We start from the raw sequence: 113,861 nt of genomic DNA, 5'->3' as shown, positions 1-113,861 counted from the left end.
CGAGGTCGTAGATGATGTTGTAGTAGCGGATCTCGATGCCGTTGCGCTTGGCGGCCGCAGCGGCTTCCTTGTTTGCACGAACCGAGAAGCCGATGATCGCGGCGTTGAAGCCTTCGGCCAGCGTCACGTCGGATTCCGAGATGCCGCCGACGCCGGCATGCAGGATGCGGGCTGCGACTTCGTCGGTGCCGAGCTTCTCCAGCGAGCCGAGGATCGCTTCCAGCGAGCCCTGCACGTCGGCCTTGACGATCAGCGGGAATTCCTTGCGGCCCGCCGTCTTCAATTGCGACATCATCTGCTCGAGCGAGCCGCGCATGCCGGAGATCGAGGCTGCCGCGTTCTCGCGCTTCTGGTGCGCACGGTAGCTGGTGACCTGTCGGGCGCGGGCTTCGTTCTCGACCACTGCGAGACGATCGCCGGCTTCGGGCGGACCGTTGAAGCCGAGCACTTCGACCGGCACCGAGGGACCGGCCTCCTGCACCGTCTCGCCCTGATCCGAGATCAACGCGCGGACACGGCCCATTTCGGCGCCGGCGACGATGATGTCGCCGACCCGGAGCGTGCCGCGCTGCACCAGCACGGTCGCGACCGGACCGCGGCCGCGATCGAGCTTGGCCTCGATCACGGTGCCTTCGGCCGGACGCTGCGAATTGGTCTTCAGGTCGAGGAGTTCGGCCTGGAGGGCGATCATCTCGAGCAGCTTGTCGAGATTGGTCTTGTTCTTGGCGGACACCTCGACGTCGACGACCTCGCCGCCGAAGGATTCCACCTGCACCTCGTGCTGGAGCAGCTCGGTGCGCACGCGCTCGGGCTTGGCGTCGGGCTTGTCGATCTTGTTGATGGCAACGATGATCGGCACCCGCGCCGCCTTGGCGTGGTTGATGGCTTCGACCGTCTGCGGCATCACGCCGTCATCGGCCGCGACCACCAGCACGACGATGTCGGTGACCTTGGCGCCGCGGGCGCGCATCGCGGTGAATGCGGCGTGGCCGGGCGTGTCGATGAAGGTGATCTTCTTGCCGCTTTCGGGCGACACCACCTGATAGGCGCCGATGTGCTGGGTGATGCCGCCGGCCTCGCCGGAGACGACGTTGGCGTGGCGGAGTGCGTCGAGCAGCGAAGTCTTGCCGTGGTCGACGTGACCCATCACGGTCACGACGGGCGAGCGCGTCTCGGTGTCGGTGGAATCGTCGACGGTGTCGAACAGGCCTTCTTCGACGTCCGACGCGGCAACGCGTTTGACGGTGTGGCCCAGTTCTTCGGCGATCAGCTGCGCGGTGTCGGCGTCGATCACGTCGGTGATCTTGTGCATCGCGCCCTGCTTCATCAGCATGCGGATGACGTCGACCGCGCGCTCGGCCATGCGGTTGGCGAGCTCCTGGATGGTGATCGCTTCCGGAATGATCACCTCGCGGATGAGCTTTTCCTTCGGCTCGTTCGAGGCATGGCCCTTCAGGCGCTGGGTGCGGCGGCGGAACGAGGCGATCGAGCGCTCGCGCACCTCGTCGGCGTTGAGCGCGGTGACCACGGTGAGGCGGCCGCGCTCTTTCTGCGGGCCGGGCTTGTGCGTGGTCTTGGGGGGAGGCGCGGGACGCGCGGCGCCGCCGGGACCGCGACGGATCTGGCGCGGAGCCTCTTCCTCGTCGGGCTCGGCCGCAACTGCGGGGCCGCGACCTGCCGGTGCACCCGGACGCTGCGCGGTCGTCGTTGCGGGACGCGCCGTCGTGGTTCCCGGGCGGGTCGTGGTGGTTCCGGGCCGGGCCGCGGGGGCGCCGGGCCGCGGCGCAGGCGCGGCCGGTGCCGCGGTTGCGGGACGCGCGGCCGCTGCCGGCTGCTCGCCTTCGCCAAAACGCTTCTTGGCTTCGGTCTCGGCCTTCCGCTTGGCTTCGTCCTCGTGGCGATGGCGCTCGTCCTCGGCCTTGCGACGGGCTTCGGCGGCTTCGCGCTCGGCGCGTTCGGCGGCCTCGCGGACCGCGCGGCGCTGGGCCTCTTCCTCGGCCTGGCGGCGTTCTTCGACTTCGCGCAGCTTGGCATCGGCCAGCGCGCTGGCACGGGCCGAACGCTCGTCCTCGGTCAGGGTGCGCAACACCACGCCGGAACCGGCGTTGCGAGGCGGGGCGGGCGGAGCCGGGCGCGACGGCGCGGCGGGTGCGGCCAGCGCCGGCTTTGCAGCCACCTCAGGCGCGTGCGGCTCGGGACCATCGCCGATGCGGCGCTTGCCGCGCTTCTCGACCACGACCTGCTTGCTGCGGCCATGGCTAAAGCTCTGGCGCACGGTCCCCGTTTCGACGCGCGGCTTGAGCGATAGCGTCTTGCTCGGAACGCTCAGCTTCTTGTCGCCAGGGGTCTTGGTATCAACCATTCAGCAGTCCTAATCCTGATTTATCGGTGTTGTGCGTTGCCGCACCGTCCAATTGGGTCGTCGTTGTCTCTCAGAAATCCTGGCCGTGCTTTTCGGCAGTCTTGTCATCGTCCGCCATCCGGTATCGGACCAGCATCTGGCTACGTGACAGGAATGACCTGCTCGCCGGGCCCGCGAGCAGCGCAGCATGTATCACATTTGACCGGGTGAGTGCCAAATCCAATTCTATCGATTTCAGTGCAGTTACGACGGGAATCTGCGGCTGAGCGCCGCGATTTCCGACATTTTGACGTGCCAGCATGTCCAATTTGCGGATTCCGTCCGCGGCCCCGTCGCTGGCATGGATCAGGACCTCGACCGTGCCTTCCCGAAGGGCGCTCTCGACCTTGCCAAAGCCGGCCACGACCTGGCCCGCCTTGGCGGCGATCCCAAGGGCTTCCGTCACGCTCCGAACCAGGAGCGCCTCGATGTCGGTGGGAAGCGTCTGAGGGATGCGCAGGTCGCGCTTGAAGGCCTTGCTAAATTGGTGACGACGAACAGCTTCTGCAACCACCTTGCGTGAGGCGGTGATCCACATGCCGCGTCCGGGCAGCTTGCGCTTGAGATCGGGAACCACGTCGCCTTGCGGCGATACGACAAAGCGGATCAGCTCGTCGATGGGCCGGACCTCGCGACTGACCGCGCACATGCGCATGGTCGCGGACCTTTCGGTCCGCGGCCCATGGTCGAGTTCGCTGTCAATGCTGGCGAGCATCCGGGCGACATCCTCCTCGGCCCTTACGCCGGCTGGTCTTCAGTCGCCGCAGCCTCTTCAGCAGGCTTGGCGAGATCGGCCTCGGTGATCCAGCCGGCCTTGACACGGGCCTGCATGATTATCGCTTCGGCGTCGTCACGGGAAATGTCGGTGCCATCGAGCGCACCGGCGTGCTTGGTCGGCTCGCCGCCTTCCTTGCGCTCGGTCCAGCCGACCAGATCGTCGGTGGCGCAGCCGGCGAGGTCGTCGACCGTCTTGATGTCGTTCTCGCCGAACTTCACCAGCATCTTCGAGGTCACGCCGGGCACGTCCTTGAGGGCGTCCTCGACGCCGAGCTCCTTGCGCTTGGCCTCGAGCTCGGCTTCCTGCTGCTCCAGATATTCGCGGGCGCGGTTCTGGAGCTCCTGCGCGGTCTCCTCGTCAAAACCCTCGATGCCGGCGAGTTCCTTGACGTCCACCATTGCGAGTTCCTCGACCGAGGTGAAGCCTTCGGACGCCAGCAGCTGGCCGACCACTTCGTCGACGTTGAGCGATTCCATGAAGACGCGGGTGGAGTTCTCGAAGTCGGCCTGGCGGCGCTCCGATTCCTCCTGCTCGGTCAGGATGTCGATGTCCCAGCCGGTGAGCTGCGAGGCCAGACGCACGTTCTGGCCCCGGCGGCCGATCGCCAGCGAGAGCTGGTTGTTGGTGTCGGGCACCACGACCTCGATGCGTTCGCGGTCCTCGTCGATGACGACCTTGGAGACTTCCGCCGGCGCCAGCGCGTTGACCACGAAGGTCGCGATATCGGGCGACCAGGGAATGATGTCGATCTTCTCGCCCTGCAGTTCGTTCACCACGGCCTGCACGCGCGAACCGCGCATGCCGACGCAGGCGCCGACCGGATCGACCGAGGAATCGCGGGAAATCACGCCGATTTTCGCGCGCGAGCCGGGATCGCGGGCCACCGCCTTGATCTCGACGATGCCGTCGTAGATCTCCGGCACTTCCTGCGCGAACAATTTTGCCATGAACTGCGGATGGGTGCGGGAGAGGAAGATCTGGGGGCCTCGCGTCTCGCGGCGGACGTCGAATATGTAGGCGCGGACGCGGTCGCCGTTGCGGAACACTTCGCGCGGCAGCATCTCGTCGCGGCGGATGATGGCTTCGCCACGGCCGAGATCGACGATCACGCTGCCATATTCGACGCGCTTGACGACGCCGTTGACGATGTCGCCGATGCGGTCCTTGAATTCCTGGTACTGCCGGTCGCGCTCGGCCTCGCGCACCTTCTGCACGATCACCTGCTTGGCCGATTGTGCGGCGATGCGGCCATATTCCAGCGGCGGCAGGGTGTCCGCGATGGTGTCGCCGACCTGGGCGCCAGGATTGGCGCGCTGCGCGTCCACCAGCGAGATCTGGTTGGAATGGTTCTCGACCTTGTCGACCACCAGCATGTGGCGCGACAGCCGCAGCTCGCCCTTCTTCGGGTCGATCTCGGCATGAACGTCAGTTTCGCTGCCGTAACGGGCCCGCGCCGCCTTGGCGATGGCGTCCTCCATCGCCGCGATGACGATGCCGCGGTCGATCGATTTTTCGCGTGCAACGGCATCGGCGATCTGAAGCAATTCAAGTCGGTTGGCGCTGACTGCCATGGCTAGTCTCCTTGGTCAGGCTCGATCTCGCCCCGCCGCGCGCGTTCGGCGGCCAGGCGATGTTTCTTCGTGTTGGTCGGGGCCGGCTTCTTCTTCGGCCTGGTGTTTTTGGTGATTTTCTCGCTGATCTTCGCGTGCGGCGCCTGCGGTGGCTCGATACCGAGATTGCGGCGCATCTCGCGTGCCTCGGCCTTGCCGCGGCGCATGGATTCGGCGATCAGCTCGTCGGTCAGCACCAGCCGGGCCTCGCCGATATCCTCCATGGTCAGGAGAACGTCGGCATCGTCATCCGACTTGACGTCGTCGCGATGCAGATGCACGCGGTCGCCTTCGACAGCACCGAGCGTTCCGCGGAAGCGCTTCCGCCCCTCATGCGCGACCGCCATCTCGATCTTCACCAGATGTCCGGAATAGCGCTCGAAATCGGAGCGGCGCACCAGCGGGCGGTCGATCCCCGGCGAGGAGATCTCCAGCCGGTAGGCGCGATCGATCGGATCGGCGACGTCGAGCACGGGCGACAATGCCCGCGAGATCGCCTCGCAATCCTCGATCTGCATCGAGCCGTCCGGCCGTTCGGCCATGATCTGCACGGTGCAGCCGGCTTCCCCGGAAATGCGGATCCGCACTAGGCGATAGCCCATGCCCTGGAGCACGGGAGCAGCCACCGCGGACACCCGTGCCGCGACGCCCGGCTCGACCACGAGCCGCGGCTCGGCCAGCAATTCGGCATCCGTGGAACCAGGGTTCGGCTCGGTCATGTCCAGGGTCAGGGCGCTCGATGGTTAAGGCTTGGTTACGACTTCAAAGCCCGTTTCGGAACTCTCCCGACAGCGCGTCGGGCCGCATCTTTCGACAAGCCGCGTTCAGGTAATAAAAAAGAGCGGGTCCTTGCGGGCCCACTCTCACTACGCGGATCGTATGAGAAGATGAATTGGCGCTGATATAGCGCTTTCCGCCCGCCCGGACAAGGCCCATCGCAGCGGGAACGGGCCTTTTTGCGCCGATCTGCGGACCCTGCGCAACGCTTCTTTCATCAAGCAGGCCTAAATTCCCCGATCGTGGGGCGGCTTGAACCAAGGGCGCACCCGCGGCGTGCCCCGTTCGAGTTGCGTTTTCATGACCGTTGCCACGTCGCTCATTCCTGGATTGGACGATATCGTCAAACGCGGCGATCCGCGGCGACGCGGCGAGATCGCGCGGGCCATCGCCCAGTTGTTTCTCCAGGATGCGGAGAAGCTCCGCCCCGAGTTGATCGATCTCTTCGACAATCTCCTGATCGATCTCGTCCCCCATGCCGAGCTGGCCTCGCGCGTCGATCTGGCCGAGCGCTTTTCGCGCCTGAACAACGCGCCGCCGCACCTGGTCAATCAGCTCGCGCGCGAAAACGAGATCATGGTGGCCGGTCCCGTGCTGCGCCGCTCGCCCGTGCTCGACGACGCGGCTCTCGTCGAGATCGCGCGCCTGAAAGGCCAGGGCCATCTCCTGGCGATGACGGAGCGCCCGGCCTTGTCTCCCGTCGTCACCGACGTGCTGGTCGAGCGCGGCGATCGCGACGTGGTACGCCGCGCCGCAGGCAATGCCGGTGCGGCGTTCTCACCAGGCAGCTATTCCGAGATGATCAAGCGGGCGGCGCAGGACGGCGTGCTGACCCTCAGGATAGGCCAGCGCAACGACCTCTCCGGCGAGCATCTGAAACAGCTTCTCGACGGGACGCTCGACGTCATCCGCCGCCGCCTCTCCAGCGTGGTCAATCCCGCGCGCAAGGCCGAGATCAAGCGCGCGATGGCGGCAATCGAGGAGGCCGCGCTGCCGCCGGGACCGCGACGCGATTTTTCGGGCGCGCAGCGCACGGTGCTCGCCTTGTACCGAGAGGGCCATCTCGGCGAGAGCGCGCTGCTCGGTTTCGCCAAGGCGCACAAATACGAGGAATCGATCGCCTCGCTCTCGGCGATGTCCGGCGTTCGCCTCTCGATCCTCGACCGTCTGATCGCGGGCGACCGCTACGATCCGCTTCTGATCCTGGGCCGCGTGCTCAATCTCGGCTGGCCCACGGTGCGCGCGCTCATCCTGCTCTGGTACGGTCCGCAACGCACGCCCGCCGATGCCGACATCGAGGCCGCGCGCGTGAACTTCGCGCGCCTGATGCCGACGACCGCCGAACGCGTCGTGAATTTCTGGCGCAACCGACGGACGATCTAAGACAGGTGTCGTCATGGGCGGGACAAGCCCGGGCATGACGATCGGATGATCGTGCGCGCGGAATCTACACTCTCCTGAACCGCAAGTAAGCCGCCTTGCGTCCTTCCCGCGCGGCCTTTCGGCCGTAGCGCGTCATGGTGTAGCCCGGCCAAGGCTGCCGGAAATCATCGGCGCGTTCGGCAAGCCAGACGAAGTCCTGCGAGCGCGCAAGATGCGACAGCGTCCAGGCGCAGTAATCGTCGATGTCGCAGACGAAGCGGAACTCGCCGCCGCTTCTGAGCACGCGGGCCATCGCGGCGATCGTCCGGTCCTGGACGAAGCGCCGCTTCCAGTGCCGCCGTTTCGGCCAGGGATCGGGATGGATCAGGTCGATCCGCGACAGCGAATCCTCCGGCAGCCAGGCCAGGAGCTCGGCGGCATCGCCCGCGAACAGGCGGATGTTGCCGATGTTGGCGGCCTCGATCTGCGCGAGGATCTTCGCCATGCCGTTGACATAGGGCTCGCAGCCGATGAAGCCGGTCGCAGGGAAGGTCGTCGCCTCGGCCACAAGATGCTCACCGCCGCCGAAGCCGATCTCGAGCCTGACATCTTCAGCAACGGGAGCGAAGATCGCGCGGGCATCCGCCGGAGCCTCACCGTCGATGTCGAGCGCAAGATGCGGCAGCAGCTGCTCGATCAACCCGGCCTGGTGCTGCCTGAGCTTGTGGCCCTTGCGCCGTCCGAAGAAGGCGCGCTCGCTGTCGTCGCGATCGGTGTCTGATTTGCGTTCGCTCATCGTAGCGTCTGATACAGGCGATGGAGCAGCCGCGCGCGCGGCGCGAGCGACGAGACATAGAGCTGCTCATAATGGGTGTGCGCGCCCTTGCCGTCGACGCCGAGCCCGTCGAGCGTCGCGGTGTGCGCGGCGGTGAAATTGCCGTCCGAGCCGCCGCCTGTGTGCGTGTCGATCAGCTCGAAGCCGATCTCCGTGGCGAGCGTCTTCGCATGCTCGTACAGCGAGGCGCCTGCATTGCTCTTCTCGTAGGGCGGACGATTGAGCTCGCCGGTGACCGTGACGGTGACACCGTCCGTCTTCGACGTCAGCCCGAGAATCTTGCCGACGAGCTCGTCTGCGTCCTTCAGGCTCAGCACGCGCAGATCGACTTCGGCATAAGCCTCTTCCGGCGTGACGTTGGGGCGCGTGCCGCCGCGCACCACGCCGACATTGACGGTGACGCCGCGCGTCGGATCGTTCATCCCTTCCAGTGCCAGGATGATATTGCCAAGCTCGCGGACGGCGCTGCGGCCGTCCTCGGGCCGGGAGCCGGCATGCGCGGGCACACCCTTGATGAACACCTGGAAGCGCCCGACGCCCTTGCGTCCGGTGACGATCTTGCCGCCGTCGCGCGCCGGCTCCGTCACCAGTACATACTTGGCCTTGCGCCCTTCCTTCTCAATCAGCGCACGCGACGTCGGGCTGCCGATCTCCTCGTCTGAGGTGAACAGGTGGGTGATGCCGAGCGGCGAGCGATCGGCCGTCGCACAAAGCGCGCGAAAGGCGTGATGGGCGATGTAGGCACCGCCCTTCATGTCGTAGATGCCGGGACCGAACGCGACGTCGCCTTCGACCTTGAACGGCAGGCGTTCGATGAATCCGATGGGATGAACGGTGTCGAGGTGGCTCAACACCAGGATGCCCGGCCGATCCTGACCCCAATTCGTGCGCGCCACGAGATGATCGCCGCAGCCATCCACGCCGGCGACGCGCTCGAGCGTGGCAGGCAGGTCGCGGTATTGCTCCGCAACCAGAGAGACCAGCTTGTTGACCTGTTCAGGCGCTTCCGTCGGCGTCTCGATCTCCACCCAGCGGCGGATGCCATCGAGGATGGTTTGGGAATCGAACCAATTGGATCCGGTCATGGACGCATCTGTGCCTTTGAATCGCATCATCGAAGCGGGCGCGCGTCAAAGCGCGGTCCCAAATGACGACATAGGCCAGATTTGACGCGGTCTCAAATCGCCATGGAGACGGCGCTTCAGCGCTTGTCGGGGCCTTCGCGAGCCGCAATCTGCTCGACGAGATCGACGATGGAGCGCCGCATCTTCGAATCGGTGATTCGCGTGAACGCCTTGGTCAAGGCGAGCCCTTCGGAGGTCGCGAGAAAGTCCGAGACGTAAGAGGGCGAGGCGCCTTCGCTGAAGCCATCCGGACCCGGCACGCCGCTCGGGCCGCCTTCGAACAGGAATGACACCGGCACCTGGAGAATCTCGGCGATCTGCTGGATGCGGCTCGCGCCGACCCGGTTGGTGCCCTTCTCGTATTTCTGGACCTGCTGGAAAGTCAGGCCCAAAGCTTCACCGAGCTTCTCCTGGCTCATGCCCAACATGATGCGGCGCATGCGCACGCGACTGCCGACATATTTGTCAACAGGGTTGGGCGCTTTCGACATTTCCTCAGCCCTCCAAACATCACCTTCGGCGCAATCATCAAGCATGCCTCGGGTGCAGCATCCGTCAAAACCAAACACCGTTATTGGGAAACATTGCGGAGAAATTTAGCAACGCACCGCTGTCTTTTCGCAGCCGGTGCAGAATGGGGAGCCCGCGTGCAGTCTGTCAACCGTGGGACTACGGTTGTCAAAGGATTCCGGCCACTTCGGTGGCGGCGCGATCAGGGCTGACGCTTGGCGACACGTCGGCGGACCGCCAGGAGCACGGCCACTGCGACGAGCATGGCTGCGGGCGCATCACCCACCCGTGCATAGACGGTCGGCGAGATCGCGGCCGGCAGGTTTGCATCCAAAATGCCTTCGAGGCCGAGGCCGAGGCTCGCGACCGTGCGTCCGACCGGATCAATCACCGCGGAGATGCCGGTATTGGCGGAGCGGACCAGCGGCAATCCGAGCTCGATCGCGCGCATCCGCGACTGCTCCAGATGCTGATAGGGGCCGGTCGAGATGCCGAACCAGCCGTCGTTGGTGAGGTTCACGATCCAGCCCGGACGTTCGTTGCGTCCAGCCACTTCGCCGGGAAAGATGGCTTCGTAGCAGATCAGCGGCAGTGCCGGCTGTACGCCGGGGACCGGCAGCGCATGCCGCACGCTGCCGGCGATGAAGCCGCCGCGCACACGCGTCAGCTGCTCGAAACCGAGCTTCTCCATCAACGCCTGGTAGGGGAGAAATTCTCCGAACGGTACCAAATGCACCTTGTCGTACACAGCGAGCACGCTGCCGTCGTGATCGATCACGTAGATCGAGTTATAGGCGCGCGTGATCGGAGTGCCCCGCGGCAGGTCGGGCGCGCGGACCGACCCCGTGATCAGCACGGTGCCCTTGGGCAGCAGCTCGGCGATTTGCGCCATCGCGTCGGCTTCGCGGGTCAGGAAGAACGGAAAGGCGGATTCCGGCCAGATCAGGATGGTGGCATCGCGCACGCCGGTCGATTGCGGGCCGGAGGCGCGGTCCGACAGCGCGAGGTACTTCTTCATCACCTCCGTCTTCGCGGCGTAGTTGAATTTTGCGTCCTGCTGGAGGTTCGGCTGCATCAGGCGCAGCTTGGCGCCTGAGACCATCGTGGTTGGATGCAGCGACAGGCGGATTGCGCCGAAGATGCTCATGACCATCAGAAGCGCGACGGCGGCCGCCGGCACGCGCCAAGGCAGGCGGCGATCGGGCGTGCGGTCGATCAGCGTCGCCGGGCTTGCGAAGATCGCAACCGTCAGGAACGTCATGCCCCACAGGCCGATCAGCGACGCCGTCTGCGCCAGCGGCAGCGGCTCGGACAGCGCGTAGCCGAACGCGTTCCAGGGAAAGCCGGTCAGTGCGTGACCGCGCAGCCATTCGCTCATGGTAAGGCTCGCTGCGAGCGCAAGCACGCGCGTGGCGTTCTTGGTCCAGAGCAGGCGCGCGAGCGCAAAGCCCATCGCCGTGAAGATCGACAGATAGGCCGGCAGGCCCAGCACGGCGAACGGCGTCAGCCAGGCGAACACGTCGGCGTCGACGAAGAAGGCGTAGCCGATCCAGTAGAGGCCGGGCACGAAATAGCCGAGCCCGAACCAGTAGCCGGTCAACGCGGCGGCGGGGATGCCGCCATATCGGCCGGCGCCGGCGCCGTCGATCAGCCAGACCAGCACCGGGAAGGTGACGAACAGCACCGGGAAGAGGTTGAACGGCGCCAGTGCCAGCACCGACAGCGCCCCGGCCGCCATGGCGATGACAGCACGCTGCCATCCCCAGGTGAGGATGATGGCAAGCGCAATCTGCCGAAGACGCTGCGATGGACTCACTGCGGGCCGACCCCGTCGCTCGGTGGCGGCGTGGGCGTGTCGCTGGCCGGCGGTTGTCCACTCTCCGGCGTCGCTTCACGGCGCCGGCTCTCGCGCTGGGTGCGGGGTGCGGGGCGCTCCTTCCGCGTCGAGATGCGCAACCGCTTGACACGGCGCGGATCGGCATCGAGCACCTCGATCTCGTAAGTGCCGGGACCCGAGATCACCTCGCCGCGCACCGGCAGGCGCCCGACGAAGCTGACGAGATAGCCGCCCAACGTCTCCACCTCCTCGCCGGCTTCGCCGGTGACGAAGTCCTCGCCGATCACCGAGCGGACGTCGTCGAGGCTGGCGCGGGCATCGGCGATGAAGGCGTTGTCGGGCAGGCGCACGATCGAGGGCGGCTCGTCGCTGTCGTGCTCGTCGTCGATCTCGCCGACGATCTGCTCGACGATGTCCTCGATCGAGACCAACCCGTCGCTGCCGCCATATTCGTCGACGACCAGCGCCAGATGGATGCGCGTGGCCTGCATCTGCGCGAGCAGGTCGATCGCCCGCATCGACGGCGGCACGTAGAGCAGCTTGCGGATGATGTTCGCATCATGAAGCGGCAGCGCGAGATCGACGGCGCGCAGGTCGAGCCCGGCCGGCAGCGGCTTTTTTCGCTTGGTCTTGGTGGTTTCCGATACGCGGGCGCGCGCCGTCATGAAGGCGAGCAGGTCGCGGATGTGGACGATGCCGACGGGATCGTCGAGCGTCTCGTTGAAGACAACGAGGCGGGAATGACCGGCGCTCTCGAAGCGGTCCATCAATTCGCCGAGCGGGATGTCGCGCTTCACTGCGATGATGTCGGCGCGATGCACCATGACGTCCGCGATACGGCGCTCGTGCAGGCCGAGGATGTTGCGCAGCATGGTGCGCTCGACGGCCGAGAAGCCGGTGTCGTCGGGCGTCGTCGCGTCGAGCACGACCCGGAGGTCGTCGCGGACCGATCCCGCCTTCCAGCCGAACAGCGTCCGGATCGCGCGCAGCAGCCAGCTGTCGGCCGCCGGGCGTATCACCTCGCCTTGTGTCACCACGGCCGGCAAATTGGCCGTGTTGCGCGGATTGTCCTGGATCGGATCGGAATCCGGCATCTCAATGCGTCCCCGGGCGGTCGGCATAGGGATCGGGGATGCCGAGATGAGCCAGGATCTCACGTTCGCGCGCTTCCATCTCCTCGGCGTCGCCGTCGTTCTCGTGATCGTAGCCGATCAGGTGCAGGAACCCGTGCACGGCGAGATGGCTCAAATGGTGATCGAACGGCTTTTGTTCCTCGTCGGCCTCGCGCCGCATGGTCTCATAGGCGATCGCGATGTCGCCGAGCATGCGCGGCGCATCGCCCGGCTTCCACCCGCCCTCCGGCTGGAGCGCGGGGAACGACAGCACGTTGGTCGGCTTGTCGATGCCGCGCCAGTTGCTGTTGAGGGTGCGGATGCCGGCGTCATCGGTCAGCATCACAGCCACTTCCGCGTCGGCAACGTCTTCGTCGACGCTCTCGGCGGCTGCCGCCACCGCGCGCTGGATCACGGCTTCGGAATCAGGCTCGCGCTGCCAGCAATCGGCGACGACGAGGACCTCGGTCATGGGCAGGTTGGAATGGGACATTGTGTTGTCTGGGACGAAAGGCGCCGTGCTCGCGCCTCTGGGTCCGGTGTTGCCTCGTCAGGATTGACCGGTGGCCGGCCGCTGCGGCGAACCTTCGTAGGCGGAGACGATCCGCGCCACGAGTTCGTGGCGGATCACGTCCTCGGCCTTGAAATGAACCTGGGCAATTCCTTCGACGCCGTTCAAGAGGCGGGTCGCCTCGGCCAGGCCCGAGGTCTGGCCGTTCGGCAGGTCGATTTGCGAGGGATCGCCTGTCACGATCATGCGGCTGTTCTCGCCGAGACGCGTCAGGAACATCTTCATTTGCATGGACGTGGTGTTCTGGGCCTCGTCCAGGATGATGGCGGCGTTGGTGAGCGTGCGGCCGCGCATGAAGGCGAGCGGCGCGATCTCGATCTCGCCGGTCTGAAGCGCGCGCTCGACGATGCGCGCATCCATGAGGTCGTAGAGCGCATCATAGATCGGCCGCAGATAAGGATCGACCTTCTCGCGGAGATCGCCGGGCAGGAAGCCGAGCCGCTCGCCGGCTTCCACCGCCGGACGCGACAGGATGATGCGATCGACCTCCTTGCGCTCGAACAGCTGCGCGGCATGGGCGACGGCGAGCCAGGTCTTGCCGGTGCCGGCGGGGCCGACGCCGAACACCAGCTCGTGCCGCTTCAGCGCGCGGATGTAGGAATCCTGTGCGGCCGTGCGCGCGCGCACCGGGCGCTTGCGCAGGTTGATGCTGTCGAAGGTGGATTTGGCCGATTTGGCGTCGAACTCGAACAGCGAGCCCTGCGCGATCACCGCGCGGATGGCGCCTTCGACCTCGCCCTGGTCGAGATCCTGCCCCTTCACGGCTTGCGTGTAGAGCATCTCCAGCACGCGCCGCGCGGCGTCGCAGCCGTCGCGGGTGCCGCCGATGGTGATGTGATTGCCCTTGGAATCGACGACCACGCCGAGCCGCCGCTCGATCTGCGCCAGATGCTGGCCGTAGGGGCCGACCAGGGCGGAAGCGGCTCGGTTGTCGTCGAAATCGATGACGACCTGAGTCTCGGGCGGAACTTGCATGTCGCGGTCAAATTTGCGGCTGGGAGCGAACGAAGACGAATCCGATGCGCTTTTGGGCAAGGGTTCAGGCTCCAATGGCTTGCGATAAAGCGGGCTCGCGCGCGTTGCGCGGCGTCACGAGCTCGCCGAGAAAGCTGTAGCGTTCGAGGCTGTCGATGCGGACCGGCAGGATTTGTCCGATGATGTCGGGCGAGGCCATCACATGGGCGGGCTGGAGGTACGCGGTGCGGCCGACAATCTGGCCCTCCTTGCGCGCCGGACGCTCGAACAGCACATCGACCGTTGAGCCAATCGCGGCCTTGTTGAAGGCCGATTGCTGGCTGTCGATCAGTTCCTGGAGCCGCTCCAATCGCTGGTCCATCTCGGCGGGGGATACCGTCTCCTGCATGTCCGCGGCCGGCGTTCCCGGCCGGGCGGAGTATTTGAACGAATAAGCCGCAGCGTAGCCGATTTGCGTGACAAGCGCGAGGGTGGCGAGAAAATCTTGTTCGCTCTCACCCGGGAAGCCGACGATAAAATCTGATGAAAAAGCAATGTCTTGGCGCGCAGTGCGGAAACGGTCGATGACCCCGAGGTAATCATCGGCGGTATGTTTCCGGTTCATGGCCGCCAGAATCCGGTCCGAGCCCGATTGCACCGGCAGGTGCACGAACGGCATCAGGGCACCGAGATCGCGATGGGCTGCAATCAGGCTGTCGTCGACGTCGCGCGGATGGCTGGTCGAATAACGCAGCCGCGCGATGCCGGGAATCTTCGCCAGATGCTCGAGCAGCCGGCCGAGCGGCCAGCTCGTCCCGTCCGGCCCGTCGCCGTGATAGGCGTTGACGTTCTGCCCGATGAGCGTGAGCTCGCGCACGCCGTTGTCGGCGAGCCGCTTCACGTCATCGACGATCTTCGATACCGGGCGCGAGACTTCGGCGCCGCGCGTGTAAGGCACGACGCAGAAGGTGCAGAACTTGTCGCAGCCTTCCTGCACCGTCACGAACGCTGAAATGCCGCGCGCGCGGATCGCATCGGGCTTCGGCTGGGCCAGGAAGCCGAACTTGTCCTCGGCAGGAAATTCGGTCTCGATCGCGCGGCCTTCGTTGCCGGCGCGTTTCAAGAGCTCAGGCAGATGATGGTAGCTCTGCGGTCCCACCACGACGTCGACCACCGGTGCCCGACGCACGATCTCCTCGCCCTCGGCCTGCGCCACGCAACCCGCGACCGCGATCTGCATCGTGCGGCCCCCACGCGCGGCCTCGTCCTTGGCCACGCGCAGGCGGCCCAGCTCGGAATAGACCTTTTCCGAGGCCTTCTCGCGGATATGGCAGGTGTTGAGGATGACGAGGTCGGCGTCCTCAACGCTCGCCGTCTCCACGAATCCTTCCGGCGCCAGCGTATCCACCATGCGCTGGGCATCGTAGACGTTCATCTGGCAGCCATATGATTTGATGTGCAGCTTGCGCGGCGGCGTCATGGAACCCGAAAATGGAGGTGGAGGACGACCCTCAGATATAGGCTGGAGGGGCGAAAATCCAGCGGATGGGCCATTTGGGCTGTCATTCCGGGGCGCCCCGGAGGCGCTAAACCCGGAATCAGCTTCAAAACCCCGCGGAATGGGCCTCGCTTCGCGTGGATTCAGCGTTACACGCGAGGGGTGGCGAGCCATTCCCGAAAAAACTCTTCCTGCGCGTCGACCGAGGCCGGGATCACATCGGGCCCGGTTGTGAAGATTTCGACGAGGTCAGCCATGCGCGTATGGACGCCTTTCTTCAGCCGATATGCCTTCAGCCCCGCTCCCATGTCCCTGGCCATTCCGGATGGATACACATTGAGGCTGGCTCCGTAACAGAACGGGATGAGCCCCTCAGGCTCGAGCTGACGGCGGACCAAGCATAGCGCTTCGAAAAAATCGGAGGCCTCCGCTTCGATCGTCTTGCCGCGATAAGCGCAAGTCAGCTTGCAGGCAGGACCGATTTCGTACTCTGTGAATACTGCCCTTTCGTCGTCACCGGCGCCGATCAGAGCGATTTCGTGTTGCTCGTCCATGGTGTCGATACGCTCTTCACGACTGAAGCTCGGCCGCGGCTACCTTCCGCCGGACCAGCTCCGGCAGCTGATGTATGTCGGCAAAGGTCAGGTCGGCGCCAGCCTGGCGCAGGGTCTCGGCGTGGCCGTTGCCGCAATGGCTGCCGCCGCAGAAGCCGAACACGGTCATGCCGGCCGCCCGGGCGCCGGCGATGCCGGCAAGGCTGTCCTCGATCACGACGCAGCGCTCGGGTGGTACGCCCATTTGCTTCGCCGCGAACAGGAACAGGTCCGGCGCCGGCTTGCCGTTCTTCACCTGCGAGGCCGAGAAGATGTTCGGCGCCAGGCGCTCGTAGAGCCCGGTGCTTCCCAGGCTCACGCGCATGCGCTGGTGCGAGCCGCTCGAGGCGACGCAGACGGCTTGCGTGACGACATCGAGCACATCGTGGATGCCGCGGATCGCTTCCAGGTCGGCCTCGAACGATCGGAACAGCTCGTCCTGGAGGTCGCCGTGATAGGCCTCGGGGAGCTTGCGGCCGAGCTCGGTCTCGATCTCGAGATTGGCCTGCCGCGTCGAGCGGCCGAGGAAGCGTTCGAACACCTGCTCCGAGGTGATCGGATAACCGTGACGCGTCAGCACGTCGGCATGCGCGCGACAGGAGATCACCTCGCTGTCCACGAGCACGCCGTCGCAATCGAAGATGATGAGGTCGATCGGCACTGGCTACAACTTGACGAAATTGAGCTGAGTCATTGCCGCGTCGACGGTGCCACCTCTCCCGAAGGGAGAGGTCGCGCCAAAGGCGCGGGTGAGGGGTTTCGCTCTCACGAGGGACCTGAGTCCCCTCACCCGATTTGCGCTGGACGATGCTTCGCATCGCCAGGAGCAAATCGACCTCTCCCCGCCGGGGAGAGGTGAAGAGAGCTCGCCGAAAGATATGTTCATCAATTTGTCGGCTTGTCGTCGTCGAGCGGCACGCAATAGAGCTCGAGCCGGTGGTCGACCAGACGGTAACCGAGCTTGCGGGCGATCTCGGCCTGGAGCTTCTCGATCTCCTCGGAGGTGAACTCGATCACCTTTCCGTCGCGCAGATTGATGAGATGGTCGTGATGGCTGTCGCGCATCTGCTCGTAGCGCGCGCGGCCCTCGCGAAAATCGTGGCGCTCGATGATGCCGGCATCCTCGAACAGTTTCACGGTGCGATAGACTGTGGATATCGAGATCTTGTCGTCGACCGCGACGCAGCGCCGGTACAGTTCCTCGACATCGGGATGATCGATCGCTTCCGCGAGCACGCGGGCGATGACACGGCGCTGCTCGGTCATGCGCATGCCCGTGGCGGCACAGCGCGCCTCGATATCGGAGGTCTTGGATGCAGAGGAAGGTTTCAGTGTGGTCATAGCGTTGTCTGCCTGGCGGGCGCTTTCTGCCACCGATGTTACGACAAGTCACGTCGCATCAGAAGGGCGTTCAATTGTTCCCCGTCGGGCTGCTTATAGTAGCGATCGCGGCGCCCGACCACCACGAATCCGGTCCGATCGTAGAGCCGCCGCGCCGGCTGGTTATTTTCCTCCACCTCGAGAAATATTGTGCGCACGCCGCGTCCGGCGAGGTGGCCGAGATGGGTCATCAGCAGCGTGCGGGAGAGGCCGCGGCCGCGATAAGCCCCGTCCACCGCAATCGAGAGAATTTCCGCTTCGTCCGCGCCGATCCGCGACACCGCAAAGCCGATCGTCTTGCGGCCGAGACGCAAGCGATGCACCAGCGTGTTGCGCTCGCTGATCATGCTCTCGAACTCGCCTTCGCCCCAGCCGTGCGCGAAGGAGGCGCCGTGCAGCTGCGCGAGCCGCGCGGCGTCGCGCAAGGTCGCGGGCTCGACGACGGCGCTGCCGTCGTGCCACCACTTCGACAGCCATCCCATCATGAGGTTGCGGCTTGCGCTGCGAGCGGCTTCTGTGCCGCCGGCTTTGCATCGGGCGCCTTCAGATAGAACGGCCGCGCCGGCGTGGTGTCGGGATCGGCCGCCGCACCGAGCCAGGCGATCCAGCTGATATCGGGCGCGGGCTGCGCGTCGACCGCAACAGGTTGTGGTCCATCCTTCGGCCAGCGATCGGCGAGGATCCTTGCGGCGTTGCCGACCAGATGCGGCGCGCCGAATTGCGAGGCCGCGATCGCCTCGTCGATGCTGGCGACCTTAGGTCGCACCAGCTGGCTGCCGTCGCCGGCGACGATCTGGAAATAGACGTGATCGTGCCGCGCATCGATTGCGGAGAGCACGGGCGCCGCTCCGCTCTGGCCCACGACGGCGGCGGCATAGGCCGATAAGGTGGTCAGGCCGACGGCCGGCCGCTCGGCCGCGAGCGCAAGGCCGCGCGCCGCCGAAATGCCGACGCGCAGGCCCGTGAAGCTTCCGGGACCGACGGTGACGGCGATGCGATCGAGCGCGGTGAAGGCGAGATTGGCCGATTGCATCACCCGCGCGATCATCGGCATCAGGGCCTCGGCGTGGCCGCGCTTCATGAGCAGCGATTCCTGCGCGCGCAGTTCGGCCGTTTCGGTGTCGAGCACGGCGGCCGCGCAGGCGTCGAGCGCGGTATCAATGGCGAGGATCAGCATGAAAAAGCAAATGGCGAGTGGCGAATAGCGAGCAGTCTAGCCGATCGGAGTTCCATTCGCCATTCGCTACTCGCCATTCGCGCTCTAATCACATCGGCCGGACTTCGACCACGTCGGGCACGAAGTGCTTGAGAAGGTTCTGGATGCCGTGCTGGAGCGTCGCCGTCGATGACGGGCAGCCGGAGCAGGCGCCCTTCATGTTGAGATAGACGATGCCGTCCTTGAAGCCGCGGAAGGTGATGTCGCCGCCGTCGTTGGCGACCGCCGGCCGCACCCGGGTCTCGATCAGGTCCTTGATCATGTCGACCGTCTCGGCGTCGGCCTCATCGAAGAACTCGTCCTCGTCGTCGAGATCGGCGTCGCCTTGCGCCGTGCCGTCGGCAAGCAGCGGCGCGCCCGACATGTAGTGCTCCATGATGGCACCCAGGATCGCGGGCTTGAGCTGCTGCCATTCACCGCCCGCCTTGGTTACGGTGATGAAGTCCGATCCGTAGAACACGCCGGTGACGCCGGGCACGTCGAACAGCTTTTCGGCGAGCGGCGAACGGCCTGCGGCTTCGCGGCTCGAAAACTCGACGGGGCTGCCGTCGACCACGACGCGGCCGGGAATGAACTTCAGCGTGGCGGGATTGGGGGTGGCTTCGGTTTGAATGAACATGGTTCTCTCCAGACGTCGCCGGTTCAAGGCCGGCGCGTGCCCTATCCACTAGCAGATGGCGACGGGGAACGCACGATCAAGGGGAGAGGGAACTGTTTCGCTGTCATATCAGTAGGTTAGGGTGCCGAAATCTCCAGGCGTCATGGCCGGGACAAGCTCGGGCACGACGAGCAAACGACATGCCGCCTCCCAGACAGGGGGCCTACGACAGCGAATCCACGCTTTGGTCGCTCAGCGCGCCGGAAATGATGGTCACCGGCACCGGGAATGTGCCCAGCTCATGCGCGAGCAATGAGACCAGCGGGCCCGGTCCTTCGGCGCCGGGACTGGCAGCGAGCACCAGCATCGCGATGTCGGGGTCCTCATCGATCACCGCCAGCAACTGTTCCATCGGTGCGCCCTCCCGGATCACCCGTTCCGGCGTGATCGCGGCGATGCCGTTGGCACGGCCGGCGGCGCGGTCGAGCGCGGCCTCCGCCGATTCATGCGCCTCGGCGCGCATGATGTCGGCGACGCCAAGCCATTCCTGACTCTGCTGCTCGGGCTCGATGATGCGCAGCATCACCACGCCGCCGCCGGCGCGGATCGCCCAGCGGCTGGCATAGTAGACCGCGCGATCCCATTCAGCGGTGTCGTCGACGACGACGAGGCATTTGGGCTTGTGACCCGGCTCGAAACAAAGTCGCTTGCTGGTCATGCATGTCCCGGCGAGTGCATGACCGCATGCTGCCACACTCCCTCCCGCTTGGGGAGAGGAGACGCGGTCGGCGCCTGGCGCCGACCGGTTCTAGCGCCGGCGGATGAAGCCGACGATGTCCTTGGAGAGCTTCATCGTCTCGTCGGCGATGGCACGGGCTCGGTCGGCGCCGTCGATGAGGATCGCGTCGATATGGCCGGGGTCGGCCACGAGGCGCTTCATCTCGCCGGCGATCGGCGCGAGCTTGGTGACGCACAGTTCCGCCAGCGCGTTCTTGAAGCTGGAGAACTGGCCGCCGCCGAAATCGCGGAGCACCTCGGCCTTGGAGCGGCCGGAGAGCGCAGCGAAGATGCCGACGAGGTTGTCGGCCTCGGGGCGGGCTTCCAGGCCCTTTTCCTCCGTCGGCAGCGGCTCCGGATCGGTCTTCGCCTTGCGGATCTTCTGCGCGATGGTGTCGGCGTCGTCGGTGAGGTTGATGCGCGAATTGTCGGAGGCGTCCGACTTCGACATCTTCTTGGTGCCGTCGCGCAGGCTCATCACGCGCGTCGCCGGGCCCGTGATCAGGGGTTCCGGCAGCGGGAAGAACAGGCCGTCATTGGCACCCTGGCTGCGGATGGAGTCGCCGAAATCGTTGTTGAACTTCTGCGCGATGTCGCGCGAGAGCTCGAGATGCTGCTTCTGGTCCTCGCCGACCGGAACGTGGGTGGCGCGGTACAGCAGGATGTCGGCGGCCATCAGCACGGGATAGTCGAACAGGCCAACGGACGCATTCTCGCGGTCCTTGCCGGCCTTCTCCTTGAACTGGGTCATGCGGCCGAGCCAGCCCATGCGTGCGACGCAGTTGAAGATCCAGGCCAGCTCGGCATGGCCCGAGACCTGGCTCTGGTTGAACACGATGTGCTTCTTGGGATCGATGCCGGCAGCGACGAACGCGGCGGTCACCCCGCGGGTGCTGCGCGTGAGCTCGGCCGGGCCGCCCCAGACGTCGACGCCCTGCGTGATCGCGTGCATGTCGACGACGCAGTAGATGCAGTTGTGGGTTTCCTGCATCTTCACGAAGTTGACGATCGCGCCGAGATAATTGCCGAGGTGCAGATTGCCCGTCGGCTGGACGCCCGAAAAGACCCGTTCAACGAATGGCATGGTTAGTTTTCCTGGCAAGCCTTCCTGAAGCTATTCGGCCGTCGTTTCCAACAGCGGCGCTGCCCCGTCAAGGGCAATTCGCGAGGTCAGTCGTGCCGGTCGTGCGGGACAGGCCGCTTCAGGGCAAGGGCCGCTTCGCGCCAGGACGCCGCTCCGAGGATCTGCAGCAGCAGGCCGTAGACGGCGATTCCGGCCGCGATCTGCGCGCCGAGCACGATGAAATCGATGAAGCCATGGGCTCCGGCCGGCACAAGGCCTGCAGTCAGCCAGAGCAGAGTGCCCATGGCAGCGGCGGCGAGCAGGATCCGCGGCAGCCGCTTGCGGGCGCTCGCATCGACCGAGAAGCCGAACTTGCTCGTGCCCTTGCGGAGCAGCGAGAGCGCGCTGCTCCAGGCGCCGGCCGCGATGCTTGCGGCGATCCCGCTCGTGCCGAAGAGGTGGCCGAGCAGGACGGCAAGCGCGACTGCGACCACAAAGCCTTTGGCCGTGGCCAGCAGCGGCGTCATCGTGTCGCTGCGGGCATAAAAGGCCGGCGATAGCGCCTTGATCAGCACATGCGCCGGCAGTCCAAGCGCCAGCCACATCAACGCATGCGCGGTGGCCGCGCTGTCGCCCGCGCCGAACGCGCCATGCTCGAACAACAGCCGTACGATCGGCTCGGCCAGCACGACCAGGCCGAGCGTCGCGGGCAGCGCCAGCCCGGCCGCGAGCTCCAGCGCGCGCGATTCGGCATGCGCCACAGCATCCCGATCGCCGCTGCTCACGGCGCGCGTCAGCTCCGGCACCAGCACCGTGCCCATGGCGACGCCGACGATGCCGAGCGGCAGCTCGATCAAGCGGTTGGCGAAATAGAGCCAGGATACGGCGGATGGTGTTGCCGAGGCGATGATCGCGCCCGCGACGATCAGCCATTGCGGGCCCGAGCTTGCGATCATGCCGGGGATCGCCTTGGCGAAGAAGCCGCGCATCTCCTTGTCGAAACTTGCGCGCAGCGGCGTCGCAAGATGTGCGCTTCGCTGCGACAGCAGCATCAGGAGTTGCAGCAGGCCGGCGATGCCGACGGTGGCCGCCAACATCCACGCAGCGAAACTGGCGTCAGCATGCCAGGCGAGCAACACCGCGATCGCGGCGATCAGCGCGATGTTGAACAACAGAGGCGAGAACGCCGTCAGCGCGAAGCGGCCCTGCGCATTGAGCAGCCCCATCAGCACGGTGACGGGGCCGGCAAAGGCGAGGTAGGGCAGCATCAGCCGCGCACTCTCGACCGCGCGATCGAGCGTGCCGCTGCCAAGGAATCCCGGCGCGATGACCGTGATAACCAGCGGCATCGACAATGCGATCAGGATCGATATCGCGATCAGGGCCGCGCTGACCGTGCCGAGCACGCGCCCGGCGAACGCCGCTGCGGCCGCCGCGCCGTCGCGGTCCCTGACGCGCAGCCAGGCCGGGATCAGCGCCGCGTTCAGCGCGCCCTCGCTGAGCAGCCGGCGCACCACGTTGACGAGCTGAAACGCCGCCAGAAACGCGTCCGCGACGGCGCCGGTACCGAGCAGCGCCGCGATCATGGAATCGCGGGCAAAACCCAGCAGCCGCGAGGCCAATGTTCCCGTCGAGACGGTGAGGAAGGAGCGGATCATTGCTCTCGAGAATACCGTTGCTTGCCCGCGCCGGCTCGGTCGTGATAGGCCGCGAGGCAGATTTCAGGCCGACAGGAAGCGGATTTCCCCGGGTATCGCAATCCGGCAAGCAGGATCAAGGTGAATGGCTGACGCGAAATATGACGTTCTCGGCATCGGCAACGCGCTGTTCGACGTGCTGGTCAGGACCGACGAGGCCTTTCTGGCCAAGCATGGCATGGCCAAGGGCAGCATGTCGTTGATCGACGAGGCGTGCGCGGCCGCCATCTACAAGGACATGGGTCCGGCCACGGAAGTCTCGGGTGGCTCGGCCGCCAACACCATCGTCGGCATCGGCAGCCTGGGGGCACGCGCCGCCTATGTCGGCAAGGTCAAGGACGACCAGATCGGCAACCTCTATGTCCATGACATCCGCGCCGCCGGCGTCGCCTTCAACACGCCTGCCGCCAAGGACGGCCCCGCCACCGGCTGCTCCTACATCCTGGTCACCGGCGACGGCGAGCGCACCATGAACACCTATCTCGGCGCGGCGCAGGACCTGTCGCCCGCCGATATCAATCTGGCCGAGATCGCCGCTGCCAGGATCGTCTATCTCGAAGGCTATCTCTGGGATCCGCCGGCCGCCAAGGAAGCCTTTCTCAAGGCGGCGAGGATTGCGCACGTGGCCGGACGCAAGGTCGCGCTGACGCTGTCGGATTCGTTCTGCGTCGATCGCTATCGCGACGAGTTCCTGGGCCTGATGCGCGACGGCACCGTCGACATCGTCTTCGCCAACGAGTCCGAGCTGCATTCGCTCTACATGACCTCAGACTTCGACACGGCGCTGAAGCAGCTGCGCAACGACGTCAATCTCGGCGTCGTCACCCGCAGCGAGAAGGGCTGCATGGTGGTCTCGGTGGAGGACGCCGTCGCCGCCCCGGCATTCCCGGTCGACAAGGTGGTCGACACCACCGGCGCCGGCGACCTCTTCGCTGCCGGCTTCCTCTATGGCCTGGCGCGTAATCTTGCCTACAAGCAGTGCGGCGAGCTCGGCGCGCTCGCGGCCGCCGAGGTGATTCAGCACATCGGCGCGCGGCCGCAGGTCTCGCTCAAGGAGCTGGCGCAGCAGCGCGGGCTGACCGCGTAGCCGAAGTCGCGCCTCATCCTCTGCTGTCATCGCCCGGCTTGACCGGGCGATCCAGTGCTCCGAAACGCCAGTTGCCTATTGAGAAGCCGCTGCCTACCGGATTCCCCGCTTTCGCGGGGAATGGCAGTTTTGGTGTGGCAAGGGCACTCTGCCCCTCACGCCGTCTTCGCCGCCTTCAATCCCAGCCGCTGCTCCACCGCGTCACGCATCACGAATTTCTGGATCTTCCCCGTCACGGTCATCGGGAATTCGTCGACGAACTCGACATAGCGCGGGATCTTGTTGTGGGCGATCTGGCCGTCGCAGAAGGCGCGGACCTCCTCGGCCGTCAGCGTTTCGCCCGGCCTGACGCGAATCCAGGCGCAGAGCTCCTCGCCGTAGCGGGTGTCGGCGACGCCAAAAATCTGCACGTCCTGGATCTTGGGGTGACGGTACAGAAACTCCTCGATCTCGCGCGGGTAGAGATTCTCGCCGCCGCGGATCACCAGATCCTTGATGCGGCCGACGATGTTGCAATAACCCTCGTCGTCAATGGTGGCGAGGTCGCCGGTGTGCATCCAGCCACTGGCGTCGAGCACGTCGGCCGTCTTTTCCTTCTCCTCCCAATAGCCCAGCATGACGCTGTAGCCGCGGGTGCAGAGCTCGCCGCGTTCGCCGCGCTTGACGATCTTGCCTTCGAGATCGACGACCTTCACCTCGACGTGCGGGTGAATGCGGCCGACCGTGGAGACGCGCCGCTCGAGCGGATCGTCGGTTGCGCTCTGGAAGCTGACCGGGCTGGTCTCGGTCATGCCATAGGCGATGGTGACCTCGCGCATGTTCATCTCGGTGTTGACGCGCTTCAACACCTCGATCGGGCAGGGCGCGCCCGCCATGATGCCGGTGCGCAGTGATTTCAAATTGAACGTCTTGAACTCGGGGTGATCGAGTTCGGCGATGAACATGGTCGGCACGCCGTACAGGGCGGTGCATTTCTCCTGCTCGACCGCACGCAGCGTCGCGAGCGGATCAAAGCCCTCGCCCGGGTAGACCATGGTGGTGCCGAGCGTGACCGAGGCAAGGTTGCCCATCACCATGCCGAAGCAATGATAGAGGGGTACCGGAATGCAGATGCGATCCTGTTCGGTCAGGCGCATTGCACGGCCGGTGAAATAGCCGTTGTTGAGGATGTTGTGGTGGGTCAGCGTCACGCCTTTCGGCGATCCCGTGGTGCCGCTGGTGAACTGGATATTGACGGGGTCGTCGAATTGCAGGGCGGCGCCGAGCGCGGCAAGCTGCTCGCGATGCTGTGCCCGGCCCATGCGCGCGACCTCCTCGAACGCGACAGTGCCTGAGGCCGCCGGGCCGCCGATCTGGATCACCATCCGCAAGGCCGGCAATCGCGCCGCCTGCAACTGTCCGGGCCTGGCGCCCGCCAGCTCCGGCAGCAGCGTGTTGAGCATCTCCATGTAATTGCTGGTCTTGAACGCCGTCGCGGTGACGATCGCCGCGCAGCCGACCTTCTTCAGCGCGAATTCCAGCTCACTGAGCCGGTAGGCCGGATTGATCGTCACCAGGATCAGGCCGGCTTTGGCGGCGGCGAACTGGGTCAGCGTCCATTCCGGCCGGTTCAGCGACCAGATGCCGATCCGCTCCCCGCGTTCGAGCCCGAGCGCGAGGAAGCCCGCGGCGAGCGCATCGACCCGTTCGGCGAATTCTCTCCAGGTCCATCTGACGCCGTGGCTGGGCGAAACCAGCGCCTCGCGATTGCCCCAGCGCCGCACCGCCCGGTCGAGGCTGCGACCGATGGTGTCGCCGAGCAGCGGCGCGTCCGAGATGCCGCAAACGTAGCTGTCCGCTTTATCGGCCAAGTCGAAATCCTTTCTTCAAAAATGTTCGGGACGGTCTCTCCGTCGTCGTCATGCCCGGGGATAGCCGTCCCAAGGACGGCTTCGCTTCGCTCGCCTATGTCCCGGGCATACACGTGTTTGTGTCGCACGTTTGCACGTGGATGGCCGGGACGAGCCCGGCCATGACGTGGGGGAGAAAGCTCGGCTCTCCCTTACGCCGCCTTCTGCCCGCTTCCGGCAGCATCGAGCCCGGCGTAAACGCCGCGCTCGAATCCTGCGAATGCCTCCAGGCATTTCGCATCCGCGAATGGCAACAGCTGCATCAGGATCACGCCGGTGACGTCGCGCGCCGGGTCGATCCAGTAATAGGTGTTGGCGAGGCCCGCCCAGGCGAGGCTGCCGGCGCTACGCCCCTCGGCGGTCTTCGCGGTGTTGATCATGAAGCTGAGGCCCCACTTCTTCACCTGTTCCGGATAGAGATCGACGTCGTTGGTGTACATCGGTGCCGCCGTGGTCATCTTGCCCATCGCGAGATCGCCGATGTGGTTCTGCCCCATCGTCGCGACGGTCTCGGCTTTCAGCACCTGGTTGCCGTTGCCGCGGCCCTTGTTCAGGATCATCCGGGTGAACTTGATGTAGTCGGCCGCGGTCGAATAGAGGCCGCCGCCACCCATGTGGAATTCCGGCTCCTGCTCGAGCTCGAACGGGATGGCAGCCAACTGGCCGTCCTCGCCGCGCGCGTGCATGCCGACCAGGCGCTTGCGCATGTCGTCGGTGATCCTGAAGGCCGTGTCGCTCATGCCGAGCGGGTTGAACAGATTGTCGCGCAAGTAGGCATCCAGCCGCTTGCCGCTGGCGGCTTCCACCGCCTTGCCGACGAAATCGATGTTGGTGCCGTATTCCCAGCGCGTGCCGGGATCGGTCATGATCGGGGTCTTCAGTGCCGCATTCTGGCAGGTGGTGATCGCCGGCGTGCCGGTCTTGTCCAGATAGACCGCGAGATCGCCGTTCCACATATTGTAGCAGAAGCCGGCGGTGTGGGTCATGAGCTGGCGCAGCGTGATCGGTCCCTTCGCCGGGCGCAGCTTTGCCTCGCCGTTGGCATCGAAGCCTTCGAGCACCTGCGGATTGGCGAGATCGGGCAGGATATCGCCAATCGGCGCATCCAGCGACAGCTTGCCCTGCTCGACCAGCTGCATTGCGCCCGCTGACGTCACCGCCTTCGTCATCGAGGCAATCCAGAACACGCTGTCATCGGTCATCGTGTCGGGCTTGGACAGGTCGCGTTGGCCGAATGCGCCCTGATACAACACGTCGTTACCGCTCGCGGCGATCGCGACGACGCCCGGAATCTCCTTGGCCTCGCTCTTCTGACGCAGAATCTCATCGATCTGTGTTTTGCCTTGCATGGCGTTTCCTCGGGTTTGATTATCGTTGGAAGCGATCGATTGTCGTCCCACATGCCCGGCGCGGCAAGCGCATCTGCGCGCATGCGCCGGTCGCGATGTCGTGACTTGACGGTCTTGGCCTCACGCAGGACGACAACGGGGCTGAACGGCGACGCTCCTTCGCAATCTGCGGTGGATGGCCACACGTCGCCCTCACCCTGGATGGGGCTCCAGGCGATATGTTTCACGAGTTTTCGGACGCCTGAAACATTTCGTGAGCTGTTGCGTTCAGCACCCGGTCCGATCCATGGGCCGATTAAAACTTGATGCAAATGTTGCCGTCCGTCGATGGGTGGCAAGGGGGACCTGAGATGATTTCGACCTGGAGCGAATGGAAGCGCTATCCCCGTCAGGGACGCGGGGAGAACCTGGAGGCGCCGATTTCGCCCGGCATTTACGAGGTCCGCATCGCCGGCACCGGCGCACTCTATTCCTTCGGCGCGGTCGACAATCTGGCGCAGGCGCTGGCGCTGCTGCCGGTCGGCTCGAAGTCATGGTTCGGCCGCCGAGACAGGTCCGACGTTCCCGATCTGGAATACCGGACGTGCGCGACATCCACGAAGGCTGACGCCAAGGCGGCGGCCGAGCGCATGATCGGCCGCCGCGAGACCTACATGAGCGGCGCGGCCTAAGGCCGCTGCCAGTTTAACTGCCATCTGACGTGCGTTGCAGGGCGGTGCATTGCGCATCGTCCGTCCCTATATTGCGGCCGATCCGATCGCCCCAGGGAGAAACGCCATGACCCCGACTGCCGCCGCACGCGCCCCGCAAGCCACGTCCAATTTGCGCGACCGGTTGAAGGATCCGTCGCTCTTGAGGGAGGCCTGCTACATCGACGGCGCCTGGGTCGGCACGCCGGTCTTTGCCGTCAACAATCCCGCCACCGGCGTCGAGCTCGCCAAGGTTCCGCAGCTTGGTGCGGAGGAGACGACCAAGGCGGTCGAAGCCGCCGAGCGCGCCTTTCCAGCCTGGGCCAAGCACACCGCCAAGCAGCGCTCCAACATCCTGCGCAAATGGTTCGAGCTGATCATCGCCAATCGCGAGGACCTCGCGCTGATCCTCACTTCCGAGCAGGGCAAGCCGCTCTCCGAGGCGCTCGGCGAGGTCGATATCGGCGGCGCCTATGTCGAGTTCTTCGCCGAGGAGGCGCGTCGCGTCTATGGCGAGACCATCCCGACGCAACGTCCCGATGCGCGGCTGCTCGCGATCAAGCAGCCGATCGGCGTCTGCGGTGCGATCACGCCGTGGAATTTCCCGAACTCGATGATCACACGCAAGGTGTCCCCGGCGCTCGCCGCCGGTTGCACCGTGGTCCTGAAGCCTGCCAACGAGACGCCGCTGTCGGCGTTGGCGCTCGCCGCGCTTGCCGAGAAGGCCGGCGTGCCCAGGGGCGTCTTCAACATCATCACCGGCGATGCCGCGCCGATCGGCAAGGTGTTGTGCGAGCATCCGGCCGTGCGCTTCGTCGGCTTCACCGGCTCGACCGCGGTCGGCAAGATTCTCTATCAGCAGGCCTCGGTCGGCGTGAAGCGGCTCGGCCTCGAGCTCGGCGGCAATGCGCCGTTCGTGGTGTTCGACGATGCCGACATCGACGCGGCGGTCGAAGGTGCGATCGTCTCGAAATACCGCAACATGGGCCAGACCTGCGTCTGCGCCAACCGCCTCTACGCCCAGGACAAGATCTACGACGAGTTCGTGCAAAAACTGTCGAAGAAGGTCGCGGCGATGAAGATCGGCGACGGCACCGAGAGCGGCGTCACGCAAGGGCCCTTGATCAACATGAAGGCGATCGACAAGGTCGAGCGCCACATCGCCGATGCCGTGAAGCGCGGCGCCAAGGTCGTCACCGGCGGCAAGCGCAGCGAGCTCGGACGCTCGTTCTTCGAGCCGACCGTGCTGGCCGACGTCAAGCCGGACTCCCTGGTGTCGCAGGAGGAGACCTTCGGCCCGCTCGCGCCGGTGATCCGCTTCAAGGACGAGGCCGACGTCATCGCGATGTGCAATGCCTCGCCGTTCGGTCTGGCCTCCTATTTCTATTCCCGCGATCTCGGCCGCGTCTGGCGCGTCGCCGAAGCGCTGGAGTCGGGCATGGTCGGCGTCAACACCGGCCTGATCACCACGGAGGTCGCGCCCTTCGGCGGCGTCAAGGAAAGCGGCCTGGGGCGCGAAGGTTCACATCACGGCATCGAAGAATATGTCGAGATCAAATACGTGATGATGGCGGGAGTGTAGCCGCCGGCCTCGCTTGACGCAGATCAAGAGACCTCGGGCGAGACGGCATAGTCTGGCGCGAGCGACATCATATGGTGGCGCGCGCGCAAGATTGCAGCTCGCGAATGCTGACGAGGATCTCTTTCGTTCCGGGTGAAAAGCAACTTCTAGGCCGCTTCTGGCAGAGCGCCTCGGGATATTGGCGCGGACCAACGGCGTGGACAGCGTGGCTTCTGGTAGTCGCGCTGATCGTCAACGTCATCCTGCAGCTCCTGACGCAATACGGACTCAACTTCTGGAATCGTGACTTCTTCAACGCCATTGGCCGGAAGGACCAGGCGGAGCTTCTGTCCCAGGCGTTCCGGTTTCTGCCGCTGGCGGCGGCGAGCATTGCCCTGACCGTGTTCTCGGTGTGGGCACGCATGACCCTGCAGCGTTCCTGGCGCCAGTGGCTGAGCAACAGCCTCTATAGCGACTGGCTGGCAGATGATCGTCTTCCGAGGCGCAACGCAATCCAGGGACATCACGAGGCACCGGAGTATCGCATCGCCGAGGATGCCAAGGTCGCGACGGACCTCCCGATCGATCTGGCAACCGGTCTGCTTCAATCGGTGCTCACGATTGCAACGTTCGTCGGGGTGCTATGGTCGGTCGGCGGCAGTCTGGAAATCAATTTCGACGGTATCGCCTTTGCGATTCCCGGTTACCTCGTCCTCGCCGTGATCGCGTATTCCGCGCTGCTGGTGATCGGCATCTGGCTGACGGCCGGCCGTCTGACGCGGGTCATCGAGGAAAACAAGCGCATGGAAGCCGAACTGCGGGCGATTGGAACACATGTGCGCGAGACCCGCGAAGGCAAGGTGGTGCAGGAGGCCGGCATGAATGGCCGCCACGCCGTTGGCGCCGCCTTGAAAGCCGTGATTGCGATCTGGCGAATCTACTGCTGGCAATTGATGCGGATGACGCTGGTGACTTATACGGGTCTGCTGGTGACGCCGGTGGTCGGCCTCTTGCTTTGCCTCCCCAAGTATCTTGGCGACACGATGACGCTGGGCGAGGTGGTTCAGGCTTCAGCGGCATTCGTCGTGGTCCAGACCGCGTTCAACTGGTTCACGGACAATTATGCCAAGCTCGCGGAATGGACCGCCTCCGCCAACCGGGTTGCCGAACTCCTGCTGGCCCTGGATGCGGATGGCGCGCCCGGCGATGAAGCGGGTCATCCATCCATCCCCGCCAAACGCATCGTGCCGTCGGACGCCTGAGACGAGCGCGGCGCGCCCGATCGACAAGGTGCGCGCTAAATCTTCAGCTCTTCGCCCGTCACGCGCCGATACGCTTCCAGATATCGTTTGCTGGTTGCATCGACGACGCTGGCCGGCAGTGGAGGCGGCGGGGCGTCGCCGTTCCAGCGGCCGGCGCGGCGTTCGACGTCGAGATAATCGCGGAGCGGCTGCTTGTCGAAGCTCGCCTGCGGCTGGCCGGGCTTGTAGGCATCCACCGCCCAGAAGCGCGAGGAATCCGGCGTCATGACTTCGTCGATCAGGATGATGCGGCCGTCCTTGTCGCGGCCGAACTCGAACTTGGTGTCGGCGATGATGATGCCTTGCTCGCGCGCCAGCTCCTCGCCGAGCGTGTAGATCGCGCGCGTCATGCTCTCCAGCGTGTAGGCGACCTCGTCGCCGACCACTTCGCGCATCCTGGCGATGGTGATGTTCTCGTCATGGCCGCTCTCGGCCTTGGTCGCCGGGCTGAAGATCGCGGGCTCCAGCTTCTCGCTTTCGACGAGGTCTGCCTTCAGCTTCTCGCCGGCCAGCGTGCCGCTCGCGGCATATTCCTTCCAGGCGGAGCCTGAGAGATAGCCGCGGATCACGCATTCGATCGGGAACACGGTGGTCCGCTTGCACAGCATGGCGCGGCCGAGAATCTCGGCGCGGTGCGGCTTCAACGCCGGCACGGCCGCAACGATCTCGTCGGTGTCCGCGCTGATCATGTGATGCGGAACCACGCCTTCGAGCTCATTGAACCAGAACGCGCTGATCTGCGTCAGCACGGCGCCCTTCATCGGAATGGTCTCGCCCATCACCACGTCGAAGGCGCTGATGCGGTCGGTGGTGACGAGCAGCAGGCGGTCGTCGTCGACGGCGTAGATGTCGCGCACCTTGCCGCGTCCGATCTTGGGCAGCGGCAGGTCGCTGGAGAGCATGGTGGTCATCGGCATGGCTTTCGCAGACAGGGCCTTCAGGTAAAAATCCGGCCGCGCCGGATGGCGCAGCCGGAAACCGGATTAGCCTATTCCGGCAACGGAATGAACTCGTGTTCCTGCGGAACTGCGGCGAAGCGGCCGGTTTTCCAGTCCTGCTTGGCCTGCTCGATCCGCTCCTTGCTGGAGGAGACGAAATTCCACCAGATGTGGCGCGGTCCTTCCAGCGCATCGCCGCCGAGAAACATCATCCGCGTTGCCTTGAGCGCCTTCACGGTGATGCGGTCGCCGGGCCGGAAGATCAGGAGCCGCGGCCCCTCGTAACGTTCGTTCGCGATCTCGACCTCGCCCTCCACCACGTAGATCGCGCGCTCCTCATGATCAGGATCGAGCGGCACGGTCGCGCCCGCGACCGCTGTGACCTCGGTGTAGAACCAGGGGGACACCATCGTGACGGGCGAGGCGATGCCGAAGGACGAGCCCGCGATCACGCGTGCGGTAAAATCGCGCTCGGAGATCATCGGCAGTTCGCCGGCGGCGTAGTGCTGGAACGACGGCGCGATCTCTTCCGATCCGGCCGGCAGCGCGATCCAGCTCTGCAATCCCAGCATCTTCTGGCCCGAGGCGCGCTGCGCATCCGGCGTGCGTTCGGAATGCGCGATGCCGCGGCCGGCCGTCATCAGATTCATCGCCCCCGGCGCGATCTCCTGGACGTTGCCCTCGCTGTCGCGATGCATGATCGCGCCGTCGAACAGATAGGTGACGGTCGCGAGCCCGATATGCGGATGCGGCCGCACGTCCATCCCCTTGCCGGAGACGAACTGAACGGGGCCGAAATGATCGAAGAAGATGAAGGGCCCCACCATCTGCCGCTTGCCATGCGGCAACGCGCGGCGCACCGCGAATCCGTCGCCGAGATCGCGCGTCCGCGGCACAATGACGAGATCGAGCGCATCGCAGGACATGGGATCGCCGAGCACGGGATCGTTCGAGGGTTGCCAGCTCATGGATGGGACTCCTTTTGGCTTTGTTGAGCCGACGGTAGCAGACTTTCACATCAGCGTCGCGACAAAGCGAGCGCCCGACGTCACAGCTGCGATAGCCTACATACTCCGCTGTCATGCCCCGGCTTGACCGGGGCATCCAGTACGCCGCAGCCTATCGATCCAATCACAACCGCCTCGGAGTACTGGATCGCCCGGTCAAGCCGGGCGATGACAGCGGTGGGCGTCGCTAGCCCTTGCATGCCGATGGCCTTGAAAAAACGGGCGCAACGAACGATGTTCGGCTGCCTTCAACCGCAACCGTCGCATCGCCTGATGACCCTTGCCGCAACCGAGCTCGCCTTTCGCGCTGCCAGCGTCGCGCTGCTGCTGGTGCTGGTGGCGTCATTACTCTCCGATTTCCGCAATGTCCTCGCCGCCCGGCTCGGCGCCGCCTTCGCGCTCGGCTCGGCGGCGCATGCCGCGAGCTATTCCATCGGCGTGTCGTCGCCCGTTCCGATCTGGCATGCGCCGCTGATTGCGCTGTCGACCGGCAACATCGTGGTGTTCTGGCTCTTCACGCGCGCGCTGTTCGACGACGAGTTTCGCCTGCGCTGGTGGCACGGATTGATTTGGCTGGCGGTGACTGCGTTCAGCCTTGTCGGATGTCTGTGGATTGCGCCGGGCGGAAACGTGCGGATCTCCGTGACTGTGGTGAACCTGATCGTGCTCGGCTTCATCGCGCTCGCGGTGGCCCAAACGGTCAATTCGTGGTCAGCCGATCTGGTCGAACGTCGCCGCCGTGTTCGCGTCTTCATCGTCAGCGCCGCCGCGCTCTATGGCGGGTTGAATGCCGTGCTCCAAATCCTCGTTGGCGGCATTGCCGGCGATGTCGCCAACACGATCAATACCGGTGTGCTCGCCTGCATCGTCGCGGCTATCGCCTACGCCATGATGCGCGTCGATGGCGGCGATCTGTTTCCGGCGCCGGTGGGGGCGCCGACAATCGTGACGCAGCCCGCGACGGTCGATGAATCCGCCGACCAGAAGCTCATCGACGCCCTGATGCGGCTGATGGCGGACGAGCGGGTCTATCGCCAAGAGAACATCACCATCGGCGCCTTGGCGGGCCGGCTCAAGATTCCCGAATACAGGCTGCGCCGGCTGATCAACCAGCGGCTTGGCTATCGCAACTTCAATGTGTTCCTGAACAATCACCGGATCGAGGAGGCCAAGGCCGCGCTCGCCGACCCCACCCAGGCCGAGGTCCCCGTCATCACCATCGCGATGGATGCCGGCTTCCAGTCGCTCGGACCATTCAACCGCGCCTTCAAGGCAGTGACCGGCGTGACACCGACGGAATACCGGCGGCTGAAGGTGAATGTGGCCTAGTTTTTAAGCCTTTCCAATTACGAAGAAATTTCAGAATCGGCGAGCCTCGCCCGGCTTCGACCGAGCCGATTTCCAAATTCGGCGAGCCGTCATCGGCGAGCTCCGGCTTCCTCCCCGGCACATCTCTCGAAGCCGGAGAAAGCCCGTGACCCGCCGCCGCAAGATCATTCTGCTCGCCGCCTCGATCGCCTGTGCCGGCCTCGCTCTCGGCGCGGTTCGCGCCCAGGACATGCCCAAGGTCGCCACCGGCTTCGTCGCCGACATCCTCTGCGCCGAGACGTTCGTCTCGGGCCTCGATATCAGGCGCAATTTCAGCGAGACCAACGATGCGATGCCTGGCACCAGCCTGATCACCTGGGCGATGGACTACCAGGTCGATCGCGTGCGCAAGGACGTCACGGTGACATTGTTCGGCATTGGCCGCAGCCATGCAATCTATCGCGAGGGGCTGGGCTGCACGCTCGAGCATGGCGCGGCGATTGCCGACGTCACGGTGCCGGCGGACGACGGGCAACCGGCGCTGCTCCCCGAGATCGCCGGCCACGCGATCGTGCCGCCGCAAAGTCCCGAGCTCGCCGCCGCGCTCGACCGCGCCTTCGCGGAGCCCGCACGGCCGCCCCACCGCCACACCCGCGCGGTCGTCGTGATGAAGGCGGGCCGGATCATCGCCGAGCGCTATGCGGACGGTATTGAACCGGAGACGCCGCTGCTCGGCTTCTCCATGACGAAATCGGTGATCTCGGCGCTAACAGGCGTGCTGGTGCGTCAGGGCAAGCTGAAGCTCGACGGGCCCGCGCCGGTCGCGGCCTGGAAAGATCCGAATGATCCGCGCCATGTCATCACCGTCGATCAGTTGTTGCGTCACACCGCGGGGCTGGCGCTCGGCAGCTCGTTGCAGGCCTCTCTCGGCTCGGCGTTCGAACCGGTCAACAGGATGAAGTTCGTGGAGACCGACATGGCCGCCTATGCGGCGAGCATCCGGCTCGAGACGACACCGGGCAGGGCGTGGAACTACCACGACGGCAACTTCCTGATTCTCTCGCAGTTGATCCGCAACGCCGCCGGCGGCAAACCCGCTGACGCGCTCCGCTTCGCGCGCCGCGAATTGTTCGGCCCGCTCGGCATGCGCCATGTCGTGCTCCAGCTCGATGGCTCGGGCACGATCGAAGGATCGAGCGAGATGCTGGCGTCAGCGCGCGACTGGGCGCGCTTCGGCCAGCTCTATCTCAATGACGGCGTCGCCGGCGGCAAGCGCATCCTCCCTGAGGGCTGGGTGAGCTACTCGTCCTCGCCGACGCCAAATGCCTGGGTTGGCATCGGCGCCGGATTCTGGACCAACCAGGGCGATAGCTTCGGCGCAACCTTCCGGATCGAACACGGCTGGCCCCGCGATGCCTTCTTCGCCAAGGGCACGATCGGGCAGTACACCATCGTGATCCCGTCCGAGCGCCTGGTGATCGTGCGCATGGGACGCTCACCGAATGCGCCGCCGGAGGCGGACGGCGTGTTCGATCTCGTGCGGGATGTGGTGGCCACGACGCGCGAGAAGGGGAAGATGCCGGGAGCGGATTGAGGTGTTTCTTACCCTCCCCCTCCAGGGGAAGGTAAGAAGCGGACGCGGCTCTAGCTCCTACCTCCCCAGCTCCGTCGCCTGTGCCACGCGATCGAACCGCTCCAGCGTCATGATCGCATCCGCGAACTTCTCCGCCCGCGCATTCAGCACCGGGCGCGCCAACGTCAGGAATTTCTGCTGCATCGCCTGCGTGTCCGGGAACGAATTCGGCTCTCCCGACGGATCGGCATAGAGCCGCTCGTGCACGCCATCGTCGGTGGTGATGCTGACGCGGGCGCCGAACGGATGGGTGCGGCCCTCCAGCCGGTCGTCCTGCACGACGTCGAACTTGTCGGCCAGCGCGTCGATCGCGGCATCGCCAAGCCGGTTGTAATCGTCCCAGCCGAACGAGCCTTGGTCGAGCGCGAGCGCGCCGGTGAAGAACATCGAGAACTGGCCGCCGACGATCGAGCGCGGGTGCCGCTTGGTCGCGGCATCGCCGGTCAGCGTGATGCCGTTGCGGTGCAGGCCGATCTCGACGCGCTTGACCTGGTCCGGCGTCAGATTGTGCTCGCGCCGCATCGCGATCAGCGCGTCGATCGCGGCATGAGTATAGCGGCAGCTCGGATAAGGCTTCACGCCGATCTTCATGGTCTCATAGGTCTTGCCGAGCTCGGCGACCGCCTTGTCCGGATGCGCGTCGTCGGTATAGCCGGCGAGCAGGCCGTGCTTGCCCTCGACCGATTCCGTCGCGCCGACGAAATCGTTGCGCGCCAGCGTCGCGGCGATCACGCCGTTCATTGCGGCGGCGCCGACCTGGTAGCGCTTGTTCCAGGCGCCGTTGACCAGGAATTGCAGCGAGCCCGCGGCCTGGCTGCCGGAGACGCCGAAGGCGGCGATGAGCTGCTTCTCGCTGAGGCCGAACAGCTTGCCGGCCGTCGCGGCCGCGCCGTAGGTGCCGGCGGTCGCGGTCGGATGAAACCCGCGCGCATAATGCGAGGTCGGGTCGAGCGCGTTGCCGAGCCGGCAGCAGACCTCATAGCCCGCGACGATCGCGGTCAGCACGTCACGGCCGGACGCGCCGACCATCTCGCCGACGGCGAAGGCGGCGGGAACCACCGGCGCGCTCGGATGCAGCGAGGAATCGGCGTGGGTGTCGTCGAAGTCGAGGGAATGGCCGAGCGCGCCGTTGAGCAGCGCCGCGACAGCCGGCGTCCAGGTCTTGGCATCGCCGAACACGGTCGATTCGCCCTTGGTGTCGAGCGCCAGCGCCTCCAGCATTTTCAGCATCGACGGGGTCGATTCGGCCTCGCGTCGCGCCCGGATCGCGCTGCCGAGGAAATCCAGCGTCAGCACTTTTGCGCGATCCAGCACCTCCGCAGGAATATCCTGGTATTTCAGGTTGAAGACATAGGCGGCGAGCGTTGCGGTTTCGTGGGCCATCGTGTTTCCTCGTTTTGGCGCGCAAGTTAGGCGGGCTGATTTGGCCTTTCAAGCGGCCTTGGGGCAGCGGGCATCAGCCATGCTTTTGCTTGGCTTCCAGGATCGGACCGGGACTTCGATGGCACTCAGAAAAGAGCTGTTCGACCATATCAGGTCGCGGCGCACGCAATTGGGGCTGGCGATCCGGGTCACGGTGGCCGCGGCTGCGGCCTATGCGATCGCGACCGCGCTACATCTGTTGCTGCCGCTCTGGGCGGTGCTGACCTCCTTGATCGTGACCCAGATGAGCGTCGGCCGCTCGCTGAAGGCGACGCGCGACTACATGCTCGGCACCATCGGCGGCGCCGTCTATGGCGGCGCCATTGCGATCCTGATTCCTTATTCCAGCGAAGCCGGCCTGCTGGGGCTTCTGGTGCTCTCCGTCGCCCCGCTCGCCTTCATCGCCGCGATCAATCCGAGCCTCAGCGCCGCCACGGTCACCGCCGTGATCGTGCTCCTGGTTCCGACCATGCACCACTCCGATCCCATGACCTCGGCGATCGACCGGGTCAGCGAGGTCGCAGTCGGCGCCGTCACGGGATTGCTGGTCTCGTTCCTGGTGCTGCCCTCCCGCGCGGTGCGGCAAATCCGCGCCAGCGCGGCGACGCTGCTCGAATTGATCGCGGATGCCTTCACCGAGCTGCTCGCGGGCCTCACGCGCGGCCGCGACAACGACGCGCTGCACCGGATCCAGGACGGCATCGGCACGGCCATGGTCAGCCTCAACGCGATTGGCTCCGAGGCCGAGCGCGAGCGCGCCGCGCGCCTGTCGAGCGGCCCGGACACGGGTCCCCTGCTGCGAACCATCCTGCGGCTGCGCCATGACGTCGTGATGATCGGCCGGGCGACGGTCGTGCCATTGCCGATCGAGGTGCAGACGCGACTATCGGGCCCGCTGACCGAGGTCTCGACGGTGATCGCGCGCTTCCTGCGCTCCGCCGCCGCGGCCTTGCGCGAAGGTGCCGGTGCGCCGCCGATCCATCCGGTCCACGTCGCGCTCCAGCACTATGCCGAGGCGGTCGCGTCTGTCCGCCAGGATGGCCTGATTCGCGGCGAGCCCGGCGACACCGCCGAGCGCTTCTTCGCGCTCGGTTTCTCCCTCGAGCAGATGCATCAGAATCTGTGCGATCTCGACCGCGTCGTCGGCGAATGGTCGGAGGTGGCGGCCGGCAAGTCCGCGCGAGTGGCGGAGTGAGCTACCGCTTGGTCAGGCCCTTGCCCTGCATGCGCCAGACCAGGAGGTCAATACGGTCCTGGCCGAAGAACGGCTCGTTCTCGAACACGAAGGTTGGCACGCCCCAATGGCCTGATGCTGCGTGGTCCTTCTCGTTCTCCGCGATCACCCGCTCGTAACGGTCCGGATCTGCTGTGATGGCCGTATCCATCGCGGCGAGATCGAAGCCGGCTTTGTCAGCCGCGCGCGCGAGATGATCGCCTTCGTTCCATCCCGCGACCGAACCGTCCCACAGCACGCGTGCGATCGCGTATGTAAATGCGAGCGAGCGGCCCTCGAGCTGCGCCATGGCGCCCAACCGGGTCAGGCGGTGGATGTAGGGCTGCTTCGCCGCGACCTCCAGCGTCGTCATGTCCTGCACGATCGGGTCAGGCCGGGGAAATCGGAACGGAATGCCCTCGTATTCCGCCACGCGGGTGGAATCGCGGACAACATAGCGTGCGAACTGCGGGTTGGCTTTCTTGAAGAAGCCGGGCACGCGCACCGCGAGCGGATAGACCGGACGCAGGTTCACCGCGAGATCGTGATCTTCGACCAGCTTCAGCGTCTTGGGCAGCGCCAGATAGCTGTAAGGACTGCGGAAGGAGAAGAAGAGATCGACTGACAAGGTCATCGTGCCGGCTCCACGATCCGTCCCATCATGCCGCGGACCACCAGCTTGTGGAAGGGCATGATGAGGGTGAGATAGGCTCTGCCGAGCAGGTTATGCGTCCTCACCAGCGTCGTCGAGGTCACCTGACGGCTCGCGGCGCTGCCCGAAACGTCGACCACGATGCGGAAATCGAGATGAGAATCGTCGAAGCCGGCAACCAGACGTTCCGGCGTTTCGCTTAGCACTGGAAACAGCCCGATCAAGCCGCAGGGCGCCGGCGCGCCTTCGCCCGACGTCTTCAGCCCGAACGGCCTCACCAGAATGTTGCGCAGACGCAGCAGTGCGTCGATCCAGCGCGGTCCGTCCAGCACCATCCTGGTGCAGGCCTCGCGGGCATTCACTGCCGTCGCGCCGACTTCCACGCGAAACGCGTCGATGAACTGGGCACCGGCCAGCAGTGCATTGGCATCGACCTCAGGCGTGACTTCGCGGATCATCCCGATCATCCCGCCAATCTGCGCGTCAGCATCCGGAAGCGCAAGATCAGCAGGCCGGCATAGACGAACGTGCCGATCGAGAATCCGATCCAGACTCCGACCGCGCCGAGCCCGGCATCGAACGCCAGCACCCAGGCGATGGGAAAGGCAATGCCCCAATAGCCGATCGCCGCGAACAGCAGCGTCATCCTGGTGTCGTTGAGGCCGCGCAGCGCGCCACCCATGATGGTCTGGAGGCCGTCGGCGATGAAGAAGGTGGCGCCGACCAGGAGCAGCGTCCCGGTCAGTTCGACGGTGGCCGCGCTTTCGCTGCCGGCGCCGAAAAACAGCCGGCCGAGTTGGTAGCGCCCGATGATGATGGCGATCGTCAGCGCGGACACCAGCGCGACGCCGAGCACGGCCGCGGCCAGCCCTGCGCGCTTCACGGCCGCGGGATCGCCGCGGCCGAAGGCATGGCCGACCCGCACCGTCGCCGCCATGCCGATGCCGAGCGGCACCATGAACAGCACGGCCGTGACCTGGAGCGCGATCTGATGCGCGGCGAGCGCCGTGGTCGAGATCAATCCCATCAGCAGCGCCGCCGAGGAGAACAGGCCGTATTCCATCAGCAGCGAAAACGAGATCGGCGCGCCGATGGAAATGAGCTGGCGCATCAGGGGCCAGTCGATCCGCCATAGACGGGCGAGCGGGCGGTAGTCCGCAAAAGGCTTGCGCAGCCCTGCGATGGCGAGAGCGGCGACGAAGGTGCCGAGATTGACCAGCGTGGTCGCAAGCCCCGCGCCGAACAGACCGAGTTCCGGCAGGCCGAACAGGCCGTGGATCAGGGCATAGACCAGCGCGGCATTGATGGGAATCGCCGCGACCGTGATCCACAGGGGTGCCTGCGGCCGGTTTACCGCGCTCATCATGCCACGCACTGCGATGAAGCCGAGCGCCGGTGCAATGCCCCAGGCAAGTCCGTTCAGGTAACGCTGGGCGAGGCTGGCTGAATGCGGCGCCTGCCCGAGCGCGAGCAGGATCTGCTCGCCATAGAGCGGCGAGGCCATCATCGGCAGCGAGATCAGAAGCGCGACCCATAGCCCCACGCGCAGGGAGCGGCGGATCAGCCTGACATCGCCGGCGCCGAACGCCTGCGCCGCCAGCGGCGACACCGCGGACGTCAATCCGAGGCCGAACGTGAAGCTGACGAAATAGACCGTATGGGCCAGCGCCGCCGCGGCCACCGCATCCTCGCCGAGCCGCCCGATCATCGCGAGATCGGTGGTGATCATCGCGATCTGCCCGAGCTGCGTCAGCATTAACGGCACGGCGAGGCGCAGCGTCTCGACGAATTCTTCGGCGAGATGGTTTGGCGGCACGCCGGCCTGCGGCTGCGCATGATGTCGGACGGTGTCGAGCATGGCACCTCACTAGCATCGCTGGGCGACGAAAACATGGCCCTCGTGTCCCGGACGCGCAAAGCGCGAGCCGGGACACAGAAGCCACAGCCGGGGCTCTTGGCGGAATGGGCCCGGCTCAGCAGCGCATCACTGACGTGCTGCGCTGCGTCCGGGGCACGAGGCGATACGGCGAAATGCGACGCTCACGCTTTTCCCCTCTCCCGCTGCTGCGGGAGAACGGAAGAAGGACGCCTCAGCCCTTCCGCTCCGGGACGCGCTTGATCCTCGCCCCAAGCGCGTTCAGCCGTTCCTCGATGCGCTCATAGCCGCGCTCGATCTGGTCGGCGTTGTTGATGGTCGAGGTGCCTTCGGCGCAGACGGCGGCGAGCAGCATCGCCATGCCGGCGCGAATATCGGGCGAGGTCATCGTCGCGCCGTGCAGGCGGCTGGGGCCGGCGATGATGGCGCGGTGCGGGTCGCACAACACGATGCGCGCGCCCATCGCGATCAGCTTGTCGACGAAGAACATCCGCGATTCGAACATCTTCTCGAACATCAGGATCACGCCCTCGCATTGCGTGGCGGTGACGATCGCGATCGACATCAGGTCGGCCGGGAAGGCCGGCCAGGGCTGGTCCTCCAGCTTGGGCACATGGCCGCCGAAATCGTCCTGAATCTTCAGCGTCTGGTTCGATGGCACGATGAGATCGTCGCCCTCGACGCGGCAGAGGATGCCGAGCCGCTCGAAACCCATGCGGATCGAGCGCAGATGCTCGACGCCGGCGCGCGTGATGCGCAGCGGCGAGCGCGTCACCGCGGCAAGCCCGATCAGCGAGCCGACCTCGATGTGGTCGGGCTGGATCCGGTAAGTCGTTTCCCCGAGCGTCGCCGGCCCGTGCACGATCATGGTGTTGGTGCCGATGCCCTCGATCTTCGCGCCGAGCGCGACCAGGAAATTGGCGAGGTCCTGCACATGCGGCTCGGAGGCCGCGTTGCGCAAATAGGTGACGCCGTCGGCGGCGACCGCCGCCACCAGGGCGTTCTCGGTCGCGGTGACGCTGGGCTCGTCCAGGAAGACGTCCGCTCCGGTCAACTTCGGCGCGCGGAACTCCAGCCGGTCGGTCGCGGTGACCTTTGCCCCCAGCTGCTCAAGCGCCAGCACATGGGTGTCGAGCCGGCGCCGGCCGATGACATCGCCGCCGGGCGGCGGCAGCATCAGCTCACCGCAGCGAGCGAGCAGGGGCCCCGCGAGCAGGATCGAGGCGCGAATGCGCACGCAGAGCTCGGGATCCAGGTCGGCGGCGCGGATGCTCTTGGCGTGAATCACCAGCGTATTGCGGGCGCTCCATTCCGCCGATGCGCCGACGGAGCGGATCAGCTCGACCAGCGTCTCGGTGTCGCGGATCCGTGGCACGTTGTGAAGCGTCACCGGATGCTCGGTGAGCAGCGCGGCGGCGATGATCGGCAGCGCCGAATTCTTGTTGCCGGACGGCTCGATCGAGCCCGAGAGCCGGTGACCGCCCTCGACGATGTATTGGATGGGCGCCACTTGGTCTCTCGCTGTCCTGTTGCGGTGGGCGGGCTGCTTCGGAGGCGGAAACTACCGAGAATTGAGCAGGGTAGCAATTCTGCACTTGTCGCGGCCGTGGGCTTCTCACGGCCCGAAGAGGCCTGCCGCGCGATGGCGGGTGGTGAAGTTCAGGGTTGCTAACCGTCATGCCCGGGCCCGTCCCGGGCATCGACGTTCTTTGTGCCGCAGTTGAGACGTGGATGGCCGGGTCAAGCCCGGCCATGACGCCGTAGAGGCAGGCAGCTAGCGCTAGATATCGATCGTCGCGCTGAGCGAGTGTTCCTGGATGAAGTCGCGGCGCGGCTCGACCACGTCGCCCATCAGCTTGGTGAAGATGTCGTCGGCCTCGTCGACCTCCTTGACCTTCACCTGGAGCAGCGAGCGTGCATCGATGTCCAGCGTCGTTTCCCAGAGCTGTTCGGGGTTCATCTCGCCGAGACCTTTGTAGCGCTGGAGCGTGACGCCCTTGCGACCGGCGTCAGTGACGGCCTCGAACAGGTCGACCGGGCCGTAGACAATGTGCTCGACATCCTTGCGCCTGAGCTTGCCGGGGCGGGCATAAACGTCCTGGAGCTTCACGGTGTATTCGTCGAGCTTGCGCGCCTCGACCGAGCCGAGAAAGGCGTCGTCGATGACGGCGGCTTCCTTGACGCCGCGCACCGTGCGCTCGAACTGGAAGCCCTGACCTTCCACATACTGGCCGATCCAGCCGCGCTCGACCTCCTCGGACTGATTGTCGAGGCGGCCGGCGATATATTGCGCGGCCGCCGCAGCTTTCTCCGGATCGCCGTAGATCGCCTTGTTCAGCACGCCGGTGATCGCGGCCTGCTCGATCACCTTGCGATTGTAGCGGCTGTGCAAATTGCGCAAAACACTGCGGACGACGCGGGCATCGTCGACCAGCGAACGCAGGTCGCGGCCGCTGCGATCGCCGCCGGCGCCGGGAAGGAACACGCAGTCGTCGAGCCCGGTGTCGATCAGATAGTCTTCCAGTGCCCGCTCGTCCTTCAGGTACTGCTCGGACTTGCCTCTGCTGACCTTATAGAGCGGCGGCTGGGCGATATAGAGATAGCCGCCGTCGATGATTTCACGCATCTGGCGGTAGAAGAAGGTGAGCAGCAGCGTGCGGATGTGAGCGCCATCGACGTCGGCGTCCGTCATCACGATGATCTTGTGATAGCGCAGCTTCTCGATCGAGAATTCGTCGCTGATGCCGGTGCCGAGCGCGGTGATCAACGTGCCGATCTGCTCCGAGGAGAGCATCTTGTCGGGACGCACGCGTTCGACGTTGAGGATTTTGCCGCGCAGCGGCAGCACCGCCTGGAATTCGCGGTTGCGGCCCTGCTTGGCGCTGCCGCCCGCGGAGTCGCCCTCGACGATGAACAACTCGGATTTGGCCGGATCCTTTTCCTGGCAGTCGGCGAGCTTGCCCGGCAGCGAGGAGACCGAAAGCGGGCTCTTGCGGGTCAGCTCGCGCGCTTTTCGCGCGGCCTCGCGCGCGGCCGCGGCCTGGATCACCTTGCCGACGATCATCTTGGCTTCGCTCGGGTGCTCCTCGAACCAGGCCTGGAGCGCCTCGTTGAGGACATTCTCGACCACGGGGCGCACTTCCGAGGACACCAGCTTGTCCTTGGTTTGCGACGAGAATTTCGGATCGGGCACCTTCACCGACAGCACGGCGGTGAGGCCTTCGCGGCAATCGTCGCCCGTCAGCGCGATCTTTTCCTTCTTGGCGTTGGCCTCGGCATAGCCGTTGACCTGGCGCGTCAGCGCGCCGCGGAAACCGGCGAGATGCGTGCCGCCGTCCCGTTGCGGGATGTTGTTGGTGAAGCACAGCACGTTCTCGTGGTAGCTGTCGTTCCACCACAGCGCGGCCTCGATGCCGATGCCGTTGGCTTCCGAGCGCACCATGATCGGGGCCGGCACGATCGGGCTCTTGTTGCGGTCGAGGTATTTGACGAATTCCTCGACGCCGCCGGAATAGTGCATCTCCTCGCGCTTCTCGACCGCATGACGCATGTCGGAGAGGATGATGTTGACACCGGAATTGAGGAAAGCGAGCTCGCGCAGGCGGTGCTCGAGCGTGGCAAAATCGTATTCGACGTTCTTGAACGTCTCGGTCGAGGCCAGGAACGTCACCTCGGTGCCGCGCCTGCCCGGCGCGTCGCCAACCACCTTCAGCGGTGCGACGGCATCGCCATGGGCGAACTCGATATAGTGCTCCTTGTTGTCGCGCCAGATGCGCAGGCCGAGCTTGCTCGACAGCGCGTTGACGACGGAGACGCCGACGCCGTGCAGGCCGCCGGAGACCTTGTAGGAGTTCTGGTCGAACTTACCGCCGGCGTGCAGCTGGGTCATGATGACCTCGGCCGCCGAGATGCCTTCGCCCTTGTGGATGTCGACGGGGATGCCGCGGCCGTCGTCGCGCACGGTGACGGAATTGTCGGAATTGAGGATCACTTCGACCCGCGTGGCATGGCCCGCGAGCGCTTCGTCGATCGCGTTGTCGACGACCTCGTAGACCATGTGGTGCAGGCCCGAGCCGTCATCGGTGTCGCCGATATACATGCCCGGGCGCTTGCGGACGGCGTCCAGACCCTTGAGCACGCGGATCGATTCCGCCCCGTATTCGCTCGCGGTGGAGGGCTCGTTTTCGGCAGCAGGCTGCCGAGCAGGTTCTGTCATGAGAGGCCTTCGAGATGTCGCCCGAATCAGCGGCGCAAAAGGCGCTGATTTGCGGGGCTATTTGTGCCATGAAAGACTGCTTGCGCCTAGCGCAAAGTCTCTCCCGGCAACCCTTTGAACAGATAGGGTTTTTCGGCCGGTTTTCAAGGCTTTTGGAGGGCGATTTCCGGCACTGCAAAAAGCGCGATTCGGAGGCTCGTTCCGGGTCTTGCAAGACGTGGATTTTGCGGGGTCGGGAAGTGGTTCCGAACAGTCTTGGCCGTGACACGCGGAGGCGTTCCGCGGGCCCGGCCGGCGCGCTACGCCGTGCCGGAAGGCAGTGCGCCTCAGTACATCTGAAGCGGCAGCACGTCTCCGCCTGGCCCCACCAGGAGCCCCCAGGCCTCGCCGGCGGCAACGGTCAGCGCTTCGGTGCGGGCCGGGCGTCCGGGCAGGCGCAGCGCGTACGGGTACTTGCCGGGCGGCAGGTCGAGCATCGGGCCCTTCGGCGATTGCGGGCCGCCGGCGCCGGCCGCGATCTTCACCGTCTGCTTGTTGATCGTCAGCGAGGCCTCGTTCGGTCCCATATTTCCGAGCATAAGCCGCGCTTGGCCTGCTTTCGGCATGATGTCGGCCTTGGCCGCGGCATCCGAATTTTTCTGCGCCAGATTGACCGTGGTCTCGCCCTTGGCGCGACCGAGCTTGAGCACGGCCGGGCCTTGTGGCGAGGTGAAGTCGATCTGCGCGCGTTCTGCGGACACAGTCGCGCCGTCGGTCTTCTCCCGCCAGCCGAGCCTGGACAGCTCCGCACGGTAGAAGGCGAGGACGTCGCTGAGCGGAGCGGGAATGCTGGCCGCCAACTCGCGGCGGAACGGCGCCTCGCTGCCCGGCATCTTGGTGGTGGCGAACGATTTTAGCGAACGCTGTGTCGGCACGGGCAGTTGGGACTCGGGATCGGGCTTGAGCGGCTCGGACGATTTGGCCTGCACCTCCACCTCCGCGCTGGGCGCAGGCTTGGCCGCTTCCGTCACCAGGCCCGATCCATTGGCGCGGACATTCACCTTCGGACCCATCTGCATCACGGTCATCGAGATCGACTTGCCGCCCCTGGAGAATGCCATCACCGCCATGTTGGGCTGGTTGATGACGGAGGGCTGCTCCTTCCAGCCCGCAGTCTTCAGCGTCGTGCGGTAGAACGTGCTGAGCGTCTTTACGGTCGAGGACGAAGAGAATTCGAGCCGGCCGTCGCCGCCCTCGAACGTCACGCCCTCGGCGGTCTCGGGCAGCGGCACCGGCGTCTTGCTGTCGGCGAGCGCATTGAGCGGCGCATCGGACAGGGCGGCGGCCTGCGCCTTGCGCCTGGCCTCATCAGCGGCAATGAGCTGCTGAGCCGCGCCTAACGCATCGCCAAGGAACTTCTCGTCGGCCTCCTTCTTCGCCCTGGCGCGGGCGGCAAGCGCTGATTCCTTCACCTGCGCGGTCAGGCTGATCATCGTGAAATCGTATTTGCGGCCGAGTCGCAGCACGCCGTTTTCTTCCGCCGAGGAAATCTTGATCGCGATCTCGTCGCCGGGGGCGAGGGGCGCGCTGCCATCCTCCTGCCAGCCGCGCGCGGCGAGCTCGCGATGATAGAAGGCGAGCACGGCAGGCAGCTCGGCCATCGCCGCCGCCGACATCTCGCGCTTGCTGGAGCTCGCGCCGCCAAGGCTCCGCGCAGATTTGGTCGGCTTGGGCCGCGGCAGGCCGGCCATGTCGTCGTCGGCCTGAAGCACCTCCGGCAGCGCGAACGGCGCCACACGAATTTCGACATTGGTGCGGCCGTCGTCGCGGCGCGTCAGGGTCAGCATGACCGGCTTCTGCTTGTAGAACTGCGTCGTGTCGCCGTCGGGATGATCGTAGAGGACGCGCACGCCGTTCGGAACCGTCTCGGCGAGATCGGCGTTCGGCCAGCGCGCCGCCGTCTCGGGCGTGAGCTTGCGCCAGCCCATCGTTGCCATCTCCCTGGCGAAGAAGGCCGAGGTCGCATCGAGCGCGCCGGGCGCGATGCAGCCGAGATAGGGCCGGGTCTCGTCGAACACGAGTTCGGTCGCGCCGTCCGGAAACGGCACATTGGAATAGATCCGGTTCGGCGTGTAGGACACGGCGGACTGGCCGCGGGCCTGCGTGAAGGAGGCACGGAGCCCCTGCCGTCCCTTCTTGAAGGTCAGCGCGGAGCCCTTCTCGTCCAGCGGATACACATAGGGCACCCAGCCGTCCGCGCTCAGCAGCTTCTTCGTAGCTTCCGACGTGGCTGCCATCCCGGTCGGCACGGTGTACGTCACACGGTAGGTGTCCGGGCGCGAAGTGTCCTCCACCGCGCCGTCCAGCCGCGGCAAGGCATGGACGTCGACGATGCCCTCGTCGGCTGCGCTCGCGGGACGTGGAGCGCTCACCATTGCGATGACGCACGCGAGCAGCAGCCATCTTGCCGGGACTTGCGCCCCGCGCCGGATCATCGGCATCGTCAAAGCTCCCGGATTTTGGCGCGTCGTCATGCCCGCGCAATTGCAAGCTGCGACACCATCGGCGCGGCCTCAGACGAGAAGTCGCTGCAGGAACCGGCCAGGTTCAACAGGCCGCGCAGGAGCTGCGCGATGTGCGCAGGCAGGGCTCAATACAGCTGGAGCGGCGGCCACGCCGCTCCGTCGCGCCCGACCGTGAGCTCCCAGGTATCGCCGGCCGTGACGGTGAGCATGTTCGTGGTGGCCGGACGGCCCGGCACGCTCAATGCGTAGGGGTATTTGCCGGGTAGGAGGTCCAGCGCTACGGCGTTGGCGCCGGCGGGGCGCGGGATGGTCCGCTCGCTGATCTCGAGCACGGCTTCGTTCTCGCCGATGTTGCTGAACACCAGCTTCGCCTGGCCGGGTTCGGGCAGGACGTTCGCGCGGGTCGCGACATCCGAATTCTTCTGCACGAGACGGACCGCGGTGCTGCCGCCATTGCGATCGAGCTCCAGCGTTGCCGGCCCGATCGGCGAGACGAAGGCGAGGCGTGCTTGATCGGCGGTGACCACGGCGTCATCCTGCCGTTCCTGCCAGCCGAGATTTCGAAGCTCGGTTCGATAGAAGGCGAGGACGTCGCCGAGCTTTGCGGGCACGCGGGCTTCGAGCCTGGTCCGGAGCGGAGCTTCGAGTCCGGGCATCACGGTGGTGTGGATCCCTCGATAGCTGTAGCGGGTTGGCGCAGGCAGCTTGGCCGCCGGATCCAGCGTCAGCGCGGCCGAGAACAGCGGCGGCAGGTTCGATACGAAGGCGCCGGCGCTTGCCGCGAGCAGGCAGCTTGCGAAGAGAGCGAGGCCGCACGCAACAAGCTGCCATCGTGCCGGAGCTTGCGCCCCACGCTCCACCGTCGCCATGCTCATGCTCCAAGGATATCGCGCATGTCTGAAATCCTGCGCGATGGCTGGCGTCCAGCAGCCACAAGCAGCTAGTCGCTGATGGAAACGGGCGGGTTCAATGTGGCGGCCTACCTTCGCGCCGAGACTCGTCCGCTCTCGACGTCAAAGACTTCGCCGCCCGCGCCGATCTCTGTGAAGGCGGCAGGATCCGCACCGGTCAGCCACACCTGCGCGCCGAGCTTCTTCAGCTCCTCGAACAGCGCCGCACGGCGGTTCGGATCGAGATGCGCAACCACCTCGTCGAGCAGCAGCAGCGGCACGATGCCGGTCATCTCAGCGACCAGCGTCGCATGCGCGAGCACGAGACCGATCAGAAGCGCCTTCTGCTCGCCGGTGGAGGCATCGCGCGCCGGCATGCTCTTGGGCGCATAGATGACCTGCAGATCGGTGAGATGCGGGCCGTCGGTGGTGCGGCCGGCAATCGCATCGCGCGGGCGGTTGTCGCGCAGGATCTGGCGGTAGCGGTCCTCGACCGAGGTCGCGGTCTCCGTCAGCAGCGCGTTCTCCATCCAGCCGTCGAGCGCGATTTGCGCCGAGGGAAAGGCGGATTCCTGCGCGCGCGCGTTGAGCATGCCGGTGAGCCTTGCTGCGGTCTGGCCGCGGGTTGCCGCGACCGCGACCGCTAGCTCCGCCGTCTCGCGCTCGATCGCGTCGCACCAATGGTCGTCGTAGTTGCGCGTCTCCAGCAGGCGATTGCGCGAGCGCAGCGAGCGCTCGAGTGCGTTGATCCGGCTGGAATGCTCGCTGTCGATGGCGAGCACCAGGCGGTCGAAGAAGCGCCGCCGTTCGGAGGCTGCGCCCATGAACAACCCGTCCATCGCCGGCGTCAGCCACACCATGCGGATGTGATCGCCGAAGGCGCTGGCCGAACCCACCGGCTCGCGGTCGATGCGGCAGCGCCGGCTCACGGCGCTGTCGGCGCGCGGCGCGTCGATGCCGGTGCCGAGCGTCGCGAGCCCCAGCGCGCCCTCGACCTGCGCCGACACCGCCCAGGAGCCGTCGCCCTGGTTGTCGGCAACGTCCTCCAGCGTCGCCCGCCGCAAGCCGCGTCCCGGCGACAGGAACGAGATCGCCTCGATGCAATTGGTCTTGCCCGCCCCGTTCGGCCCGACCAGCGCCACCATGTCAGCCGCCGTCTCGAGCCCCGCCGCCCGATAATTGCGAAAATGCGTCAGCGTCAGGCGATGAATGCGGGAGGGGGTCATGGGATCCGCTTTTCGTCATGCCCGGCCTTGTGCCGGGCATCCACGTTCTTAGGCTCTGAAGACGTGGATGGCCGGGACAAGCCCGGCCATGACGGATGTAGTCAAGGCGTGAGGAGGCCGGTAGGTCTCACACCCGCATCGGCATCAGCACGTACAGCGCGCTCTTGTCGTCGCGGTCTTGCACCAGGGTCGGCGAGCCGGGGTCCGCGAGCTTCAGGGTTGCGACGTCGCCTTCGATCTGGGCGGCGATATCGAGGAGGTAGCGGGAATTGAAGCCGATATCGAGGGCGTCAGAGGCGTATTCGACCTCCAGCTCCTCGGTCGCGCTGCCGGAATCCGGATTGGTCACCGACAGCACCAGCTTGCCCGGCGACAGCGACAGTTTCACCGCCCGCCCGCGCTCGCTGGAGATCGTCGAGACGCGGTCGACCGCGTTCTCGAAATCCTTCTTGTCGACGACGAGCTCCTTGTCGTTGCCTTGCGGGATGACGCGGCCGTAGTCGGGGAAGGTGCCGTCGATCAGCTTCGAGGTCAGCACCACATTGCCGATGGTGAAGCGGATCTTGGCCTGCGACAGCTCGATCGTCATTTCGGCCTCGCTGTCCTCGATCAGGCGCTGCACCTCGCCGACGGTCTTGCGCGGCACGATGACGCCGGGCATGCCCTCGGCGCCCTTGGGCTGCACCAGATCGAGCTGGGCGAGGCGGTGGCCGTCGGTGGCGACGCCGCGCAGGGTCGCGGCCTTGGCCGTGCCGGCGGCGTGCAGATAGATGCCGTTGAGGTAGTAGCGCGTCTCCTCGGTCGAGATCGCGAACTGGGTGCGGTCGATCAGCCGCTTGACGTCCTTGGCGGCGAGCGAGAAGGAATGCGACATGTCCCCGGCGGCCAAATCCGGGAAATCGTTCTCTGGCAGCGTCTGCAGTGTGAAGCGCGAGCGGCCGGCGCGGATCGCCAGCACGGCGCGGTCGCCGTCGGCCTCCAGCACGATCTGCGAGCCATCGGGCAGCTTGCGCACGATGTCGTAGAACATGTGCGCCGGCACGGTGGTGGAACCGGCGGTCGCGGTTTCTGCCGGCAGCGTCTCCGTCACCTCGAGGTCGAGGTCGGTCGCCTTCAGCGACAATTTCGCGTTCTCGGCGCGGACCAGCACGTTGCCGAGGATGGGAATCGTGTTGCGGCGCTCGACCACGCGGTGGACATGGCCCAGCGACTTCAGGAGTTGCGCGCGTTCGACCGTAACCTTCATTGCACTACTCGCCCGATCCCCAAGGAAAACACAGCGTTGAGAAGGCCGGGCGGCGGGACGCGCGCCACGGCACCGAAGACCCCGAAAAGCCGGATCATCCACCCGATATGACCAAAGCCGCCAGGGTCGCGCAAGGTGGCTCGGATGGCCCCCGGATTCAAGGGACCGGGAGCAGTTCCCCACGATTTACAGGCAGTTTCGGCTGTCTCGATCCGTCATGCCCGGGCTTGTCCCGCCTGCGCGGCCGAAGCCGCTTCGGCGAGGCGAAGGCCCGGGCATCCACGTTCTTGGTGCCGCAGAGAAAGGCGTGGATGGCCGGGACAAGCCCGGCCACGACGCTGTGGGGCCGCCGGTGTGCGCGAGCCTCCTCTACGATTGACCTGCCCGCAGGCGGGGAGAGGCCAAAGAAGTAGGCCTTTATTCCTGGAGCTGGCGCTTCAGCGACTCGACCTCTTCCGACAGCGCGGTGTCCTTGGAGACCAGCGCCTCGATCTTGCGCACGGCGTGCAGCACGGTGGTGTGGTCGCGTCCGCCAAAGCGGCGGCCGATCTCGGGCAGCGAGCGCAAGGTCAGCGTCTTGGCGAGATACATCGCCACCTGGCGCGGGCGGACCACGTTGGCGGTGCGGCGCGAGGACAGCAGGTCGGAGCGGCTGACATTATACTGCCGCGCCACCACGCGCTGGATGTCCTCGATCTTGATCCGCTTCGGCTCCTGCGGCCGTACCAGGTCCCGCACCTCGTGCTCCGCCATTTCCAGCGTCACCGGCCGGTTGTTGAGCTTGGAATGCGCGAGCAGACGGTTGATCGCGCCTTCGAGGTCGCGGCCGTTATGGGTGATGGTGCGCGCCAGATAATGCAGCACCTCCTCAGGCACCTCGAACGTCGCATGATGGGCGCGGGCAGCTGCGACGCGCGACTTGAGGATGCCGTGGCGCAGCTCCTCGCCGAGCGAGCCCATCTCGACCACGAGACCGCCTGCCAGCCGCGAGCGCACGCGGTCATCGAGGCTTTCGAGATCGGACGGCGGACGGTCGGCCGCGATCACGACCTGGCGGCCGGCATCGATCAGCGCGTTCAGCGTGTGACAGAACTCGGCCTGCGTCGACTTGCCCTGGAGAAACTGGAGATCGTCGATCACGAGCACGTCGATGCCGCGCAGCGCTTCCTTGAAGGCGAGCGCCGTCTGCGTCTTCAGCGCGGCGACGAAGCCGTACATGAATTTTTCGGCGGTGAGATAAAGCACCTTGCGCTCGTTGCCGGAATTGCCGGCCCAGGTCACCGCCTGGAGCAGATGCGTCTTGCCGAGACCGACGCCGGCATGGATGTAGAGCGGGTTGAACATCACGGGATCGCCGCGGCGACCTTCGGCGACCTGGCGTGCGGCCGCATGCGCCAGCGTGTTGGAGCGGCCGACGACGAAGCTCGCGAAGGTCAGGCGCGGATCGAGCGGCGAGCCGCCGAGCGCGTCGTGATTGGCCGAGACCGGCGCGGTCGCGGTCGAGCGCAGCTCCGGCATCGGTGCGCGGCGCGCCTCGACCGGCGCGGGCACTTCCTTCGCCTGCACCACCGGGCGCACGGCGGAGCGAACGGTGAGGTCGATGCGATGCACTTCCGGCATCTCGGCCTGCCAGCACGACAGCACGCGCTCGGCATAGTGCGCCTGGATCCAGCTCTTCAGGAAACGCGTCGGCACCGATAGCCGCACGCTCTCGTCCTGCACGCCTTCAAGGTCCATGCGTGCAAACCAGCTCGTGTAGACGTCCTCGCCAACGCTCGAGCGCAGCCGACCCTTCACGCGTGACCAGCGATCCTGTTCCATTGTCATCGTCAGAAAACTTCTCTTGAGAGATTTAGTTGCGTTGTGAGCGCCATGCAGGGTTCCTGCCACGGTCCCTGAAGTGGCGCGACCTCAAGCGAGTCCATCGTCAGGCATAGCTCGACCGTTCGGCGCGGACGCCGCAGGTCAGATCAGCGATGTCTGGGGATGGAGGGGTCGCGAGGTCAGCGCGTACTCGGCGCTCCGTCACACGCGGGAGGCTGGATATCCGACGGAGCTAGAACGGCATCATTGGAATAGGAAACTTGCTTCAATACCGCGTTGAGTCCGTAAGACATGATACCTCCCCGTCCTGCCGTGATCACTCACGACAAGGTCCTGCGTGTCCTGAAGACAACCGCGCCGTACTCCTGTCGCGGATGCCTGCCCAATGTACTGGTCGTCCGCTCGACTTCGCCACCTTGCGCGCCGGGGTAGCATTGCGATGTCTCTCATATTGCGCCGGGCGCGAGCGGGAAGATCCCGCCTGGAGACATTCAGACAAACAGCTACCATTCCCATATTGCTATGGGTTTTGAACCGACATCGCTTGTTGAAGCGTCGCCTACGTGCACACCGCCGCCGATTTGCACGTTCGCCCCGTTTCCTAAACCGCACTGGTCTGAAGATCGTGGGCGCCGCTGACGACTTAAGGAATACACTAAGCGGAAAGACTCGCAACGGAATTGATTCACACTTGAGGCGTCAAAAAACTTGACCTCGGTTAACGCCGCGCGCGACTTGTTCACAGGCTCCGAAGCAAGTTTTTGAATCCGTGCACAGAATCGAGAATGTCGCGCATCGTGTGACAATTCTCGGCCACCGCCAAAATTTTTTTACAAATTCGTCACGCACCCTATGCGCGAGCGAATTTTCCAAATGCTTGTCGCTGCTATGTTGATAAGTGATTATTGGTGCATCGCTTTTCGAGACTGGTTTTGCAGGGTAACTCCCCGGCCACACGCGTCCCAGTGAATCTACGGTGTGCAGGCCTCTCATCGGCCTTGATTCAATTCGAGCCCGCAGCGCAGGGGTTTTTGCAACGCGGTGAAGCTTCCGCTGCTGCAAGACATCGGCGAGCAAAACGGCGGGACGAAAAATAACGCAGGCGATGCAAATCATCCAACATCGGACCTCGCGTGACCGCTGGCGTGAATATGACAGTCAACAAAAAAGCCCGGCGCGATGCCGGGCTGTTTGACGCGCTGACCGGATCGACCGATCAGATGATGTCGCGAGATTACTTCGCGAAGACTACTTGGCGAGCTTGGCGATCTGCGCGGTGAGGCGCGAGACTTTGCGGCTGGCGTTGTTCTTGTGAATGATGTTGCGCTGGGCGGCGCGCATCAGAGCGGGCTCGGCACTCGCGAGGGCCTTCACGGCAGCGGCGCGATCGCCGGTCTTGATGGCTTCCTCGACGGTGCGCACGGCGCCGCGCATCTGGGTGCGGCGCGACTTGTTGACGGCGGTGCGGCGGGCGATCTTGCGCGTCGCTTTCTTGGCGGAAGTGGTATTGGCCATGGTCTCAATGTCCTTTGCGGGTACCGGTCGCGTCTTGGTCGGGTAGCGCCGGCTTGCTTGACCGCGTAATCGACGCTCGGATTTAGGGTGTTCGGTTGCTGGGCCGTTCCCGGAACATGAGCGACGGCCCTGCGGCCGTCTCTGAGGCTCCAAAGAGTCTTCAAGCTCAACAGAGTCTTCAAGCTCAAGGTGCCTGCAACTGCTCAAAGAACAGCGGCGGCAGGATTGCGCCCACCGCCAATTGGCGCCCTTATAGAGAGGGTCTTTGGCACCGTCAACGCTTTCGGGAGCTGGGAATCTGGCCTTTGATGGCCCGGATGGAGCCGTAACGCCCTGAAGAGGTTGAATTTCTGCCGTCGCCCGGCTATTGGCTGGCAACGTTCCAAGAGGTCGTCCGATCGGACGGCCATCGTAGGTGTGGCATGATCCGCGGCTTTTTCCGACTGATTGGGCTGTTGCTGCTCGCCGGCGGGTTCATCTTCATGGTCTATGACGGCGCCCGCTGGGTGGCCGACCAGACCCTCAGCTTCACCCGGTTCGGCCAGTTCTGGAACGACATCAATCAGGCCAGCCAGTCGGCATTCCGCAACTGGGTCGAGGCCAAGGCGCCCTGGCTCTGGACCTCGGTGATCCGCCTCGTGCTGGATCAGCCGGTCTTCGCCGTGCTCGGCATTCTGGGCATTCTCCTGATGATCCTGTTCCGCCCGCGCAAGCCGTTGATCGGCTATTCCCGGGATTGATCTTCAATTCCCGCCGCGGCACCGGCGTGTCCTGCCCGATCGGCCGTCGGCGTGAGCGTGTATGTCGCTCACTCATCGCGACAGCGCGCGTTTCTTACCCTCCCCCTCCAGGGGAGGGTGGCACCGTCATCGCCCCGCAAACGCTTTATTAACCATAACCGGTGCATCACTGGAGCCGTCTCGTTTCGAGGGATAGGTCCGGTGCCGGTTGCACGCGCGTTTCGATGGTCGATCTTGGCAGCGTCCCTGGCAGCGTCCGCCGCGCTTGGCCTTGGCGGCTGCATGCAGACCGCCGGTCCCGTCGCGGTGATGCAGCCGCGCGCCGATCTCGATTCCATGGCCTATGGCCAGCCCTACAGCGCGCCGCAGCCGGTCGTCGTCGCCGACGGCGGCGGCGCCATCGGCGCGCTGCGCAACTCCTTTGCCTCGTCGCCCGCACCCATGCCGGTCGGCTACGCCGCGCCGATGACGGTGCGCAATGGCGCCTCCTACCATCTCGACGCCGGCGACAAGCTTCGCGTCGTGGTCTATGGCCAGGAAGGTCTCACCAACAGCTATTCGATCGACGCCGGCGGCTCCATCACCATGCCGCTGATCGGCGCCGTGCCGGCGCGCGGCCGCACCACCGCAGGACTTGCCGGCGAGATCGCCGCGCGCCTGCGCAACGGCTACATCCGCGAGCCGTCCGTAGCGGTCGAAATCGAGGCCTATCGTCCGTTCTTCATTCTCGGCGAGGTCCTCGCGCCCGGCCAATATCCTTACGTGCCGAACATGACGGTCGAGAGCGCGGTCGCCATCGCCGGCGGCTTCTCGCCGCGTGCCAAGCGCGACGTGGTCACCGTCACGCACACCGAGAACGGCGGCTCCATGCGCGCCGTGGTGCCGCTCGGTACGCCCCTCAGCCCCGGCGACACCGTGTTCGTTGGCGAGCGCTGGTTCTAGGTTTCGGCCAACTCTCTCCTCGTCATTCCGGGCCTGCGCCTACCGGCGCATCCCGGAATGACAGCGGAAAGAGAAGCGTCCTACTTCAAATGCTTCGCGAAGAACGCCATGCTGCGCGGCCAGGCGATGTCGGCGCTGGCCTTGTCGTAGCTGGCGCGCTCGTCGCAATGGAAGCCGTGCTGGGCGCCCGGATAGATGAAGACCTCGACGTCGGGCCGCTTCGACTTGAAGGTCTCGACGTCGGTCAGCGGGATACCGGCATCCTTCTCGCCGAAATGCAGCTGCGTCGGCACCTTCGGCGTCTCGTCGGCAAAGCGCACGACCGCGCCGCCGTAATAGCCGACTGCGGCCTTCAGCCCCGACAGCCGCGTCGCCGCGACGAAGGCGATGCTGCCCCCTAGGCAAAAGCCGATGATGCCGACGGGGCCAACGCTCTTCACTGCATCGATCGCGGCCTGCGTGTCGCGCAGCATCGCGGCCCAATCGGGATTGGCGACGAACTTGCGCGCCTCGGCGATCTCGTCGGGCGAATAGCCGGACTGGAAGTTGGGTGACGTGCGATCGAAGATCGACGGCGCGATCGCGACATAGCCCTCTTCGGCGAGGCGGTCGCAGACCGAGCGAATGTGGTGATTGACCCCGAAGATCTCCTGGATCACCACGACCGCACCCTTCGGGGTGCCGGAGGGGTCAGCGCGATAGGCGCCGAATTGGAAATTGTCGGAGGCCGTCAGCTTGATGTCCTGTCCCACGCCGGTTGTCCTTCTTGATGGTCTTCGATCCGTAATTTCAGCTCTCACCCCTCATCCTGAGGAGCGCGCCCTTCGCGCGCGTCTCGAAGGATAGAGGCCCTCGACGCCTCAGCCGGGCCTTCATCCTTCGAGACGCTTGCTGCGCAAGCTCCTCAGGATGAGGGGAGACACCTCACTCCCACATCCAGTTCTCGCCGTAGTCCTCCTTCCATCCTGCCAGCCGTCCGTGACGGAATTGCAGGAACAGGCGGTGACGGTAGGGGATCAGTCCGCTGCCGCCGATATTACGCAAAGCGAGATAGATCTCGTTGCCCGGACGTCCGCGGACATATCGCAGCGGCTGGCCGAGGGCGCGCGCGCTCTGCTCGGCATCCATCCCGAAGGCGAGCGGCGTGTTGTTCGACAAGGTCGCGACGAAGGGCCGGCGCGGCGGCACGGTGCCGAACGGTTCGGCCTGCGCAGATATCGACAGCAACATCGCGCCCGCAGCCAGCATCGCCCGCTTCATCGCCTACGTCCTTGCTTGATCGACCTATGCCGGCAAGTTCTTCAGGAAAGGCTCGACCGCGTCAATAAAAGCCTTGGGCTGATCGATGTTGACGGCGTGTCCGGCGGCGGGGATCACGACCTTTTGTGCGCCGGGGATCTTTGCCGCCATGTAATCGGACGCGGCGAGGAACGGCGTGTCGTCGGCGCCCACCACGATCAGCGACGGCACCTCGATGTCGGGTAATAGCTCGATCACGCGCGCATCGCGCTGGGTAAGCATGCCGCGTGCGGCGAGCGCCAGTCCCCTGGCGTTGCGATGGCTGGCGGTGGCGCGCTCGCGCGTCGCCGATTTCAGCATGTCGAGACCTTCGCGGTCCAGCCTGTCGGCGGTGGCAAGCGCCCGCGCGTTCCACGCCTCGCGCGGGTCGTCCTTCTTGAAGCCCGGCCCGGTATCGATGACTAGCAGCGCGCGGACACGGCCGGGATGCGCGCGATAGAACGCGAGCGACATATAACCGCCAAGCGAGAGACCACCGATGACAGCGCGCTCGGCGCCGACCGCATCGAGGATCGCCGCCATGTCGCCGACAGTCAGCGCTTCGCTGTAGGCGCCGGGATCGTCGGGATAGTCGGACTGGCCGTGGCCGCGCATGTCCCACAGGATCAGCTTGTGATCCTTCGCGAGCGCATCGACCTGCCCATGCCACATCGCCGAGGTCGAGGAATAGCCGTGCGTGAGCAGCAACGGCGGACCCTCGCCATGAACCTCGTAGTAGATCCCGACGCCGTCCCGATCGATCCTCGGCATTGCTTCCGCCCTTTCGTTTTATTCCAGTCGCGACTTCAGTGCTTCACCCTCCCCTGGAGGGGAGGGGAATCGCATATGATCTCTCGGAAAGGTCTGAGCAAGCGCCTCGTCCTTCGAGATGACCGCTCCGCGGTCTCCTCAGGATGAGGCTTCGCTAGAGCGGTGTCCTTTGAAACTGCCGCTGCACACTCCGCCCTCATCCTGAGGGCCCGCCGGAGGCGGGCGTCTCGAAGGATGGCCGCAGGCGAGCTTCCCGCCGCGCTTCCATATGCGATAGCCCTGTCCTCCAGGGGTGGTAAGGGTCGCGATTGGCTCCATTCTACTTTGCGAAGTTACCTGGAAGAAACTGCCGGAATGCGATGGCACGCATGTCGGGGCACACTCGCCGTTGTGTCCAGTAGCTGCGGCGGTGCCGTTGGCGCGGCGCACAACGGGCGGGTGCGGAGGTGGTTTTTGGACTGCTTCCAAATTGCATTTGCCTCCGCGCCTGAACGCGATCATTCTCGTGGGCAAGGCTGACGCCAGCCCGGTGGGCGTCCGCCGCACAAGTTGCCGCCGTAAGCGGCTTCATGCACCGGCAGGGGAAGACGCCTATGCCAACACTCACCATCAACGGGCGGAGTCTGTCCGTGGATGCGGCGAACGACACGCCGCTCCTCTGGGCGATCCGCGAGCAATTGCAGATGACGGGCACCAAGTTCGGCTGCGGTGCCGGGCTGTGCGGTGCCTGCACGGTGCACGTCAACGGCGAAGCCGTGCGCTCGTGCCAGACCATGGTCGGCGACGTCGCCGGCAAGAAGATCATCACCATCGAAGGCCTCTCCGCCAAGGGCGATCATCCCTTGCAGAAGGCGTGGATCGCCGAGCAGGTGCCGCAATGCGGCTACTGCCAGTCGGGGCAGATCATGCAGGCGGCCTCGCTGCTTGCGAGGAATCCCAATCCGACCAAGGAAGAAGTGGTCGCGCATATGGACGGCAATCTCTGCCGCTGCATGACCTATTCGCGGATCCAGAAGGCGATCATGCGTGCCGCGTCCGAGATGCGCACCGCGTCCACCACCTCCAGCGAGCGGAGGCCCACATGAACGAGCACGTGAAGAACGTCGTCCCCGCGACGACCGATCTCAGCCGCCGCTCCTTCCTCGTCGGCACCGCCGCGACCGGCCTCGTGCTCGGCTATGCCGGCGTGCCCGGCATCGATGCTGCGGCTGCCGCGGCGCCCGCCAATTTCGAGCCGAGCGTCTGGTATGCGATCTCGCCGGATGGTCTCGTCACCGTGACCTGCGGCAAGGCCGATATGGGCCAGCACGTCGCCTCCACCATGGCGCAGCTCGTCTGTGAGGAGCTGGGCGCGAAATGGAGCGACATGCGCGTATCGCTCGCCTCCAACGACCCCAAGTTCAACGATCCCGTCCTGGGCGCCCAGATCACCGGCGGCAGCTGGTCGACCATGATGAACTTTGACGCCATGAGCCGCGCGGGCGCCGCCGGCCGCATGGCCCTGACGGAAGGTGCGGCCGCCGCAATGGGCGTGCCGGCGTCGGAGCTCGTGGTGCGCGATTCCATGATCGTGCATCCGAAGTCGAAGAAGCAGATGTCGTTCGCCGACGTCGTGAAGAGCGGCAAGGCGACCAAGACCTTCACGCCGGACGAGCTGAAGGCCATCAAGCTGAAGACGCCGGACCAATACACCCTGATCGGGGTGTCGGTGCCGCAGCTCGACATCCCCTCCAAGACCAACGGCACGGCCAAGTATGGCATCGACGTGATGCTGCCGGGCATGGCCTATGGTGCGGTGGTCACGCCGCCGGTGCGCTTCGGCGCCACCGTGAAATCGGTCGACGACAGCGCGGCGAAGAAGGTGCCCGGCTTCATCAAGGCGGTCACGCTCGACGACAAGACCGGCACGACGTCGGGCTGGGTCGTCGCCGTCGCCAGCACCTACGCCAACGCCAGGAAGGCGGCACAGGCGCTGAAGATCGCCTATGACAACGGTCCGAACGCGAAGCTGTCGAGCCAGTCGCTGCTCGATGAAGCCAAGCGGCTCCAGAAGCTGGAGGATTCCGGCCAGTTCTTCGTCAAGGACGGCGATCCCAATGCAGCCTTCGGCTCCGCGGCCAAGGTGGTCGAGGCCGAGTACACCACCAGCATCAACATCCACGCGCCGCTGGAGCCGATGAACGCCACCGCGGAGTTCAAGGGCGACATCCTGCACATCTATTCCGGCAACCAGTTTGCGACGCGCTCCGGTGCGATCGCCGCAGGCGCAGCCGGGATCGATCCGAAGTTCGTGGTGATGCACCAGCATTGGCTGGGCGGCGGCTTCGGCCGGCGTCTCGATGCCGACATGATGATTCCGGCGGTGCAGGCGGCGAAGGCCGTCGGCAAGCCGGTCAAGGTGATCTACTCGCGCGAGAACGACATGACGATGGATTTCTCGCGTCCGCTCACCTATCAGAAAGTGAAGGCCGGCGTGGACGGTGACGGCAAGCTGATTGCGATCAGCCATGACGTGGTCTCGGCCTGGCCGACCGCGCGCTGGGGAATCCCCGATTTCCTGACGCCCTCGGTCGACAAGAAGGGCCCGCTCGATTCCTTCACGGTCAATGGAGCGGACTTCTTCTACACCGTGCCCAACCATTATGTGCGCGCGATCAAGAACGAGCTCGCGCACAATGCCACGCCGTCCGGCCAGCTTCGCTCGGTGGCGCCGGGCTGGACCTTCTGGGCGGTCGAAAGCATGATCGACGAGATCGCTGCTGCGACCGGCAAGGATCCGGCGCAGTTCCGCATCTCGCTGCTCGACGGCGCCGGCAAGAACGACGGCGGCGCGCAGCGGCTGCGCAACACGCTGCTCGCCGCGATGGGACTGTCCGGCTACGGCACCCGGCAATTGCCGACAGGCGAGGGCATGGGCGTCGCCTGCGTGTCGTCGCAGGAACGCGCGAGCGCAAGCTGGACGGCGTGCGTGGCTCACGTCGCCGTCGCGCCGTCGGGGGCCGTGACCGTGAAGAAGCTCACGGTCGCAACCGACGTTGGCACGCAGGTGCATCCCGACAATATCCGCGCCCAGGTCGAGGGCGCGGCGCTGTGGGGCCTGTCGCTGGCGATGTACGAGAAGGCGACGCTCAAGGACGGTGGCATCGAGCAGACCAATTTCGACAGCTACAGGCCCTTGCGCATGAGCCAGACGCCCGAGATCGCGGTCGCCGTGATCGCCAATGGCGAGAAGGCCACCGGCGTCGGCGAGCCCGCGGTGACCGTGGTGGCGCCCGCCATCGGCAATGCCATCTTCAAGGCCAGTGGCGCCCGTATCCGCGCCCTGCCGATCACGGCGGAGGCGGTGAAGGCGAGCATGAAGGCGTAGGGCCGTCTGCGATTGCCGAACGAGTTGATCCGCCGGAGGCAATCTCCGGCGGATTTTTTTGAACGTCGCCTCCACAGCCTCGCTGTCATGCCCCGCGAAAGCGGGGCATCCAGTATGCCGCGGCCCCTCGGTTCCAGCCGCGCCGTCTCGACGTACTGGGTCGCCCGGTCAAGCCGGGCGATGACAGTGGCGAGGGGGCGAGAGCGGTTTCGAATTCCCCTGTGCTATCAATGCCCTTTCTACTGTGCATGGGGTTGTTTTCGCGGTTTTGAAGTTCCCGCCTGCGGGGAAGCCAAAACCCGTAAAATTGCGCTTAATTCCGCAGGGCTCCATTGAGCACGCCTCTTAAGGGCCGGAGAACCTGATGCGGCTTAGGTTGTCTCCAAATCCAGTCCCGTGCTTTGGGGAAGTCATGAACGCCGCAGCCAAACCCGCCGCCAAACGCCGGCTTCTGCTCGCCTCCGATCGCAGCGACGAGAGCAGCGAGCTCGCCAGCATTTTGAAAGCGGTCGGCGACGTCTCGACGGTGACGACAGAGGCCATCCCCGCCCAACCGGCGCGCGATCTCTCCGGCCTCGTGGTCGACATCAACCTGCGCTCGCCCGAAAGCGTGCAGCGGGTCCGCAACAAGCTGCGCGGCGATGCCTACCGTTCGATGCCGCGGCTGTTCGTGCTCGCAGACGCCCTGCATCACGGCACCATGCAGGCCTGGGCGTTAGGGGCCACCGACACCATCTCGCGCCCGCTTCAGGCCGATGCCATCTTGCAGCGCATCCGCGCCGCCTTCCCGGACACTGCCGCCTATGACGCGACCGATCGCGGCAAGACGCTCAACCGCGGCGTCGAGGCGGCGCACGCGGTGCTGACCAGGATGTTCGAGAAGCTGCCGCTCGGCGTGCCCCTGAACTTTGACGACATCATTGCGGCCGAGAGCAAGATCCTGAAGGCGATCAAGCATTCCTCGCTGCGCGAATGGCTGACCACGGTCGGCTGCCACCATGTCGGCAGCTATCGCCATTGCCTGTTCGTCACCGGCTTCGCCGTCGCCTTCGCCCAGCATCTCGGCATGCGCGATGACGACCAGCGCCGCCTGACCCGCGCCGCGCTGCTGCACGACGTCGGCAAGGCCTTCGTTCCCGTTGCGCTGCTCGACAAGCCCGGCAAGCTCACCGACGAGGAGATGGCCGAGGTCCGCCAGCATCCGCGTCGCGGCTATGAAGCGCTCGCCGCGCAAGGCGGCTTCCCGCCGGAGATGCTGGACGTGGTGCTGCATCACCACGAATTCCTCGACGGCTCCGGCTATCCGAACGGCCTGTCGTCGAACCAGATCAGCGACATCGTGCGGCTGACGACGATCGTCGACATCTACGCCGCCCTGGTGGAGAAGCGCGCCTACCGCATGCCCTTCACCCACTCCCGTGCCTTCACGATGATGGAAGGCATGGGCGGCAAGCTCGATCAGCAGCTGTTGCAGGCGTTCCGGCCGGTGGCGCTGGGATCGTTTTGAACTTTGACGAGTCATTCCAGGGGCCGCGAAGCGCGAACTCCGGCGCGCACTTGCGCACCTGAGAATCTCGAGGTTCCGGGTTCGGTGCTTTGCACCGCCCCGGAACGACTGTACCTCACCCGACCATCTTCCTGAGCTCCGCCTTCGCCACCTTCTCCAGCGTCGAGCGCGGCATGTCGTCGACGAATCTTATCTCGCGTGGCACCTTGAAGTCGGCGAGGCCCTTTTGGCAGGCCGCCATGACCCTGTCATGCAGGTCGGGCGCGGCGCCCGTGACGCCGCCTTGCGGGATGATGAAGACGACCGGCACCTCGTCCAGCATCGGGTGCGTCTTCGCCACCACGGCCGCCTCGCGCACGCCGGGGACGAGCGCGATCACCTGCTCGATCTCGGAGGCCGCGACGTTCTCGCCGCCGACCTTCAGCATGTCCTTGGCGCGATCACCGAACTTGATATAGCCGTTCTGAAGCCGCTCGACGCGGTCGCCGGTGAGAAAGAAGCCGTGCTCGTCGAAACTCTCGCGCGTCGCCTTCTCGTTGTGCAGATATTCGGCGAACAGCGACAAGCCGGGGATGCCCTTGATCGAGAGATTGCCGGTGCCGCCGACTTCCGTCGGCCGGCCGTCGTCGTCGGTGATGCGGATCTGATATTCGGGCGCGGCGCGGCCGATCGACATCGGGATGTTGGGCTGATCGACCTCGCCGACGATGCCGTGGGTGATGGTCTCGGTCATGCCCCACCAGCCGATGACCTTGATTCCGAACGCGGCAAAGGCCGGCGGCTCGTTGATGGCGGAGCCCCACAGGCGGAATTTGTGGTCCTTCGGGATCTCCTGCTCGAGCAGGGCCTTCATGCAGAACGGAATGGTCGAGGTCCAGGTCGCGCCGTGCTCGCGCGCGACGCTCCAGAACCGGCTGGCGGAGAAGCGCGGCTGGATCACGCAGGATCCGCCGACCCATAGCGTCGCCAGCATGGAGTAGGCCAGCGCATTGGTGTGGAACAGCGGCAGATAGGTCTGGTGCACGTCGCTCGCATGCAGATCCTCATGTGCGGCGTTGATCTTGGCGCCCCACAGCGCGTTGGCATGGGTCCACAGCACCGCTTTCGGCCGCGACGTGGTGCCTGACGTGTACTGCACGCTGCAAGGCGCCAGCGGATCGGTCGCGCGCCGCGGGCGGTCGGCGCTGTCGGCGAACAACGCCTCGAAACGGTCGCCGCGCGAAACGGCCTGCGCGGGCGCCGTGCCGGCATCATGCGAGGTTACCGCCATCCAGCGAATGTTGCGGCAGCTCTGCGCGACGACTTCCGCATAGGCCGGCTGCGTGATCGCGGCGACCGCGCCGCAATGATCGGCGAAATATTCGATCTCGGCCGGAGCCGAGCGGGTGTTGGTGGTGACCGCGATGGCGCCGAGCTCGACACAGGCAAACCAGGCCAGCAGCGCCTCGATGCAGTTGTCGAGGTGAATGAGCACATATTCGCCGGGCTTGACGCCACGCCTGGCCAGCCCTGCCGCGAGCGCACCGACACGCTCGTGAAATTCGCCGTAGCTCCAGTGCCGCGCCGGCGCGTCGAACGGCGCCCAGATCAGGAACGGATGTGAGCTGCGCACCTCGGCGCGCACCCTCAAGAGCCAGGGCACGTCGAGCCCGTCGAAGGGGCCCACGATTCCGGCGGTGGTTTCCTGGATAGCCATGTGTCCTCCCGTGCAGCCTGCATCTTGCTGACGGCTGCCTTTCGATTATTGCGTCTTCCTGCCACCGGATGGCGCGGGGAGCAAATCGAGGGACGTATGCGGCCGAGGCGCGCCTCAATCCTCGTACGACGAGATCTCGATCAAGCTGCCATCCGGGTCCCGGCAATAGACCGAGCGCAGCGTGCCGCGCGCACCCTGCCTCGGGCCCGGGCCTGCCTCGATCGCGACGCCATGCGCCCGCAAATGCGCTGCCACCTCGTCCGGCGTGGCCGAGGTGAGAAAGCACAGATCCTCGCTGCCGGCGGTCGGGTGCCCGGCGGTGAACCACTCCACCTTGTCGGCATCGCGTTGCCGGACGTTGATCTTCTGGTTACCGAATTCAAGGAAAGTACGGGGCGCTCTGCCGCCGCCGGGATCGAACAGCTTGACTTCCATGCCGAGAATCTTGCGATACCATTCCGCGGTCACCGCGACATCGCTGACATTGATCACGAGATGATCCAGGGCGTGAACCTTGAGCGGCATGTCTCATCCTTTCGTCACGATGCGCCGCGCGCACTTTCCGCCTGCGGCAAGCTTTGTTACAACCGACGCGACTTTCAAGCTATCCGACTTTCAAGAACAACACTGGGAGAACCCTTGAGATGATCACTCGCCGTACCGCGCTGGGCCTGCTCGCCGCCAGTCCGCTTGCAGCCACCCCGCTGTCGAAGGCCCTTGCCGCCGATTATCCGGCTCGTCCGGTGAAATGGGTGGTCGGCTATCCGCCGGGCGGGGCCACCGACATCCTGGCGCGGCTGCTCGGCCAGCGGCTCTCGGAAAAGCTCGGCCAGCAATTCGTGGTCGAGAACAAGCCGGGCGCCGGGAACAATATCGCCACCGAATCGGTCGTCAATGCCGAGCCCGACGGCTACACGCTGCAGCTGGTCAATCCGGCCAACTACATCAATGCCTCGCTCTACAAAAACCTCAAGTTCAACTTCGTGCAGGATATCGCGCCGGTCGCTTCGTTCCAGCGCGTGCCGAACGTGATGACCGTCAACAAGGACGTGCCGGCCAAGAACGTCGCCGAGTTCATCGAATATGTGAAGGCCAATCCCGGCAAGGTGAACATGGCCTCGTCCGGCAACGGCACCTCGGTGCATCTGTCCGGCGAGATGTTCATGGCCATGACCGGCTGCAAGATGCAGCACGTCCCCTATCGCGGCGCCGCGCCCGCGATCACCGACTTGCTCGGCGGCCAGGTGCAGGTGATCTTCGACAACATGCCCTCGATCATCCAGCACATCCGCTCCGGTGCGCTGCGCGCGATCGGCGTCACCACCGCGCAACGCTCCCCGCAACTGCCCGACGTGCAGGCGATCGCCGAGACCGTGAAGGGCTACGAGGCCAGCGCGCTGTTCGGCATGGGTGCGCCGAAGAACACGCCGAAGGAAATCATCGCCAAGCTCAACGCCGAGGTCAACGCGCTGATGAAGGAGCCCGACATGACCAAGCGCCTGGTCGAGCTCGGCGGCGAGCCGCGGGTGCAGACCCCGGAAGCGTTCGGCGAGGAGATCAAGGCCGAGACCGAGAAGTGGAAGAAGGTCGTCGAGTTCGCCGGCCTGAAGGTCGAGTAGCGATCTTGTGATGACTGAGATGGAGCCCTGCCGTTCGGCAGGGCTTTTTTCTTGCGCGCTCGATTCCGTTGATCTGGAATAAAAGGGCGCAACGAAACCTGATGATATGTGGGGCCGTATCTCGCGTCACAAAGAGAGGAATTGGAAATCATGCGCATGATGCAATTGGCGCTGCCGGCGCTGGCCACGATGGTTCTCGTCGGTTTCGCCACCAGCACCCCCGCCACCGCGCGCGACTATCCCTGGTGCGCGCAGGGCGGCGAGTACGATTATCCCGGCGAATGCGCCTACAGCACCTATGAGCAATGCCAGGCCAGCGTCTCCGGCCGCTTGCTGTTCTGCGACCGCAATCCTCGCTTTGCCTACGGTCAGCAACAGGTCCCTCAACCGCGGCCGCACCGGCGCGCGCGGCCTGTCACTCCGTACTGATCGCGCTACGCTCGCCTGATCACGCAGTCGTGGGGACCCGTGCGAACGGGTTCCTGCTTGACGCCTTTCCGCTCGCGTCTATACTAAACCATATGGTTAAGTATAGGGACGAGACGCTGGACCGGACCTTTGCGGCGCTATCCGACCCGACACGGCGTGCCCTGCTGGCGCGTCTCGGCGAGCAGGACGGCCTGACGGTGAGCGAGCTGGCCGCGCCGTTTCCGGTCTCGCTGCCGGCGATCATGAAGCATCTCGACGTGCTCACGGATGCCGGCCTGATTATGCGGGAGAAGACCGGACGCACGGTCGCCTGCCGGCTTACCGCGCAGCCGATGGAGCAGGCGATGAACTGGCTCAATCGCTATGCGCAGTTCTGGTCCCACAATTTCGATCGTCTCGCCGCCTTCGTGGAGGATGAGAAATGGCCAACGCAGCCGCCGACGCCGCCGAACGCCCGGCAGAACGTCCAAGCCTCACGCTCACGCGCCGGCTCCGCGCGCCGCCCGAAAAGGTCTACGCCGCCTGGACGCAAGCCGCGCAGCTAGCGCAATGGTTCGGGCCGCCGAACATGCAGCAGGCGACGCTTCAGGCCGAGCTCGACGTTCGCGTCGGCGGCCGCTACCGCATCAGCTTCACCCGCGACGACGGCGAATATTTCGAGGCCGGCGGCCTTTATCGCGAGGTGGTGCCGAACGAGCTGCTCGTCTTCACCTGGGCCTGGCACTCGACGCCGGAACGCGAATCGCTTGTGACGATCTCGCTGAAGCCGGACGGTGCCGGCACCTTGATGATCTTCCATCACGCCCAGTTCTTCGACGAGACCGCACGCGACAACCACCGGCGCGGCTGGAGCTCGTTCCTCGACAAGCTCGACGCCTTCGTCGCCTGACGCCAAAGGAGAACGCCATGCAGCACCATCAGATCGTCTCGCGCGAGCAATGGATCATCGCACGCAAGGCCCATCTGGCGCGCGAGAAGGAGCTCACGGCGGCCCGCGAGCGCCTCGCAGAGCAGCGCCGCGCCTTGCCCTGGGTCAAGGTCGACAAGGCTTATCAGTTCGACGGGCCGAACGGCATTGTGCCGCTCGGCGACCTGTTCAAAGGCCGTCCGCAGCTGGTCGTGCAGCATGTGATGTTCGCACCCGACTGGGACGCGGCTTGCAAGAGCTGCTCGTTCTGGGCCGACGGGTTCGAACGCATGGTGCCGCACCTGGCCGCGCGCGACACGTCCATGGCCGCGGTCTCGCTGGCACCCAGCGCAAAGCTCGAGGCTTTCAAGAAGCGGATGGGCTGGACTTTCGACTGGGTTTCCTCAGGCGGTACCGACTTCAACCGCGACTGCGGCGTCACGTTCTCGCAGGAGGAGGTTGCGACCGGCGAGCCCAGATACAATTTCGGCACGACCGCGATCTACGGTTCGGAGCTGCCCGGCATCAGCGTGTTCTACCGCGACGACGCCGGTGAGATCTTCCACACCTATTCCTGCTTCGCCCGTGGTCTCGACATGATGAACGCCGCCTATCAATATCTCGACCTCACGCCGCTCGGTCGTCACGAGGAGGGGCTGCCCTATCCGATGGACTGGGTTCGCCTGCGCGACCAGTACGAGCCGCAGGCGGCGAAGGCGTCGCGCTGTCACGAGTGAGGGGCGGGCATGCATCCCTATCACCGGTGTCATCGCCCGGCTTGACCCGGGACCCAGCACTCCGAGACGGTCGTGGTTGAGTCGCGAGGCCGCGGCGTACTGGATTTCCCGCTTTCGCGGGGAATGACAGGGGTGATTGAAGCGCGGCCTACGCTACCGCTTCGCGTCCGCCTGCTCCGTCCCATTGCACGAGATCAGCATCGTATACGGCCGGGCGTTGGCGGCGATGTCGGTGGTTTTGAGCTCGCTCTTCGGCTCGGCGGTCTGATAGGGCACCACGGAATTGTCGAGGAAGTCGCGCAGCACGCCGGTCTTGATGGCGAAATTGATGTTCTCGGGAATGTTTCCCGTCGCAGCGGCGATACGCAATGCCGGGATCTTTCCGGTGACCACGCCCACGACATGGCCGGTGCTATCGAACAGCGGCCCGCCGCTATTCCCGGGCTGTACGGGTGCACTGACCTGCAGGAAACGCGAGTCGTTGCGCATGCCGCTGAGCGAGCTCACGATGCCGGTCGTCACGGTGAAGTCCGAGGTCAGCAGTCCGTGGTAGGGAAAACCGATCGCGACCACGGAATCGCCGGAGCGGATCGAGCGGTCACGAATTCGGGCGAAGTCCTTGAATGTCGTCGTCGACGGTGCCTGCAACAGGGCGAGATCGTTGTTGGAGTCGCTCGACACGATGCGCAGCACCATTGCGGCCTCGCCGGTGAGATTGCCCTTGATGTCACCGGCGCAGCCGTCGACCACATGGTGGTTGGTGACGATGTGCCCGCTCGCGCTCACCACGAAGCCGGTGCCACTCTTGGACCGCGCAGGTTTGCCGCTGGCTGGCGGTGACGCCTGCCTCTCCGCAGTCGCTGCCGGCTTGGCCGCACTTTTGGTGAAGTCGCCGGCCTTGTCGAGCCCGTCAGCTTTTACCTTGCTCACACAATTGGCCAATGCCGAGATGACCGGCCCGGTCGATGTCAGATCGAAATTCAGAACGGCGCGGCCGGCTGTTGCCACCATAAGGCTCGCCTTCTGAAACGTACGCACGACCTTGAGCGGCATGATGGCCGTGAGCATGTTGGACTGATACGCCGTGGCGTACAGCCTGGCTTGCTCCTGTCCGTCAAAGGTCACGTCAATCGCGGCGCTCTCGCCCTTGTTGAAGCGGTAGCTGGGACTCGCAAAGGCGAGAGACCAGGTGCCGGCGGCATTTTGGCTCACGACGAGGATGACGCCGTTCGCATAGGGCGTCGTCGCGGCGCAATGGGAGAAGGCGCCCGTCTGATCATTGCTGAAGGCGCCGCCGATCCAGTTGCCAACACTGACGCTACCGAACGGTCCCGCCGCATTCGCGCCGGCAACACTCACATGCAATACAAACGCAACGGCAAACGACCTCAGCCACATACCAGCCCCCTGGAACGCTCCTGGATCCATCTTATCCGTGAGGGCAGGGGGCGTGCAACCGCCAGTTGCCCGTTCGGATTCGATCCGGCTGTCGCGACATTCGGGCTTGCCTTTGCTTTGCGGCGCCATATACTTTGCAATACAAAGTAACGGGACATCACGTCCCGAAACACCCGGGTGGAACGAGGATTTGGCGTTGCCGATGCGCGATCTCGACAAGGCGCTGGCCGATATCGTGGCGATCCGCAGCCAGATAGCTGCGGGCACCGCCTTCCGCGGCTACGGCCCGGCGACGATGGTGGCGACCGGCGCCGTCGCGCTCATCACCGCGGTTCTGCAGTTCTGGCTGCTGGACGACCCCACCGGCGAGCCGCTCGGATTCTTCATCGGCTGGTTCAGTGCCGCCGTGCTCTCGGGGTTGATGATCGGCATCGAGATGCGGGCGCGTTCGCGCCGTCACCATTCGGGCCTGGCGGACGCCATGATCCATCAGGCGGTCGAGCAGTTCCTGCCGGCGGGCGTTGCCGGCGTGCTGCTCGCGGTGGTGATGTGGAAGTTCGCGAGCGAGACACTGTGGCTGCTCCCGGGCCTGTGGCAGATCCTGGTGTCGCTCGGCATCTTTGCCTCGGTCCGCTCACTGCCGCGCACCGTCGCGCTCGCCGGCGCCTGGTATTTCTTGTCCGGCTTCGCAGTGGTGGTGCTCGCGAGCCGAACTCACACGCTGTCGCCATGGACCATGGGCCTGCCCTTCGTGATCGGGCAATCGGTGATGGCGGCCATTCTGCATTTCGCGTCCGGAGACAACGATGTCGAAGATTGACAGCGCGCCCTTCTCTTACGAAGGACTCGACCGCGTGATCCACGAGAAGGCGAGGCTCGGGCTCCTGACCTCGCTGATGGCGCATCCCAAGGGGCTGGCATTCGGCGATCTCAAGCAGCTCTGCGGCCTCACTGACGGCAATCTCAGCCGGCACCTTGCCGTGCTCCAGGAGGCCGGCCTCGTCGAGATGACCAAGGGCTACGAGGGCAACCGCCCGCACACGACCTGCCGCCTGACCAGGGCCGGCCGCCGCCGTTTCCTCGACTACCTCGCTGTGCTCGAGCGGCTGGTGCGCGACGCGGCGAAAGCCGCCGGCCGCGAGGCGCCGCCGCTCGGCCGCCTCGGTATCGCCTCGACCTGATTCTCCCCCTTATTGACCGGAGACTTTGCAATGCAAAGCGAAGCCACGTCGCGTAACGAGAAGCTTCATGTCGGCATCATCATGGACGGCAACGGCAGATGGGCGACGCGGCGCGGCCTGTCCCGCGTGCGCGGCCACGAGGCCGGCGTCGAGACCATCCGCCGTATCGTCGAGGCCGCGCCCAAGCAGGGCATCGGCACGCTGACGCTTTACGCCTTCTCGGCCGACAATTGGCGGAGGCCGAGGGCCGAGGTCGCGGCGCTGATGACCTTGCTGCGCTTCTATCTTGCCAACGAGGTGCAGAGCCTCGTCAGGAATGGCGTGCGTCTCACCGTGATCGGCCGCCGCGACCGGCTGCCCGACGGCATCGCCACCGCGATCACGCGCGCCGAAGAGGCGACCGCCCGCGGAAGCACGCTGCATCTGCGCATCGCCGTGGATTACTCGGCTCGCGATGCGATCCTCAATGCGGCGGCCAAAGCGGCCGCACTCACCAGCCTCACCCGCGAAGCGTTCTCGCAGCTCGTCACCGGCGAGGCTGGCCTTCGCGACGTCGATCTCATCATCCGCACCTCGGGCGAGAAGCGGCTGTCCGACTTCCTGCTCTGGGAGGGCGCCTATGCCGAGCTGCACTTCACTGAGCGGATGTGGCCCGAATTCGATGCGGGTGATCTCACCGAGGCGCTCGCCGCGTTTCACGGCCGCGAGCGCCGCTTTGGCGGCCTTCGGGCGATCGTGCCGGAGGAGGTGCCTTCGCTCTCGCGGGTGTGACGCACGGCATGCGGGCGCACCCCTCATATGCGTTGATTTGCCGTGTGGCACGGATCATGCTCGGGTCTCGGGCGATGGGGTCCGCAGCGACGGAGCTTCTGCGATGCGCGCAGTCCTGGATTATTGCACCGGCGGAACGGAGCGGCAGGTCGCCGCCGGCACGCTGATTGTCAACGAGGGTGGCACCAGCGGCCATCTCTACGTGCTGGTGCAAGGCAAGCTCGAGGTACTCAAGGGTGAGATGGTGGTGGCTACCGTCACCGAGCCCGGCGCAGTGCTCGGCGAGATGTCCGTGCTGCTGGGCCAGCCGCACACCGCAACCGTGCGGGCCTGCTCCGACGCTATCGTCTATGAGTTCGAGGACGCCGCCTCGTTCCTGGAGAAGGAGCCGGGCGTGGCCCTGCTGATCGCAAAAATGCTGGCGCAGCGGCTCAATGTCGCCAACACCTACCTCGCCGACCTCAAGCGGCAATATGCCGGCCACGGCACGCATCTGGCCATGGTCGGCGAGGTTCTCCAGAGCATGATCAACCTGCCGCCGCTTGAGGTCTCGCCAGGCTCGGATCGGAAATCCGATCCAAGAATGTGAGCCAGTCGGGCGGCGCCTCGATGGGGGTGGCGGGGCGCTTCAGCGGCGCATTGAGGTCGATCCACTGGGCTTCGCCGGCCGCAAGCCAGAACGCCTTGTCCGCGTCGAGGTCGAGAACGATGTAGGCCGGCGGCCGGCCCGGTTGCAGGCCGGTATTGAAAACCCAGGTCTGGCCCAGACGATCGAACCACGAGCCACCGGTGATGAACGGCGACTGGTGCACATGGCCCGAGATCACCATCGACGGCTGGTATTGCATGATCCATTGCACCAGCTCGACGTCGCCGAAAAAGCGTTTGCCGCCCCAGCTCGTCGGCGAATCCGCCGGCGGCGCGTGGTGCGCCCAGATCCAGCGCCGCAGCCGGCCAGCGGCGGCATCGCGCAGTTGCTCGACGATGCGCTGCTGCACCAGGGGCCCGTCCCACCACGGGCACACCGTGAACATTGTGTCGCCGATGCCGAGGCTGTCGCCGTCGCAGGCGATGCCCAGCTCGCGCACCTCCGAAATCCAGCGTGCGATCTTCTCGCCTTCGATGTTGCGCTCGTCGAGGTCGTGATTGCCGGAGCAGAGGATCACGCGGGTCTGCGCGGCAAGCAGCGCGAGGTATTTCTTCACCACCACGATCTGGGCGCGGAAGTCTACCATCGAGCCAATGTCGAGCGCGTCGCCGGCGAAGATCACGAGGTCGAATTGCGGCGCCGCACTGACCAGCCAGTCGAGCTGGGGCAGCGAATAGTGCAGGTCGGCCACGACCAGGCAGCGCATCGAAAGTCCGTCGGCGAGAGCTTGAAAATGTCTGGGAATTCCAGGCGTCACGAAGCAAGAAGCGGACCAGCATGGCCGCTCCTGCGCGTCATCGTTGCAAGGCTGGACCGTTTCATCGAATTCTGATGTCGTGGGCACCCTAACGCGGATGCCCGTATGACCCCCTTCAAGACCATTCGCGCGCGGGCCGAGAAACGCAAGGGCGGGCCCAAGGCGCTGGAGAAACTGATGCCGGCCACGCCGGACCTCGAGCGGCTGGCCAGGCTCGGCGACGACCGCATCCTCGCAGAGATGACCAGGCGGGTGTTCTGCGCCGGCTTCGCCTGGAGCGTGATCGATTCGAAATGGGACGGTTTCGAAGCCGCCTTCCTGCATTTTCAGCCCCCCAAGCTCACCTTCCAGCCCGAAGACTATTGGGAGGGCCTGCTGCGCGACGCGCGCATCGTGCGCAACGGCGCCAAGATCATGTCGGTGCGCGACAATGCCGCTTTCGTCCAGGAGATCGCGAAGGAGCACGGCAGCTTCGGCAAGTTTCTGGCGAAGTGGCCGTCGTCCGACGAGATCGGCCTGCTCGATCTCCTCAACAAGCGTGGCAGCCGGTTAGGGGGCAACACCGGCCAGATGCTGCTGCGCTTCGTCGGCTGGGACGGTTTCGTGACGTCCAAGGACGTGGTGGTCTGCCTGCGCGATGCAGGTCTCGACATTGCCGAAGAGGTCAAGTCGAAGGGCGATCTCGCCAAGGTGCAGGCGCAGTTCAACGCCTGGGCCGGGGAGACCGGCCTGCCCTACACCTATCTGTCACGCATCTGCGCGCTGTCGGTCGGCGAGAACCGCAGCGAGTAGCAACTCGCCACAAACGTCAGGAGAAGCAATGGCCAAAGCATACTGGGTTGCAACCTACCGAGCGATCAAGAATCCCGATGCCATGGCGGCCTACGCCAAACTGTCGCGCCCGGCGATCGAAGCGGCCGGCGGCCGAGTGCTCGCACGCGGGATGCCGGCTGCGGCCTTCGAGCTCGGACAGATGGAGCGCGTCGTTCTCATCGAGTTCGACAGCGTGGAGCACGCCAAGGCGGCGTATGCGAGCCCGGCCTATCAGGCCGCTCACGATTTGCTTGGCGACGGCGCTGACCGCGACATCCGGATCGTCGAAGCCGCCGACTAGCCTGGAGCGTGATCCGGAAAAGTGTGCAGCGGTTTTCCGAAAAGATCATGCTCAAACAATAACCTGAACCGCGATGACGATTCATCCCAATCTCATCGCGCTTTTGCGCCGCGCGCGGACAGATCGTGTGCATCCTGTGGCGATCTCGTGCCGCGAGCGCGGCGGACGCCGCGCCCGATCACGAAATACATTTTGCAGGAACATTTGTCCGCAGCGTCTGTTCGGGACTTTGAGCCAGGCGGACAAGGGCGCAGGGAACGCACGCTCCCGCCCGGGTCAATGAAACCGGATACAGAAACGGAGCAGCTCATGAAGCTTACATCCGAACAGGTGAAGCAGACCGTCAACCAACTCGGCGCTCAGGTGCTGCCCGACGAACATCCCGCGATGCCGCAGCTCAACAGCATGTTCGGCGAGCACACCTTCTTCGTCGACGAGATGGGCCTCAAGGTCCTCGAGCCTGCGGGATCGCTTGGTGCCGACACCGACCGCCAGAGTGGCGAGGTCGTCAGCCTCGCGGATTGGGGCGACTCCAACCTGACGCGCCTGATGGCGCATGAGCCCGAACCGACCGGCGTGATCGTGGTGTTCGAGCACGTGAGGCATTGAGCGGCCCGAGCGGATCGACCTCCATCGGTGGCGGGCCTGAAAATCCGTCACCGTCGGTCGCACTTGGCGAGCGCTCTGTTTTCGCTTCCTGAGGCGGCTCCAGCATGGCCGCCGGAATCATGCCTGGAGCGGGATCTCGATGGCGATCTGAGTCCCCGGACCCGTCGTACTCTCGAGACGCAGGCGCCCGTTCAGAGATGAGGCCACCAGATTAAAGGCGATGTGGAGCCCCAGGCCGGCATGGCCGCTCTCCCGACTTGTCGTGACGAACGGATCGAAGATATGCGCCTGTAATTCGTCGGGAATTCCGACGCCTTCATCAGCACAGACGAGGCGGACGGATGTCGGGTCCGGCTGGCTGGCTGTGATGACAAACCGGCCACCTCTCTTGTCGGGATACGCATGCCCTGCGGTATTGAGGGCGAGATTGCTGATCACCTGAGCAAGCGCTCCGGGGTAGCTGTTGAGCTTGATTCCCGCCGGGCATCGGACCTCGACCGTCAGGCCATGATGCGACAGCAATGGCCCGAGCCTGGACGTCAACTCCGACAGCCAATCCTTGAGCTCGAACGTCCGCCGGTCCTCATCGGCTTGATGCACGGCGACCTGCCTGAAGCTGTGCACCATCTCGGATGCGCGGTGCAGATTGTCGAAGGTCAGGTTGAGCCCCTGCTTGAGCCTGTCGATGCCCTTGGTCAGATCGGAACGCCGGACCGATGCTCCGCCCAATGCGTCAGCCATCGTTTGCAGGTCGGTCTGCATGGTGGTCGAGGTCGTCAGGGCGACGCCGAGCGGGGTGCTGACCTCGTGCGCGACACCAGCCACCAATTGGCCGAGCGAGGCGAGCTTTTCGGCCTGCACGAGCTGCTCCTGGGTCGCGCGCAGATCGCGCAGCGATTTCTCCGAGCGTTCCTTTTCCCGCTGCAGCGCCTCCGACGTCCGGAATTGTCTTCGCGCCCGGTACTCGCGCGCAGCCACGGCGTAGAGCGACAAGGCGTAGGCGTTACCGACGAGAGAATGATTGATGAATCTCAGGCCCGCCGGCAGCGCCGGCGCGAGCGTCTCGGCGACGATCAGTGCCAGCCACGACAGCACGCAGAAAATCGCCAGCGAGCCGATCCGCAATGGCAGCATGGTCGAGACGAACAGGATGATCATCATCATGCCGGGCGCGGCAAACGTGAAGCCCGACGGCAGCACCAGATAAATGCTGGGCAGGATGCAGCCGGGAATGACGCAATAGACGAGGAAAATCGTCTCTGCCCACGGCTTCATCCATCGCCGTGACAGCAGCGCCGTCAGCGGCAGCAGGATGAACGCGGCCGTGCCGCCGCGGATTGCGAGCGTGATCGGAACCACTTCGGGGTAAAGCACCCAATCCCAGAGCGTGTAGCCGGCATAGGTGGCGGCGCCGAGCAGCATTGCGATCTGCGTCCATCCGAGACTGCCCCGGACATATTGGTCGACAAACCGCCGCTCCTCGATGCGGTCTTCGAAGCGCAGTCCGAGGCGTATCAATAAGGCAAGCATTCCAACATCAATCGCGAAAAGACCTGTTTGACGTCTCTACGACAGGTTTTGGGCCGCGTCGCTGATAAAGATGTCGCGTTCGCCGAAGGGGCCCCTCCGGCCGGAATCAGATACCCAGCGTCAACTGCGGCTCCGAATCGCCACCGACCTGGAGCGAAGACAGCGAGACCCCCAACAGCCTGACGCGCTTGGGCAGCGGCATCTCGGCTTCGAGGAGGCCGCAGGCCAGCCGCTCCACTTCGTCCCGGCCTGCAACGGCCGCAGCGACGGACCTGCTGCGCGTGATGATCTCGAAGTCGGCGAACTTGATCTTCAGGGTAACGGTGCGGCCCCGGTTGCCGGTCGCCTCGCAATGGCGCCAGACCTTGTCGACGAGAGGCCTGAGTTCGGCGACCAGCGCGTCGAATGCGTCGAGGTCGATCGAGAACGTGTTCTCCGCGCCGATCGACTTTCGGATCCGGTTGGCCCGCACCGGCCGCTCGTCGACGCCGCGTGAGATCCAATAGTAATAGGCGCCGGACTTGCCGAAATTCGCGTTCATGAACTCCAGCGTCTGGTTACGGATGTCGCGGCCGGTGAACAGGCCAAGCGCGTTCATCTTCGTAGCTGTCGCCGGACCGATCCCGTGGAACTTGCCGACCGGCAGCGTCTCGACGAAGGCCGGCCCCATCTCCGGCGAGATCACGAATTGACCGTTGGGCTTGCGATGATCCGAGGCGAGCTTGGCCAGAAACTTGTTGTAAGAGATGCCCGCCGAAGCGTTGAGCCCCGTCTCGGCCTTGATCTTCTCGCGGACCTTCAGCGCGATGTCCCGCGCCAGCGGGATGCCTTGCAGGTTCTCCGTCACGTCGAGATAGGCTTCATCCAGCGACAACGGCTCGACGATGGGCGTGTGCTCGGCAAAGATGTCGCGGATCTGCCTGCTGATCGCCTTGTAGACCTCGAAGCGCGGCTTGACGAAGATCAGATCGGGACATTGCCGCCTGGCCGTCACCGATGGCATGGCGGAGCGAACGCCGAACTTGCGGGCCTCGTAGCTCGCGGCTGCGACGACGCCGCGTTCCGCGGAGCCTCCGACGGCGACCGGCCTTCCGCGCAGCTCCGGATTGTCCCGTTGCTCCACCGACGCATAGAAGGCATCCATGTCGATATGGATGATCTTGCGCACCGGCAAGGCGTCGCCGGTCACCGTGTCGGATTCGCTCATGGAAAGATGATACAATCGGGCAGGAAGAAGCGCGAGGTGATGGATGCTTCAGTTGTTGGTCTTCGTCGTCGCCGTGGTCGGCATCGGCTGGCTGATCGGCGCGACCAATCTCCCCGGAGAGTGGTATGCGGGCCTGGCCAAGCCGGATTTCGTGCCGCCGAACTGGGCGTTTCCGGTGGCCTGGACCATCCTTTACATCATGATCGCCGTCGCGGGCTGGCGGACCTATCGTCGTGCTCCGTCGGGAAAGGCGATGCTGGTCTGGACGGCCCAGCTGGCGCTCAATTTCATCTGGTCTCCGGTCATGTTCACGATGCACCAGATCGGAGCCGCGCTCGTCATCCTCATCGGCCTGTTCGTCGCGATCGTGACCTACATCGGCCTCGAGCTATCACGAGACAGGCTGGCAGCCGCCTTGTTCGTGCCTTACGCCGCCTGGGTCGCGTTTGCCGGCGTGCTCAATGCGGCGATCTGGCGTTTGAATTGAGACGTTCATTCTCAATCAATCTCAAACAGCACTCCCAGGCTTGTGAGTGGCAAGCATGGGCACGCGATCTAATATGAGCCCGCGGAGGACAGCCAATGCAATACAGCTCCGAGCTCATTCAGACGATGCGTCAGGCCCTGGAAACCGTGATGGCGAACGTGCCGGCCCATCAATCGGTCTTCGGTCTCAAAGCGGCCGTGGCCGAATGCATCCTGAAAGCCGCCGCACACGGCCAAACGTCGTATGACGGACTGGTGACGTCCGCCTCCGACCAGATCCAGGCGATCGTCGCGATGCTGACGTGAGTGTCGGCATGAAAACCGCTGGCAAAATCTGGCGCACCCGACACGATTCGAACGTGTGACCTTTGCCTTCGGAGGGCAACGCTCTATCCAGCTGAGCTACGGGTGCAGTGGGATTTCATTTAGCCGATTGACGAGGGGTGGGCAACCGCTTCTCGCCGCATGCGCTCAAGCCGATTTGCGCCTGACAGGGGCCGGAACCGCTGCCGCCTCCCGGCCGAGGGCGGCGAACTCGGCCAGCACCCGTTCGGCGCAGATGACGCGGTTGCGGCCGAGCCGTTTGGCCACATAGAGCGCCTCGTCGGCGGCGCCCAGCAGCCGGTCGGGGCCGCCGTCGGCACCGTCGGGAATGTGGCTCGCGACGCCGACGCTGAGGGTGACGTGGTCGCCGGCGCCCGCGGCGCCGTGGGCGATCTGCAGGGCCATGACGGCGCAGCGGATCTCCTCGGCCACTTTGCAGGCCGTGTCGCAAGCCATGTCCGGCAGGATCAGCGCGAACTCCTCGCCGCCATAGCGGCTGGCGAGGTCGAGCGGACGCACGGCGTGCCGGCTGACGACAGCGGCAACCGCGCGCAGGCACTCGTCGCCCTTCTGGTGACCGTGGCGGTCGTTGAACAGCTTGAAATGGTCGACATCGACGAACAGCAGCGCCAGCGGCTTCTGCGTGCGCTGGGCGCGCGCCCATTCGTCCGACAGCATCTGGTCGAAGGAGCGGCGGTTCGCCAGGCCGGTCAGCCCGTCCTTGGTGGCGAGCTCCTTCAGCGCCATCTCGGCGCGCTTCTGGTCGGTGAGGTCGCGCAGCGTCTCCACCACCGCGATCAGCCGGCCGGCCTCGTCGTGGATCGGGCCGGCGTCGATGGCGAGATAGAGCTGGCTGCCGAGCTTCGGCATCACGCACCAGTTCTCCGCGGAAAAGCCGAGCCCGTTATGGCCGCGCGCCGCATATTCCGAATAGTACTCCGGCAGCTGCTCGGGACGGTCGAGCGCGACGAGGTCTGCAAGGCATGGGCGTCTGGTCTCGTAGAAGGCCTGCCAGTGCTTGCTGGTGCCGATCACTTCGGAGGCGGCGACGCCGGTCAATCGCTCGCAGGCCCTGTTCCAGATCACGACGCGTCGCTTCGGGTCGATCACGAAGGTCGGCACCACCAGATGCTGCATCAGCCGCACCGCGTGGGAATCCGCGACATCGATGATCTTGCGCGACTTCGCCATCACGCCACCGCAGCCACCGGCACGGGGGCGTCGGGGCCGAACAGCTTTCGCACCTCACTGGCCGGCTTCGGCGGGCTGAACAGATAGCCCTGCATCTGCGTGCAGCCGAGCGCGCGCAGCATGTCGCGCTGTGCCTCGGTCTCGACACCCTCGGCAACCGTGGTCATGCTGCTGGCGGCCGCAATGTTCACCACCGCCTGCACGATCACGGGCGAGCCGCTCTCCTCTGCGATGTCGGCGACGAAGCAACGGTCGATCTTGATCTTGTCGAACGGGAAGCGCTTCAGATAGCTCAGCGAGGAGTAGCCGGTGCCGAAATCGTCGAGCGCGATGCGCACGCCGATCGAGCGGAGCTGATGCAGGATCGAGAGCGCCGCCTCGTCGTCGCGGATCAGCACGGCCTCGGTGATCTCGAGCTCGAGCCGACGCGGGTTCAGCCCGGAGGCGGCGAGCGCGCCCGCAATCCGCAGCGCCAGCGTGTCGCATTTGAGCTGCACCGGCGAGACGTTGACCGCGACGCGCACATGCGCCGGCCAGGTCGCGGCCTCGTCGCAGGCCATCCGCAACACCCAGTCGCCGAGCTCGTTGATCAGGCCGGTGTCCTCGGCGACCGGAATGAACTCCGCCGGCGACACCATGCCGCGCTCGGGATGCCGCCAGCGCAGCAGCGCCTCGCAGCCGGATACTTCGTTGGTGCGCAGGTCGACCAGCGGCTGATAGTGAATCTCGAAGCCGCCATTCAGGAGTGCCTGCCGCAAATCCAGCTCCATGCTCAGGCGCGCCTTGGCGCTCGCATCCATCTCCGGCTCGAAGAAGCGGTGGGTGCGACGTCCATTGGCCTTGGCGCCGTACATCGCGAGGTCGGCGTTCTTGATCAGCTGATCGAGATCGGCGCCATCCTGCGGCGCCAGCGCAATTCCGATGCTGGCATCGGTGGAGAGCTGGTGGCCGAGACACCGATAGGGCTGCCGAATCGCCTGGTAGATCCGCGCCACGAAGGACAGCACGTCGGCGGGGGATTCGATCCCGGTCTGGATCACCGCGAATTCGTCGCCGCCGAGCCGCGCGATCAGATCGCCTTGCTTGAGGCAGCCGCGAAGACGGTTCGCGATCGCCTTCAACAACTCGTCACCGACGTGGTGGCCGAGCGAGTCGTTGATGCCCTTGAATTCGTCGACGTCGATGTAGAGCAGCGCGAACTGCTCGCCGCCGGCGACCTTCACCAGCTCCCGTTCGATCTGCTCGCGGAACAAGGTCCGGTTCGGCAGGTCGGTCAGCGCATCGTAATGCGCCAGATGTGCAATCTTCTCGTCGGCGCGACGCTGCTCGGTGACGTCCTCGATGACATGGATGAGATAGCGCGGTTCGCCGGCTTCATCGCGAATGCCGATCCGGGTCGACGTGATGTAGCGCGGCCCCGTGCCCGGCATCTGCCAGGCGTGTTCGTCCTTGAACAATTCCTTGGCCGATTCCAGCGCGCTGCTGTCGTCTTCGGTGATACGGGCGGCGAGCGCCTCGGGGAAGATGTCGAACGCGGTCTTGCCGGCGACATCCTGACGAGACTGGCCGAACAGCTGTTCGGCAACGCCGTTGAGCAGCAGATATTGCCGCGTACGCGCATCCTTCACGGTGATCTGCGAGGGGATATGGTCGATGATCTCGCGCAGGAAGGTGTAGTTGCGGTCGCGCTCCTGTTCCAGGTTGCGGCGCTCGGTGATGTCTTCGGTCGTGGCGACCCACCCACCCTGTGCGAGCGGCGTGTTGATGACCTGGAAGGCGCGGCCGCTAGCCAACTGATGGATTCGTGTCGAGACCGTGCCTTCGGCGACGATCCTCATGACGTCGGCGCAGAATGCCTCGACGTCGCCATCGAACGCGTCACGTTCCTTGCGATGATACATCGCCTCACGGATGTGGCAGCCCGGCTTGATGACGTCGTGGGAGAGGCCGAACATGTCGACGTAGCGGCGGTTGCAGGTGACGATGTAACCCGCGGCGTCGTACAGGATCAGCCCCTGCGACATGTTGTTGAGGGCGGTGTCGAGCCGGAGCCGCTCCGCTTCCAGCCGCTCCTGGGCGTCGCGGTTCTGCCGGTTGATCTGGCGGATGATCAGATACAGGATCAGCGCGATGACGGCGGCTGAAAGCGCGGCGGTCGTGACCATGAAGCCGGTCTGCTGCCGCCAGTCCGCAAGCGCCGCTGCCGTGGTGTTGGTGCCGACGATGACCAGCGGGAAATGCGTCAGCGACGCCGCCGAGCCGAGCCGCTCCTCGCCGTCGATGAGGCTCTTGACGCGGAGCGTCTGCTGACCGCCTTCGGTCAGCACCTTCCGCATCAGTGGCGCATCCCTGAAGCTTCGCCCGATCAGCTCTTCGCGATGCGGATAGCGCGCAAGCATCTTGCCGTCGCTATCGAACAGCGAGATGGCCGTACCCTCGGCGAGCGCGACAGACGCGAAATACTGCCGGTAGCTGTCCGGGTCGATCCGGCGAACCATCGCGCCGAGGAAGGTCCCGTCGGCGCCGGTCAGCCGGCGTGCGACGATCGTGGTCCACTTGCCGATGATGAAGCTACGGACGGATTCCAGCAGCACCGGTTCGGACTGCGGATTGGCCTTGAACGCCTGAAAGTACGCCCGGGACGAAATGTTGATCCTGGGCAGTGGCTGGGCCCGCGACCAGTTGATCAGTTCGCCGTCGGCATCATAGATCGCGATATCGCCGAGATGGGATATCGAGCTTATCTTGTTGCGCAGCATCTGGTTTGCTGCGGGTCCGGACATGCGCTCACGGAACATCGCCGGCGAGGCGATCTCCGCCAATTCCATCTGCATGATCAGATCGGCGGCGACGACATCGGAATCTTCGAATTGCTGATCGAAGTGCCGCGCGATCAGCTGCACCGCGTTTTCGAGCTCGCGTTCGCGGTTGGCGAGGGTCCGCTCGCGAAATTCGCCGACGGCCATGGCCGTGACGGCGAAGATTCCGGCGACCAGCAACACGCCGCACAGAGTCAACCACAGGACAGGACTACGTCGCGCCAAAGCCTCCCAGCCGCTCCTTGCAGCTAGAGACATTCCGGCAGTCACCGTAGAAAAGACTTGGCGCATTCCACCTCACACGAGGAACAGAAATACACCGCACAAATGGCGCAAACCTTAGGAAAGCAAGTTACCCAAGCATTAATCCGGTTGAGCAACGGCGTCCGCATGTCGCGCGGCGGGAAGCCCGTCACGGTTGTGTGGCGCGCGCAGTAAACGCCGCGCTGCATCATTAATTGCGGCTTAATGCGAGCTGCCGGCGCTCTTGTCGCCGCCGGCCTGGCGCAGCCGCCCGACCACGCCGGTCGGGAAGAAATAGACGCTGGCGATGAACAGCAACCCCAGCCACAGCAGCCAGCGGTCGGGATGCAACAGCCCCGGCAGCAGCGGCAGGCCGGCTTCGCCCGCCGCGTTGGAGGCAACGCCCATGAGCGACTGCAGATAGTTCTGGGCGAGGATGAAGATGGTGGCGCCGATGATCGCGCCGTAGATCGTGCCCATGCCGCCGATCACGACCATCAGCAGAATGTCCAGCATGATCGAGAAGCTCAGCGAGGTATCGGGGCCGGCATAGCGCAGCCACAGCGCGTTCAGGATGCCGGCGCTGGCGGCCACGAGCGCCGCGAGGCAGTTGGCGTAGGTCAGGTGGAACACGGTGCGAAAGCCGAGCGCCTCGGCGCGAAACCGGTTCTCGCGGATCGCCTGGAGCACGCGCCCGAACGGCGAGTTCACGACGCGCAGCAAAGCGAGGATCATCAGCGCCGAAACGGCGAACACCAGATAGAAGGTCAGGATCCGGCCGTTGATCTCGAAGCCGAACAGGCTCTTGGGGATCAGCACGGTGCCGGGGCGCAGCAGCTCCGGCAACTGAAAACTGCGCCCGTCCTCTCCGCCCGTCAGCCAGGACAGCTGCGAGGCCAGCACCTGGAAGGCGGATGCCACGGCCAGCGTGATCATGGCGAAGAAGATCGCCGCGACGCGCAGCGAAAAGAGCCCGATGGCGAGCGCGAGCAGAGCCGCGAGCGGCAGGCCGACGACGATTCCGGTTGCGACCGCGGCCCAGTTCGGGCCCATCCCGTACAGCGCAATCGCGATGGCGTAGCTGCCGATGCCGTAGAACATGGTGTGGGCGAACGACACTGAGCCGGTATAGCCGAGCAGGAGGTCGTAGGAGGCGACCAGCGCGGCGAAGACGCAGATCTTGGCTGCGACGTTCAGCGCCTTGGCACCCGGAAACAGGAACGGCGTCGCCGCCAGCGCCAGGATGATGACGACGAGAACGAGAGTGAGCACGCGGCTCCGCGGCGGATCGCCTGAGAGGATCATCATCGGCTGGTCACCGCATAGAGGCCGCGCGGCCGCCACATCAGAATGGCGACCATCAGCAGAATATTGGACACGAGGGCGAGTTTTGGCACCAGGAAGCCGCCGTAATTGGCAACCATGGCGACCAGGATGGCGCCGATGAAGCAGCCGCCGATCGACCCCAGGCCGCCGATGATGACGACGATGAAAATGAGCACCGTGAGGTCGTCGCTCATGGAGGCGTGCACCTGTTCGCGATAGAGCGCCCACATCACGCCGCCGAGACCGGCCAGCGCCGACCCCGTCATGAACACGCCGAGGAACAGGCGGCGGATGCGGTAGCCGAGCGCCTCCACCATCTCGCGGTTCTCGACGCCGGCGCGGATCAGAAGCCCGAGCTTGGTGCGGTTGAGCACGAGCTGGATCGCGATGAATACGGCAAGGCCGATCAGCATCGCCAGCACGCGGTACTTGGCGATCGCGACGTCGCCGAGAATGAAGGAGCCGCGCAGCGACGTCGGCAGCGGCATGGGGATGATCTGTGGTCCCCACAGCGCATAGAGCGTCTGCTCGGCGACGATCAGGCCGCCGGTCGTCATCAGGATCTGCTTCAGATGCTGGCCGTAGACCGGAAGGATCAGCACGCGTTCGACGACCAGGCCGAGGGCGCCGGAGACCGCCATCGAGAGCAGCGCGGCCGGGGCCAGCACCGCGAGGTTCATCCAGAGCGAATCCGCCTGAATGGAAGCCGCGAACGGGGCCAGCACCAGCGTGGCGACATAGGCGCCGACGGCGATGAAGGCGCCGTGGCCGAAATTGAGCACGTCCATCAGACCGAACACGAGTGTGAGTCCGGAGGCCATGATGAAGATCATCATGCCCATGGCAAGGCTCGCGGCGGTCAGCGTCAGCCAGGAAGAGGTCGAGCCGATCAGCGGGATCATAAGAAGGGCGAGCGCGACCGGCAGCAGGATCGGGGCGATGTCGCGCTTCGGCTTCGGCAGCGGATCGTTTGCGGCAAGGTCAGTCACTGATGCGCCTCCAGGCTCAGGCCGAGCAGCCGCTCTTGCAGCGGCACGTCGGCGGCGAGCGCCGCCATCTCGCCGCGATGGACGATGGTGCCGTTGTCCATGACCAGCACGTTGTCGCCGAGCTCGCGGGCGGCAAAGAAATTCTGCTCGACCATCAGGATCGTCGCGCCCTTGCGCTTGATCTCCTTCAGGCACTCGATCAGCGCCATGACGATGGCCGGCGCCAGCCCCTTGGTCGGCTCGTCGATCAAGAGGAGCTTGCGCGGCTCGATGATGGCGCGCGCGATGGACAGCATCTGCTTCTGCCCGCCCGAGAGGCTTCCCGCGCGCGACAGCCAGAAGCGGCGCAGCGCCGGAAAGAAGCCGAAGATCCAGTCGAGCCGGGTGTCGTCGAGCGGCCCGTCGCGGGCCGCGAGCACGAGGTTCTCCTTCACCGTGAGATCGGAGAACACCGCCATGCTCTCCGGCACGTAGCCGACGCCGAGCCGCGCGATGTCGGGCGTGGCAAGGCTCTCGATGCGCATCCCGGCCAGGGTGATCTCGCCTTTCGAGGCCTGCCACAGGCCCATGATGGTGCGCAGCGTCGTGGTCTTGCCGGCGCCGTTGCGGCCGAGCAGCATCGTGACCTGTCCTTGCGGGACTACGAGGTCGATGCCCTGGAGGATGTGGTAGCGGCCGATATGGGTGTGCACGCCGGAGAGCTTCAGGAGATCGGTCATGCTGCGCTCTCTGCAGCGTTCTTGGGGGCGACGCCGAGATAGGCTTCCTGCACGATCGGCGAGGCGATCACCTCGGCCGGCGGGCCGTCGGCGACGAGCTGGCCGTTATGCAGCACGATGATGCGGTCGGCGAGCGAGCGCACCACGTCCATCTTGTGCTCGACGAGAAGGATGATCTTGCTCGTGTCCTGCTTGAGCTGCGCGATGAGGTCGAGGACGACGGGCACCTCGTCGATGCTCATGCCGGCGGTCGGCTCGTCGAACATGAACACTCTCGGCTCCAGCGCGATCATCAGCGCGACCTCGAGCTTGCGCTGGTCGCCATGGGACAGTGCGGTCGCGGCGACGCCGCGGCGGCCGCCGAGCGCGACCCGGTCGAGGATGGCGTCGGCGCGCGCGATCAGGTCGCGGCGGACCATCCAGGGCCGCAGCATGTCGTAATGAGTGCCGCTCGCGGCCTGCACTGCGAGGCGCACGTTCTCTTCCACCGACAGGTTCGGGAACAGGTTGGTGAGCTGGAAGGCACGGCCGAGGCCCGCGCGGGTGCGCATCGGCGCGGACTGCCCCGTGATGTCGGTGCCGTCGAACAGGATGCTGCCGCTCGTGGCGCGGAGCTGGCCCGAGATCAGATTGAAATAGGTGGTCTTGCCGGCGCCGTTCGGCCCGACGATGGCGGTGAGCTCGCCCGGGCGAAACGTGCAGGAAACGTTGTTGACCGCGACATGGCCGCCGAAGCGAATGGTGAGGTCGCGGGTTTTGAGGGTGAGCGGCATTGCGAGTCTGACGAGTTTGGGATGTATCCGTGATCACGGAGCGCTCCCTCCCCCGCTTGCGGGGAGGGTCGGGGAGAGGGTGTCTCCGCGGGCGAGAACCCACAAGAGGAGAAAGCCCTCTCCCGGCCTCTCCCGCAAGCGGGAGAGGTGAAGCAAGAAAACCTCAGCGCTTGTTCTTGATCGGAACGTTCATGTCCTCGATCTTCAGCTCGCGCACCGGCTCGAGCACGGCCCAGGCGACGTTCGGATCGACCTTGACCTTGAAGTGATACATGCTCTGCAGCGCCTGATGATCTTCTTTGCGGAACACCATCTTGCCCTTCGGCGTATCGAACTCCATGCCTTCCATCGCCGTGATCAGCTTCTCGGTGTCGGTCGACTTCGCCTTGGTGACTGCGGCGACGACGGACATCGCGGCGGCGAAGCCGCCCGCGGTGAAGAAGTCCGGCGGGGCGTTGAAGCGCTTCTGGTGCTCGGCGACCAGCCAGTCATTCACGGGGTTCTTCGGAATGTCATAGAAGTAGTAGGTCGCGCCTTCCATGCCGGGCAGGCCCTTATAGGCGGCGAGCGCGGGCAGGATGTTGCCACCGGTGGAGAGCTCGATGCCGTAGCGCTTCGGGTCCATGTCCTGGAGCTTGGCCAGCGGATTGCCGGCGCCGGCCCAGATCACCCAGATCACCTTGCGGCCCGGCTTGTCCTTCAGCGCGTCGAACAGGCGCTGGCCGACGGCGGTGAAGTCGGTAGTCGAGGTCGGGGCATACTCCTCGGCGGCGAGCGTCGCGCCGGTCTTGGCGAGCGCCTCCTTGAAGGCAGCGACGCCGTCACGGCCGAACGCGTAGTCCTGCGCCAGCGTCGCCACGGTGACGCCCTGCTTGCCGATCGCGACCGCGTTGGAGATCGCGTCCTGCGAGGAGTTGCGCGCGGTGCGGAAGATGTAGCGATTCCACTTTTCGCCGGTAATCTGGTCCGCGACCGCGGGCTCGACGATCAGGATCTTCTTGTTCTCCTCGGCGACCGGGAGAATGGCGAGCGCCGCCGCCGACGAGGTCGTGCCGATCGCGATGTCGGCCTTGTCGTCCTGATAGGCCTCCGCGAGCGCCGCTTTGGCCAGATCCGGCTTGCCCTGATCGTCCTTGGTGATGACGACGATCTTGCGGCCGTCGAGCGTCATGGTGCCCTTGGTGGCGTATTCCAAGCCCATCTTCAGGCCGGTCTCGGTCTGCTTGGCGTAGGCCTCGAGCGGACCGGTCTTGCCGTAGATCAGCGCGATCTTGAGATCGTCGGCCTGCGCGGAGGTGCCCGCGGCAAGCGCGAGAATAGTTGTTGTTATGATGAGTGATCGACGCACGATGGTCCCTCCTGATCTGAAGTTTCTCGGTAACAGCGATTTGCACAAGCTTGCGAACATTGCAATTGAACCTTCCGGTGGAGCGGGCTGGCCTTTGCGGGCATGCATCATTTTTGGGCCTGCCTCGCTGCGCCGGCCTCGACCTGGCGCCAGTCCGACTGCGCTTCCTCCGCGCTTTCGAAGATGTGCGGCGCGACGCCGCGTTTCTCCAGGGCTTCACCAAGCTTGATGCGCAGGAAGCCCGACGTGGTGTAGCGCGACACGCCGGAATAGAAGCGGTCGACGAGGCTGCGCACCATGGCTGAATAATCGTCCATCAGCTCCGGCAGGATGGAAAAGTTGTCATAATTGACGATGGCGTAGACCCGCCGGCCGAGCGGCGCCAGCATGGCCTCGACGAGGGACGCGATGGTGTCGATCTCGGCCTTGCTGCGTAGCGGATAGCGTTCCAGATTGACGAAGAACAGGTTCTGCTGCTCGTCCAGCGTGAAGCGCTGGTCGAGCGGGATGGTGAGCAGGCGCTCGCGCAGATCCATCAGACCCTCGCCGAAGATGCGCGCGTCCATCAGCACAGGGTCGCGCGGGATCAGCGGCTTGAAATCCATCAGGCGCAGGATGTCGCGCTCGATGTCGATGCCGGGCGCGATTTCGGTGAGCTGGAGCCCGTCGTCCCTGAGCTCGAACACGCAGCGCTCGGTGACGTACAGCGTGCGTTGCTTGCGCGCGGCGGCAAACGGGCCGCTGAAGGTGACGTGCTCGACGCTGTCGACGAACTTGCGCGACCTGGCTTCGTCGAGGATGACGAGCTTCCCGTCCCGCACCGCGATGCGTTGCTTGCCCGCGCCGAACGTGCCGACGAAGACGACCTCCTTGGCGTTCTGGCTGATGTTGATGAAGCCGCCGGCACCAGCCAGCTTCGGCCCGAACTTGCTGACATTGAGGTTGCCGGCGCGGTCGACCTGGGCAAGCCCGAGGAAAGCGGCATCGAGACCGCCGCCGTCGTAGAAGTCGAACTGGTAGGGCTGGTCGATCACCGCCTGCGTGTTGATCGCCGCGCCGAAATCGATGCCGCTCGCCGGGATGCCGCCGATCACGCCCGGCTCCGCCGTCAGCGTGATGAGATCGATGGTCCGCTCCTCATTGGCGACCGAGGCGATCCCCTCCGGCATGCCGATGCCGAGATTGACGACGCTGTTGGCCTTCAGCTCGAGCGCGGCGCGCCGGGCGATGATCTTGCGCTCGCTGATCGGCATCACCGGCAGAGAGGTGGCGCGGACGCGGATCTCACTGCTGAAAGCCGGATTGTATTGCGTGCCAAAAGTCTGCCAGTGGTTCTCCGGCCTTGCCACGACGACGCAGTCGACCAGGATGCCGGGAATCTTGACCTGGCGCGGATTGAGGCTGCCGGCCTCGGCGACGCGCTCGACCTGGGCGATGACGATGCCGCCGGAATTATGCGCCGCCATGGCGATGGCCAGCGCCTCGAGCGTCAGCGCTTCTTTCTCCATGGTGAGGTTGCCGTCGGGATCGCCGGTGGTGGCGCGGATGATCCCGACCTGAATCGGAAACGTCTTGTAGAGCAGGCAGTCCTCGCCGCCGATCTTGATCAGCTCCACCATGTCTTCGGTGGTGCGTGCGTTCAGCTTGCCGCCGCCGTGCCGGGGGTCGACGAAGGTACCCATGCCGACGCGGGTGATGTGGCCGGGCCGGTGCGCGGCGATGTCGCGGAACAGATGCGTGATCACGCCCTGCGGCAGGTTATAGGCCTCGATCTGGTTCGCGATCGCGAGCTGCTGCAATTTCGGCGCAAGGCCCCAGTGCCCGCCGATCACGCGCCGGACCAGGCCTTCATGCGCGAAATGATTGAGGCCGCGCTGTTTGCCGTCGCCTTGCCCGGCCGCATAGACCAGCGTCAAGTTGTGCGGCTTGCCCTGCGTATAGGGTGCATCGCCCTCGTGGGACAGATAGAGCTCCTCCAGCGCGATCGCGATCTCCTCGGCAAAGCCGATGCCGACGAAGCCGCCGGTCGCCACGGTGTCGCCGTCGCGGATCAGCATGACGGCTTCGGCCGCCGACACGACCTTGCCCTTCTCGGAATTGCGCAAGTAAGGCAGAGCTGGGTGCTGGCTCACGGCGTTCCTCCCGATCCCTTCGACCGTATGCCGTTCTTGTTTTACGTTGATCTTATCGTGGAGATCGGCCCTGGAACAGCTTGCTCCCCGCGAGAGAAGGCAGCAGAGAGCAAGGTCCGCGCCAGTTGCCGCGAATGCGCGGAAGCGGCCAAAGTTATGGCAGTTTCCGCATCTCCGCGGCCAAAGAGTGGCCGGACACCGTGTCCGGAATCCGAGACTCCGGACACGGGGAGTCTCGAAACTCAGACGGCCGCCGGTCCCGTGGCGAGGCCAAACTTGGCGAGCTTCTTGTAGAAGGTCGCGCGCGAGATCCGCAGCATCCTGGCGGCTTCCGTGATCTGGCCGTTGCTGGCGGCGAGCGCCTGCTCCAGCATGTGTTTCTCGAACTCGGCCTCGGCTTCGGCGTAGGGCACCACCGCTCCGGCCGGGCGCGCGGGCGGTGCAAGCCTGACTTCGGTGTCGACGGGGAGGATGCGCGCGACATCCTCGCCGGTCAGCCGCCCGGAATCGCTGAGGATCAGCGCGCGCTCGAGGATGTTGCGGAGCTCGCGGACATTGCCCGGCCAGTCATAGCGTGCGAGCGCGGCGAGCGCGCTCGGCGTGATCTTCGCCTTGACGTAGTCGCCCGATCCGCTGATGTCGTCGAGCAGCCTGGCGCAGATGTCGGGGAGATCATCGAGGCAATGGCGCAGCGGCGGCAGCTCGATCGCGAGCACGTTGAGCCGATAATAAAGGTCGGGCCGAAACGCGCCGTCGCTGACGCGCTTGCGCAAATCAACATTGGTGGCGGCGATCACGCGCACGTCCACCTTCGAGATCTTGTCCGAGCCGAGCGGCTCGATCTCGCGCTCCTGGAGCACGCGCAGCAGCTTGGCCTGCAATTGCAGCGGCATCTCGCCGATCTCGTCGAGGAACAGCGTGCCGCCGTCGGCAATGCGGAATTTGCCCTCGCGCCCCCTGCGGTCGGCGCCGGTATAGGCGCCCGGCGCAGTGCCGAAGAACTCCGACTCGATCAGCGTGTCCGGGATGGCGGCGACGTTGACGCTGACGAACGGCTTCTCCGCGCGCGAGGAGGCGTTGTGAATCGCCTGCGCCAGCATTTCCTTTCCCGTTCCGGTCTCGCCGGTGAGCAGCACGGTGACGCTCTGCCGCGCTGCACGGCTTGCGAGCTCCTTGGCTTGCGCGATTCCCGGCGTCTTGCCGACGAAATCGGCGAAGGTGAAACGCGCCGCGCGGGAGTTGGACAATTGCCGCCGCGCCAGCCGCAGATCGCTCTCGAGCTGGGCGACGCGGGCGAGCAGCGGTTTCAGGCTTTCGAGATGATCATAGAGCACGAATCCGATCGCGCCGATCACCGTCCCGTTCTCGTCCTCGATCGGCATGCGGGTGACGACGAGCTGCTCGCCGCCGAGCTCCATGATGTCGAGCAGGATCGGCTCGCCGGTCTCGGCCACCTTCCGCATCAGGCTGTTCGGGATGACCTCCTCGATCGACCGGCCGATCGCCTCGGTCGGATGCTCAAGACCGAGCGCAGCGAGATATTTTTCGTTGACGTAGACGACGCGTCCGCCGCGATCGATCGCAATCGCACCTTCGCAGAGCTGTTCCAGCCGTTCGAACAGAGTCTCCATCGCGCGCGCACGGAGATAGACGGGATCGCTGATCGAGGAGGAAGGCGCAGACATGAGATGCCTCGGGGAGGTCCGCCTGTGTATTAGCAAAAGGCCAGCAATTTCAAAGGGGGAATTGCCTCCGCAAGGTGGACCACCCCTCGCTCTTCGTCATGCCCGCGAAGGCGGGGCATCCGGTATGCCGCGGCCTCTCGATTGGATAACGGCCTCTCCGGAATACTGGGTCGCCCGGTCAAGCCGGGCGACGACGGCGGTGTTTGTTGCGCGGCCGCCGACCTACCGCCGATACCCGCTCGCCCGCGAATAGCCCTGGCGGTTCTGCTGCATCGGGCGGCTCGCCACGCTGACCCGCGCCTCGCTGGAGACGGGCGTTGCGAGCTTCAGCTCCTCCAGGAAGATCGGCCGGGAGAAGTAGTAGCCCTGCGCGTAGCGGATCTTCGTTGCCGCATGGAGATAGGCGAGCTCCTCGTAGGATTCGATGCCTTCGGCGATCACCGTCATGCCAAGCGCTTCGCTCAGGGATTCGATCGCGCGCAGGATGCCCTGGCTGCGCGGACGCTTATGGATGTCGGTGATGAAGGAGCGATCGATCTTGATCTCGTCCGCGGTGATGTCGGCCAGCGCCGAAAGCGGGGAATAGCCGGTGCCGAAATCGTCGATGGAGATGCCGACGCCGAGCTTGCGGAACATCGGCAGGATCTCGGCCTGGAAATGATTCTTGGCGACGAAGGCGTCTTCCGTCACCTCGATCATGAAGCGCTGGGGAAAGCCGGTGTCGTCCAGCGCCTGCGCAAAGCTGCGCATGAATTCCGGATTGCCGGCCTGCTTGGCGGCGACGTTGATGCTGATGGTCGCTTCCGCGCCGAACGTGTCGTTGATCAGGTCGATCGATTTGACGATCTCGGCGAGCACGAGATGGGTCAGCTCGTCGATCAGCCCGAGCTCGCCGGCAAGATTGATGAACGAGCCGGGGGCCTGGATCACGCCTTCGTCGTCGCGCAGGCGGACCAGGGCCTCGATGCCCTTCACGGCCTGTGTGCGCATGTCGACCTTGGACTGGAAGGCGCAGCAGAAGCGCTTTTCCAGGATGGCGAGCCGCAGCGACTGCTCGACCTTCATCCGCGCCTGCGCCTCGCGCTCCATGCTGGTGTCGAAGAAGGCCGCCAGTCCCTTGCCGTTGTTCTTGATGCGGTACATCGCGATGTCGGCGTTCTGCCGCAGCATCTCGAAGCTGTTTCCGTGGTCGGGATAGAGGCTGATGCCGACCGAGGTCGATGCAAAGACTTCCGAATTGTCGATGAAGAACGGTGCAGTCAGCCGCTCCAGCGTCGATTGCATGAACTCGGCGACTTCCTCCTGGCTCTGGATTGGGGAGAGCAGCAGCAGGAATTCGTCGCCGGAGATGCGCGACAGCATGTCGGAATCGCGCAAGTCGCGCCCGAGCCGCCTCGACAGCTCGACCAGCAGCGCGTCTCCCACGGAGTGGCCGTAATAGTCGTTGATATGCTTGAAATTGTCGACGTCGAGAAAGGCCAGCGCGAAACGCTCGCCGCCACGATCTTTCGCGAGCAGATTATTGGCGTGATGCTCGATCACGCGTCGCGAGGGCAATCCGGTCAGCTCGTCGAAATAGGCCGAGCGGAACAGCTGGTCCTCGAAATTCTTCTGTTCGGTGATGTCGGAGGACGCCGAGATCAGGAGCTCGCGTCCGGCGAGGCGAACGGGACGATGGGTCGTGAGCAGCACCTGGCGCGCGCCGCCGACGTGAACCGCTTCCTCAGTCACAACCGCCTGGCCGGCGCTCAGTGCCTGCCGGCAGGCTTCGTGTCGCGGAGCCAGATCGGGTGAGGGACGGCTGCCGTCCATTCCGAGCTGGGCGGCGGCGGCGTCGTTGACCAGCAGAAGCTCGCCATGCGCATCCTGCACGGTGAGGCCGGCCGGCAGCATTCTAACGATTTCCTTGAGAAAGCTGAGCTCGGCTTCAGTCGCGCCGGAAAATTTATTATCGTTCATACAAGTCATGAATCTTGTTGTTTCGGCGCGCCTTTGCAATGGGCGCGATCTTGCGCAGTTCCCTCTTAAGTTTGGTTAAGGGGTCCGGAGAAATACGGGGGTGTTTTGGAGAAAACTTGCGACGATGCGACGCGCGCCGACGATCGTCATTAACAGAGGGTCAACGCGTCAAGTGAAACTGCGAGCGAAGGGCGTGGCTGCGCTTTCGCTTCTATCGAGTCCGGCTGCGTATGAGCCTTGGTTGAAACGGTGCGAGCCAGTCGACACCTCTCCCCGCTGGAGAGAGGTGCTCCGCGAGCAGAGCTAGTTCATCATTCTCTATTCGTTTCGCGGGATTCGGCACTGCATGATGCAATGCAGCCCGGTTTTCAGATACGAGATCTCGGTCCTGCCATCGAAGGCCGACAGTGCCGATTTCAGCAGCTTAGTGCCGAAGCCGGGCTCGGACACCTTGTCCACGCTCGGCCCCTCGGTTTCGTCCCAGGTGATGGTCAGGCGGTCGTCGCTGATGGTCCAGGACACCTGCAACAGGCCGCGCGGTGAAGAGAATGCGCCATACTTGCCCGCATTGGTGGCAAGCTCGTGAAACATCAATGACAGCGTGACCGCGAGCTTCGGCGGCAGGAACAACCGATCGCCATTGAGGGTGAAGCGGACATGGCCATAGGGGCCGAGCTCCGAGATCAGGAGGTCGCGGATATCGCAGCCCGCCTTGTCAATCCGCGAGATCAAATCGTCGGTTGCGGCCAGCGAGCGCAGCCGGGGATCGACCCGGGCCCAGACCTGCGGGTGGTCGTGCAGCACCTGGTGAAGCACGGCATGCACCGTCGACAGCTTGTTCTTCAGCCGGTGCTGGAGCTCCTCGACCAGCAGCTTGCGATACTCTTCTTCCTCGATCAGGCGTCTTGAGATCCGGCGCTGCTCGGCCAGCATGGTGCGATAGTGCTCGACACCCCAGATGGTTATTGCGCAGACGGCCCAGTAAAGCGCCAGCAGGGCAAACCGCGCGCGATCGGCAAAGGCATCGCCGAAATTCAGGACGACGCCGAGCACGCCCCCGATCAGCGCGGTGACCACGCCGATCCGGAATCCTCCCAGGGCAGCTGCAAAGAACACGGCCGGGAAGTACGGCGTGAAGTAGATGTCGGGGCGAACCTGAGCGAGCCCCCAGCGGACCAGGGTTGCGCCCAACAGGCAGATTGCCGCAAACGAGATGCTCAGACCGAGCGAGGGCGGCGCCGCGCCCTGCCAGCCCTTGCGGAACTCGTCGATCAGCTTCCCCATGCGCAGCCCGGTTGCGATATGCGTTCGAATATCGAGCGGCTAGTGAGAACGTTACCCATGCCGCCCGCACAAGCATAGCTTGCCTTGTCGGAAGCGGGCAGGGATAGTGGCCGCTCCGGCGACGGCGGCGGCCGACATTCGCCATTTGGCATCAAATCGCTCGAAAACAGGAACATTCCATGGGCAGGCTGGACGGCAAGGTTGCGGTGATCACGGGGGCGACAAGCGGGATTGGATTGCGCACTGCGGAAGTCTTCGTTGCCGAAGGTGCCAAAATTGTGATCGCGGGCCGGCGCGTACCGGAAGGCGAGGCACTGGCGAAGCAACTCGGGGCCAATTGCATCTTCCGCCAGACCGACGTCACGGTCGAAGCGCAGATGCAGGCGCTGATCGCGCTCGCGGTCGACAAATTCGGCAGGATCGATTGCCTGTTCAACAATGCCGGCGGGCCGGCGCAGACCGGCGGCATCGAGGGCCTCGAGGCCGAGCGGTTCGACGCGGCGATGGCGACGCTGGTGCGCAGCGTCATGCTCGGCATGAAGCATGCCGCGCCCTACATGAAGAAGCAGGGGGCGGGCAGCATCATCAACAATGGCAGCATCGCCGGCCGCCTCGCCGGCTTCTCGTCGTCGATGGTCTATAGCGCGGCCAAGGCGGCGGTGATCCATCTCACCAAATGCGTGGCGATGGAGCTCGGCGAATCCAACGTCCGCGTCAACTCGATCTCGCCCGGCGCGATCGCAACAGGCATCTTCGGCAAGGCGCTGGGGCTCTCGACCGACGCTGCGGAGAAGACGCCGGCGGTGATGCGCGAGGTCTACAAGACCGCGCAGCCGATTCCGCGTGCCGGCCTTCCCGATGACATCGCCCATGCCGCGGTGTTCCTGGCCAGCGACGAATCCAGCTTCGTCAACGGCCACGACCTCGTCGTCGACGGTGCCATCACCGGCGGCCGCAACTGGAGCCAGCAGCAGCAGGGCTACGTGGCGCTGCGCAAGGCGTTCGATCAGGGGGCGTAGTGGCGCTCACGTGCCCCGGACGCGGTGCGGCGCGAGGTGCCGCTCTGCAGAGCCAGGGCCCATCCATCCGCAGCTTACCCCCTGGCTTTCTGGGTCCCGGCTCGCGCTTCGCGCGTCCGGGACACGAAAGTTGAGCGCTAAGCCGCCCGCACCCGCACTTTCAATCCATCCCGCGGCTTCGGGATCGGCCACATCTGCCAGTCCGGCTTGTAGCCGGGCGCGAGCGACACCTCGATGTTCTGCAGAAAGTGCCGCGCGAAACATTTCGCCTGCATATAGGCGAAGTGCAGACCGAGGCACATATGCGCGCCGCCGCCGAACGGCACAAAGGCGAAGCGGTGGCGGTTGCGCTGCGCTTCCTCGGTGAAGCGGAGCGGATCGAAGCGATCCGGCTCCGGCCAGATGTCCTTCATGTGGTGCGTATAGAGCGGATTGATGCCGACGGCGGTGCCGGCGGGGATCGCAAAGCCCTTGAAGCTGAAATCGCGCATCGCGCGGCGCGGCATCGACGGCACCGGCGGCCTGATCCGCAGCGCTTCCTTGAAAGCCATCTCCGACAGCGGCATCTTTTCGAGATCGTCGAAGCTGCTCGGCGCCCCCGGGGCAAGCCCGAGCGCGAGCACCTCCGCGCGCAGCCGGTCCTGCCAGTCCGGATTGGCGGCGAGCTCGCCGATGAAGGAGGTCAGCGACGAGGTCAGCGTGTCGTGCGCCGCCATCATCAGGAAGCTCATGTGGTCGATGATGTCCTGCTCCGAGAGCAGCGCGCCGTTCTCATGGGTGGCGCGGCAGAGCTGCGAGAACAGATCGTCGCCGCCATGATTGCCGCGGCGGAGCGGAATCTGCTCGCGGAAATAGGCGACGATGCGCTTGCGTCCCTTCACCCCTCGCGCCATCTGGGTGCCGGGCAGGGGGCGGCGGACCGGCGAGACGGAGGCGGCCACCATATCGACGAAGGCGCGGTTGATCTCGTCGACCTCAGGCCCGATATCGGCGCCGAGGAACGAGGCCGCAGCAAGATCGAGCGTGAGCTGCTTCATCGCCGGATAGAGCTGCATCTCGCCGGGCTTTGCCTTCCATTGCGCGACGCGCGCAGAAATGCCGCGGTCGAGATCGCCGAGATAGGACTTCATCGGCCCGGACTTGAACGCGACCGACAGCGCCTTGCGATGCAGGCGATGCTCGTCGAAATCGAGCAGCATCAATCCGCGCGGAAACAGCAGGCCCAGAACCTTGTTCCAGCCGTGCGTCGAGGAGAACAGCTTCTGCTGGTCGAACAGCACGAGCTCGTTGGCCTCGGGCCCGAGCAGCACGACGTTGGTCTCGCCGAAAAAATGCGTACGGTAGACCAGGCCGTATTTGGCGCCGTTCGCTTCGATATGGCCCTTCGGGTCGGCGAGCACCTGAAACGTCTTGCCGATGATCGGCCAGCCTTCGTCGCCGGGAATGTGGGTCAGCTCATTGCGTCTCGGCGGGGTGAACTGAAGTGCAGGGGCGGCCACATTCTGCATCGACATGACGATTGCTCCGGTTGGCTGACCAAACAGGCGCGCGATCGCGCTCGACTGAGAGACAGCATAGCACGATTTGACGAGAATGATGTGGCGGCTCTCACGTGCAAAAAAGCGCCGCGGGGCGCGCGATTCACCTCTCCCGTAGGGAGAGGTGAATCCAGCCAACCGCTCGCACCGACTTTACATCGCTTCAAGCCTGCCGCTTCGCGGCTTCCTTCTGCAGATCGGGGGCGTTGACGGCGGGAATGGCGACGCGGCCGGGGCCGGTGACCTTCAGCGCCTCGGCGGCCTTCTCGTTCTCCATGATCTTGGCCATTACGGCCTGTCCCGCACGCTCGAAGATCGCGCGGTTCTCGATCACGAATTTTTGCGATTTGCGAAGGCCGTCGATATAGCCGTTGATCTCGGGCACCACGTAGCGCGCCACCATGTCCCAGCTCCGCCGCGTCGCTTCCGGATTGGCCCAGTCGTGCACGAAGCCGATGATGGCGCCGACGCCGCCGGAGACCTGCATCACGTTCTTGATGGTTTTGACGAGATCGTCGGGCGTGCCGATGGTGGACGCGGCGCCCTCGACGAAGGCGGTCTTGTCGACGGCCTCGTCGGGCGAGGAGAATGCGGTGAGGCCCGGCCGCTGCAACGTGCCGACATTATATTCGTTGTGCCAGCGCATCAGCCCGGCGCCCGCTTCGCGGCGTGCCTGCTCGCGGGTCTCCGCGATGTGGAAGGTCAGCAGCACGCGCCAGTCGGCACGGTTCACGGTGGTGCCGTGCTTCCTGGCGGCATCCTCGGCGAACTGCCATTGCTGCTGCAGCGACATCAGGCCCTGCGTCGTCATCGAGCCTAGCGAGATGATGCCGATGCCGTATTTGCCGGCGAGCGTCATGCCGGAGGGCGAGATCTGCGAGGCCACCACGAACGGCATCTCCTCCTGCAAGGGCAGGATCTGCAGCGCGGCGTCGTTCATCGTGAACCAGTCGCTCTTCGCGGTGACGCGCTCGCCGTTGAAGAGGCGGCGGATGACGCCGATCGCCTCGTCCTGGCGGTCGCGCTGCGTCATCGGATCGATGCCGAGCGTGTGCGCATCCGACGCCAGCGCGCCCGGTCCGGAACCGAAGATGGCGCGGCCGCCGGTCATGTGGTCGAGCTGCACCATGCGCTGGGCGACGTTGAAGGGATGATGATAGGGCAGTGACACCACGCCGGTGCCGAGCTTGATCCGCTTGGTGCGCTCGCCGGCTGCGGCCAGGAACATCTCGGGCGAGGCGATCATCTCCCAGCCGGACGAATGATGCTCGCCGCACCAGAACTCGTCATAGCCGAGCGCATCCAGCTGCTCGACGAGGTCGAGATCCCGCCGGAACTGGAGCATCGGATGCTCCCCGATCGGGTGATGCGGGGCAAGGAAGGCTCCGAACTTCAGGCGCGCCATGGCGGTCTCTCCGGCTTTGATTTTCTGTTTGTTGAGAGGGTCAGGCTACGTGCCTGATGGCACGAAGGCAATCGCACGATGTCCCGTGTTGCGGAATGCAGGCATGCGTGTGACTTCTTCCTGCTCTCATTCTTGCGTGCAGGCGCTCCGCACCGCCATGGCCGGGCTTTCCCCTCCGCCAGTGGCAAAGAGCACGCGAATCCTACCTGTGAGGTAATCGCGACACCGTACGCGATCTGAAATCATCGGGCCGCGAGTCCATATCCGTGCGCCAATGCATCAAATCGTCACAAAGCAAATCGATTCGTCTCGTCGTTGGTGGGTGCTGGCCATCGTCGTGGCCGCCCAGTTCATGTTCGGGGTCGACGCCTTCGTGGTCAACGTCGCCATTCCCACCATTGCGGTCGAGCTGAAGGCCTCGCCGGCCCAGATCGAATCCATCATCGCGATCTACCTGATCGCCTATGCCACGCTGGTCGTGACCGGCGGCCGGCTCGGCGACATCCACGGCACGAAGGGCGTGTTCCTGGCCGGCCTGCTCGGCTTCACCTTGACGTCGCTCTGGTGCGGCCTCTCGCAATCTGGGGCGGAACTGATCCTCGCGCGGCTGGCGCAGGGCGCGACCGCGGCGTTGATGGTCCCCCAGGTGCTGGCGACGCTGCATCTCTTGTTCACCGATGGCCAGCGCAACCGTGCCTTCGCCATTTACGGCGTCGTGCTCGGGCTTGCGGGCGCCGCAGGCTTCCTGCTCGGCGGTCTTCTGGTCACAATCGACCTTGCCGGCGCTGGTTGGCGCTCGGTGTTCTTCGTCAACGTGCCGTTTGGCCTCGTCATCGCGGCCGCCGCCTGGCGCATCATGCCATCGACATCGCGGCGGGTCGGTACAAGGCTCGACATCAAGGGCAGCGTGGTGCTGTTCGCGGGGCTGGTGTGCCTGATCGGCCCGCTGCTGTTCGGTCACGATGTCGGCTGGGCGCCGTGGCTGTGGGTGGTGATGGGAAGCGGCGGCGTGATCCTCGCCGCGTTCCTGAAGCTGGAGCAGGCGGTCGCACGCGCCGGCGGCATGCCGCTGATCGATCTCACGCTGCTGGCGGACGCCGGTTTCCTGCGCGGCCTCGGCGCCGCCTTCTTTTTCTTCCTCGCCAATCTCTCGTTCTATCTGGTGATGACGCTGTTCATGCAGCGGGGCCTCAAGATCGCGCCGCTCGCGGCCGGCATGGCCTTCATTCCGCTCGCGCTCGCCTTCGTCGTGGCCTCGCGCCACAGCGGGGTGCGGGCGCGCCATCGCGGCACCAGGGTTTTGCTCGAAGGCTGCGCGCTTCAGGTCGTCGGCCTCGCCGCACTCGCGCTTGTTGCGGGCTGTGTCGATGCGCCGTCGCCGCTGCTGCTCGCGTTCACCATGATCATCTTCGGCTATGGTCAAGGATTGGTGATGGCGCCGCTCTCGGGCGCGGTGCTCTCGACGGTGAAGCCTGTCGCCGCAGGCTCGGCCTCCGGCATCTACGGCACCACGGCGCAGATCGGAAATGCGGCCGGAGTGGCCGCAATCGGTGCGGTATTCTTCGCGGTCGAAGCCTTGCAATCAGCGCGCGCAGGATTCCTCGTGTCGCTCGTGCTGTTTGTGACATTGATCATGATCTGCGCCGCATTTCTGGCGTGGATGCGCCGTGCATCGGCACGAAGTTGAGGCAATGCGGTTAATACGTGCCAATTTCAGCGGGATTTCCCGCGATTTTCGCTGGATTGACAGCGCACGGTCTTTTTATTTTGCAATGCAGCAACTATCTGGTTGGGCTGGACGTTGAACGTCGCCCACCAGGAAGTTGCCGTGTCATTAGCCAAGAATATCGATCTCTTGAGACGTCTGCCGAGGCTGGACGGATTGCGCTTTGCCGAGTTCGGCCGCAGCGCTGTTTCATCGAGCCCCCTGGAGGAGGTTGTTGGCTTCGGCGACAATCCCGGAGCCTTGCGCATGTTCACGTTCGTGCCGGAGCAATTGCAGAAGCCGCGCGCGCTCGTCGTCGTGCTGCATGGCTGCGGACAGACGGCAGCCGGTTACGATCTCGGCGCGGGCTGGTCGACACTGGCAAGGCATTATGGCTTCGCGCTGCTGATGCCCGAGCAGCAGCGCGTCAACAACGGCAACACCTGCTTCAACTGGTTCAATCCGGAAGATACGGTGCGCGGCAGCGGCGAGGCGCATTCGATCCGCGAGATGATCGCGCACATGGCCGAGGCGCACCGCATCAATCACAGGCGCGTCTTCATCACCGGCCTGTCGGCCGGCGGCGGCATGACGTCGGTGATGCTTGCGACCTATCCGGAAGTCTTCGCGGCCGGCGCGGTCATTGCCGGATTGCCCTATGGCATCGCCTCGAATTTGCGCGAGGCGCTCGAAGGCATGTTTCATTCCCCAGCGCGTCCCGCGCGCGAGCTCGGCGATCTCGTGCGCAGCGCCTCTGATCATGGCGGGCCCTGGCCGAAGGTCTCCGTCTGGCACGGCAGCGCCGACCGCACCGTCAATCCCGGCAACGCCAACGAGATCGTCAAGCAATGGCTCGACCTGCACGACCTGCCTGACGCGCCGATGGCGGAGACCAATGTCGATGGCTATCCGCGCCAGGCCTGGTGGAACAAGGACGGCGAGACGCTGGTCGAATCCTTCGCCATCACCGATATGGCGCATGGCACGCCGCTTGGGATAGCCGACAACGATCAGCGCTACGGCGTCGAAGGCGCATTCCTGATCGAGGCCGGCATTTCCTCGTCCTACCACATCGCAAAGTTCTTCGGCCTCACCGGCTGGATTCCGGACGCCGCGACGAAGAAGGCGGAAGCCAAGCCTGCGACCAAGCCTGAAACGAAGCCGGCGCTGTCGCCCGCGCCGCATCTCGCCCGCTCGATCCGTGCAGCGGTTGCCGAAGAGCCGGCGGAGCCGCAGCGCGAGAACGCTCGCGGCTTCGATCTCGGCCAGATCATCACGCGCGCGCTCACGGCCGCGGGATTGATGAAGTAGCTCCCGCCATTTCTCCCGGATCAGCGCTGACGCTTGTCCGGAGCGACAGCGGAGCTCTGCTACATCTCGCCGGTGATGAACGGATTGGTCATCCGCTCCTGGCCGATGCTCGAGCCTGCGCCATGGCCGCAGATGAAGCCGACATCGTCGCCAAGCGGCAGCAGTTTTGTCTTGATGGAATTGATCAGCGTGGCGTGGCTGCCGCCGGGCAGATCGGTGCGTCCGACCGAGCCCGCGAACAGGACGTCGCCGACATGGGCAAAACGTAACGCCTTGTTGAAGAACGCCACGCTGCCGGGCGAATGGCCGGGGCAGTGAAGGATGTCGAACGACAGTTCGCCGATCGACACGGTGTCGCCTTCGTCGAGCCAGCGGTCCGGCGCGAAATCGCGCACGCCGGTCATGCCGAACCGAGCGCCGCTTGCGACGACATTGTCGAGCAGGAACTTGTCCGCGACATGCGGGCCCTCGATCGGTACCTTCAGCGCCTCGCGCAGCTCGGCCGCGCCGCCGACATGATCGATATGGCCGTGGGTCAGCCAGATCTTCTCCACGGTGACGCCGGTCTGCTTGATCGCGTCCAGAATCTTCGGCACGTCCCCGCCGGGATCGATCACGACGGCTTTCTTGCCGGGCTCGTCCCAGATGATGGTGCAGTTCTGCTCGAACAGCGTCACGGGAACGATGATCGCGCCCGCCTTGGGTGGCGAGGAGTCCTGGGTGTCAGTTTGCTCGGTCATGGCGCCACAATGCCGATTTTTGTCAGTCCGCCAAGCAAAAGATTCGCAAAAGATTCGGACGAGAGGTTCGGGAACAGCCGCGGCCCCTGTCACACGGCCGTCCCAATTGGCCTGCCAATTTGAACCGGGGCGATGCTGTCGCGTTCTCCCGCGCAAAGGCGCAGATTTTGGGTGGTCTTCGGCATGGCTCAAGGCAACGAGAATTGGTGGCGCGACGGCATCTTCTATCAGATCTATCCGCGCTCGTTTCAGGACTCCGACGGCGACGGCGTCGGCGATCTCGCCGGCATCCTCAGGCGGCTGCCTTACGTCAAATCGCTCGGCGTCGACGCGATCTGGCTGTCGCCGATCTTTCCCTCGCCGATGGCGGATTTCGGCTACGACATCTCGGATTATGTCGGCATCGAGCCGCTGTTCGGCACGATGGCCGATTTCGACGCGCTGCTCGCGGCTGCCCATGACAACGGCCTGAAGCTGATCCTCGATCTCGTGCCGAACCATACCTCGGACCAGCATCCCTGGTTCGTCGAGAGCCGGTCGTCGCGCGACAATCCCAAGCGCGACTGGTACGTCTGGCGCGATCCGGCAGCCGATGGCGGCGTGCCCAACAACTGGCTGTCCGAGTTCGGCGGCAGCGCGTGGCAATTCGACGAGACCACGGGCCAATATTACTACCACGCCTTCCTCGCCCAGCAGCCGGACCTGAACTGGCGCAATCCGGACGTCCGCGCCGCGATCTACGACGTGATGCGGTTCTGGCTCGACAAGGGTGTCGACGGCTTTCGTGTCGACGTGATCTGGCACCTGATCAAGGACGCCGAATTCCGCGACAACCCGCCGAGCCCGCACTATGTCGAGGGCCGGCCGCCGAACGAAAGGATCCTGACGCAATACTCGACCGACCAGCCGGAAGTGCATGACGTGATCGCCGAGATGCGGCGCGTCATCGATTCCTACGGCGCCCGCGTCTTGATCGGCGAGATCTATCTGCCGCTGCACCGCCTCATGGCCTATTACGGCAACGATCTCACCGGCGCGCAGATGCCATTCAATTTCGCGCTGCTCTCGACGTTCTGGAGCGCACGCTCGATCGAGAAGATCATCGAGGATTACGAGAAGGCGCTGCCGAAGGGCGCCTGGCCGAACTGGGTACTCGGCAATCACGATCGGCCGCGCGTGGCGAGCCGCGTCGGTCCCGAGCAGGCCCGCGTCGCGGCCATGCTGCTGCTGACACTGCGCGGCACGCCGACGCTTTATTACGGCGACGAGATCGGCATGCACCAGCTCGCGATCGCGCCGGAGGACGTGCGCGATCCCTTCGAGAAGAACGTGCCCGGCATCGGCGTCGGCCGCGACGGCTGCCGCACGCCGATGCAATGGGATTCGTCGAGCTTCTCCGGTTTTTCGCAGGTGAGGCCGTGGCTTCCGCTGCCGGAGGATCATATCCGCGAGAATGTCGCCAATCTCGAAGCCGATCCGCGCTCGATCCTCAATCTCTACAAGCGCCTGATCGCCCTGCGGAGGAACTGTCCCCCGTTGATCGTGGGCGACTATCATCCGATCTCGGCGCAAGGCGATCTCCTGATCTACCGCCGCGACGCCGGCGGCAGGTCGATCATCGTGGCGCTCAATCTCGGGCCCGAGCCGGTCGCTGTGACCACCAGCGCGATCCGATTCGGCAGCGAGATATTGCTGTCGACGTTTCTGGATCGCGAAGGTGAGGGGATCGAAGGCGTGCTGGATTTGCGCGGCAACGAAGGCGTGGTGGTGGCGCCGCCCGCCTGACTGTCGTCCCCGCAAACGCGGCACGGCAGTGGAAAATGCGGCCGCGGCTTACCTCTATCGGGCCGTGTGCACACGACCGGAATCGGCTATCCTCCCCCCAATGGACAACACCGCCCGCAACATCGCGCTTGTGCCGCCGCCGGATCGCCGCCAGTCGGAGACGGCGCTCGCGGTCGCGCGCGGCACGGCGCGGCTCTTGCGCTCGCTCGGGTTCTCCTGCATCAGCGAATTGCCGCTGCCGTCGGGCCGGCGCGCCGATCTCGTGGCGCTGAACGAGCGCGGCGAGATCTGGATCGTCGAGATCAAGTCGTCGGTGGAGGATCTGCGCGCCGACCAGAAATGGCACGAATACCGCGCCCATTGCGATCGGCTGTTCTTCGCCTTCACGCAGGACCTGCCGTGCGAGATCTTTCCTGATGATACCGGCCTGATCATCGCCGACGCCTATGGCGCCCACATGCATTGCGAAGCGCCCGAGCACAAATTGCCAGCACCGACGCGCAAACAGATGACCGTGCGCTTTGCAATGGCGGCAGCCTTGCGGATCAACCGGCTGGTCGACCCGCAGGGCCACGCGGATTTCTGGGAATAGGCGCGGGCCGAGCGAGGCGCGGCGTGATCCGGAGTCCTCGTGATGCGAGGGTGCCGCTTTTCCTTCCGCCGGGACTACTTTTTGGCGTGCGCCGCCCGGATCGGACCGAAAGGTCCGTACATGTGCTGCTGCTGATCGAAACCATCAGCGTACGGTCCGTAGGGCGCATCGACCGGCTTCTTCGAAAGGTCTGGATAGTCCTTGTCGAGACCGGCCTTTCTCGGACGCGGTTGAGAGATCATATAAGCAGCCACATCCCATGCCTGCTCGACCGTGAGCTGCGGATCCAGGTAGTCCGTCCCGTGCGGCATGTTGAAGTGCACGAAGTTCGCCGCGGTAATCAACCGCGCCATGCCGGCGCCATCATTGAAACTATCCGGGCCCCAGAGCGGCGGCACCATGTAGCCGAGATCGACGCTCGGCACGCTGCGGCGTATTCCCGAGCCGTCCTCATTGTGACAGGAAAGACAAGCCTTCGCGTAGATCGCCTTGCCGCGAACCGGGTCGGCCGCCCGATCGAGCTCAGGCATCGATCCGGTGCCGAGTCCTGACAATACCTTGCCGGCTGGCACGCCGGACGACAGGAATTTGATGTAGGCCACGATGGCTTGCATTTCCGGACTGTCGAGTGGCAGCGCGCGGCCATTCATGCTGCGCGTCATGCACGAGTTCACACGGTCCTCGATCGTGATCTCGGCGCCGAGCCGGGCGCTGTATTGCGGGAAGAGCTCGACCAATCCAAAGATCGGCAAGCCGAATTTTTTCGTACCGGCTTCGAGATGGCAGTTGCTGCAGGCGAGATTGTTGCCGGCATAACGCTTGGCTGGATCCGGCACCTCCGGCCCGACATGGGCGTAGGTCGCAGTGATGAGGTCGCGCCCGCGCCGCACGAGCCGGCCATGGGCGTCATCAGGCAGCGCGCCGACTTCCGGTACCGTCCAGACTGGAGGGGAGATCTGCTGCGCGTGCCCCGCGGCTGGCGCGGCTACGGCGATGACAGCGACGGCAACCGCGCGCACCGTCCAGAAGCAAAGCAATGCAAGAAGCGGCATGGGGTGAACCATCGATCTCTCGACAACAGGTTGAACATTCGACGCGTCAGGTCGGCACCATGATCCGCCGTCCGAGGTTAACGTCGGGTTCAGCGATCTCGCGACGCCGACACTCGGCTTTGCCGACACGGCGCTGGGACATCAGGCCGGGCACGGCTTGCGACCGACTCCAGGCATGTTGGGCTATGGGAGCGCGCCCTTAAAGCGCGATGAGATCAGGACGAATCGTGATCGCACTTCAGGTTATTGTTTGAGCATGATCTTTTGGGAAAACCGCTGCGCACTTTCCGGATCATGCCTTGGAGCTGCGAAGTCCGTCAGTCAATCTGCCTGAGCGGCTGACCCGGCTTCCGCTGCCGCCGATTCCCATCGCGGAAATGGGTCATCCCGGGTCAAAACGGCAACACTTTACCACGCGAAGCATCTCCGCCTCAGCCTCAAAGGCCGGAGATCTGCGTTTTCTTGAGTGAACGCCGAGACTACCTCGGCGCGCGCTTGGCCAGAATGCGCTGCAGCGTGCGGCGGTGCATGTTGAGCCGGCGCGCCGTCTCGGAGACGTTGCGATTGCACATCTCGTAGATGCGCTGGATGTGCTCCCAGCGCACGCGGTCGGCGGACATCGGGTTCGCCGGCAGCTCGGACTTCTCGGAGCTTGTCGAGAGCAGTGCCGCGACGACGTCGTCGGCATCCGCGGGTTTGGAGAGATAATCGATCGCGCCCATCTTCACCGCGGTGACGGCGGTGGCGATGTTGCCATAGCCGGTCAGCACGATCGCGCGTGCATCGGGACGCTTCTTCTTCAGCGCCGAGACGACGTCAAGGCCATTGCCGTCGCCGAGCCGCAAATCCACCACCGCGAATGCCGGCGCCGACTTGCCGATCTGCGCAAGTCCGTCCGAGACGGTGTCGCACGATGTCACCGAGAAGCCCCGCGTCTCCATGGCGCGCGACAGCCGCTCCAGAAACGGCTTGTCGTCTTCCACGATGAGAAGCGAGCGGTCGCTCTGTTCGTTCAGTTCGGCAATGGCGTTCAAGGTTTTGTCCTCTCTCCAGCGCATCGACATATGGCCTCGCAATCACGCGGTGCCAAGGCCGCCGACAGTCGATCGGCCCTGTTGTGCGACGCAAGGTCGCGGCTATCCTATTGTTTCTTCGTGCGTCTCGATAGCCTCAAAACGCTGCCTGGGCCACGTGATCTGGACCACCGCGCCGTGTTCCGGGAAGGTCCGATTGGTAAACGAGACCTTGGCGCCGGTGCGTTCCAGCAAGGTACGCGCGATGAACACGCCGAGGCCGAGGCCGCGTCGTCCGCCGCCACCGTCGTCCTGGGCACGGCGCCGCGACAGATAGGGCTCGCCGATCCGGTTGAGGATGTCGGGAGGAATGCCCGGTCCGTCGTCGGAGATCACGAGCTCGATAGTATCCTTGTTCCACCATGCGTTCACCTCGACGGTGGTGCGGGCGAAATCGACCGCGTTCTCGACGATGTTGCCGATGCCGTAGAGGATCGCCGGATTGCGCGAGCCGACCGGCTCGGCCGCGACGGCCACCGCGATCCGCACCTTGATTTCGACGCCGAAATCGCGGTGCGGCGCCACCACCTCCTCGATCAGCTCCGACAGCTTCATGCGGTCGAACGGCGCGCCGGTGGAGGAGAGCTGGGTGATCTTGCTGAGGATGTCGCGGCAGCGCTGGGTCTGCTCGCGCAAGGTCTTCAGGTCGGCGGCAAAGTTTGGGTCCTTCACCGTCTTTTCCAGTTCGCGCGAAATCAGGAAGATCGTCGCGAGCGGCGTGCCGAGCTCGTGCGCGGCGGCGGCGGCGAGTCCGTCGAGCTGGGTCAGATGCTGCTCGCGCGTCAGCACCAGCTCGGTCGCGGCCAGTGCGTCCGCGAGCTTGCGCGCCTCCTCGGTGACCTGGAACGAGTAGAGGCTGGTGACGCCGATCGCGAGCGCGATCGAGAGCCAGACGCCGACGAGATAGATCGGCGGCAGCACCAGCGGATCGTCGGAATCCCACGGCAGCGGAAAATGGAAGTAGAACAGGAGCGAAGCGCAGGCGACCGCGAGCAGGCCGAGGCCGAAGGTGAAACGGGCCGGCAGCGCGGTGGCCGAGATCAGCACGGGCGCGAGGAACAGGAACGAGAACGGGTTCTGCAGGCCGCCGGTGAAGAACAGCAGGCCGGCCAGCTCCACGATGTTCAGTGCGAGCAGCCCGGCCGCCTGCATCGGCTCCAGCCGCTGCATCGGATTGGCCGCGGTCTGAAGCGCCAGATTGAGCGCCGCCGACAAAGCGATGATGCTGACACAGGGTACGATCTCGACGTTGAACTCCAGCCCCTGTGCCACGATGAAGATTGCGGCGAGCTGGCCCAGCACCGCGAGCCAGCGCAGCCGCAGGATCGTGTCCAGCCGGATGTGCCGCTGCGCGTGGCGGAAGTCGGAAGCGGCAATCTCGTTCATATCGGACAATGTGCTGGTGCTTTCTCGATCACAAACGCTGGGCTCGCGGAACCACGCAGGCATTACAAGCCTTGCGCTATCGGCTGCAATAGCAGAAGAACGGCCAGCATGACCGAGAATGACAAGGCTTCAAGTCGGCCGACTGTCGCGGATCGCAGCTCGTCCGCGGCAATCGCGGTCGATCACCTCGTCAAGGTCTACAAGCATACCCGCGCCGTCGACGATATCTCCTTTTCGCTTCCGCGCGGCAGCATCACCGGCCTTCTGGGCGGCAACGGCGCCGGCAAGACCACGACCATCGCGATGATCATGGGCCTGGTGCTGCCCACCTCCGGCCGCGTGCAGGTGCTGGGGCATCGCATGCCCGAGGAGAGCGCGGCCGTGCTGGGGCGGATGAATTTCGAGAGCCCCTATGTCGACATGCCGATGCGGCTCACGGTGCGGCAGAACCTCACCGTGTTCGGCAAGCTCTATGCGGTGAAGAATCTCTCTGACCGCATCGCGAAGCTCGCCGAGGATCTCGACCTCGCCGATTTCATCGACCGCGCCAACGGCAAGCTCTCGGCCGGACAGAAGACCCGCGTCGCGCTGGCGAAGGCGCTGATCAACCAGCCCGAGCTGCTGCTCCTGGACGAGCCGACCGCCTCGCTCGACCCGGATACCGCCGACTGGGTGCGCGCGCATCTGGAGCGGTACCGCCGGGACCACAACGCCACCATCCTGCTGGCCTCGCACAACATGCTCGAGGTCGAACGGCTCTGCGACCGCGTCATCATCATGAAGCGCGGCCGCATCGAGGACGACGACGCGCCGGAAGCGATCATGGCCCGCTACAACCGCACCACGCTGGAGGAGGTGTTTCTGGACGTCGCGCGCGGCCGGGTGAATGGCGCGCAGGAGCCGGCAAGATGAGGGAGCGGAGCCGTAGCCCGGATGGAGCCTGTCATCCCGGGGCGCGACATGGTCGCGAGCCCGGGATCCATAACCACAGGATTGAATTTGGCGAAGACTCGGGGTTACCGGTCTCGCCACACAACCACCGTCTGTGGTTATGGATTCCGGGCTCGCGCTCCGCGCGCCCCGGAATGACGAAGCCCCAACCGGGCCACGCGGTGTTGTCATGACCGAGCTCTCCCTCCACCGCGGCATCTCCGTTCATCGCATCGGCGCGATGATCCTGCGCTACTGGTATCTCCTGCTGTCGTCCTGGCCGCGGCTGCTCGAATTGCTCTACTGGCCGGCGCTGCAGGTCATCACCTGGGGCTTTCTCCAACTCTACATCGCCGAGAACGCCAGTTTCTTCGCGCGCGCCGGCGGCACGCTGATCGGTGCCGTCATCCTCTGGGACATCCTGTTCCGGGGACAGCTCGGCTTCTCCATCTCGTTCCTGGAAGAGATGTGGGCGCGCAACCTCGGCAACCTCATGATGAGCCCGCTCAAGCCGATCGAGTTTCTGCTGTCGCTGATGGTCATGAGCCTGATCCGGCTCGCGATCGGCGTGATCCCGATGACGCTGATCGCGCTGTTCCTGTTTCACTTCAACGTCTATGCCCTCGGCCTGCCGCTGATCGCCTTCTTCTGCAATCTGATCTTCACGAGCTGGTCGGTCGGCATTTTCGTCTCGGGTCTGGTGCTGCGAAACGGCCTTGGCGCCGAAAGCATCGTCTGGACCCTGATGTTCGCGATCATGCCGCTTGCTTGCATCTACTATCCCGTCAGCGTGCTGCCGGTCTGGCTGCAATACGTCGCCTGGGCGTTGCCGCCGACCTACGTGTTCGAGGGAATGCGCGCCCTGTTGATCGAGCACACCTTCAGGACCGATCTGATGCTGGCTGCGTTGGCCATCAATGGCGTGCTTCTGGTTGCATCTTTTGGGGCATTCCTTGCCCTTTTGCGCAGCGCCAGAAAGCACGGCTCGCTGCTGTCAGGCGGCGAATAACGTCACTTTCCCGTGGATTCAGGCTGGTTTAGCCGCTTCGGCTACGTAGATGTACGGAACCATGCATTGACGCAATATTACGCATTCGGCAGTATGCTGCGATGCGAAGAGGAATATAGCAATGCCCATTGGTGAGTTCGGCGGCGCGCCGCCGCTGGCGGCAGAAGGCAGTCCGGTCCTGACGACGCCGATGTACTGGATGTACGAGATGGCTCATGCCTCTCTCAATCCGGCACGTGCGGTCACCGACGCGACCAAGCTGCTGTTTCAGAATCCCCTCAATCCCTGGGCGCGCACCGAGGTCGGCAAGTCGGTTGCCGCGGCCTGCGAATTGTTCGAGCGCACCACGCGCCGCTACGGCAAGCCGGAATGGGGTCTCGACGACACCGAGGTCAACGGCATCCGCGTCCCCGTCGAGATCCGCTCGGTCTGGGAAAAGCCGTTCTGCAGGCTGCTCTATTTCGATCGCAAGTTCTCCCGCCCGCTGCGCAGCCCGCAGCCGCGCGTGCTGATCGTGGCCCCGATGTCCGGCCACTATGCAACGCTTCTGCGCGGCACGGTCGAGGCTTTCCTGCCGGCGCATGAGGTCTACATCACCGACTGGGCCGATGCCCGCATGGTCCCCTTGAGCGAAGGCCGCTTCGATCTCGACGACTACATCGACTACGTCATCGAGATGCTGCACGTCCTCGGCGGCAACACACATGTCATGGCAGTGTGCCAGCCCTCCGTGCCCGTCGTCGCAGCCGTCTCGGTCATGGAAGCGCGGCGCGATCCGTTCGTGCCGACCTCGATGACGCTGATGGGCGGCCCGATCGACACCCGCCGCAATCCGACCGCGGTGAACAACCTCGCCCAGGAGCGCGGTATCGACTGGTTCCGCAACCACGTCATCACCAAGGTGCCGTTCCCGCATCCGGGCATGATGCGCGACGTCTATCCTGGATTCCTGCAGCTCAACGGCTTCATCAGCATGAATCTCGATCGGCACATGGATGCGCACAAGCAGCTGTTTGCCAATCTGGTGAAAGGCGACGGCGATCTCGTCGACAAGCATCGCGACTTCTATGACGAATATCTCGCGGTGATGGATCTCTCGGCCGAGTATTACCTGCAGACCGTCGACACCGTGTTCGTGAAGCACTCGCTGCCGAAGGGCGAGATGACCCATCGCGGAACCCTCGTCGAACCCTCCAAGGTCAAGCGCGTCGCGTTGATGACGGTCGAAGGCGAGAACGATGACATCTCCGGCCTCGGTCAGACAGAAGCAACGCACGGTTTGTGCAGCTCGATCCCCGATCACCGCCGCGTTCATTACGTCCAGAAGGGCGTCGGACATTACGGCGTGTTCAACGGATCGCGTTTCAAGTCGGAGATCGTGCCGCGGATTCACGACTTCATGGTTTCGGCTGCAAATCCGAGCTCGTTGCAGGCTCTCGCGGCCGAATAGAGCGTTTTCGAGCGAAGTGGTGGCCGGTTCGAGTCAAGAAAACGCGCCAGAATAAGAATCTGGAGCCGTTCCGATTTTCATCGGAACGGCTCTGGCCGCGAATTTCGGCTTTCCCGTCGAAATTCGGGCCCTGTCGGAGCCTTTCGGCGGGGTAAGTTCCCGCCAGATTCGCGGTATTTAGGTAGCTTTATAAGAGTGAGTCCGTCCTCACCCCTTGGGGGTGTCGCATGCGTCCAGCGGGGGCGAAAAAAACGGGTTCCAACCCCAGTCTGTAGGGTCTCCCGGGCGTCTGACCGCTGTATATTGGGCAAATGATTTGTTTTTGCGCCGAGCGCTTTCCCTGGCGGCGGTTATGGCAGAATCCGGGCGAACTCCTGCTCCCCGGACTGACAGACATGGCCACTCGCGCACTCCTCTATCGTCGGCCCCACGAACCGAAGACCCTCGTCATCACCCACGGATCGCAATTTTTTGCGATTCGGCTGCGCCGGCACAGACGCGCGAGGCGTTACACGCTCAGAATTCATCCGAGCGACCGCGAAGCCATTCTCACCATGCCGCCGCGCGGCACGCTCGCGGAGGCCAAGGATTTCGCACAGCGTCACGGTGCGTGGATCGCCGCACGTCTCGGCCGCCTGCCGAAGGCTGCGCCCTTCCAGCCGGGCACGGTGATACCGCTGCGCGGCACGCCCCATCGTATCGTTCACCGCACCGGCCAGCGCGGCACGGTGTGGACCGAGATGCGCGAGTCCGGTGAACGCATTCTCTGCGTCGCCGGCGGCCTCGACCATGTCGACCGCCGCGTCAGCGACTTTCTCAAGCGCGAGGCCCGCCGCGACCTGCAGCGCTCGGCGGAAGCCTACGCCGCCGAACTCGGCGTCAAGGTCAAGCGGCTCTCGATCCGCGATCAGTCCAGCCGCTGGGGATCATGCACCTCGGCCGGCTCGCTGTCGTTCTCCTGGCGCCTGATCCTCGCACCGCCCTTCGTGCTCGACTATCTCGCCGCCCACGAAGTCGCTCATCTCGTCGAGATGAACCACTCGGCGCGATTCTGGCGCGTGTGCGGCAAGGTGTGTCCCTCGATGGAGCGCGCCAAGAAGTGGCTCGACACCTACGGCAACGATCTGCACCGGTATGGGGTCGAGGATTAGGCGGCACTACGAGCCAAATGCTCGCTGTCGCCGCCCGGCTTGACCGGGCGACCCAGTATTCCAGAGACGGTTGTTGTTGAGCCGGGGCGCGGTGCTGTACTAGATGCCCCGCCTTCGCGGTAAGTGGCAGCAGAGAGCGGGGCGGCTTCAAACCACCCTCATGCACTGAAATCCGCACTCGTTCCCGCCTGCGCGCGTGAGGCCAGATAGGCTGATTGCTGCTGCGCGCCAGCCGTCTGACCCTCCGCCACCATCGCCTGGAACGCCGCGTCGAGTTGCTCGCGACTATATGTCGTGGGCCTGCTCTCGCGCGGCGTCCATTGCGATTGCGTGATGGCCGTGGAGGCCTTCTCGATGGTGCCGCCAAGCAGCTCGGCGTATCTGTCGGCCCGCCATTGCGCCAGGTCCGGCCCGCTCAAGCCGGGAGGATCCTCGAGCTTGCCGACCTTCGCCGCGGCCTGGTTGGTCATCACCGAGGACCCGCCATTGTACAACGTGGCCACCACCTTGCCGTCAACCTTGACCTGAGCGTAGGTGTTCTCCGGTGCGTTGTCTGCGGCGAGCGGTTGCGTCGCACTCGCGTCGTGAGTCATCAGCCAGTTCGTTGCCAGGAGGTCGCGCAGGTGGGGATTGTCCGCCGCCGATATCACCTTGGCACCTGACAGCGGCTTGACTTGCGAGACGTCAATCCGGAAGCCGCTGGTCGCAGCGTCAGTCGCGTCCGGTACCACCGGTTGGAGACCCGATGCCGCATTCGACGCGGGAGTTGATGCGGGCCGCAGATGAGGCAACGCCGCACCGGATACATTTGAAATCATCGAACGCTCCCAGGTCCCTGCTCGACCTATGAGAGCAAATCCCGGGCCGAAGACGGGTGCTTGAAGAGATTGGTGTTTTTCCCATCAGCCATGCGTGGGTCGCGGTCGATCTTGCCGCGCTGGGCAGGAATTGCCGAAGTGGTGAAGCGCGCGCTTCAGGCTCTGCGCTGCCCGAGCAAGCCGTTGATTTCGTTATCCTCGGCTACTGTGCATGGGGTTGTTTTCGCAGTTCTTGTTTCGAGGTCATCGAAACCTCAGGCAAAGCCTATCGATTCCCGCCGAACAGCCGGTCCATCAGCCAGCCATCGAGTCCTGCCGCCGCTTCGGGGCGCACATTGGCGCGCGTGGGAGGCGGCGGGCGATAGCCGCCA

At 65.0% G+C, this 113,861-nt stretch carries 100 protein-coding genes, 1 tRNA gene and 1 pseudogene (2 of these 102 running past the window's edge); 36 read left to right on the top strand and 66 right to left on the bottom strand.

From position 1 onward, the window contains the following. The 4 genes from infB to rimP form a co-directional block, all read right to left on the bottom strand. Positions 1–2,362: the 5' portion of a translation initiation factor IF-2 gene (gene infB, locus ACSHT2_RS20025; RefSeq protein ID WP_440636009.1), read on the bottom strand. Its footprint begins 347 nt before the window's first position; the window shows 2,362 of its 2,709 coding nt (coding positions 1–2,362); it begins with the start codon at positions 2,360–2,362; the stop codon falls past the left edge of the window. 70 nt (positions 2,363–2,432) lie between these two features. Further along, complete coding sequence (locus ACSHT2_RS20020) at positions 2,433–3,116, bottom strand: RNA-binding protein (protein ID WP_440636007.1); 684 nt, start codon at positions 3,114–3,116, stop codon at positions 2,433–2,435. Between the two features lie 23 nt (positions 3,117–3,139). Further along, complete coding sequence (nusA, locus tag ACSHT2_RS20015; protein ID WP_440636006.1) at positions 3,140–4,750, bottom strand: transcription termination factor NusA; 1,611 nt, start codon at positions 4,748–4,750, stop codon at positions 3,140–3,142. Between the two features lie 2 nt (positions 4,751–4,752). Beyond that, positions 4,753–5,508 carry a ribosome maturation factor RimP gene (gene rimP, locus ACSHT2_RS20010; protein ID WP_440636005.1) on the bottom strand — a complete coding sequence of 252 codons (756 nt, stop codon included), beginning with the start codon at positions 5,506–5,508 and terminating at the stop codon, positions 4,753–4,755. A gap of 358 nt (positions 5,509–5,866) precedes the next feature. On the opposite strand from rimP, the gene ACSHT2_RS20005 reads away from it, so the two are divergent. Continuing rightward, positions 5,867–6,949 carry a DUF2336 domain-containing protein gene (locus ACSHT2_RS20005; RefSeq protein ID WP_440636003.1) on the top strand — a complete coding sequence of 361 codons (1,083 nt, stop codon included), beginning with the start codon at positions 5,867–5,869 and terminating at the stop codon, positions 6,947–6,949. A gap of 64 nt (positions 6,950–7,013) precedes the next feature. Here ACSHT2_RS20005 and trmB read toward each other — a convergent pair whose 3' ends face one another. The 17 genes from trmB to murJ all read right to left on the bottom strand — a co-directional run bounded on the left by trmB (position 7,014) and on the right by murJ (position 22,654). Then, a complete protein-coding gene (gene trmB, locus ACSHT2_RS20000) occupies positions 7,014–7,724 on the bottom strand; it encodes a tRNA (guanosine(46)-N7)-methyltransferase TrmB (RefSeq protein ID WP_440636001.1) in 711 nt (236 codons plus the stop codon). Then, positions 7,721–8,878, bottom strand: a complete 1,158-nt coding sequence (locus ACSHT2_RS19995; protein ID WP_440635999.1) for a M20 family metallopeptidase — start codon at positions 8,876–8,878, stop codon at positions 7,721–7,723. Before ACSHT2_RS19995 ends, trmB begins: the two co-directional genes overlap by 4 nt. An 86-nt stretch (positions 8,879–8,964) precedes the next feature. After that, positions 8,965–9,378 carry a helix-turn-helix domain-containing protein gene (locus ACSHT2_RS19990; RefSeq protein ID WP_007603895.1) on the bottom strand — a complete coding sequence of 138 codons (414 nt, stop codon included), beginning with the start codon at positions 9,376–9,378 and terminating at the stop codon, positions 8,965–8,967. 221 nt (positions 9,379–9,599) lie between these two features. After that, on the bottom strand, positions 9,600–11,213 hold the full coding sequence (gene lnt, locus ACSHT2_RS19985) for an apolipoprotein N-acyltransferase (protein ID WP_440635998.1): 1,614 nt from the start codon (positions 11,211–11,213) through the stop codon (positions 9,600–9,602). Beyond that, entirely contained in the window at positions 11,210–12,328 is a 1,119-nt protein-coding gene (locus ACSHT2_RS19980) for a hemolysin family protein (protein WP_440635997.1), read from the bottom strand. Before ACSHT2_RS19980 ends, lnt begins: the two co-directional genes overlap by 4 nt. Before the next feature lies 1 nt (position 12,329). Then, positions 12,330–12,839 carry an rRNA maturation RNase YbeY gene (ybeY, locus tag ACSHT2_RS19975; protein WP_440635996.1) on the bottom strand — a complete coding sequence of 170 codons (510 nt, stop codon included), beginning with the start codon at positions 12,837–12,839 and terminating at the stop codon, positions 12,330–12,332. Positions 12,840–12,896: 57 nt separating this feature from the next. Next, a complete protein-coding gene (locus tag ACSHT2_RS19970; protein ID WP_440635994.1) occupies positions 12,897–13,892 on the bottom strand; it encodes a PhoH family protein in 996 nt (331 codons plus the stop codon). A gap of 64 nt (positions 13,893–13,956) precedes the next feature. Continuing rightward, a complete protein-coding gene (miaB, locus tag ACSHT2_RS19965) occupies positions 13,957–15,351 on the bottom strand; it encodes a tRNA (N6-isopentenyl adenosine(37)-C2)-methylthiotransferase MiaB (protein ID WP_440635992.1) in 1,395 nt (464 codons plus the stop codon). 167 nt (positions 15,352–15,518) lie between these two features. Next, positions 15,519–15,923 (bottom strand): hypothetical protein, encoded by a 405-nt coding sequence (locus ACSHT2_RS19960; protein ID WP_440635990.1) that lies wholly within the window; start codon positions 15,921–15,923, stop codon positions 15,519–15,521. Positions 15,924–15,939: 16 nt separating this feature from the next. After that, positions 15,940–16,623 (bottom strand): HAD family hydrolase, encoded by a 684-nt coding sequence (locus tag ACSHT2_RS19955; protein WP_440635989.1) that lies wholly within the window; start codon positions 16,621–16,623, stop codon positions 15,940–15,942. Positions 16,624–16,847: 224 nt separating this feature from the next. Further along, positions 16,848–17,303: a Fur family transcriptional regulator gene (locus ACSHT2_RS19950; RefSeq protein ID WP_440635987.1), complete on the bottom strand. Its 456-nt coding sequence runs from the start codon at positions 17,301–17,303 to the stop codon at positions 16,848–16,850. 38 nt (positions 17,304–17,341) lie between these two features. Then, complete coding sequence (gene rimI / locus ACSHT2_RS19945) at positions 17,342–17,827, bottom strand: ribosomal protein S18-alanine N-acetyltransferase (RefSeq protein ID WP_440635985.1); 486 nt, start codon at positions 17,825–17,827, stop codon at positions 17,342–17,344. Beyond that, positions 17,824–18,519 carry a tRNA (adenosine(37)-N6)-threonylcarbamoyltransferase complex dimerization subunit type 1 TsaB gene (tsaB, locus tag ACSHT2_RS19940; protein WP_440635983.1) on the bottom strand — a complete coding sequence of 232 codons (696 nt, stop codon included), beginning with the start codon at positions 18,517–18,519 and terminating at the stop codon, positions 17,824–17,826. The genes rimI and tsaB overlap by 4 nt, the downstream gene beginning before the upstream one ends. Positions 18,520–18,607: 88 nt before the next feature. Then, a complete protein-coding gene (locus ACSHT2_RS19935; protein WP_440635982.1) occupies positions 18,608–19,177 on the bottom strand; it encodes a NifU family protein in 570 nt (189 codons plus the stop codon). A gap of 202 nt (positions 19,178–19,379) precedes the next feature. Continuing rightward, positions 19,380–19,874 carry a universal stress protein gene (locus ACSHT2_RS19930; RefSeq protein WP_319333088.1) on the bottom strand — a complete coding sequence of 165 codons (495 nt, stop codon included), beginning with the start codon at positions 19,872–19,874 and terminating at the stop codon, positions 19,380–19,382. Between the two features lie 90 nt (positions 19,875–19,964). After that, positions 19,965–21,017 carry a tryptophan--tRNA ligase gene (gene trpS / locus ACSHT2_RS19925; protein ID WP_440635980.1) on the bottom strand — a complete coding sequence of 351 codons (1,053 nt, stop codon included), beginning with the start codon at positions 21,015–21,017 and terminating at the stop codon, positions 19,965–19,967. 86 nt (positions 21,018–21,103) lie between these two features. After that, a complete protein-coding gene (murJ, locus tag ACSHT2_RS19920; RefSeq protein WP_440635979.1) occupies positions 21,104–22,654 on the bottom strand; it encodes a murein biosynthesis integral membrane protein MurJ in 1,551 nt (516 codons plus the stop codon). Positions 22,655–22,778: 124 nt separating this feature from the next. Between murJ and ACSHT2_RS19915 the strand changes: the two genes are divergently transcribed. Further along, positions 22,779–23,780, top strand: a complete 1,002-nt coding sequence (locus ACSHT2_RS19915; RefSeq protein WP_440635977.1) for an adenosine kinase — start codon at positions 22,779–22,781, stop codon at positions 23,778–23,780. A 155-nt stretch (positions 23,781–23,935) separates the two neighbouring features. Here ACSHT2_RS19915 and ACSHT2_RS19910 read toward each other — a convergent pair whose 3' ends face one another. Both ACSHT2_RS19910 and ACSHT2_RS19905 read right to left on the bottom strand, forming a co-directional pair. Continuing rightward, entirely contained in the window at positions 23,936–25,630 is a 1,695-nt protein-coding gene (locus tag ACSHT2_RS19910) for an AMP-binding protein (RefSeq protein ID WP_440635975.1), read from the bottom strand. 191 nt (positions 25,631–25,821) lie between these two features. Beyond that, positions 25,822–27,018: a serine hydrolase domain-containing protein gene (locus ACSHT2_RS19905; protein WP_440635973.1), complete on the bottom strand. Its 1,197-nt coding sequence runs from the start codon at positions 27,016–27,018 to the stop codon at positions 25,822–25,824. A gap of 350 nt (positions 27,019–27,368) precedes the next feature. Between ACSHT2_RS19905 and ACSHT2_RS19900 the strand changes: the two genes are divergently transcribed. From ACSHT2_RS19900 to ACSHT2_RS19890, 3 genes are all read left to right on the top strand, one after another. After that, complete coding sequence (locus ACSHT2_RS19900) at positions 27,369–27,689, top strand: hypothetical protein (RefSeq protein WP_440635972.1); 321 nt, start codon at positions 27,369–27,371, stop codon at positions 27,687–27,689. Between the two features lie 106 nt (positions 27,690–27,795). After that, positions 27,796–29,289, top strand: a complete 1,494-nt coding sequence (locus ACSHT2_RS19895) for an NAD-dependent succinate-semialdehyde dehydrogenase (RefSeq protein WP_440635970.1) — start codon at positions 27,796–27,798, stop codon at positions 29,287–29,289. A gap of 104 nt (positions 29,290–29,393) precedes the next feature. Next, complete coding sequence (locus ACSHT2_RS19890; protein ID WP_440635969.1) at positions 29,394–30,530, top strand: SbmA/BacA-like family transporter; 1,137 nt, start codon at positions 29,394–29,396, stop codon at positions 30,528–30,530. Between the two features lie 35 nt (positions 30,531–30,565). On the opposite strand, the gene ACSHT2_RS19885 is transcribed toward ACSHT2_RS19890, so the two are convergent. Further along, on the bottom strand, positions 30,566–31,480 hold the full coding sequence (locus ACSHT2_RS19885; RefSeq protein ID WP_440642880.1) for a phosphoribosylaminoimidazolesuccinocarboxamide synthase: 915 nt from the start codon (positions 31,478–31,480) through the stop codon (positions 30,566–30,568). Between the two features lie 77 nt (positions 31,481–31,557). Further along, on the bottom strand, positions 31,558–32,475 hold the full coding sequence (locus tag ACSHT2_RS19880; protein WP_028178100.1) for a pirin family protein: 918 nt from the start codon (positions 32,473–32,475) through the stop codon (positions 31,558–31,560). A gap of 312 nt (positions 32,476–32,787) precedes the next feature. Between ACSHT2_RS19880 and ACSHT2_RS19875 the strand changes: the two genes are divergently transcribed. Together ACSHT2_RS19875 and ACSHT2_RS19870 are read left to right on the top strand one after the other, a co-directional pair. Continuing rightward, positions 32,788–33,843, top strand: a complete 1,056-nt coding sequence (locus ACSHT2_RS19875; RefSeq protein WP_440635968.1) for a helix-turn-helix domain-containing protein — start codon at positions 32,788–32,790, stop codon at positions 33,841–33,843. Between the two features lie 145 nt (positions 33,844–33,988). Then, positions 33,989–35,416, top strand: coding sequence for a serine hydrolase domain-containing protein (locus ACSHT2_RS19870; RefSeq protein WP_440635967.1), 1,428 nt, complete (start codon positions 33,989–33,991; stop codon positions 35,414–35,416). Positions 35,417–35,473: 57 nt separating this feature from the next. Here ACSHT2_RS19870 and ACSHT2_RS19865 read toward each other — a convergent pair whose 3' ends face one another. Beyond that, the gene (locus ACSHT2_RS19865; protein ID WP_440635966.1) at positions 35,474–36,838 is read right to left on the bottom strand and encodes an MmgE/PrpD family protein; all 1,365 of its coding nucleotides are present in this window, start codon (positions 36,836–36,838) and stop codon (positions 35,474–35,476) included. A gap of 118 nt (positions 36,839–36,956) precedes the next feature. Between ACSHT2_RS19865 and ACSHT2_RS19860 the strand changes: the two genes are divergently transcribed. Then, the gene (locus tag ACSHT2_RS19860; protein ID WP_440635965.1) at positions 36,957–38,072 is read left to right on the top strand and encodes an FUSC family protein; all 1,116 of its coding nucleotides are present in this window, start codon (positions 36,957–36,959) and stop codon (positions 38,070–38,072) included. A gap of 1 nt (position 38,073) precedes the next feature. Here ACSHT2_RS19860 and ACSHT2_RS19855 read toward each other — a convergent pair whose 3' ends face one another. The 11 genes from ACSHT2_RS19855 to rpsT all read right to left on the bottom strand — a co-directional run bounded on the left by ACSHT2_RS19855 (position 38,074) and on the right by rpsT (position 54,039). Further along, positions 38,074–38,724, bottom strand: a complete 651-nt coding sequence (locus tag ACSHT2_RS19855) for a 2-hydroxychromene-2-carboxylate isomerase (protein WP_440635964.1) — start codon at positions 38,722–38,724, stop codon at positions 38,074–38,076. After that, a complete protein-coding gene (locus tag ACSHT2_RS19850; protein WP_440635963.1) occupies positions 38,721–39,209 on the bottom strand; it encodes a DUF2867 domain-containing protein in 489 nt (162 codons plus the stop codon). The genes ACSHT2_RS19855 and ACSHT2_RS19850 overlap by 4 nt, the downstream gene beginning before the upstream one ends. After that, complete coding sequence (locus ACSHT2_RS19845) at positions 39,206–40,600, bottom strand: MATE family efflux transporter (RefSeq protein WP_440635962.1); 1,395 nt, start codon at positions 40,598–40,600, stop codon at positions 39,206–39,208. Before ACSHT2_RS19845 ends, ACSHT2_RS19850 begins: the two co-directional genes overlap by 4 nt. Before the next feature lie 232 nt (positions 40,601–40,832). Beyond that, positions 40,833–42,128, bottom strand: coding sequence for a UDP-N-acetylglucosamine 1-carboxyvinyltransferase (gene murA, locus ACSHT2_RS19840; protein WP_440635960.1), 1,296 nt, complete (start codon positions 42,126–42,128; stop codon positions 40,833–40,835). Positions 42,129–42,398: 270 nt separating this feature from the next. Beyond that, positions 42,399–44,834 (bottom strand): DNA topoisomerase (ATP-hydrolyzing) subunit B, encoded by a 2,436-nt coding sequence (gene gyrB, locus ACSHT2_RS19835; protein WP_440635959.1) that lies wholly within the window; start codon positions 44,832–44,834, stop codon positions 42,399–42,401. 326 nt (positions 44,835–45,160) lie between these two features. Then, the gene (locus tag ACSHT2_RS19830; RefSeq protein ID WP_440635958.1) at positions 45,161–47,314 is read right to left on the bottom strand and encodes a hypothetical protein; all 2,154 of its coding nucleotides are present in this window, start codon (positions 47,312–47,314) and stop codon (positions 45,161–45,163) included. Between the two features lie 149 nt (positions 47,315–47,463). After that, entirely contained in the window at positions 47,464–48,207 is a 744-nt protein-coding gene (locus ACSHT2_RS19825; RefSeq protein WP_440635957.1) for a hypothetical protein, read from the bottom strand. A 110-nt stretch (positions 48,208–48,317) separates the two neighbouring features. Next, positions 48,318–49,454, bottom strand: a complete 1,137-nt coding sequence (recF, locus tag ACSHT2_RS19820; protein ID WP_440635956.1) for a DNA replication/repair protein RecF — start codon at positions 49,452–49,454, stop codon at positions 48,318–48,320. Positions 49,455–49,581: 127 nt separating this feature from the next. Continuing rightward, positions 49,582–50,700: a DNA polymerase III subunit beta gene (gene dnaN / locus ACSHT2_RS19815; protein WP_440635955.1), complete on the bottom strand. Its 1,119-nt coding sequence runs from the start codon at positions 50,698–50,700 to the stop codon at positions 49,582–49,584. A gap of 417 nt (positions 50,701–51,117) precedes the next feature. Continuing rightward, complete coding sequence (dnaA, locus tag ACSHT2_RS19810) at positions 51,118–52,527, bottom strand: chromosomal replication initiator protein DnaA (RefSeq protein ID WP_440635954.1); 1,410 nt, start codon at positions 52,525–52,527, stop codon at positions 51,118–51,120. A gap of 1,245 nt (positions 52,528–53,772) precedes the next feature. Beyond that, on the bottom strand, positions 53,773–54,039 hold the full coding sequence (gene rpsT / locus ACSHT2_RS19805) for a 30S ribosomal protein S20 (protein ID WP_028178125.1): 267 nt from the start codon (positions 54,037–54,039) through the stop codon (positions 53,773–53,775). 422 nt (positions 54,040–54,461) lie between these two features. Between rpsT and ACSHT2_RS19800 the strand changes: the two genes are divergently transcribed. Continuing rightward, positions 54,462–54,779 carry a hypothetical protein gene (locus ACSHT2_RS19800; protein WP_440635952.1) on the top strand — a complete coding sequence of 106 codons (318 nt, stop codon included), beginning with the start codon at positions 54,462–54,464 and terminating at the stop codon, positions 54,777–54,779. Between the two features lie 201 nt (positions 54,780–54,980). Next, entirely contained in the window at positions 54,981–55,721 is a 741-nt protein-coding gene (locus tag ACSHT2_RS19795) for a polysaccharide biosynthesis/export family protein (protein ID WP_440635951.1), read from the top strand. A gap of 80 nt (positions 55,722–55,801) precedes the next feature. On the opposite strand, the gene ACSHT2_RS19790 is transcribed toward ACSHT2_RS19795, so the two are convergent. The 3 genes from ACSHT2_RS19790 to ACSHT2_RS19780 all read right to left on the bottom strand — a co-directional run bounded on the left by ACSHT2_RS19790 (position 55,802) and on the right by ACSHT2_RS19780 (position 57,770). Then, complete coding sequence (locus tag ACSHT2_RS19790) at positions 55,802–56,473, bottom strand: dienelactone hydrolase family protein (protein WP_440635950.1); 672 nt, start codon at positions 56,471–56,473, stop codon at positions 55,802–55,804. Positions 56,474–56,645: 172 nt separating this feature from the next. Next, positions 56,646–56,981 (bottom strand): hypothetical protein, encoded by a 336-nt coding sequence (locus ACSHT2_RS19785; RefSeq protein ID WP_440635949.1) that lies wholly within the window; start codon positions 56,979–56,981, stop codon positions 56,646–56,648. 24 nt (positions 56,982–57,005) lie between these two features. Next, on the bottom strand, positions 57,006–57,770 hold the full coding sequence (locus ACSHT2_RS19780) for an alpha/beta fold hydrolase (protein ID WP_440635948.1): 765 nt from the start codon (positions 57,768–57,770) through the stop codon (positions 57,006–57,008). Positions 57,771–58,363: 593 nt separating this feature from the next. Between ACSHT2_RS19780 and ACSHT2_RS19775 the strand changes: the two genes are divergently transcribed. From ACSHT2_RS19775 to ACSHT2_RS19765, 3 genes are all read left to right on the top strand, one after another. Beyond that, the gene (locus ACSHT2_RS19775) at positions 58,364–58,855 is read left to right on the top strand and encodes a (2Fe-2S)-binding protein (protein ID WP_440635947.1); all 492 of its coding nucleotides are present in this window, start codon (positions 58,364–58,366) and stop codon (positions 58,853–58,855) included. Continuing rightward, positions 58,852–61,137, top strand: coding sequence for a molybdopterin cofactor-binding domain-containing protein (locus tag ACSHT2_RS19770; protein ID WP_440635946.1), 2,286 nt, complete (start codon positions 58,852–58,854; stop codon positions 61,135–61,137). Before ACSHT2_RS19775 ends, ACSHT2_RS19770 begins: the two co-directional genes overlap by 4 nt. Before the next feature lie 412 nt (positions 61,138–61,549). Next, positions 61,550–62,644 carry an HD-GYP domain-containing protein gene (locus ACSHT2_RS19765; protein WP_319333005.1) on the top strand — a complete coding sequence of 365 codons (1,095 nt, stop codon included), beginning with the start codon at positions 61,550–61,552 and terminating at the stop codon, positions 62,642–62,644. 115 nt (positions 62,645–62,759) lie between these two features. On the opposite strand, the gene ACSHT2_RS19760 is transcribed toward ACSHT2_RS19765, so the two are convergent. Continuing rightward, positions 62,760–64,340 carry an ATP-dependent acyl-CoA ligase gene (locus ACSHT2_RS19760; protein ID WP_440635945.1) on the bottom strand — a complete coding sequence of 527 codons (1,581 nt, stop codon included), beginning with the start codon at positions 64,338–64,340 and terminating at the stop codon, positions 62,760–62,762. A 114-nt stretch (positions 64,341–64,454) separates the two neighbouring features. Continuing rightward, complete coding sequence (locus ACSHT2_RS19755; RefSeq protein WP_440635944.1) at positions 64,455–64,865, bottom strand: VOC family protein; 411 nt, start codon at positions 64,863–64,865, stop codon at positions 64,455–64,457. 119 nt (positions 64,866–64,984) lie between these two features. On the opposite strand from ACSHT2_RS19755, the gene ACSHT2_RS19750 reads away from it, so the two are divergent. The 5 genes and pseudogenes from ACSHT2_RS19750 (at position 64,985) to ACSHT2_RS19730 (ending at position 68,032) form a co-directional block, all read left to right on the top strand. Beyond that, entirely contained in the window at positions 64,985–65,959 is a 975-nt protein-coding gene (locus ACSHT2_RS19750) for a Bug family tripartite tricarboxylate transporter substrate binding protein (RefSeq protein WP_319332997.1), read from the top strand. A gap of 150 nt (positions 65,960–66,109) precedes the next feature. Then, complete coding sequence (locus tag ACSHT2_RS19745) at positions 66,110–66,388, top strand: DUF3551 domain-containing protein (RefSeq protein ID WP_440635943.1); 279 nt, start codon at positions 66,110–66,112, stop codon at positions 66,386–66,388. A 92-nt stretch (positions 66,389–66,480) separates the two neighbouring features. Further along, positions 66,481–66,933 carry an ArsR/SmtB family transcription factor gene (locus tag ACSHT2_RS19740; RefSeq protein WP_440635942.1) on the top strand — a complete coding sequence of 151 codons (453 nt, stop codon included), beginning with the start codon at positions 66,481–66,483 and terminating at the stop codon, positions 66,931–66,933. Positions 66,934–66,941: 8 nt separating this feature from the next. After that, a pseudogene (locus ACSHT2_RS19735) lies at positions 66,942–67,277 on the top strand (SRPBCC family protein); the annotation flags it as partial. A 17-nt stretch (positions 67,278–67,294) separates the two neighbouring features. Beyond that, a complete protein-coding gene (locus ACSHT2_RS19730; RefSeq protein WP_440635940.1) occupies positions 67,295–68,032 on the top strand; it encodes a DUF899 domain-containing protein in 738 nt (245 codons plus the stop codon). Positions 68,033–68,185: 153 nt separating this feature from the next. On the opposite strand, the gene ACSHT2_RS19725 is transcribed toward ACSHT2_RS19730, so the two are convergent. After that, entirely contained in the window at positions 68,186–69,430 is a 1,245-nt protein-coding gene (locus ACSHT2_RS19725) for a S1C family serine protease (protein ID WP_440635939.1), read from the bottom strand. A gap of 202 nt (positions 69,431–69,632) precedes the next feature. Between ACSHT2_RS19725 and ACSHT2_RS19720 the strand changes: the two genes are divergently transcribed. The 4 genes from ACSHT2_RS19720 (at position 69,633) to ACSHT2_RS19705 (ending at position 71,971) form a co-directional block, all read left to right on the top strand. Next, positions 69,633–70,250, top strand: coding sequence for a hypothetical protein (locus ACSHT2_RS19720; protein ID WP_440635937.1), 618 nt, complete (start codon positions 69,633–69,635; stop codon positions 70,248–70,250). After that, entirely contained in the window at positions 70,237–70,611 is a 375-nt protein-coding gene (locus ACSHT2_RS19715; RefSeq protein ID WP_440635936.1) for a transcriptional regulator, read from the top strand. The genes ACSHT2_RS19720 and ACSHT2_RS19715 overlap by 14 nt, the downstream gene beginning before the upstream one ends. Positions 70,612–70,641: 30 nt before the next feature. After that, complete coding sequence (locus ACSHT2_RS19710; RefSeq protein WP_440635935.1) at positions 70,642–71,382, top strand: di-trans,poly-cis-decaprenylcistransferase; 741 nt, start codon at positions 70,642–70,644, stop codon at positions 71,380–71,382. Positions 71,383–71,485: 103 nt separating this feature from the next. After that, positions 71,486–71,971, top strand: coding sequence for a Crp/Fnr family transcriptional regulator (locus tag ACSHT2_RS19705; protein ID WP_319332979.1), 486 nt, complete (start codon positions 71,486–71,488; stop codon positions 71,969–71,971). Here ACSHT2_RS19705 and ACSHT2_RS19700 read toward each other — a convergent pair. Beyond that, positions 71,910–72,737, bottom strand: coding sequence for a metallophosphoesterase family protein (locus ACSHT2_RS19700; protein WP_440635933.1), 828 nt, complete (start codon positions 72,735–72,737; stop codon positions 71,910–71,912). The two genes, ACSHT2_RS19705 and ACSHT2_RS19700, sit on opposite strands and share 62 nt — an antisense overlap. A gap of 156 nt (positions 72,738–72,893) precedes the next feature. Here ACSHT2_RS19700 and ACSHT2_RS19695 point away from each other — a divergent pair, with 156 nt between their 5' ends. The 3 genes from ACSHT2_RS19695 to ACSHT2_RS19685 all read left to right on the top strand — a co-directional run bounded on the left by ACSHT2_RS19695 (position 72,894) and on the right by ACSHT2_RS19685 (position 74,511). Next, positions 72,894–73,580, top strand: a complete 687-nt coding sequence (locus ACSHT2_RS19695) for a DNA-3-methyladenine glycosylase I (protein ID WP_440635931.1) — start codon at positions 72,894–72,896, stop codon at positions 73,578–73,580. A gap of 28 nt (positions 73,581–73,608) precedes the next feature. Beyond that, positions 73,609–73,902: a DUF1330 domain-containing protein gene (locus ACSHT2_RS19690; protein ID WP_440635929.1), complete on the top strand. Its 294-nt coding sequence runs from the start codon at positions 73,609–73,611 to the stop codon at positions 73,900–73,902. A 309-nt stretch (positions 73,903–74,211) separates the two neighbouring features. Continuing rightward, positions 74,212–74,511, top strand: a complete 300-nt coding sequence (locus ACSHT2_RS19685; RefSeq protein WP_440635928.1) for a hypothetical protein — start codon at positions 74,212–74,214, stop codon at positions 74,509–74,511. Between the two features lie 117 nt (positions 74,512–74,628). Here ACSHT2_RS19685 and ACSHT2_RS19680 read toward each other — a convergent pair whose 3' ends face one another. After that, on the bottom strand, positions 74,629–76,041 hold the full coding sequence (locus ACSHT2_RS19680; RefSeq protein ID WP_440635926.1) for a sensor histidine kinase: 1,413 nt from the start codon (positions 76,039–76,041) through the stop codon (positions 74,629–74,631). A 106-nt stretch (positions 76,042–76,147) separates the two neighbouring features. Further along, complete coding sequence (gene dinB, locus ACSHT2_RS19675) at positions 76,148–77,248, bottom strand: DNA polymerase IV (RefSeq protein ID WP_440635924.1); 1,101 nt, start codon at positions 77,246–77,248, stop codon at positions 76,148–76,150. Positions 77,249–77,291: 43 nt separating this feature from the next. Between dinB and ACSHT2_RS19670 the strand changes: the two genes are divergently transcribed. Both ACSHT2_RS19670 and ACSHT2_RS19665 read left to right on the top strand, forming a co-directional pair. Then, positions 77,292–77,735: a TspO/MBR family protein gene (locus ACSHT2_RS19670; protein WP_440635922.1), complete on the top strand. Its 444-nt coding sequence runs from the start codon at positions 77,292–77,294 to the stop codon at positions 77,733–77,735. Between the two features lie 95 nt (positions 77,736–77,830). After that, positions 77,831–78,040: a hypothetical protein gene (locus tag ACSHT2_RS19665; protein WP_440635920.1), complete on the top strand. Its 210-nt coding sequence runs from the start codon at positions 77,831–77,833 to the stop codon at positions 78,038–78,040. Between the two features lie 29 nt (positions 78,041–78,069). On the opposite strand, the gene ACSHT2_RS19660 is transcribed toward ACSHT2_RS19665, so the two are convergent. The 12 genes from ACSHT2_RS19660 to ACSHT2_RS19605 all read right to left on the bottom strand — a co-directional run bounded on the left by ACSHT2_RS19660 (position 78,070) and on the right by ACSHT2_RS19605 (position 94,526). Continuing rightward, positions 78,070–78,146, bottom strand: a tRNA-Arg gene (locus tag ACSHT2_RS19660). A 59-nt stretch (positions 78,147–78,205) separates the two neighbouring features. Beyond that, complete coding sequence (locus ACSHT2_RS19655) at positions 78,206–79,249, bottom strand: sensor domain-containing diguanylate cyclase (protein ID WP_440635919.1); 1,044 nt, start codon at positions 79,247–79,249, stop codon at positions 78,206–78,208. Continuing rightward, a complete protein-coding gene (locus ACSHT2_RS19650; RefSeq protein WP_440635917.1) occupies positions 79,249–82,359 on the bottom strand; it encodes a bifunctional diguanylate cyclase/phosphodiesterase in 3,111 nt (1,036 codons plus the stop codon). Before ACSHT2_RS19650 ends, ACSHT2_RS19655 begins: the two co-directional genes overlap by 1 nt. A gap of 174 nt (positions 82,360–82,533) precedes the next feature. Further along, positions 82,534–83,619, bottom strand: a complete 1,086-nt coding sequence (locus tag ACSHT2_RS19645; RefSeq protein WP_440635916.1) for a branched-chain amino acid ABC transporter permease — start codon at positions 83,617–83,619, stop codon at positions 82,534–82,536. Next, positions 83,616–84,626, bottom strand: a complete 1,011-nt coding sequence (locus ACSHT2_RS19640) for a branched-chain amino acid ABC transporter permease (protein WP_440635914.1) — start codon at positions 84,624–84,626, stop codon at positions 83,616–83,618. The genes ACSHT2_RS19645 and ACSHT2_RS19640 overlap by 4 nt, the downstream gene beginning before the upstream one ends. Further along, positions 84,623–85,345 (bottom strand): ABC transporter ATP-binding protein, encoded by a 723-nt coding sequence (locus ACSHT2_RS19635; RefSeq protein ID WP_440635913.1) that lies wholly within the window; start codon positions 85,343–85,345, stop codon positions 84,623–84,625. The genes ACSHT2_RS19640 and ACSHT2_RS19635 overlap by 4 nt, the downstream gene beginning before the upstream one ends. Then, positions 85,342–86,118 carry an ABC transporter ATP-binding protein gene (locus tag ACSHT2_RS19630; protein ID WP_440635911.1) on the bottom strand — a complete coding sequence of 259 codons (777 nt, stop codon included), beginning with the start codon at positions 86,116–86,118 and terminating at the stop codon, positions 85,342–85,344. Before ACSHT2_RS19630 ends, ACSHT2_RS19635 begins: the two co-directional genes overlap by 4 nt. Positions 86,119–86,281: 163 nt before the next feature. Then, complete coding sequence (locus tag ACSHT2_RS19625) at positions 86,282–87,466, bottom strand: substrate-binding domain-containing protein (protein ID WP_440635909.1); 1,185 nt, start codon at positions 87,464–87,466, stop codon at positions 86,282–86,284. 107 nt (positions 87,467–87,573) lie between these two features. After that, on the bottom strand, positions 87,574–89,598 hold the full coding sequence (locus ACSHT2_RS19620; RefSeq protein WP_440635907.1) for an acyl CoA:acetate/3-ketoacid CoA transferase: 2,025 nt from the start codon (positions 89,596–89,598) through the stop codon (positions 87,574–87,576). 242 nt (positions 89,599–89,840) lie between these two features. Next, positions 89,841–91,283, bottom strand: a complete 1,443-nt coding sequence (locus ACSHT2_RS19615) for a sigma-54 interaction domain-containing protein (protein ID WP_440635905.1) — start codon at positions 91,281–91,283, stop codon at positions 89,841–89,843. Positions 91,284–91,505: 222 nt separating this feature from the next. Further along, on the bottom strand, positions 91,506–93,242 hold the full coding sequence (locus ACSHT2_RS19610; protein WP_440635904.1) for a putative bifunctional diguanylate cyclase/phosphodiesterase: 1,737 nt from the start codon (positions 93,240–93,242) through the stop codon (positions 91,506–91,508). Positions 93,243–93,560: 318 nt separating this feature from the next. Beyond that, a complete protein-coding gene (locus ACSHT2_RS19605) occupies positions 93,561–94,526 on the bottom strand; it encodes a sensor histidine kinase (RefSeq protein ID WP_440635902.1) in 966 nt (321 codons plus the stop codon). A gap of 179 nt (positions 94,527–94,705) precedes the next feature. On the opposite strand from ACSHT2_RS19605, the gene ACSHT2_RS19600 reads away from it, so the two are divergent. Beyond that, positions 94,706–95,545, top strand: a complete 840-nt coding sequence (locus ACSHT2_RS19600) for an SDR family NAD(P)-dependent oxidoreductase (protein WP_440635900.1) — start codon at positions 94,706–94,708, stop codon at positions 95,543–95,545. A gap of 137 nt (positions 95,546–95,682) precedes the next feature. On the opposite strand, the gene ACSHT2_RS19595 is transcribed toward ACSHT2_RS19600, so the two are convergent. Then, positions 95,683–97,059, bottom strand: a complete 1,377-nt coding sequence (locus ACSHT2_RS19595) for a cytochrome P450 (RefSeq protein ID WP_440635898.1) — start codon at positions 97,057–97,059, stop codon at positions 95,683–95,685. A 187-nt stretch (positions 97,060–97,246) separates the two neighbouring features. After that, positions 97,247–98,488, bottom strand: coding sequence for an LLM class flavin-dependent oxidoreductase (locus ACSHT2_RS19590; protein WP_440635897.1), 1,242 nt, complete (start codon positions 98,486–98,488; stop codon positions 97,247–97,249). Positions 98,489–98,762: 274 nt separating this feature from the next. Between ACSHT2_RS19590 and ACSHT2_RS19585 the strand changes: the two genes are divergently transcribed. Together ACSHT2_RS19585 and ACSHT2_RS19580 are read left to right on the top strand one after the other, a co-directional pair. Then, the gene (locus ACSHT2_RS19585) at positions 98,763–100,175 is read left to right on the top strand and encodes an MFS transporter (RefSeq protein ID WP_440635895.1); all 1,413 of its coding nucleotides are present in this window, start codon (positions 98,763–98,765) and stop codon (positions 100,173–100,175) included. Positions 100,176–100,316: 141 nt separating this feature from the next. Further along, positions 100,317–101,504, top strand: a complete 1,188-nt coding sequence (locus ACSHT2_RS19580; protein WP_440635893.1) for an extracellular catalytic domain type 1 short-chain-length polyhydroxyalkanoate depolymerase — start codon at positions 100,317–100,319, stop codon at positions 101,502–101,504. 59 nt (positions 101,505–101,563) lie between these two features. Here ACSHT2_RS19580 and ACSHT2_RS19575 read toward each other — a convergent pair whose 3' ends face one another. After that, the gene (locus ACSHT2_RS19575; RefSeq protein WP_271527995.1) at positions 101,564–102,244 is read right to left on the bottom strand and encodes an MBL fold metallo-hydrolase; all 681 of its coding nucleotides are present in this window, start codon (positions 102,242–102,244) and stop codon (positions 101,564–101,566) included. Between the two features lie 183 nt (positions 102,245–102,427). On the opposite strand from ACSHT2_RS19575, the gene ACSHT2_RS19570 reads away from it, so the two are divergent. Beyond that, positions 102,428–104,029, top strand: a complete 1,602-nt coding sequence (locus ACSHT2_RS19570) for an alpha-amylase family glycosyl hydrolase (RefSeq protein WP_440635891.1) — start codon at positions 102,428–102,430, stop codon at positions 104,027–104,029. A gap of 100 nt (positions 104,030–104,129) precedes the next feature. After that, positions 104,130–104,621, top strand: a complete 492-nt coding sequence (locus tag ACSHT2_RS19565; protein ID WP_440635889.1) for an MmcB family DNA repair protein — start codon at positions 104,130–104,132, stop codon at positions 104,619–104,621. A 74-nt stretch (positions 104,622–104,695) separates the two neighbouring features. On the opposite strand, the gene ACSHT2_RS19560 is transcribed toward ACSHT2_RS19565, so the two are convergent. The 3 genes from ACSHT2_RS19560 to ACSHT2_RS19550 all read right to left on the bottom strand — a co-directional run bounded on the left by ACSHT2_RS19560 (position 104,696) and on the right by ACSHT2_RS19550 (position 108,132). Then, the gene (locus ACSHT2_RS19560) at positions 104,696–105,802 is read right to left on the bottom strand and encodes a c-type cytochrome (protein WP_440635888.1); all 1,107 of its coding nucleotides are present in this window, start codon (positions 105,800–105,802) and stop codon (positions 104,696–104,698) included. A 350-nt stretch (positions 105,803–106,152) separates the two neighbouring features. Continuing rightward, positions 106,153–106,707, bottom strand: coding sequence for an ActR/PrrA/RegA family redox response regulator transcription factor (locus ACSHT2_RS19555; RefSeq protein WP_283811839.1), 555 nt, complete (start codon positions 106,705–106,707; stop codon positions 106,153–106,155). A 102-nt stretch (positions 106,708–106,809) separates the two neighbouring features. Further along, positions 106,810–108,132 carry an ActS/PrrB/RegB family redox-sensitive histidine kinase gene (locus tag ACSHT2_RS19550; RefSeq protein ID WP_440635886.1) on the bottom strand — a complete coding sequence of 441 codons (1,323 nt, stop codon included), beginning with the start codon at positions 108,130–108,132 and terminating at the stop codon, positions 106,810–106,812. A 108-nt stretch (positions 108,133–108,240) separates the two neighbouring features. On the opposite strand from ACSHT2_RS19550, the gene ACSHT2_RS19545 reads away from it, so the two are divergent. The 4 genes from ACSHT2_RS19545 (at position 108,241) to ACSHT2_RS19530 (ending at position 112,672) form a co-directional block, all read left to right on the top strand. Beyond that, the gene (locus tag ACSHT2_RS19545) at positions 108,241–109,044 is read left to right on the top strand and encodes an ABC transporter ATP-binding protein (RefSeq protein WP_440635885.1); all 804 of its coding nucleotides are present in this window, start codon (positions 108,241–108,243) and stop codon (positions 109,042–109,044) included. A 208-nt stretch (positions 109,045–109,252) separates the two neighbouring features. Beyond that, a complete protein-coding gene (locus ACSHT2_RS19540; RefSeq protein ID WP_440635884.1) occupies positions 109,253–110,071 on the top strand; it encodes an ABC transporter permease in 819 nt (272 codons plus the stop codon). A 121-nt stretch (positions 110,072–110,192) separates the two neighbouring features. Continuing rightward, on the top strand, positions 110,193–111,521 hold the full coding sequence (locus ACSHT2_RS19535; RefSeq protein WP_440635883.1) for a polyhydroxyalkanoate depolymerase: 1,329 nt from the start codon (positions 110,193–110,195) through the stop codon (positions 111,519–111,521). Positions 111,522–111,832: 311 nt separating this feature from the next. Further along, positions 111,833–112,672, top strand: a complete 840-nt coding sequence (locus ACSHT2_RS19530) for a M48 family metallopeptidase (protein ID WP_440635881.1) — start codon at positions 111,833–111,835, stop codon at positions 112,670–112,672. A 158-nt stretch (positions 112,673–112,830) separates the two neighbouring features. Here the strand turns inward: ACSHT2_RS19530 and ACSHT2_RS19525 are convergent, their stop codons facing one another. Both ACSHT2_RS19525 and ACSHT2_RS19520 read right to left on the bottom strand, forming a co-directional pair. Beyond that, entirely contained in the window at positions 112,831–113,490 is a 660-nt protein-coding gene (locus tag ACSHT2_RS19525; RefSeq protein ID WP_440635880.1) for a hypothetical protein, read from the bottom strand. Positions 113,491–113,755: 265 nt separating this feature from the next. Continuing rightward, on the bottom strand, positions 113,756–113,861 hold the end of the coding sequence (locus ACSHT2_RS19520; RefSeq protein WP_440635879.1) for a transglycosylase domain-containing protein. 2,105 nt of this gene lie beyond the right edge of the window; only the last 106 of its 2,211 coding nucleotides appear in the window; its start codon lies beyond the right edge, outside the window — the gene reads right to left on this strand; it ends in the stop codon at positions 113,756–113,758.

Origin of the sequence: Bradyrhizobium sp. PUT101, assembly GCF_052043945.1 — a bacterium.
Taxonomy (GTDB): domain Bacteria; phylum Pseudomonadota; class Alphaproteobacteria; order Rhizobiales; family Xanthobacteraceae; genus Bradyrhizobium.
This window is presented reverse-complemented; position numbering and strand designations above follow the sequence as displayed.

Coding starts and splice junctions, on each gene's coding strand:
- ACSHT2_RS19635 (WP_440635913.1), bottom strand. CDS start 85,345: ATGACCGATCTCCTGAAGCTCTCCGGCGTGCACACCCATATCGGCCGC.
- ACSHT2_RS19855 (WP_440635964.1), bottom strand. CDS start 38,724: ATGACCTTGTCAGTCGATCTCTTCTTCTCCTTCCGCAGTCCTTACAGC.
- ACSHT2_RS19680 (WP_440635926.1), bottom strand. CDS start 76,041: ATGCTTGCCTTATTGATACGCCTCGGACTGCGCTTCGAAGACCGCATC.
- ybeY (WP_440635996.1), bottom strand. CDS start 12,839: ATGTCCCATTCCAACCTGCCCATGACCGAGGTCCTCGTCGTCGCCGAT.
- ACSHT2_RS20020 (WP_440636007.1), bottom strand. CDS start 3,116: ATGCTCGCCAGCATTGACAGCGAACTCGACCATGGGCCGCGGACCGAA.
- ACSHT2_RS19895 (WP_440635970.1), top strand. CDS start 27,796: ATGACCCCGACTGCCGCCGCACGCGCCCCGCAAGCCACGTCCAATTTG.
- ACSHT2_RS19830 (WP_440635958.1), bottom strand. CDS start 47,314: ATGCCGATGATCCGGCGCGGGGCGCAAGTCCCGGCAAGATGGCTGCTG.
- ACSHT2_RS19880 (WP_028178100.1), bottom strand. CDS start 32,475: ATGAGCTGGCAACCCTCGAACGATCCCGTGCTCGGCGATCCCATGTCC.
- ACSHT2_RS19670 (WP_440635922.1), top strand. CDS start 77,292: ATGCTTCAGTTGTTGGTCTTCGTCGTCGCCGTGGTCGGCATCGGCTGG.
- ACSHT2_RS20005 (WP_440636003.1), top strand. CDS start 5,867: ATGACCGTTGCCACGTCGCTCATTCCTGGATTGGACGATATCGTCAAA.
- rimP (WP_440636005.1), bottom strand. CDS start 5,508: ATGACCGAGCCGAACCCTGGTTCCACGGATGCCGAATTGCTGGCCGAG.
- ACSHT2_RS19650 (WP_440635917.1), bottom strand. CDS start 82,359: ATGCGCCAAGTCTTTTCTACGGTGACTGCCGGAATGTCTCTAGCTGCA.
- ACSHT2_RS19970 (WP_440635994.1), bottom strand. CDS start 13,892: ATGCAAGTTCCGCCCGAGACTCAGGTCGTCATCGATTTCGACGACAAC.
- ACSHT2_RS19825 (WP_440635957.1), bottom strand. CDS start 48,207: ATGGCGACGGTGGAGCGTGGGGCGCAAGCTCCGGCACGATGGCAGCTT.
- dinB (WP_440635924.1), bottom strand. CDS start 77,248: ATGAGCGAATCCGACACGGTGACCGGCGACGCCTTGCCGGTGCGCAAG.
- tsaB (WP_440635983.1), bottom strand. CDS start 18,519: ATGCTGATCCTCGCCATTGATACCGCGCTCGACGCCTGCGCGGCCGCC.
- ACSHT2_RS19865 (WP_440635966.1), bottom strand. CDS start 36,838: ATGGCCCACGAAACCGCAACGCTCGCCGCCTATGTCTTCAACCTGAAA.
- ACSHT2_RS19605 (WP_440635902.1), bottom strand. CDS start 94,526: ATGGGGAAGCTGATCGACGAGTTCCGCAAGGGCTGGCAGGGCGCGGCG.
- ACSHT2_RS19530 (WP_440635881.1), top strand. CDS start 111,833: ATGATTTGTTTTTGCGCCGAGCGCTTTCCCTGGCGGCGGTTATGGCAG.
- ACSHT2_RS19665 (WP_440635920.1), top strand. CDS start 77,831: ATGCAATACAGCTCCGAGCTCATTCAGACGATGCGTCAGGCCCTGGAA.
- ACSHT2_RS19885 (WP_440642880.1), bottom strand. CDS start 31,480: ATGACCACCATGCTCTCCAGCGACCTGCCGCTGCCCAAGATCGGACGC.
- ACSHT2_RS19770 (WP_440635946.1), top strand. CDS start 58,852: ATGAACGAGCACGTGAAGAACGTCGTCCCCGCGACGACCGATCTCAGC.
- ACSHT2_RS19600 (WP_440635900.1), top strand. CDS start 94,706: ATGGGCAGGCTGGACGGCAAGGTTGCGGTGATCACGGGGGCGACAAGC.
- ACSHT2_RS19750 (WP_319332997.1), top strand. CDS start 64,985: ATGATCACTCGCCGTACCGCGCTGGGCCTGCTCGCCGCCAGTCCGCTT.
- nusA (WP_440636006.1), bottom strand. CDS start 4,750: ATGGCAGTCAGCGCCAACCGACTTGAATTGCTTCAGATCGCCGATGCC.
- gyrB (WP_440635959.1), bottom strand. CDS start 44,834: ATGACAGAACCTGCTCGGCAGCCTGCTGCCGAAAACGAGCCCTCCACC.
- ACSHT2_RS19760 (WP_440635945.1), bottom strand. CDS start 64,340: ATGGCTATCCAGGAAACCACCGCCGGAATCGTGGGCCCCTTCGACGGG.
- ACSHT2_RS19595 (WP_440635898.1), bottom strand. CDS start 97,059: ATGTCGATGCAGAATGTGGCCGCCCCTGCACTTCAGTTCACCCCGCCG.
- ACSHT2_RS19700 (WP_440635933.1), bottom strand. CDS start 72,737: ATGCGCTGCCTGGTCGTGGCCGACCTGCACTATTCGCTGCCCCAGCTC.
- ACSHT2_RS19550 (WP_440635886.1), bottom strand. CDS start 108,132: ATGAACGAGATTGCCGCTTCCGACTTCCGCCACGCGCAGCGGCACATC.
- ACSHT2_RS19915 (WP_440635977.1), top strand. CDS start 22,779: ATGGCTGACGCGAAATATGACGTTCTCGGCATCGGCAACGCGCTGTTC.
- ACSHT2_RS19845 (WP_440635962.1), bottom strand. CDS start 40,600: ATGCTCGACACCGTCCGACATCATGCGCAGCCGCAGGCCGGCGTGCCG.
- ACSHT2_RS19720 (WP_440635937.1), top strand. CDS start 69,633: ATGCGCGATCTCGACAAGGCGCTGGCCGATATCGTGGCGATCCGCAGC.
- ACSHT2_RS19850 (WP_440635963.1), bottom strand. CDS start 39,209: ATGATCGGGATGATCCGCGAAGTCACGCCTGAGGTCGATGCCAATGCA.
- ACSHT2_RS19655 (WP_440635919.1), bottom strand. CDS start 79,249: ATGGCGAAGTCGCGCAAGATCATCGATGTCGCGGATTCCCACGCGGTG.
- ACSHT2_RS19935 (WP_440635982.1), bottom strand. CDS start 19,177: ATGTTCATTCAAACCGAAGCCACCCCCAATCCCGCCACGCTGAAGTTC.
- trpS (WP_440635980.1), bottom strand. CDS start 21,017: ATGCCATTCGTTGAACGGGTCTTTTCGGGCGTCCAGCCGACGGGCAAT.
- ACSHT2_RS19615 (WP_440635905.1), bottom strand. CDS start 91,283: ATGTCTGCGCCTTCCTCCTCGATCAGCGATCCCGTCTATCTCCGTGCG.
- miaB (WP_440635992.1), bottom strand. CDS start 15,351: ATGACGCCGCCGCGCAAGCTGCACATCAAATCATATGGCTGCCAGATG.
- ACSHT2_RS19630 (WP_440635911.1), bottom strand. CDS start 86,118: ATGCCGCTCACCCTCAAAACCCGCGACCTCACCATTCGCTTCGGCGGC.
- ACSHT2_RS19585 (WP_440635895.1), top strand. CDS start 98,763: ATGCATCAAATCGTCACAAAGCAAATCGATTCGTCTCGTCGTTGGTGG.
- ACSHT2_RS19740 (WP_440635942.1), top strand. CDS start 66,481: ATGGTTAAGTATAGGGACGAGACGCTGGACCGGACCTTTGCGGCGCTA.
- dnaN (WP_440635955.1), bottom strand. CDS start 50,700: ATGAAGGTTACGGTCGAACGCGCGCAACTCCTGAAGTCGCTGGGCCAT.
- ACSHT2_RS19570 (WP_440635891.1), top strand. CDS start 102,428: ATGGCTCAAGGCAACGAGAATTGGTGGCGCGACGGCATCTTCTATCAG.
- ACSHT2_RS19780 (WP_440635948.1), bottom strand. CDS start 57,770: ATGCCGAGGATCGATCGGGACGGCGTCGGGATCTACTACGAGGTTCAT.
- ACSHT2_RS19535 (WP_440635883.1), top strand. CDS start 110,193: ATGCCCATTGGTGAGTTCGGCGGCGCGCCGCCGCTGGCGGCAGAAGGC.
- ACSHT2_RS19905 (WP_440635973.1), bottom strand. CDS start 27,018: ATGCAAGGCAAAACACAGATCGATGAGATTCTGCGTCAGAAGAGCGAG.
- ACSHT2_RS19960 (WP_440635990.1), bottom strand. CDS start 15,923: ATGGACGAGCAACACGAAATCGCTCTGATCGGCGCCGGTGACGACGAA.
- ACSHT2_RS19765 (WP_319333005.1), top strand. CDS start 61,550: ATGAACGCCGCAGCCAAACCCGCCGCCAAACGCCGGCTTCTGCTCGCC.
- ACSHT2_RS19575 (WP_271527995.1), bottom strand. CDS start 102,244: ATGACCGAGCAAACTGACACCCAGGACTCCTCGCCACCCAAGGCGGGC.
- ACSHT2_RS19800 (WP_440635952.1), top strand. CDS start 54,462: ATGATCCGCGGCTTTTTCCGACTGATTGGGCTGTTGCTGCTCGCCGGC.
- ACSHT2_RS19875 (WP_440635968.1), top strand. CDS start 32,788: ATGACCCTTGCCGCAACCGAGCTCGCCTTTCGCGCTGCCAGCGTCGCG.
- ACSHT2_RS19645 (WP_440635916.1), bottom strand. CDS start 83,619: ATGATGATCCTCTCAGGCGATCCGCCGCGGAGCCGCGTGCTCACTCTC.
- ACSHT2_RS19705 (WP_319332979.1), top strand. CDS start 71,486: ATGCGCGCAGTCCTGGATTATTGCACCGGCGGAACGGAGCGGCAGGTC.
- trmB (WP_440636001.1), bottom strand. CDS start 7,724: ATGAGCGAACGCAAATCAGACACCGATCGCGACGACAGCGAGCGCGCC.
- ACSHT2_RS19930 (WP_319333088.1), bottom strand. CDS start 19,874: ATGACCAGCAAGCGACTTTGTTTCGAGCCGGGTCACAAGCCCAAATGC.
- ACSHT2_RS19950 (WP_440635987.1), bottom strand. CDS start 17,303: ATGACCACACTGAAACCTTCCTCTGCATCCAAGACCTCCGATATCGAG.
- dnaA (WP_440635954.1), bottom strand. CDS start 52,527: ATGACAATGGAACAGGATCGCTGGTCACGCGTGAAGGGTCGGCTGCGC.
- ACSHT2_RS19540 (WP_440635884.1), top strand. CDS start 109,253: ATGACCGAGCTCTCCCTCCACCGCGGCATCTCCGTTCATCGCATCGGC.
- ACSHT2_RS19890 (WP_440635969.1), top strand. CDS start 29,394: ATGCTGACGAGGATCTCTTTCGTTCCGGGTGAAAAGCAACTTCTAGGC.
- ACSHT2_RS19590 (WP_440635897.1), bottom strand. CDS start 98,488: ATGGCGCGCCTGAAGTTCGGAGCCTTCCTTGCCCCGCATCACCCGATC.
- ACSHT2_RS19545 (WP_440635885.1), top strand. CDS start 108,241: ATGACCGAGAATGACAAGGCTTCAAGTCGGCCGACTGTCGCGGATCGC.
- ACSHT2_RS19745 (WP_440635943.1), top strand. CDS start 66,110: ATGCGCATGATGCAATTGGCGCTGCCGGCGCTGGCCACGATGGTTCTC.
- ACSHT2_RS19990 (WP_007603895.1), bottom strand. CDS start 9,378: ATGTCGAAAGCGCCCAACCCTGTTGACAAATATGTCGGCAGTCGCGTG.
- ACSHT2_RS19730 (WP_440635940.1), top strand. CDS start 67,295: ATGCAGCACCATCAGATCGTCTCGCGCGAGCAATGGATCATCGCACGC.
- ACSHT2_RS19525 (WP_440635880.1), bottom strand. CDS start 113,490: ATGATTTCAAATGTATCCGGTGCGGCGTTGCCTCATCTGCGGCCCGCA.
- ACSHT2_RS19900 (WP_440635972.1), top strand. CDS start 27,369: ATGATTTCGACCTGGAGCGAATGGAAGCGCTATCCCCGTCAGGGACGC.
- ACSHT2_RS19860 (WP_440635965.1), top strand. CDS start 36,957: ATGGCACTCAGAAAAGAGCTGTTCGACCATATCAGGTCGCGGCGCACG.
- ACSHT2_RS19995 (WP_440635999.1), bottom strand. CDS start 8,878: ATGATGCGATTCAAAGGCACAGATGCGTCCATGACCGGATCCAATTGG.
- rimI (WP_440635985.1), bottom strand. CDS start 17,827: ATGATGGGATGGCTGTCGAAGTGGTGGCACGACGGCAGCGCCGTCGTC.
- ACSHT2_RS19775 (WP_440635947.1), top strand. CDS start 58,364: ATGCCAACACTCACCATCAACGGGCGGAGTCTGTCCGTGGATGCGGCG.
- ACSHT2_RS19755 (WP_440635944.1), bottom strand. CDS start 64,865: ATGCCGCTCAAGGTTCACGCCCTGGATCATCTCGTGATCAATGTCAGC.
- ACSHT2_RS19725 (WP_440635939.1), bottom strand. CDS start 69,430: ATGTGGCTGAGGTCGTTTGCCGTTGCGTTTGTATTGCATGTGAGTGTT.
- ACSHT2_RS19980 (WP_440635997.1), bottom strand. CDS start 12,328: ATGCCGGATTCCGATCCGATCCAGGACAATCCGCGCAACACGGCCAAT.
- murJ (WP_440635979.1), bottom strand. CDS start 22,654: ATGATCCGCTCCTTCCTCACCGTCTCGACGGGAACATTGGCCTCGCGG.
- ACSHT2_RS19685 (WP_440635928.1), top strand. CDS start 74,212: ATGAAGCTTACATCCGAACAGGTGAAGCAGACCGTCAACCAACTCGGC.
- ACSHT2_RS19710 (WP_440635935.1), top strand. CDS start 70,642: ATGCAAAGCGAAGCCACGTCGCGTAACGAGAAGCTTCATGTCGGCATC.
- ACSHT2_RS19690 (WP_440635929.1), top strand. CDS start 73,609: ATGGCCAAAGCATACTGGGTTGCAACCTACCGAGCGATCAAGAATCCC.
- recF (WP_440635956.1), bottom strand. CDS start 49,454: ATGACCCCCTCCCGCATTCATCGCCTGACGCTGACGCATTTTCGCAAT.
- ACSHT2_RS19610 (WP_440635904.1), bottom strand. CDS start 93,242: ATGAACGATAATAAATTTTCCGGCGCGACTGAAGCCGAGCTCAGCTTT.
- ACSHT2_RS19785 (WP_440635949.1), bottom strand. CDS start 56,981: ATGAAGCGGGCGATGCTGGCTGCGGGCGCGATGTTGCTGTCGATATCT.
- ACSHT2_RS19565 (WP_440635889.1), top strand. CDS start 104,130: ATGGACAACACCGCCCGCAACATCGCGCTTGTGCCGCCGCCGGATCGC.
- ACSHT2_RS19695 (WP_440635931.1), top strand. CDS start 72,894: ATGACCCCCTTCAAGACCATTCGCGCGCGGGCCGAGAAACGCAAGGGC.
- rpsT (WP_028178125.1), bottom strand. CDS start 54,039: ATGGCCAATACCACTTCCGCCAAGAAAGCGACGCGCAAGATCGCCCGC.
- ACSHT2_RS19715 (WP_440635936.1), top strand. CDS start 70,237: ATGTCGAAGATTGACAGCGCGCCCTTCTCTTACGAAGGACTCGACCGC.